Source organism: Acidovorax sp. GW458-11-26-14-TSB4, assembly GCF_059423865.1.
This window is the reverse complement of record NZ_JBWKYR010000002.1, coordinates 367,959-453,618: the sequence shown is the minus strand read 5'-3', so window position 1 is coordinate 453,618 and position 85,660 is coordinate 367,959. Positions and strand designations below refer to the sequence as shown.

The following is an 85,660-nucleotide window of genomic DNA, read 5'->3' as shown; positions in this document are numbered from 1 at the left end:
AAGCTTCGAAGATTGTTATGCCAAGTTAGACGCAGTCAAAAAGACACAAAAATCTGATTGAGATCTCTATGAATTCGTTAGGCTGACCAACGTCAGCCCGACACCAAGTTATGCCTGATGACCATAGCAAGTTGGTACCACTCCTTCCCATCCCGAACAGGACAGTGAAACGACTTTGCGCCGATGATAGTGCGGGTTCCCGTGTGAAAGTAGGTCATCGTCAGGCTCTTACAGCCCAACCGCCCCCGGTACCATTTGGTATCGGGGGCGTTTGCTTTGCGGCTACGACAGGGCCTGGCAGGGCAGCACGAGAAATATTTCGTTGCCGCTGTCGAATTCGCATTCCCTGCCTCGTCGTGTATACAGAGCCTTTGCTCTGTACAACGACACAAGGAGATCCCTCATGCGATTCATGATTCTGGTCAAGGCCGATGCCAACAGCGAAGCGGGCGTGATGCCCCAGGAAGACATGCTGGCCGCAATGGGCCGCTTCAATGAAGAACTGGTGAATGCCGGCGTGATGCAGGCCGGCGAAGGCCTGCACCCCAGTTCCAAAGGCGCCCGCGTGCGCTTTTCGGGCAGGGACCGCCAGGTGGTCGATGGCCCATTCGCGGAAACCAAGGAGCTGATTGCCGGCTTCTGGATCTGGAAATGTGCCTCGCTGCAGGAGGCGATCGACTGGGTCAAGCGTTGCCCCAACCCGATGCTGGGCGAGTCCGAGATCGAGATCCGCCAGATTTTCGAGGCCGAGGACTTCGGCGCCGAATTGACGCCCGAGCTGCAGGCGCAGGAAGAACAGCTGCGCACGCGGGTGGAAGAGCAGCTGCGCCAGCAGGACGCCTGAATTTAAGTGCGGCCCATTGTCGCCATGAAGCCGACCGTTGGCCGCAAAAGCCTTCAGTTGGGCGCGGGCTGCGGCCTGGGGCCGAAGCGGTAGACGCCCTGGTCGTCGAGTGTGCGCTCGAAGCCGCCATCGAACCATAGCAGGTGCAAATGGGCCAGCGCCTCGCCCAGGGCGAAGGTCATCTGGTGCGGATCCAGGGGGCGCTTGAACATCACGGGCAGCACATCCATGGCCGACAGGGGCTTTTCGAGGCTGGCGTCCACGATTTCCTGCAGCCGTTCCTGGTGGTGGGCCTGCAGCTGCGCAATGCGCACGTGCAGGCCGGTGAAGGGTTTGCCGTGCGAGGGCAGGATCAACGTGCCAGCCGGCAGGTCCAGGTAGCGCTTGATCGAGGCGAGGAACAGGCGCAGCGGGTCTGCCTCGGGCTCGGCCGCATGCACGCTCACATTGGTGGAGATGCGCGGCAGCACCATGTCACCGCTGATGAGCACCGACAGCTCGGGGCAATGCAGTGCGATGTGCTCCGGGGCGTGGCCATAGCCGCTGATGCAGTTCCAGGTGCGCCCGCCGATCTCGATGGCATCGCCGTCCATCATGCGCCGGTAGGTGGCGGGCAGCTCGGGCACCATGGATTGGTAGTACGAGCCCCGGCCCTGCACATGGGCAATGAACTCTTCATTGCGCGCACCGTGGGCCAGGTAGAAATCGGCGCTGGCCTCACCGCTGAACCCGTCGCTCTGGATGGCTGCGCGGGCCGCGTAGTAGTCGGTGGCACTGATCCACAACCGTGCATTCCAGCGCGCGCACAGCCAGTGGGCCAGGCCGATGTGGTCGGGATGCATGTGCGTGACGACCACGCGCAGGATGGGCAGGCCGTCCAGGCTGGAGGCGAACACGTCCTCCCACTGCGCGCGCGTGAGCGGGTTGTCGATGCAGCAGTCCACCACCGTCCAGCCTTCCACCAGGGTGTTGCCCACCCTCTGCCGGTCGCGCAGCAGCCACAGGTTGATGTGGTCCAGCGCGAACGGCAGGCCCATGCGGATCCAGCGCACCCCGGGGACCACGTCCATCGCCACCCCGGGCGTTGGAAGGGTGTCGCCCATGGGGTAGGTGATTTGGTGTTCGAGGGGGTTCATGCAGGGCCTGCTTGGGTTAGCATTGACGTTAACGTAAACGTCAGATTCATTGCATTGTAGGGACGGATCGCAAAGCGGCTGTCGCCAGTGCGAAACCCGTCTTCCTGCACGAAGCCCATGGCCACCTCCTACACCATCAGCGACCTCGCCAAAGAGTTCGACCTCACGACGCGCGCCATGCGCTTCTACGAAGACATGGGCCTGCTGCAGCCCGAGCGCACCGGCCCGGCGGGCCGCAACCGCATCTACAGCGCGCGCGACCGCACCCGGCTGCGGCTGACCCTGCGCGCCAAGCGCCTGGGCCTGTCGCTGACCGAGGCCAAGGAGATCATCGACCTCTACGACAGCCCGCGCGACACGGGCGCGCAGCTGCGCAAGTTCCTGGAAGTCCTGGGCGCCCACCGCAAGCAGCTGGAGGAGCAACTGGCCGACCTGCAGGCCAACCTCGAAGAGGTGGAAGAGCACGAGCAGGAGGCCCGCGCACTGCTCGACAAGGTGGAATCGCAAAAATGATCCATAATTGACGTTTACGTAAACGTCAATTCGTTCATCCTTTCAGGAATCTGCCGTGACCAGCCCAGCTTTCGAGGTGAGAACCCCGCGCTACGCGGAGCGCGTGCGTGACAGCTTTGCCCTGCAGGGCGCCATGCAGACGCTGGGTGCCCGCCTGGCGCGCGTCGAGCCCGGCGCGGTGGACATCGAACTCGACTGGGCAGCGGGCCTCACACAGCAGCACGGCTTCCTGCACGCCGGCATGGTGGCCACGGCGCTCGATTCGGCCTGCGGCTACGCCGGCTTCACCCTGATGGCCGAAGACGCCGCCGTGCTCACCATCGAATTCAAGATCAACCTGTTGGCCCCGGCCCAGGGCGAGCGCTTTCGCATGGAAGGCCGGGTGCTCAAGCCCGGCCGCACCATCACCGTGACCGAGGGGCGCGCCTACGCCGTGGGCTCCCAAGGTGAGAAGCTGGTGGCCACCATGGGCTGCACGCTGATGGCCGTGACCGGCCGCGAAAACATTCGCAATTGACACCTTCGTACCCCGAAACCACACCACGTCCTACCAGGAGACAACCATGAGCATTCCCGCGAACCTGCCCGGCCTGAATTTCCAACTGGGCGAAGACATCGACGCCCTGCGCGACGCCGTGCGCGATTTCGCCCAGGCCGAGATCGCGCCGCATGCGGCCGAGATCGACCGCAATGACCAGTTCCCCATGGACCTGTGGCGCAAGATGGGTGAGTTGGGCGTGCTGGGCATCACCGTGCCCGAGCAGTACGGCGGCGCCGCCATGGGCTACCTGGCACACATGGTGGCCATGGAGGAGATCTCGCGCGCCAGCGCCTCGGTGGGCCTGTCCTACGGCGCGCACAGCAACCTGTGCGTGAACCAGATCAACCGCAACGGCAACGAGGCGCAGAAGGCCAAGTACCTGCCCAAGCTGATCAGCGGCGAGCATGTGGGCGCGCTGGCCATGAGCGAGCCCGGTGCCGGCTCGGACGTGATCAGCATGAAGCTCAAGGCCGAGGACAAGGGCGGCTACTACCTGCTCAACGGCAACAAGATGTGGATCACCAACGGCCCCGACGCCGACACCCTGGTGGTGTACGCCAAGACCGAGCCCGAAATGGGCGCGCGCGGAGTGACTGCCTTCCTTATCGAGAAGGGCATGCCCGGCTTCAGCATCGCGCAAAAGCTCGACAAGCTGGGCATGCGCGGCAGCCACACGGGCGAGCTGGTGTTCAACAACGTCGAAGTGCCGGCTTCGCAGGTGCTGGGCGGCCTCAACCAGGGCGCCAAGGTGCTCATGAGCGGCCTGGACTACGAGCGCGCGGTATTGACCGGTGGACCTCTGGGGATCATGCAGTCGGTGATGGACAACGTGATCCCTTACATTCACGACCGCAAGCAGTTCGGCCAGAGCATTGGCGAATTCCAGCTCATCCAGGGCAAGGTGGCCGACATGTACACCGTGCTCCAGGCGGGGCGCTCGTTTGCCTACACGGTGGCCAAGAACCTCGACATGCTGGGAACCGACCATGTGCGCCAGGTCCGCAAGGACTGCGCCAGCGTCATCCTCTGGTGTGCCGAGAAGGCCACCTGGATGGCGGGCGAGGGCGTGCAGATCTTCGGCGGCAACGGCTACATCAATGAATACCCCCTGGGTCGTCTGTGGCGCGATGCCAAGCTGTACGAGATCGGCGCCGGCACGAGCGAGATCCGCCGCATGCTGATCGGCCGGGAGCTGTTTGCCGAGACCTGCTGAAATCCGGCAGGCCGATTGACCTTTCAAAAAGCCAGAGAGACCCCATGCCCGCATCCATCGAAGACCTGTTTGTCCACAACCGCGCCTGGGCGGCCCAGATGGAGCGCGAGCGCCCCGGCTTCTTCACCGGCCTGCTGGCGCAGCAAAAGCCCAAGTACATGTGGATCGGCTGCTCCGACAGCCGTGTGCCGGCCAACCAGATCACCGGGCTGGAGCCGGGCGAGGTGTTCGTGCATCGCAACGTGGCCAACGTGGTGGTGCCCACCGACCTGAACTGCCTGTCCACCGTGCAGTATGCAGTGGACCAGCTGCATGTCGAGCACCTGATGGTCGTGGGCCACTACGGCTGCGGCGGCGTGCTGGCCGCGCTGGAGGGCATGCGCGTGGGCCTGGCCGACAACTGGATCCGCCACGTGGCGGACGTGCGCGACCGCCACCGCGAGCTGATCGCCTCCATCGCCCCTGAATGGCGCCACGACGTGCTGTGCGAACTCAACGCCATCGAGCAGGTGGTCAACGTTGCCCAGACCACGGTGATGCTCGACGCCTGGGGCCGCGGCCAGAAGGTCACGCTGCACGGCTGGTGCTACGGCCTCAAGGACGGCCTGATCAACGACCTGAACATGTCGGTGGACAGCACCGAGGGCCTGGAGTCGCTGTACAAGGCCGCCATCGCCGGCGTGGCGGAAACCCGGCGGGGCTGAGCCCGCAGTCCTGCAGGATAGCCAGCGCATGTTCCCGCAACGGCTCGATGCTCCCCAGGCGTACGACATCGCCAAGGCGATGATGGACGGCTTCAACCGCCATTACCGCCTGTTCCGCACCGAGTCCGCGCGCGCCAAGCACCGTTTCGAGACGGCGGACTGGCACGGCCAGCAGCGTGCCCAGCGCGAGCGCATCGAGTTCTATGACCTGCGCGTCAAGGAATGCGTGCGCCGCCTGGAGAAAGAGTACGACGCGGGCACCCAGCCCATGGACGTGTGGCACCAGGTCAAGCTGCATTACATCGGCCTCCTGGTGAACCACCACCAGCCCGAGCTGGCCGAGACCTTCTTCAACTCGGTGACCTGCAAGATCCTGCACCGCACGCACTTCCACAACGATTTCATCTTCGTGCGTCCGGCCGTCAGCACCGAGTACATCGAGAACGAGGAGCCTGCCGCGCGGCCCACCTACCGCGCCTACTACCCAACGCCCGAGACCCTGCAGGCCACGCTCACCCGCATCATCGACAACTTCCAGCTGCAGGGCAGCTTTGCGGACCTGCCGCGCGACACGGGGTACGTGCTGCGCGCCATGCAGGGCCGGCTGGACAAGGTGCGCCTGCGCACCAACTTCCAGATCCAGGTGCTGGCCAGCCTGTTCTTTCGCAACAAGGGCGCCTACGTGGTGGGCAAGATCATCAACGGCTTCCACGAAGTGCCGTTCGCCCTGCCCATCCTGCACGATGAGGCGGGCAAGCTCACCATCGACGCGGCGCTGTTCGGCGAGGACGACCTGCAGATGCTGTTCAGCTTCGCGCGCGCCTATTTCATGGTGGACATGGAGATCCCGAGCGCCTACGTGCAATTCCTGCGCAGCCTCATGCCGCGCAAGCCGCGCGCCGAGATCTACAACGCCCTGGGCCTGGCCAAGCAGGGCAAGACGCTGTTCTACCGCGACTTCCTCTACCACCTCAGGCATTCAAGCGACCGCTTCCGCATCGCGCCCGGCATCAAGGGCATGGTGATGCTGGTGTTCGACCTGCCGTCCTTCCCCTTCGTGTTCAAGCTCATCAAGGACTACTTCCCGCACCAGAAGGAGACCACGCGCGAGCAGATCAAGGCCAAGTACCTGCTGGTCAAGCAGCACGACCGCGTGGGCCGCATGGCCGATACGCTGGAATACAGCGAAGTGGCCTTCCCGCGCGACCGCTTCAGTGACGAGCTGATCGCCGAGATCCAGAAGTTCGCGCCCAGTCAGCTGGAGATCAGCGACCGCGACGGCGATGGCCAGACCGAGGTGATCATCAAGCACCTGTACATCGAGCGGCGCATGATCCCGCTCAACATCTACCTGCAGGAGGCCTTCGACACCGGCCTGTCGGACCCCCGTGCGCGCCAGCAGATGGAGCACAGCGTGATCGAATACGGCAATGCCATCAAGGACCTGGTGGCCGCCAACATCTTCCCGGGCGACATGCTGTGGAAGAACTTCGGCGTGACGCGCAACGGCAAGGTCGTGTTCTATGACTACGACGAGATCGAGTACCTGACCGACTGCCACTTCCGCCGCGTGCCTGCGCCGCGCACCGAGGAAGAAGAGATGAGCGGCGAGGTCTGGTACCCCGTGGGCCCGCGCGATGTCTTCCCCGAGACCTTCGCCCCCTTCCTGCTGGGCAACGACGCCGTGCGCGCCGTGTTCATGCAGCACCACGCCGACCTGCTCGACGCCGCCTTCTGGCAGTCGCACAAGGAGCGCATCCAGGCCGGCCATGTGTACGACGTGTTCCCCTATGACACGGACCGGCGCTTCCTCGCACGGCCGCGCGATTGATTTCCCTTCTACCCCTATCCAACCCACTGCAGGAGACATTGCCATGAGCAACCAAGCCCAAGACCCCATCGTCATCGTCGGCGCCGCACGCACCCCCATGGGCTCGCTGCAGGGCGACTTCTCCAGCCTGGCTGCCCATGACCTGGGCGGCGCCGCGATCAAGGCCGCGCTGGAGCGTGCCGGCGTGCAGCCCGATGCCGTGGGCGAAGTGCTGTTCGGCAACTGCCTGATGGCCGGCCAGGGCCAGGCCCCGGCGCGCCAGGCGGCCTTCAAGGGCGGCCTGCCCAAGGGCGCGGGCGCGGTCACCCTGTCCAAGATGTGCGGCTCGGGCATGAAGGCCGCGATGATGGCGCACGACATGCTGCTGGCCGGCACGCACGAGGTCATGGTGGCCGGCGGCATGGAGAGCATGACCAATGCCCCCTACCTGCTGCAGAAGGGCCGCGGCGGCTACCGCCTGGGCCATGACCGCATCTTCGACCACATGATGCTCGACGGCCTGGAAGACGCCTACGAACCCGGCCGCTCCATGGGCACCTTCGGCGAGGACTGCGCGGCCAAGTACCAGTTCACGCGCGAGCAGCAGGACGCGTTTGCCACCGCCAGCGTGCAGCGCGCCAAGGCCGCCACCGAGTCGGGTGCCTTCGCGGCCGAGATCGTGCCCGTCACCGTCAAGACCCGCACGGGCGAGACCGTGGTGTCGGTGGACGAAGGCCCGGGCAAGGTCAAGCTCGAAAAGATCGCCACCCTGAAGCCTGCCTTCAAGAAGGACGGAACCATCACCGCCGCATCGAGCTCCAGCATCAACGATGGCGCCGCCGCTCTGGTGATGATGCGCGAATCCACCGCGAAGAAGCTGGGAGCCAAGCCGATTGCCCGCGTGGTGAGCCACGCCACGCACGCGCAGGAGCCCGAATGGTTCGCCACCGCGCCGCTGGGCGCCACGCAGAAGGCGCTGGCCAAGGCCGGCTGGGCCGTGGGCGACGTGCAGCTGTGGGAGATCAACGAGGCCTTCGCCGTGGTGCCCATGGCCCTGATGAAGGAGCTCGACCTGCCGCACGACAAGGTCAACGTGAACGGCGGCGCCTGTGCCCTGGGCCACCCCATCGGCGCCAGCGGTGCGCGCATCCTGGTCACGCTGATCCATGCCTTGCAAGCCCGCGGCCTGACCAAGGGCCTGGCCACGCTGTGCATCGGTGGCGGCGAAGCTACGGCCATGGCCATCGAATTGGCCTGATTCCGGCCAACAATAGCGGCCTTGCCACCACCATCCTCCGCACCGGAGCCTGCCGCCATGCACGCCACCCCTGCCGCCGTCACCGCCTTCTGGCGCGAGTTCGCCGACACCGAGTCTGCCTTGCACGCCCTGCCGCTGCGCGAACGGGTGGAGGAGGGCAATGCCCTGCTGGAGCGGCACCTGGAAGGCCTGGCGCTGGAGATGTCCGGCGGCGATGGGGATGTGGTGGTCGACCTGATCGTCACCGCCCACGGCAGCATCGAGTGCTTCCCCCTGCTCATGCAGGTGGTGGCGGCCGCGCCCAAGCAGCTGCGGCACCACCGGGTGAGCGCATTTCGCGAGCGCACAGAGCAGCCGGACTTTCCCATTGGCATGGACGGCTTCGAGCTGTCCACCTCCGAGGTGTTGATCGCGCTGGGCCAGGACGACGGGCAGGCGGCGCTGGAGATCCGGTTCGCCCGCGAGATCCCCCAGGATTTTCAGGACCACGCGCGCAATATGGCCTTCATCATGATCGACCATGTGCTGGGCGAATACGACTTTGCCGTGAAGGTCGGCGCCGTGGACTTCGTGGAGGAATCCATGGACCCCGGTGCCGAGTGGACGCCCCTGTCGCTGCTGCCGCCCGTGTTCGACCGCTACTGGACCGGGGTGTTGGGGCGCACCGGCGAGTTCCCGACCGGCGAGCACGACTGGGACGGCATGACGCTGGCCTTTGGCGGCGCCGATGGCGATGCGGGTGAGCCTGGGGACGAGGCCATCGTGATGATCAACCGCAGTGCCAACCCGGTCGCCATGCGGGCCGACCTGGCGTATGCGCTCACGCTGGACCTGGCCGTGAACGATGGCGACGAGCTGGACACCGTGCGCGACCTGCAGGACCAGGCCGCCACCCTGCTGGAGCTGCCGCAGCTGGGCATTCTGGCCTACACCATGACCCGGGCCGGGCGCCGCAAGGCGGTGTATTACGTGGGCGACGAGCCCATGGCCCGCCAGGTGCTGGCGCCGCTGTTGTTGCGGGAGGCCGCGGCTTCGCTCGAAATTTCCTCCACCTTCGATCCCGCCTGGTCGGGCTACTTTGAGTTCGCCGTCCACTGACGGCTTGTCGACACCACACACGGATCTCCTTTTCATGGCCACCATCCTCATCATCGGCGCATCGCGCGGCATCGGCCTGGAGCTGGTGCGCCAGTACACGGACGCGGGCGAGCGGGTGATCGCGACCGCGCGCGACGACGACGGGCGCGCGCGCCTGCAGGCGCTGGGCGCGCAGGTGCTCACCGTGGACGTGGCCAATCCCGCCAGCGTGAGCGGCCTGGCCTGGCTGCTCGACGGCGAGAAGATCGACCTGGCCCTGTACGTGGCCGGTGTGATCCGCCGGCCCAATGCCCTCACGCCGCCCACGCAGCAGGACTTCGACGCCGTGATGCATACCAATGTGCTGGGTGCCATGCAGGCCCTGCCGCAGGTGGCGCCCATGGTGACCGATGCCGGTGGCGTGTTCGCTTTCGTGTCCAGTTCCATGTCCCAGATCGGCAGCGTGGACGACAGCGAATCCTGGCTGTACCGCACCAGCAAGGCCGCCCTCAACATGGCCGTGGCTGCGGCACAGCACGACTATCCGGGCGCCATCCTGATCACCATCGACCCCGGCTGGGTGCAGACCGACATGGGCGGCGGCGAAGCGCCCCTTTCGGTGCAGGAGAGCGTGCAGGGCATGCGCGCCACCCTGGCGGGCGTGACCGCGGCCGACAAGGGACGCTTGCTGCACCACGACGGCAGGCGCGCGGCGCACTGGTAGCCCCTTCTTTCAACAACGAACCCCCAAGAGATTCCGGAGACAAGCCCATGCTGCTGACCCAAGACCAGGAAATGATCCGCGACGCGGTGCGCGACTTCGCGCAGGCCGAGCTGTGGCCCCACGCCGCGCGCTGGGACAAGGAGCACCATTTCCCCCAAGAGGCGCACCAGGGCCTGGCCGCGCTGGGCGCCTATGGCATCTGCGTGCCCGAGGAGTTTGGCGGCGCCAACCTCGACTACCTCACGCTCGCCCTGGTGCTCGAAGAGATCGCTGCCGGAGACGGCGGTACCAGCACCGCCATCAGCGTGACCAACTGCCCCGTCAACGCCATCCTCATGCGCTATGGCAACGCGCAGCAGAAGAAGGACTGGCTCACGCCCCTGGCCCAGGGCCGCATGCTGGGCGCCTTCTGCCTGACCGAGCCGCATGTGGGCTCGGACGCATCGGCACTGCGCACCACGGCCGTGCGCGAGGGCGACGGATACGTGATCAACGGCGTCAAGCAGTTCATCACCAGCGGCAAGAACGGCAACGTGGCCATCGTCATCGCCGTGACCGACAAGGGCGCGGGCAAGAAGGGCATGAGTGCCTTCCTCGTGCCCACCGACAACCCCGGCTACGTGGTGGCACGGCTCGAAGACAAGCTGGGCCAGCACAGCAGCGACACGGCGCAGATCAATTTTGACAACTGCCGCATTCCGGCCGAGAACCTGATCGGCGCCGAGGGCGAGGGCTACAAGATCGCCCTGGGCGCGCTCGAAGGCGGGCGCATCGGCATCGCCGCGCAGAGCGTGGGCATGGCGCGCAGCGCCTTCGAGGTGGCGCTGGCCTACTCCAAGGAGCGCGAAAGCTTCGGCACCGCCATCTTCAACCACCAGGCGGTGGGCTTTCGCCTGGCCGACTGCGCGACGCAGATCGAGGCCGCGCGCCAGCTCATCTGGCATGCGGCCGCGCTGCGCGACGCCGGGCGCCCCTGCCTCAAGGAAGCGGCCATGGCCAAGCTGTTCGCCAGCGAGATGGCCGAGCGCGTGTGCAGCGCCGCCATCCAGACCCTGGGCGGCTACGGCGTGGTCAACGACTTCCCGGTGGAGCGCATCTACCGCGACGTGCGCGTGTGCCAGATCTACGAAGGCACGAGCGACGTGCAGAAGATCATCATCCAAAGAGCTTTGGCCTGAGGGGCCAGGGCGCTCAGGCGCCCGGCTACCGCAGCCACTGCGCGAGCAGGGCGTGCAGCGTGTCGGCGTCGACCGGCTTGCGCAGCACCAGGTAGCCTTGGGCGTCGGCCTCCTGCAGTTCGGGGGCGTCGAATTCGCCGCTGACCATGGCGCCGTGGGCGTCGGGGCAGCGCTCCAGCAGCGCCAGCAGCACCTCGAAGCCGCTTTCGCCCGAGCGCAGCCGCTGGTCGCACAGGATGGCCTGCGGCGTGAACCCGGCTTCGATGTGGGCAAAGGCCTCGGCCGCATTGGAGGCCAGGCGGACTTCCACCTCCCAGGTGCCGAGCAGGGCCGCCCAGGCGCCCAGCACATGCGGGTCGTCGTCGAGCACCAGGCAGCGCCCCGGCAGCGGGCCGTGCTGCCCCTGTGCGTCCAGTGGTGCCCACTGCGCCAAGGGGGGCGCTTCGGCGGCGGGCAGCTCGACCCAGAAGCACGAGCCCCTGCCGAGCCGGGACTGGAGGCCCTGCCGGGCACCCATCAGCGCCACGCAGCGTGCCACCACGGCCAGCCCCAGGCCGTGGCCGCTGCGGTGCAGCTGCCATGCATGGTGGGGGCGGTAGAAGGCCTGGTAGATCTGGCCCTGCTCTTCCAGGGCGACCCCGACCCCCGTATCCCAGACCTCGATGCGCCAGTGCCCGCCGCGCCGCCGTGCACCCACCAGCACGCCGCCGTGCGGTGTGTAGCGCAGTGCGTTGTGCACCAGGTTGGCCAGCGACTGCCGGGCCAGCGCCGGGTCGGCCAGCACGGTGGCGTGGGCCGGCGGCCGGTGCAGCCGCAGGGCCAGGCGGCGCGCGCCCGCCTCGGCGGCGAACTGGGTGTGGATGTCGTCGAACAGCCCGTGCAGCGACAGCGCGGCGGGCCGCAGCTCCACGGCGCCCGACTCGATGCGCGACAGGTCCAGCAGGGCATCGAACATGTGGCTCACCGAGCGCATGCTCAGCCGCCACTGCGTGAGCAGCCCCTCCAGCCGCGGGATGTCCTTGCCGTGCAGGGCGATGGCCTCGGCCAGCAGGCCCATGGCGTGCACGGGCTGGCGCAGGTCGTGCGCGGCGGTGCTCAGGAAGCGGTTCTTCTCCGCCAGCGCCATCTCGGCCGCGCTGCTGGCCTGGCGGTAGCGCTCGGCCAGGTCCCGGCTGTGCTCTTCGAGCGCCACCTGGCGCACGAAGAAGCGGTGCGAGTGGATGGCGCTGCGGTAGATCACCACCATCATCACCAGGGCGATGGGCAGGGTGAAGTACCAGTGGCTCTTGAAAGCCCAGGGCATCAGCACGAGGCTGCCGCCCATGCCGAAGAAGAAGGCGCGGTAGACTGCCCATGAGGCCGACATCTGGGCGGCGAGGACGGCTACCGTGCCCATCAGGGCGGCATACACCAGCAGCATGAAGTCATAGCTGGCACTGCCCATGGACAATGCCACGGCCGATGCCAGCGCCACGCCATGGGCCAGTGCCAGCCGCTGCACCCGGGGCTGCCAGGTGGCAAGCAGATCGGCGGGCGGGTGTTCGAGCTGCTCGCGCCGGTAGCGGCGCAGCAGGTGCCATGCATACCACAGGGCTGGCAGGTACAGCGCGCCCCCGATGAAGAAGCCCCGGGGGTCGCCACCGAGCCAGGCCAGCAGCCCGCCGAACAGGAAGCCCATGGCGGGCATGGCCGCCATGCTCAGGCGCAGGCGCGCGAAGGCGGCGCTCAGCAGGCGCAGTTGGCCCGCGTCGCTGGGTATGGGGGTATCGGGGGCGGGCGCTGGCCTGTCCATGTGCAATGCGTGCGTCCGGTCAGTGGGCGTGTTGGGGCGCCAGCCACTGGGCCAGCACGGCATGCAGCTTGACCACGTCGAGCGGCTTGGGCAGCACCAGGTAGCCCTCGCCTTCGGCTTCCAGCAGCTCGGGCGAGCGCAGTTCGCCGCTGACCATGGCGCCGTAGGCGTCGGGGCAGTGTGCCATCAGCGCGCGCAGGATGTCGAAGCCGCTCTCGCCCGAGCGCAGGCGCTGGTCGCACAGGATGGCCTGCGGGGTGAAGCCCGCGCCCACCAGCGCCCAGGCCTCGCTGGCGCAACTGGCGCAGCGGGCGGTGATGCCCCAGGCCTGCAGCAGCGCGGCCCAGGCGCTCGCCACCTGCGGGTCGTCGTCGATGACCAGGCAGGTGCCCGACAGCGGGCCCAGGTCGGGGCGGCCGGTGCTTTCGCCCGCCTCCCATGCCACGCTGCTGGGGCGCGCGGTCAGGGAGGGGTGGCGCGTGACCGGGGTGGCCGCGGGCAGGTGCAGCCAGAAGCGCGAGCCCCGGCCCAGGCGCGATGCCAGTCCATAGTCGGCCCCCATGAGCTTGGCGCAGCGCGCCACCACGGCCAGGCCCAGGCCATGGCCGTTGTTGTCGATGTCCCAGGCGTGCTGCGGGCGGTAGAACGGGGCATAGATGCGCGGCTGGTCCTCCAGGGCCACGCCCACCCCGGTGTCCCAGACCTCGATTTGCCAGCCGCCACGGCGCCGGCGCGCGGTGAGCAGCACGCCGCCGTGCACGGTGTAGCGCAGTGCGTTGTGCACCAGGTTCACGACCGACTGGCGCAGCAGGTCGGCATCGGCCAGCACGGCGGCCGCGGGGCCCGGGGGGCGCACGCGCAACTGCAGCCCGCGCGTGCGCGCCTCCTCGCGGAACAGCGTGAGCACGTCGCCGAAGAGGGCATCCATGGCCACTGGCCCGGCCTGCACGGCCACATGGCCGCTTTCGATGCGCGAGAGGTCCAGCAGCGCGTTGAACATGCGGTTGACCGAGTGCACGCTGCGCTGCAGGTCGGCCAGGGGCGCATCCAGGCCGCTGTCGCGGTTGCGGCGCGCAATGGCCTCGGCCAGCAGGCCCATGGCGTGCACGGGTTGGCGCAGGTCGTGCGCGGCGGTGCTCAAGAAGCGGTTCTTTTCTTCCAGGGCCGCCTGGGCTTCATCACGGGCCGCCAGGTAGCGCGCCGCCATCTGTGCGCCGCGCTCTTCCAGCCGGATCTGCTGCACGAAGAAGCGGTGCGTCGTGTGTGCGTGGCGGTAGATGATCAGGCTGTGCAGCAGCGCCAGCGGCAGGACGAAATGCCAATGGTCCGGAAACAACCAGATCAGGAGGGGCAGCGATGCATTCCAGCCCGCCATGAACAAGCGCATGAACACGCTGAGCACGGGCGTCTGGAGCGTGGCATTGCCGACGATGATGGCGGCGTTGGTCACCAGCAGCAGCAAGGCGAAGTCGTAACTCGCATGGCCAGCCACGATGGCCATGGGCGCGGTGATGCCCGCGCCGTGCAGCAGCGCAAAGTGCTCGAGCCGGGGTTTCCACTTGCGTACCAGGGCATCCGCATCCAGGCGCCTGCGGTCGCGCAGGTGCATGCGGCGCTGCACGAACATCACCCCGGCGAAGAGGACGTAAAAGCAGCACCACGCCCACATCCACCGCGCGTCATGGGCCTGTGCGTAGAACAGTGTGAGCGTCAATGCCAGCAGCGGCAGCACGAAGATGCTGGTGAGCAGGAGGCGAAAAGTCATCTCCAGCAGGCGCGCCTGCCCCTCCATGCTGATAGGGGCGTCGTCGGACCCGTCGGCCGGTGGCGCTGCTGGAGGCGAGGCCATCAGCCTGCGGGCCCCGCCGCCAGCACCAGCCTGCGCCCGCGCAGCTGGGTGATGGCCTCGATGCGGTTGCGTGCACCCAGGCGCTGCAGGATGGCGGTGACATGCTCCTTCACGGTGCTCTCCGACAGGGCCAGGTCCAGCGCGATGCGCTTGTTGGGCTGGCCGAGCAGCACCAGGGCCAGGATCTCGCCCTGTCGCGCGGACAGGCCCAGCTCGGCCGGGGTCACGGGCAGCTCGCGGCTGCGCAGGCCGCCGGACTGCACGCGCCCGGTCGGCACGAACCAGGTCAGGCCGCCCAGCAGCGCATGCACGGCCTGGGCAAAGGTGTTGGGGCTTTCCTGTTTGTGCAGGAAGCCGTGTGCGCCACCTGCGCGGGCGCGCTCGCTGACCAGCGGATCGTCGTCGCCGCTCATGACCACGATGGGCGTGTCCGGGCAGCGTGCCCGCAATTGCGCGATGAGGCCGAGCGCCGCTCCCTCCGCCAGCCAGAAATCGATGAGGGCGAGCGCGGGGGCTCCATGCAGCACCACCTGCTGCAGGCAGTCGGCCGCATCGGTGGCCAGCCGCACTTCCAGGTCGGGACGCAGCGAGCGCAGGAATTCCGCCACGCCGCGCGCGACCAGGGGGTGGTCGTCGAGGATGAGTGCGTAGGGGGGCGTGGTGTGCATTCGGTGGAGAGAAGAGGGGCCGGCGCGCGGCGCGGGTCGATTCTGCCAAGTGTTGCGCAGGCGGGCCGCCGCGCAAACCCTACCGAAGTAGGGGGTGCGCCAGTCCAGGGCCGCGAGGACTTCGGCCGCCGAGACGCATCCGCTACATCCTGATACGTCCTTCGCGGGTCTCCAGCCGTTGGTGGTGACCCGGGTCACCGGCAGTGGGCGCATGCCCGCCGGACACTCGCGTTACACCAACCAGGTGGGCCCCACAGGATGCGATTGCATGTCCGGAGTGCCTGCCATTTCGAGAGGAGCTTCCCATGCTGAATATCCCTGGCGCGCTGCGCTGTGAAGGGCTTACCGCCCGCAGGCCGCACCATGCCGCAAAGCGCTTGCTGATCGCCGCGGTGGTGAGCGTGCTCAGCGCTTGTGGCGGTGGGGGCGACAGCCCGGCAACGGGCAATGAAACCACCACACCTACTACGCCTACCACGCCTACCACGCCTACAAACCCGCCCGCAGAGGTGCGCTGGACCGTCGGCGGCACGGTGACGGGGCTGGCTGCGGGCCTGACGCTGGTGCTGCAGAACCAGGGCCTGGACGACTTCACGGTGGGCGCCAACGGCAGTTTCGTGATGGCCGCCAGTTGGCCCGCAGGCAGCCGCTATGACGTGGCCATCAAGACCCAGCCCGCCGGACAGCTGTGCACGGTGGCGAAAGGTTCGGGCACCCTGACCGCCGCGGTGACCGATGTCGCCATCGCCTGCGAGACGCTGCCCGTTGCGATGTACACGCTGGGCGGCACGGTGAGCGGGTTGGCCACGGGGTCTTCGCTGGTATTGCACACCAGTGCGGGAGAGGACCTGGTGATTCCTGCGGACGGACGCTTCACCTTCACGACCCCCTTGCCCGGCGGGGCCGATTACACGGTGACCGTGAAGGGCGCGCCGGCCGCACAGCAATGTGCCGTGCGCAACGGGGTCGGCACCATGCCGTACACGCTCGTGGATACGCTCAGCGTGCGTTGCACGGTACCTGGCGCCTTGCCGCGGGGCTTGTGGGTGCAGGAAGCCTGCCAGCCACCTGGCCTGCTGGGCCCTTCCAGCCGCGTGGTCCTGCAGTTCGGTGAGGCCACCGCGGGATCTCTCAACTACAACAATGGGTGGGTGTATTACCCCAGCGAGGCATGTCCTGGCGAGGGCCGGTACAACTCGAGTTCCAAGATCACGGTCCGGACATTCAAGGTCGAGCGGACCGAAGGCTCGGCGCAGTTCGCGGCGCACTGGGGCACCTCGGATCTGCTGCTGCCCTACCAGGAGCGCAAGGACGTGTGGGTGCGCAAGGAGGCACGCTTGTGCATCCTGGAGGGCGCAACGCAAGCGGCCTATCCCACGCTCGCCAGCCTGGAGCCAGCGGTCACCGCCGCCATCGCAGGCGGCAAGTGCTACACGCCGTACTGACCGGGGCCCTTCAACCCGCGCTGTCGCGCTTGCGCAGCACCACGGTGATCTGGCCGTTGGTCTCGATGGTGGCGCGCTCCACCTCGTGCAGGTGCAGGCAGCCGCCGGCGCGCAGCGCGGCCTCCAGATCGTCGGTGGACAGCAGTTCCTTGCGCATCAGGTCGGCGCGCACCTGGCCGTGCTCCACCAGCACGCGCGGGGTGCCGTCGATCAGCCGCTCCAGCCAGGGGGTGCGGTAGGTCAGGTGGGCCAGCACCACGTGGCAGGCGATCAGCGTGGTCGCCGAGATGAGCCCGCCGATGAGCGAGTTGTCGCCCGCATTCATCGAGTTCTGCACGGCGTTCGACAGAATCAGCAGCAGGATCAGGTCGAAGGGCGCGTACTGCCCCGTCTGGCGTTTGCCCGTGAGGCGCAGGAACACCAGCAGGAAGACATAGACCACCACCCCCCGCAGCACGAATTCCCACCACGGCACGCTCATTTCCCACATGGTTCAACTCCTCGGACATGGATGTCCATGGGTGCCAGTCTACGGTGCGCGCGCGTCGGCGAAAATCAGGCCCTGCGGTTCCTTGCGTTTGACCAGAGAAAGAAGTACCTCGCCATGCTGCGTCGCGAATTCCACCACCATACCAGCGCGGGCGCGCTGGGCGCCTTGCTGCTGGCCGTTGCCAACCGTGCCCATGCCCTGACGCTGGCCGACCTGTCGGCCGCCGACACCTCGGGCGGGCTCAAGGCCGCCCTGTCCCAGGGGGTGCAGGCGGCCGTCGCCTCGCTCGGCCGGCCCGACGGCTTTCTGGGCAACCCCCGGGTGCGCATCGGCCTGCCCGGCCAGCTCGACGACGCCGCCAAGCTGCTGAAGTCGCTAGGCCAGGGCCGGCGCATCGACGAGCTTGTCACCTCCATCAACCGCGCCGCCGAGGCTGCCGTGCCGCTGGGCAAGGACCTGCTGGTGCAGGCCGTGCAGAACATGACCGTGACCGACGCCCGCAGCATCCTGACGGGTGGCGACACCTCGGTGACGGCCTTCTTCGCGGAGAAGACGCGGGCCCCCTGGGCGAACGCTTCCTGCCCGTGGTGAACCAGGCCACGGAGAAGGTCGGCGTGACGCAGAAGTACAACGCGTTCGCGGGCAAGGCGGCCAGCTTCGGCTTGCTCAAGGCCGAGGACGCGCACCTTGCGCAGTACGTCACCGGGCGCACGCTCGATGGGCTGTACCTCATGATCGGCGAGGAAGAGCGGGCGATCCGCCAGAACCCGGCCGCTGCGGGCAGTGCCCTGGCCAAGAAGGTCTTCGGCGCAATCCGCTGAAGAGGATTTGCCCGTGGCATCTTCCGACACCATTGCCTGCCCTTGCGGCCAGCTCAACGCGCGCCAGAAGCCCCTGGCCTACGCCGACTGCTGTGGTCGTTTTGTGGAGCACTTCGACACCACGCCCGCGCCCGATGCGCAACACCTCATGCGCTCGCGCTACAGCGCCTTCGTGCGCGAGCGGGCCGACTACCTGCAGGCCACCTGGCACCCGCGCACGCGGCCTGCCGATCTCGACTTCGACCCCGCCACGCGCTGGCTGGGCCTTTCGGTGCGCAGCCAGCGCAGCACGGGCGAGGACACGGCCGAGGTCGAGTTCGTCGCGCGCTACCGCGTGGGCGGAAAGTCCGTGCGTCTGCACGAGACCAGCCGCTTCGTGCGCGAAGACGGGCGCTGGTTCTATGTCGACGGCGACCAGCAATGAGCATTTTTTCCTTTCCATCTTGCGAACCTTGACCCATGACCTTTGAAGCCATCCTGTTCGACTGCGACGGCGTGCTCGTCGACAGCGAGCACATCACCAACGGCGTGCTGCGCACCATGCTCAACGAAGCGGGCTGGGCCATCACGCACGACGAATGCATGGCCTACTTCATCGGCCGCACGGTGCGCAGCGCCACGGCCCGCATCGAGGCCGAGACCGGCAAGCCCCTGACCGACGAATGGATGGCCAGCTTCTACGCCCGGCGCAATGCCGAGCTGGATCAGCACCTGGTCGCCATCGAGCACATCCACCCGACCATCGAGCGCGTGCACGCCCACCATGGCGGGCGCATCGCCTGTGCTTCGGGGGCCGACCGCTTCAAGGTGGAGATGCAACTGGTCAAGGTGGGGCTCATGCCGTACTTTGAGGGCCGCATCTTCAGCGGCCACGAGGTGCCCCACACCAAGCCCGCACCCGACGTGTACCTGGCCGCCGCCGCGGCGCTGCAGGCCGATCCCCTGCGCTGCGCGGTGGTGGAAGACACCACCATCGGCGTGACGGCCGGTGCCGCCGCGGGCGCCACGGTGTTCGCTTACGACCCCCTGGGCGTGGGCGAAGAGGCCCTGCGGGCGGCCGGTGCATCCCAGGTGTTCCGCAGCATGGCCGAGCTGCCGGCCCTGCTGGGCTGCTGAGCCTTACACTCCCGCGCAGAGCGCATGTTCGCGCCGGGAGGGAAAGCTGTGGCCACACTGCAAACGGCGGTGCGTTGGATGGGCTTGGCGCTGGCCGTGGCGCTGGCCGGGTGCTCGTCTGTGCGGCCCTGGATCAACGAACCCATGCCGCTGGCCGAGCAGGCGATCACACAGCGGCCCTCGCAGCGCGATCCGAGCATCCTCGTGGCGGTCACGCTTTCGGGCGGGGGCGCGCGGGCGGCGGCCTTCGGCTTTGGCGTGCTCACCGAGATGCAGAACACGGTGTTCGAGTGGAATGGCCGGCGCACCACCTTGCTCGATGCCACCGACGTGGTCAGCGGTGTCTCGGGCGGCAGCATCGTGGCGGCCTATTACGCGGCGCATGGAATCGAGGGCTTGCCGCGCTTCGAGCACGAATTCCTGCGCCAGAACTTCCAGAACAGCCTCATCACCCAGGCCCTGCGCCCTGGCAATCTGGTGGACCTGACCTCGCCCTGGTTCGGTCGCACCCACCTGCTGGCGCGCCGGCTCGATGAGCTCTATGCCGGCAAGACCTTTGGCGACGTGGAAAAGCGCCCGCGCCACCCGCAGCTGTTCATCACCGCGACCGACATGTCGCTGGGCACAGGCTTCGAGTTCACCTGGGAGCAGTTCGCGCTGATCTGCTCGGACCTGCGCTCGGTGCCGCTGTCCTTTGCGGTGGCTGCGTCCTCGGCCGTGCCGCTGCTGCTCAGCCCCATGACGCTCAAGAACCATGCGGACCAGTGCACCGGGCGCCCCGCAAGCACCCACCTGGCACGCGCCACCGCCAGCGACTACCGCTCGCGGCTGTACCGGGTCAACGAGCAGAGCTACCTGGATGCGAAGCGCAAGCCCTATATCCACCTGGTGGATGGTGGATTGTCTGACAATCTGGGGGTGCAGCGCCTGCTGGATCGGGCGCTGGCCGGCGGCGGCCTGCGCGAGAGCTTCAGCGAGGTGGGCATTCCCCCGGGCAGCATCCGCAAGCTGGTGCTGATCACGGTGAATGCCGAGCGCGACCCATCGTTCAACATCGACACCAGCGACAAGGTGCCCGACATGCTGCAGGTGGTGGATTCGCTGCTGTTCGGCACCGGCGCGCGCGCCACGCGCGAGACGCAGGAATACCTGCGCGACATCACCGAGCAATGGCGCAAGACCCTGGCCGAGCACCCGCACAGCGGCGGCGACGTGTTCGCGCCCAATGCAGAGATCCATGTGGTACCGGTCAATCTGCGCGATTCGCCCGACGACGTGGCGCGCCCGCGCCTGTTGCAGATCCCCACGGCGTTCTCCATCGAACAGCACGAGGTGACGGACCTGATCGAGGCCGGCGGCAGCGTGCTGCGACACTCGCCCGAGTTCCGGGCGCTGGTGAAGTCGCTGCCGGTGTACCGCGCACCCCCCGCGCCGCCGCAATAGCCGGTTCGCGGCTGCGGGATCAGGGCCGCGGCTCCGCCCCGGTGCCAGGGTGGTCCGGCTCCATCATCGCGCGCACCAGCCCGGTGAAGGCCAGTGCCGCCGGCGACAGGGTGCGGTGTGTGAGCCAGACGATGCTGTAGTGCGTCTGCATGGGCGCTTGCTTGCGGATCGGCAGGCGTTCGAGCAGCTCGGTTGCGTGGTGGAAGCCCGCATGGTCCGGCGCGAGGATGACTGCATTCGCGGTCAGGGCCAGGTGCTGCAGCGTGCCCAGGTCGTCGCAGATGACACTGAAGAACGAGCGGTCCCGGCGCTGCACCTGCGCGTCGAAGTGTGCCGCCACACCGCTGGGCAGGTTCGGGCCGGCGACGGGGTAGTCCATCGCCTGATCCAGCGCCACGGGCTGCAGGGCCAGCAGCGGATGCCCGGCACGCACGAAGAACGATACGGGAATGTTGGGCAGGCGCTTGCGTTGCAGCCCGGGCTGCTGCTGCAGGTCGCGGGTGTCGGCGATGAACAGGTCGAGTTGCCGGCGGTGCAGGCGCTCGGCCAGCGCATTCGGGTCGGCGACTTCGATGCGTATCGACAGTTGGGGATAGCGCTGGGCCATGCGCGCCAGCACGGGGCGGCCCAGCATGCCCGCCGCAAACGGACCCAGGCCCACGCTCAGCTGGCCCACCGCCAGGCCCTGCAGCAACTGCAGGTCGCGCGGGATCTGGTCGGCATCGGCCATCAGCGCCTTGGCGCGCGCCAGCACCAGTTCGCCGGCCGTGGTGAAGCGCACCTGGCCATAGGCCCGGTCCACCAGCCGGGCCTGCAAAACCTCTTCCAGGTTGTCGATGCTGCGCGAGAGCGCCGGCTGGGACAGGTGCACCGCCTCGGCCGCTCGCCCGAAGCTGCCTTGTTCGGCCAGGGCGATCAAGTGGCGCAGCTGGCGCAGTTGCATTTTGCGTTTTGTTTAAAAAGAGACCACCTATTTTGCATTGGATATTCATTTGCATCCTGCTCAGAATGGCCTGTATTCCCCACAAAAAAGGAGACAAGCCATGGCAATCCATCCCTTTCCGCTCCCCTGGACCTTGGCGGGGCCGTTGGCCGCCTGCATGGCCCTGCTTGTGCCTGCCGCCCTGGCGCAGGCACCGGATTTCCCCCACAAGGCAGTGACCCTGGTTGTGCCCTACCCGGCGGGTGGCGGCACCGACGTGGTCGCCCGCTCGGTGGCGGAGCAGATGGCGCGGCTGCTGGGCCAGCCGGTGGTCGTGGACAACAAGCCCGGCGCCAGCGGCATCATGGGCACCAGCGCCGTGGCCAAGGCCGCACCCGATGGCCACACCGTGCTGGTCGGCCTGACCCACTCGCTGCTGACCAACCCGTTTCTCTACGCCAGGCTGCCTTATGACCCGCGCAAGGACCTGGGCCTGGTCTCGCTGGTCGCCACCTCGCCGCTGTTGCTGCTGGTGCCCGCCAGCTCGCCGGCCCAGAACCTCGCCGACCTGCAGCGAACCCTGCGCGCCAGGAGCGACGGCGGCAACTGCGGCTCGTGGGGCGCCGGCTCGTACCCGCACCTGGCCTGCGCGCACATGGCATCGAGCTGGAAGGCGCCCATCGCCCACATTGCCTACAAGGGGGAAGCCCCGATGCTGCAGGACCTGGTGGGCGGCCAACTGAGCTTCACCATCGGCAGTGCCATCTCCGCCAAGCCCTACATGGATGCGGGCAAGCTGCGGGCGCTGGCCGTCACGGGCAGCCAGCGCCTTCCCATGCTGCCGGCCGTGCCCACCTTCGCCGAGGCCGGCTTCGCCGACCCCGAGTACCGCGTGGTCGGCTGGCTGGGCCTGGCCGTGCCGCAGGCCACACCGCCCGCGGTGGTGGCGCGCCTGCAGCAGGCCGTGCAGCAGGCTGTGACCACGCCCGAAGTGGGCAAGCGCTTCGCCCAGCTGGGCATGCTGCCCGTGGGCAGCACGGCCGAGCAGTTCCGCCAGAGCTATGCAGCCGACCTGCCGGTCTGGGAGCGCCTGGTGCGCACTTCAGGGGCGCAATTGGATTGAAGTGAAGCACCCCCTGAGTCGCTTCGCGCCTTCCCCCTCTCTCGGCTCGCTGCGCGAGTCGGGAGGGGGACGCCCCCGGTGCGGCGGGGCGGCCCTTGCACGGGGGCACTGGCTTTGGCCGCGCCAGTTTCATGCGTCGCGGGTAGAGCGCAGTGCAATGGATCACTGAAGACAAGTATTGCAACATGACTACCAACAACCCTGTCCCCCTTTCGCCCGACCCCGTGACGCGGGGCTTCATCGCCACCTGGCCCAACGCCGAGGTGCGCGATGCCACGGGCCGCGTCGTCTGGACCCTGGCGGGCTACGAGTTCCTGGACGATGCCGAGCCCGCACCCAGCGTTCACCCGGGCCTGTGGGCCCATGCGCGGCGCAACCTGGCGCATGGCCTGTTCCAGGTCACGGAGCGCATCTACCAGGTGCGTGGCTTCGACCTGGCCAACATGACGCTGATCGAGGGCGATAAGGGCGTGGTCATCATCGACCCGCTGACGTGCGCCGAGACGGCCGAAGCGGCGCTCAGGCTCTACCGCGCGCACCGCGGCGAGCGGCCCGTGACGGCGGTGGTCTACAGCCACAGCCATGTGGACCATTTCGGCGGCGTGCGCGGCGTGATCGACGAGCAGGATGCGATCCGCCGGCGCGTGCCCATCATCGCGCCGGCAGGCTTCGTCTGGCACACCGTGGCCGAGAACATGGTGGCCGGCAACGCCATGTCGCGGCGCTCGCAGTTCCAGTTTGGCCATACGCTGCCGCGCGGCGTCTGCGGCCAGGTCGATTGTGGGCTGGGCAAGAGCCTGCCGCACGGCACGGTGACGCTGATACCGCCCACGATGACCATCGAGAAGGACCGCGAGCGCCACGTGATCGACGGCGTCGAGATCGTTTTCGCCCTGGCGCCCGAGAGCGAGGCGCCCTCGGAGATGTTCTTCTTCTTTCCCGGGCTGCGGGCGCTCAACCTGGCCGAGATTGGCCAGCAGAGCATGCACAACCTCTGCCCCCTGCGCGGCGCCCAGGTGCGCGATGCGCGCCTGTGGTCGCGCTACCTGGACGAAGCGCTGCACGAGTTCGCGCCGCATGCCGACGTGGTGTTCGCCCAGCACAACTGGCCCACCTGGGGCCAGGCGGAACTGAGCCGCTTCATCGCAGAGCAGCGCGACCTGTACAAGTACACCCACGACCAGACCGTGCGCCTCATGAACCAGGGCCAGACCGCCGTGGAGATCGCCGAGGTGCTGCGCCTGCCGGCTGAGCTGGCTGGCGTCACGCACGCTCAGGGCTACTACGGCACGCTGGTGCACAACGTCAAGGCCGTGGTCCAGCACTACCTGGGCTGGTACGACGGCAACCCGGCGCGCCTGCATGCGCTGCCGCCGGTCGATGCCGGCACGCGCTATGTGGAATACATGGGCGGCGCCCAGGCGCTGATGGCACGTGCCCAGGAGGATTTCGAGCGCGGCGAGCACCGCTGGGTGGCCGAGGTCACGGCCCACCTGGTGTTTGCCGACCCGACCCACCAGGGCGCCCGCGCCCTGTGTGCCGCGGCGCTGGAACAACTGGGCTTTGCCAGCGAGTCCGCCACCTGGCGCAATGCCTATCTGCTGGCGGCACGCGAGCTGCGCAACGGCGTGCGCACCGGCCCCCGGCGCAGCCTGGGCTATGACCTGATCAAGGCCGTGCCCATGGAGATGTTCCTCGACTGCCTGGCCGTGCGCCTGGTGGCCGAACGCGCCAGCGGCCAGGTGCTGCGCCTGGGCTGGCGGGTCACCGACACCGGCGAGCACTGGTTGCTGAGCCTGGGCAATGCGGCGCTGACCTACCGGCGTGCTGATGATGCCGACATGGCCTTGGATGCCGCCATCGCGGTCAGCCATGAAGAGCTGGCGCGCCTGTTGGCCCATGGGGATGGCGTGGCAGCAGCTTTGACTGCCGGGATCGCAGAGGGCCGTGTTGGCGTGACCGGCGACGTGCCACGGGTCCATGCCTTCCTTGCGATGCTGGAGGAGTTCACACCCATGTTCAACGTCGTTGAGCCCTGAGCGCCTGGGTTGCAGGCCGCAGAATCAGGGCCGGGTGTCGGGCGCGGGCGTGGTCGGCACGTCCTGCTCCTCGGCGGCCTCGGTCTGCGCCGCCATGGCGCGCTGGTAGCCCGGGCGCTGCTGCAGCCGGTGCCAGTACATCAGCGTGCGCTCGCCGAATTCGGGCGACAGGCCCAGGTGCTCGGCCAGCAGCAGCGCATAGCCCACCGACACGTCGGCCGCGGTGAAGCGGCCCGCGCACAGATGCTCGCCATGGGCCAGGGCGGCTTCCACCGCGCGCAGGCGGGCCAGGAACCAGCGGCGGTAGTCCTCCACCACCTGGGGCTGCTGGCGTTCCCGGGGCTCGAAGCGGCTGTAGCGCAGCACCAGGGTCTGGGGGAAGGTCAGCGTGGCCTCGCCCAGGTGCAGCCAGTTGAGGTAGGCGCCGTAGGCCGGGTCCACGGCGCGCACGTCCAGCCCGGCATCGGGGTGGGCGGCGGCCAGGTACTGGCAGATGGCGGCCGATTCGGTCATGCGCACGGCGCCCTGCAGGAACAGGGGCACCGTGCCCAGCGGGTTCAGTTCGAGGAAGCTGCGCGCCTTCATCCGCGGCGGAAAGGGCAGCATGTGCAGCGAGTACGGCAGTTGCAGCTCTTCGAGCATCCACAGGGGGCGGAAGGAGCGCGCGCTGACGCAGTGGTACAGGTGGATCATCGGCATCGGGGCCAGTGTAGTGCTGTGGCATGGGGTGGGTGTTTCCCATGCCGCCATAGCGGTTGCAGATCATGCCGCCGTGCGCGCCAGGCGGCGGTATTCGGCGGGGGAATGCCCGGTCCATCCCTTGAAGGCGCGGATGAAGCTTTTCTCGTTGACGAAGCCGGCCGCCTCGGCCACCTGCTTGATGGGGCGGTCGCTGCGGTGCAGCAGCTCCATGGCACGGGCCTGGCGCACCTCGTCCTTGAGGCCCTGCAGGGTGGCCCCTTCCTCCTTGAGCTGGCGGTGCAGGGTGCGCGGCGACACGTGCAGCAGGTGGGCCAGCGATTCGGCGCTGTGAGCGGCCAGCGCCTGGCCCGGGTGGCCCGGCAGGGGCGCGCCGAGCAACTGGCGCACGCGCGCCACGAGCAGCCGGTCGCGCCGGTACTGCAGCACCGTGAGCGGCAGCGCGTGCTGCAGCATCTGGCGCAGCGCGGCCTCGTCGCGCCGCAGGGGCAGGCTGAGGTAGCGCGCGTCGAAGTGGATGGCCGTCTGCGGGGCGTTGAAGCGCACCGATCCCCCGGGGAACAGCACGCCGTAGGCTTCGGCATGCGGCGGCGCGGCAAAGGCGAACTCGGCCGCCAGCAGCGGCACGCGCGAATCCACCATCCAGCAACCCAGGCCCAGGGCATTGCGAAGCACCGAGACCAGGCAGAACTCGCGCAAGGAACCCAGGTCGCGGTTCTCCACAATGGCCAGCGTGGCCGTGCTGTCGGCCTGGGTGAGGTGCAGCGTGATGTCGTCGGCCAGCAGGCCATGGTGGCGGCACCAGCGCTTGAGCGCCACCCCCAGGTCGGGCGAGCTGATGGAGGCGCGCGCCAGCATGCCGTAGCTGCCCCAGGGCAGGCGCCGGCCGAACCAGCCCAGGGCCTCGTCGTCGAGCTCGCGCATGGCCGCGCCCGAGATCTCCTCCATCTGCCAGGCGGTGATGCGGGCACCCTCGTCGAACAGCAGGCCGGGCGCAATCTGTGCCTGGGCCAGGGCCCAGGCGGGGTTCATGCCGCGGCGCCTGTAAGCGAGTGCAATCGCCTGCACGAAGGCGATGGGGGTGGCGGCTGGCGCGGCTTTGGGGGCGGGCAGGCCCTCGGGGGCCGCAAAGGCGGGGGATTTCACGGGTGCCAGTGTGCCCGAGGTGTGGCACGATTTGCAACCTTTGTGTCAAGCAGGGGCCGTGGCAGGCTCCTATGCTTGCATACCGTCCCGCCATTCACTCACTTGAGCGGGAGCGCGACACGCAAGGAGACAAGACCATGGGTGCAGCCCTGCCTTCCACCGCCCCGCTGACCACCAGCCTGGCCGTCGGCGCGACCGACGTGCCCCTGATCGAGCAGACCCTGGGCGACTTCTTCGACGCCATGGTGGCGCGCCAGCCCGAGCGCGAGGCGCTGGTCAGCGTGCACCAGGGCCGCCGCTACACCTACCGCAGCCTGCAGGCCGAGGCGCGCCGCCTGGCCAGTGCCCTGCTGGGCCTGGGCCTGGTACCCGGCGACCGCGTGGGCATTTGGTCGCACAACAATGCCGAGTGGGTGCTGATGCAACTGGCCACGGCGCAGGTGGGCCTGGTGCTGGTCAACATCAACCCGGCCTACCGCACTTCCGAGGTGGAGTACGCGCTGAACAAGGTGGGCTGCCGGCTGCTGGTGAGCATGGCGCGCTTCAAGACCAGCGACTACCTGGGCATGCTGCGCGAGCTGGCGCCCGAGTGGCAGCGCCAGGAGCCGGGCCGCCTGGGCGCGCTGAAACTGCCGCACCTGCAGACCGTGGTGTGGATCGACGAGCCCGGCCAGGGCGCCGACGAGCCGGGCCTGCTGCGCTTTTCGGACCTGCTGGCGCGCGGCGATGCGGCCGATGCGCGCGTGGCCGAGGTGGCCGCGGGGCTCAAGGCCACCGACCCCATCAACATCCAGTTCACGAGCGGCACCACGGGCTTCCCCAAGGGCGCCACGCTCACGCACCGCAACATCCTGAACAACGGCTTCTTCATCGGCGAGTGCATGCGCCTCACCCCGGAAGACCGGCTGTGCATCCCCGTGCCGCTGTACCACTGCTTCGGCATGGTGCTGGGCAACCTGGCCTGCATCACACATGGTGCCACCATCGTCTACCCCAACGACGGGTTCGACCCGCTCACGGTGCTGCAGACCGTGCAGGAAGAGCGCTGCACCGGCCTGCACGGCGTGCCCACCATGTTCATCGCCGAGCTGGACCACCCGCGTTTTGCCGAGTTCGACCTGTCCACCCTGCGCACCGGCATCATGGCCGGCTCGCCCTGCCCGACCGAGGTGATGAAGCGCGTGGTCGAGCAGATGCACCTGTCCGAGATCACCATCGCCTACGGCATGACCGAGACCAGCCCCGTGAGCTGCCAGAGCAGCACCGGCACGCCCTTGGCCAAGCGTGTCTCCACCGTCGGCCAGGTGCAGCCGCACCTGGAAGTGAAGATTGTCAACCCCGAGACCGGCGAGACCGTGCCCGTGGGTGAGCGCGGCGAGTTCTGCACGCGCGGCTACTCGGTCATGCACGGCTACTGGGGCGACGAGGCCAAGACCCGCGAGGCCATCGACGCCGACGGCTGGATGCACACCGGCGACCTGGCCACCATGGACGCCGAGGGCTACGTGAACATCGTCGGTCGCATCAAGGACATGGTGATCCGCGGCGGCGAGAACATCTACCCGCGCGAGATCGAGGAATTCCTTTACCGCCACCCGCAGGTGCAGGACGTGCAGGTGGTGGGCGTGCCCGATGCCAAATACGGCGAGGAGCTGTGCGCCTGGATCGTGGCCAAGCCCGGCCAGCAGCTGACCGAGGAGGCCGTGCGCGCCTTCTGCAAGGGCCAGATCGCCCACTACAAGGTGCCGCGCTACATCCGCTTCGTCACGGGTTTCCCGATGACGGTGACCGGCAAGATCCAGAAGTTCAGGATCCGCGACGAGATGAAGGACCAGCTGGGCCTGGCCGAAGAAAAGACTGCTTGAAAGAGATCCGCTGCATGACCATCCTAGACACCCAATTGAACCCCCGTTCGGCCGACTTCCTGGCCAACGCGGCCGCCATGCGCACCCTGGTCGATGACCTGCGCAGCCACCTTGACAAAGTGGCCCAGGGCGGCGGCGAGGCTGCGCGCGCCAAGCACACGGCGCGCGGCAAGCTGCTGCCGCGCGAGCGCGTGCAGATGCTGCTGGACCCGGGCACGCCCTTCCTGGAGCTGGCGCCCCTGGCCGCGCTCAACATGTACAACAACGACGCACCCAGCGCCGGTCTGATCGCCGGCATCGGCCGCGTGAGCGGCGTGGACTGCATGGTCGTGTGCAACGACGCCACGGTGAAGGGCGGCACCTACTACCCGCTGACCGTGAAGAAGCACCTGCGCGCGCAGGAAGTCGCGCAGCAGAACCACCTGACCTGCATCTACCTGGTGGACTCGGGCGGCGCCAACCTGCCCAACCAGGACGAGGTCTTCCCAGATCGCGACCACTTCGGCCGCATCTTCTTCAACCAGGCCAACATGAGCGCCATGGGCATCTCGCAGATCGCCGTGGTCATGGGTAGCTGCACGGCCGGCGGCGCCTACGTGCCGGCCATGAGCGACGAGTCCATCATCGTCAAGAACCAGGGCACCATCTTCCTGGGCGGCCCGCCGCTGGTGAAGGCCGCCACGGGCGAGGTCGTCACGGCCGAGGATCTGGGCGGCGGCGACGTGCACACCCGCCTGTCGGGCGTGGCCGACCACCTGGCGCAGAACGACCTGCATGCCCTGCAGCTGGCGCGCAATGCGGTGCGCAACCTCAACAAGGCCAAGGCCGCATCGCCGGCCGACAGCGTGCCGCTGCCGCCGAAGTTCGCCAGCGAAGAGCTCTACGGTGTGATCCCGGTGGACACGCGCAAGCCCTTCGACGTGCGCGAGATCATCGCGCGCATCGTGGACGGCAGCGAGTTCGACGAATTCAAGGCGCGCTACGCCACCACGCTGGTCACGGGCTTTGCGCGCATCGAGGGCATGGCCGTGGGCATCATCGCCAACAACGGCATCCTGTTCAGCGAGTCGGCCCTGAAGGGCGCGCACTTCATCGAGCTGTGCTGCCAGCGCAAGATCCCGCTGGTGTTCCTGCAGAACATCACCGGCTTCATGGTCGGCCGCAAGTACGAGAACGAGGGCATTGCGCGCAACGGCGCCAAGATGGTCACGGCCGTGGCCACGGCCAGCGTGCCCAAGTTCACCATCATCATCGGCGGCAGCTTCGGCGCCGGCAACTACGGCATGTGCGGCCGGGCCTACAGCCCGCGCTTCCTGTGGATGTGGCCCAATGCGCGCATCAGCGTCATGGGCGGGGAGCAGGCGGCCGGCGTGCTCGCCACCGTCAAGCGCGATGGCATCGAGGGCAAGGGCGGCCAGTGGAGCGCCGACGAGGAAGAAGCCTTCAAGGCCCCGATCCGCCGCCAGTACGAAGACCAGGGCCACCCCTACTACGCCACCGCGCGCCTGTGGGACGATGGCGTGATCGACCCGGCCGATACGCGCCGCGTGCTGGCGCTGGGCCTGGCGGCCACGCGCAACGCGCCCATCGAAGACACCAAGTTCGGCCTCTTTCGGATGTAAGGACCGGTCGCCATGGCAACGAACAATCTCTCCATCAGCTACCAAGGCGCGGTGGCGCGCATCACGCTCACGCAGCCCGAGATCCGCAACGCCTTCAGCGACGAGGTCATCGCCGAGATCACCGCAGCCTTCAACGAGGTGGGCGCGCGCACCGACGTGCGCGCCGTGGTCCTGGCGGCCGAGGGCCCGGCTTTCTGTGCGGGCGCCAACCTCAACTGGATGCGCCGCATGGCCGACTACACGCGCGACGAGAACGTGGCCGATGCCGGCAAGCTCGCCGAGATGCTGCGCGTGATCTACGAGTGCCCCCAACCCACCATCGCGCGCGTGCAGGGCGATGTGTATGCGGGCGGCGTGGGCCTGGTGGCCGCCTGCGACATTGCGGTGGCGGTGGACACGGCGGGCTTCTGCCTGAGCGAGGTCAAGCTGGGCCTGATCCCCGCGACCATCAGCCCCTATGTGGTGCGCGCCATGGGTGCACGCGCTGCGCACCGCTATTTCCTCACCGCCGAGCGCTTCTCGGCCGCCGAGGCCTTGCGCATCGGCTTCGTGCACGAGGTGGTGGCGGCCGACCCGGCCTTCGTGGCATTGGATGCCAAGGTGGCCGAGCTGCTCAAGGCGCTCACCAGCGCCAGCCCCGCGGCCGTGCGTGCCTGCAAGAAGCTGGTGATCGACGTGGCCGAGCGCGAGATCAACGCCGGCCTGATCGACGCCACGGTGCAGGGCATTGCCGACATCCGCGCCAGCGAGGAAGGCCGCGAAGGCGTGCAGTCCTTCCTGCAAAAGCGCAAGCCGGCCTGGCTGGCGGGCTGACCCTACTACCCACAGGACTCCCCATGGACGCACTCTGGCTCAGCATCGTTCAGTGGCTTCACACCATCGGCCTGCACGTCGATGCCGGCACGGCCCGCGACGTGGCTGGCGGCGTGGCCCGTGCCACCCAGCAGCTCGACATGCCCGGCCTGCTGGCACTGGCCGCCGCCCTGGGCTGGGCCAGCGGCGTGCGCCTGTATGCCGTGGTGTTCATGGTCGGCGCCATGGGCTGGGCCGGCTGGATGCCGCTGCCCCCGGGCCTGGCCGTGCTGCAAAGCCCGATGGTGCTGGCGGTCAGCGGCTGCATGCTGGTGGTGGAGTTCTTCGCCGACAAGGTGCCCTGGTTCGACAGCCTGTGGGATGCCGTGCATGCGTTCATCCGCGTACCGGCCGGGGCGCTGCTGGCGGCTGGCGTGTTCGGGGCCGACAGCGCCACCATGGGACTGGTCGGCGGGCTGATGGGCGGCTCGCTCGCTGCCACCTCGCTGGCCACCAAGATGACGGCGCGCGCCGCGGCCAACACCTCGCCCGAGCCGTTCTCGAACTGGGGCCTGTCCTTCCTGGAGGACGGGCTGGTGGTGGGCGTGGTCTGGCTGGCCACGCAGTACCCCGTGACCTTCGGTGTGGTCCTGGTGGTGATGCTGGTGGTCTCGGTGCTGCTGCTGGTGGTGCTCTTCAAGTTTCTGCGCGCCGTGCTGCGGCGCTTGTCCTCTCTTTTCTCTGGCCCCGCGAAGGCGGTTTGAATCTCTATGTTCACAAAAATCCTGATTGCCAACCGGGGCGAAAACATCCGCGCAGCGGATGTTTCTGCAAATTGCATGGCACGCGCAGCGTGCGCAGGCGATCTCGCCGCAGGAGTGCGCCATGTTTAAAAAGATCCTGATCGCCAACCGCGGCGAGATCGCCTGCCGGGTCGCTGCCACTGCCCGCCGCATGGGCGTGCAGACCGTGGCGGTGTACTCGGACGCCGATGCGGGCGCCAAGCATGTGGCCGTGTGCGATGAGGCCGTGCACATCGGCGGTAGTGCGCCCAAAGAGAGCTACCTGCAATGGCAGCGCATCATCGACGCGGCCAAGGCCACGGGCGCGCAGGCCGTGCACCCGGGCTATGGCTTTCTGAGCGAGAACGAGGAATTCGCCCAGGCCTGCGCCGATGCGGGCCTGGTGTTCATCGGCCCGCCACCTTCGGCCATCCAGGCCATGGGGCTCAAGGCCGAGTCCAAGCAGCTCATGGAGAAGGCCGGCGTGCCCCTGGTGCCCGGCTACCACGGCGCCGACCAGGACCCAGCCCTGCTGCAGCGCGAGGCCGACCGCATCGGCTACCCGGTGCTCATCAAGGCCAGCGCGGGTGGCGGCGGCAAGGGCATGCGCGCCGTGGAGTCGGCGGCCGAGTTCGCCGACGCCCTGGCCTCGTGCCAGCGCGAGGCCATCAACAGCTTCGGCGACGATGCGGTGCTGATCGAAAAGTACGTGCAGCGCCCGCGCCACATCGAGATCCAGGTGTTCGGTGACACCCAGGGCAACTATGTCTACCTGTTCGAGCGCGACTGCTCGGTGCAGCGCCGCCACCAGAAGGTGCTGGAGGAAGCGCCGGCCCCGGGCATGACCGAGGCCATGCGCCAGCAGATGGGCAACGCCGCCGTGGCCGCCGCGCGCGCCGTGAACTACGTGGGCGCCGGCACGGTGGAGTTCATCGTCGAGCAGCGCGCCGACGGCAGCATGAACTTCTTCTTCATGGAAATGAACACCCGCCTGCAGGTGGAGCACCCCGTGACCGAGGCCATCACCGGCCAGGACCTGGTGGAGTGGCAGCTGCGCGTGGCATCGGGCGAGCCGCTGCCGCTGGCGCAGGACCAGTTGCGCATCACCGGCCATGCCATCGAGGCGCGCATCTGCGCCGAGAACCCCGACAACAACTTCCTGCCCGCCACGGGCGCGCTGCACGTGTACGGGCTGCCGGAGCACGTGGCCTTCGAGCGTGGCACGGTGCGCGTGGACTCGGGGGTGCGCCAGGGCGATGCCATCAGCCCGTTCTACGACTCCATGGTGGCCAAGCTCATCGTGCACGGCGACACGCGCGAGCAGGCCCTGGCACGGCTCGACGAAGCCCTGGCCCAGACCCATATCGTGGGGCTGGCCACCAACGTGCAGTTCCTGCGCCGCGTGGCGCGCACGGATTCGTTCGCCAAGGCGCAGCTCGACACGGCGCTGATACCGCGCGAGCAGGCCGTGCTGTTCAAGCGGGAAGACGTGGGCCTGCCCCTGGCGGCTGCGAGTGCCGTGGCACAGACCCTGCTGCACGAGCGCGCCGAGCAAGGTGCCGACCCGTTCAGCCGCCGCGACGGCTTCCACTCGCACGGCCTGGTGCAGCGCCGCTTCGAGTTCGAGTTCGGCGGTGAGCATGTCAAGGCCTGGCTGACCTATGGCCGCGGCGGCAGCCTGGATCTGGCCGTGGGCGAGGGCGATGCCCGCGTCGCCGGCCCGCTGGTGTTCACTGCAGTGGGCGATGCCATGGACCTGCAGTTCGCCGGCCAGCGCACGCGCGCCAGCGTCTACGCCCAGGGCGAGATGGACCATGTGTTCACGCCCGCAGGGGCCACGCAGATCGTGGCCATCGACCTGCTGGCCCACGCGGGCGAAGCGGCGGCCGAGGGAGGGCGCCTCACGGCCCCCATGCCGGGCAAGGTGGTGTCCTTCGCGGTCAAGGCCGGCGACAAGGTCGCCAAGGGCCAGGCCCTGGCCGTGATGGAGGCCATGAAGATGGAGCACACGATTGCCGCGCCCGCCGATGGCGTGGTGCAGGAACTGCTCTATGCGCCGGGCGACCAGGTGACCGAAGGGGCCGAGCTGCTCAAGCTGGCCGCTGCGGCGGCGTAACCGCACGCGGACGTGGGTTGCCAGGGCGCGGTACGCTTGCAGGCTATGAACATCACTTTTTGCTGCACCGATACCAAGGCCGAGCCCTGGCTCCAGGGCCTGCAGGCCGCTTTGCCCGAGGCCACCATTGCCGTCTGGCAGCCAGGCGCGCCCCAGGCCGACCATGCCGTCGTCTGGGCGCCGCCCCAGCAGTTTGTGGACGAGCAACCGGCGCTCCAGGCGCTGTTCAACATCGGTGCGGGCGTGGATGCGCTGCTCAAGCTGCGCCTGCCGCCCGGCATGCGCGTGGTGCGCCTCGATGATGCCGGCATGGCCGTGCAGATGGCCGAGTACGTGTGCCATGCCGTGATCCGCCACTTCCGCGAGTTCGATGCCTACGAAGCGGACATGCAGGCCGGCCGCTGGGGCTACCGCAAGCCGCGCCTGCGCAGCGAGTTCCCGGTCGGCGTGATGGGGCTCGGCGTACTGGGAGAGCGCGTGGCGCGCGCGCTCACGCAGTTCGACTTTCCGGTCAACGGCTGGAGCCGTTCGCCCAAGGCCATCGACGGTGTGCGCGGGTTCAGCGGGGCCGACGGATTCAACGATTTCCTGGGCGCGAGCCGCGTGCTGGTCAACCTGCTGCCGCTCACGCCCGATACCCAGGACATCATGGACCGCGAGACCCTCTCGCGCCTGCAGCCCGGCGCCTATGTGGTCAACGTGGCGCGCGGGGCCCACCTGGTGGAAGAAGACCTGCTGGCCCTGATAGCCAGCGGCCATGTGGCCGGCGCCACGCTGGACGTGTTCCGCAAGGAACCCCTGCCAGCGGGCCATCCCTTCTGGAACCACCCGCGCATCGTGGCCACGCCGCACACCTCGGCGCGCACGCTGCGCGAGGAGAGCATTGCACAGATCGCACGCAAGATGCTCGCGCTGCAGCGTGGCGAGGCGGTGGCGGGCATTGTGGACCCCATACGCGGATATTGAGATTCTTTCGGAGACATTCCCCATGAGCAGCAGCATCCCTTCCCGAGTCAAACTGGTCGACGTGGGCCCGCGCGACGGCCTGCAGAACGAGAAATCCCCCGTGCCCGCCGAGGTCAAGATCGGCCTGGTGCACCGCCTGCAGGACGCGGGGTTGAAGAACATCGAGGTCACGAGCTATGTCTCGCCCAAGTGGGTGCCGCAGATGGCGGACAACCACGAGGTCATGGAGGGCATCGCGCGCCAGGCGGGCATCGTCTATTCGGTGCTCACACCCAACCTCAAGGGCTATGAGGCCGCGGTGCTCGACCGGCCCGACGAGATCGTGGTCTTCGGCTCGGCCAGCGAAGCCTTCAGCCAGAAGAACATCAACTGCTCCATTGCCGAGAGCATCGAGCGTTTCGCCCCGGTGGTGGAGGCCGCACGCGCGGCCGGCATCCATGTGCGCGGGGCCATGAGCTGCACCGTGGGTTGCCCCTACGAGGGCGAGATCGCGCCCGAGCGCGTGGCCTACCTGGCCGGGCTGATGAAGGGCATCGGCGTGCAGCACGTGGGCGTGGCCGACACCATCGGCGTGGGCACGCCGCGCAAGGTGCAGCGTGCCATGGAGGCCACCTTGCAGCACTACGGCATCGACGATGTGTCCGGCCACTTCCACGACACCTACGGCCAGGCCCTGGCCAACACCCTGGCCACGCTGGAGATGGGCGTGTGGCAGTACGACACCTCGGTCGCGGGCCTGGGCGGCTGCCCGTACGCGAAGGGCGCCACGGGCAACGTGGCCACCGAGGACGTGGTCTACATGCTGCACGGCATGGGCATCGACACGGGCATCGACCTCGACAAGCTCATCGATGCAGGGGCCTACATCAGCGATTTTCTGGTCCGCAAGCCCAATTCTCGCGCGGCCAATGCCCTCCTGACCAAGCGCGCCGGCTGAATGCCAGGGCCCGGAAGGCCCGACAATGGTGGGAACAGCGGGCGGCACGGTGCCGCCCCACCATGACCAGTGCGGGAACCTTGGATATGTGCGGAGCGGAACTGAAGAACTTGCCGGAAGGCGTGCAACGGGTGGCAGCGGCGCTGCAGGCGCAGGGCCATCCCCACATGCCGCAGATGCTCGATGATGCGGCGCGCACCGCGCAGCAGGCGGCCGATGCGCTGGGCATCCTCGTAGGCCAGGTGGCCAAGAGCATCATCTTCAGGCGCAAGAGCGACGACGTGGCCGTGCTCGTGGTGACCTCGGGCGACCGGCGCGTGGACGAGAAGAAGGTCGAGGCCCATGTGGGCAAGGTCGGCCGCGCCGATGCCGAGTTCGTCAAGGCGCGCACCGGCTTTTCCATCGGCGGCGTGTCGCCGCTGGCGCATGCCACGCCGCCGGTCACGCTGATCGACCGCGACCTCTTGCGCTTCGACGTGGTCTGGGCCGCGGCCGGGCACCCGCACAGCGTGTTCCCCCTGCACCCGAACGACCTTGCGCGCCTGACCGGCGCGCCCGTGGTGGACGTGGTGCAGGAGCCTGCACCGCCTGCTGCCGCATGAACCCGGTCGAGCTGCTGGCCGAACGTGCGTGCCAGATCGGGGCGGCCGGGCACTTCGATGCCTGCAGCGCCGAGCCCGTGCCCTCGCCCTGCATCTCGGTCTGCCGCATGTCGGTCGACCGCAGCCACTGCGAGGGCTGCTTTCGCACGCTCGACGACATCCGCATCTGGAGCGGCGCCGACAGCGCCGCGCGCCGCGCCATCTGGGCGCAGTTGCTGCAGCGCGCAGGCATCATCGTCCACCCCGAGGCATCGCCATGAAACGCATCACCTTCTACCTGGACTTCATCTCACCCTATGCCTGGCTGGCCTTCGAGCGCCTGCCCGAGGTGCTCGAAGGGCTGAGCTACAGCGTGGCCTACAAGCCTGTGCTGCTGGGTGCCCTGCTGGCCCAGCATGCCAACCCGGGTCCGGCCGGCATCGCCCCCAAGCGCGACTGGACCTACCGCCATGTGAGCTGGCTCGGCCATGCCCACGGCATCGGCCTGCAGATGCCGGCGCGCCACCCCTTCAACCCGCTGCCGCTGCTGCGCCAGGCGCTGGCCTGCAGCGAGGACGGCCACATCAACCGCTACGTGGCCGGCACCGTGCTGCGCCATGTCTGGCAGGGCGGCGAGGATGCGCTCGATGCCGGGCGCATGGCCGCCCTGGCAGTGGCACTGGCCGAGCAGCAGCGCCCCGGCCAGGACATCGCCAGCGAAGGCCCCAAGGCGCTGCTGCGCGCCAACACCGAGGCCGCGCAGGCGGCGGGCGTGTTCGGCGTGCCCGCCTTCGAGGTGGATGGCAAGCTGTTCTGGGGGCTCGACGGCCTGCCCATGCTGCGCGCCTACCTCGATGGCGATGCCTGGTTCGATGGGCCTGGCTGGGATGGGGTGCGCGCTGTGCCATCTGGCCTCGCAGCCAAGGGCTGATGGCGGTGCGGTGGCTGGTGGCTTCCTGACAACGCGCCCGCCCGCCTGCTGGGGTAAATACTGCCCTCCGCAGCGACCTTCCCGCATCCTGAAAGCGATCGCAAGGGTTTCACCCTAAGTTGTCAGAGCGCGGTCAGTTTGGTGAAAGGCCGTGTTGGTTTCGCGTCAGAGCGTGGTCAGTGCCATCTCCAAGAATGTGGGCAGCCGCACCAGAGCGCGGTCTGACACATCACACAGGAGACAAACCATGGCAACCCATCCCGCACCGCGGCCGATGACCGCCGAAGAAAAGAAGGTCATCTTCGCTTCGTCGCTCGGTACCGTTTTCGAGTGGTACGACTTTTATCTGTACGGCTCGCTGGCAGCCATCATTGCCAAGCAGTTCTTCAGCGGTCTGGATGCGGGCGCGGCCTTCATCTTCGCGCTGCTGGCGTTTGCCGCGGGCTTCCTGGTGCGGCCTTTCGGTGCCATCGTGTTCGGCCGCCTGGGCGACATGATCGGACGCAAGTACACCTTTCTGGTCACCATCCTGATCATGGGCCTGGCGACCTTCATCGTCGGCCTGCTGCCCAGCTACGCCACCATCGGCGTGGCGGCGCCCATCATCCTGATCGCCCTGCGCATGCTGCAGGGCCTGGCGCTCGGCGGTGAGTACGGCGGTGCCGCCACCTACGTGGCCGAGCATGCCCCGCACGGCAAGCGCGGTGCCTACACCTCCTGGATCCAGACCACGGCCACGCTGGGCCTGTTCCTGAGCCTGCTGGTGATCCTGGGCGTGCGCCTGAGCCTGGGCGAGGCCGTGTTCCAGGACTGGGGCTGGCGCATTCCGTTCCTGGTGTCCATCCTGCTGCTGGGCATCTCGGTGTGGATCCGCCTGTCGCTGTCCGAATCGCCGGCCTTCCAGAAGATGAAGGCCGAGGGCAAGACCTCCAAGTCGCCCCTGTCCGAGTCCTTCGGCCAGTGGAAGAACCTGAAGATCGTGATCCTGGCGCTGGTCGGCCTGACCGCCGGCCAGGCCGTGGTCTGGTACTCGGGCCAGTTCTATGCGCTGTTCTTCCTGACGCAGCAGCTCAAGGTGGACAACACCACCGCCAACCTGCTGATCGCCGCCGCCCTGCTGCTGGGTACGCCCTTCTTCGTGGTGTTCGGTGTCCTGTCGGACAAGGTCGGCCGCAAGCCCATCATCATGGCCGGCTGCCTGCTGGCCGTGGTGACCTACTTCCCCGTGTTCAAGGCGCTGACCGAAGCCGCCAACCCCGACCTGGCAAAGGCCCAGGCCACGGCCGGCGTGGTGGTGACGGCCGACCCGGCGTCTTGCTCCTTCCAGGGCAATCCGGTGGCGCGTGAGATCGACTTCCGTACCTCCTGCGACATCGCCAAGCGCTACCTGGTGCAGAACTCGGTGAGCTACGACAACGTGGCCGGCCCCGCAGGCTCGCCCGCCGTGGTCAAGATCGGCAACAAGACGGTCGAGGCCCCCACCGGCAATGTGGTGAACCTCAAGTTCGACGAAGCATCCGCCAAGGCCATCGCGGCCTTCAAGAAGGAAGTGGCCGAGGACCTGAAGGTCGCCGGCTACCCCGCCAAGGCCGACCCCGCCAAGACCAACAAGGTCCTGACCGTGGTGCTGCTGTTCTGGCTGGTGCTGCTGGTGACCATGGTGTACGGCCCCATTGCCGCCATGCTGGTGGAAATGTTCCCGACCCGCATCCGCTACACCTCGATGAGCCTGCCTTACCACATCGGCAACGGCTGGTTCGGCGGCCTGCTGCCGACCACGGCCTTCGCCATCGTGGCCCAGACCGGCAACATGTACAACGGCCTGTGGTACCCCATCATCATCGCGGGCATGACCCTGGTGATTGGCACGCTCTTCATCCGCGAGACCAAGGACGTGGACATCTACGCCAACGACTGACGATCACGGCAACTGCGACCAGTGCCCGCCTCCCCCGGGGTGGGCACTGTGTTCCAGAAAGAGGCCTCGCAGCGCCATGCGGAGCTGCGAGGCCTCTTTGTTGAACAAGCAAGCAATCAATCAACCCCCAAAATTCAGGAGATATGAGCCATGTGGAAGATCGTTGTCGGATTCGTACTGTTCGCGGCCCTGTCGCTGTTCGTCATCATGAAGGCAGGTGACAAGGTGGACATGGGCGGCGAGCAGCACGGCGGCGATTCCCTGCATGTGCCCGCCGCACCCGCTTCGGGCGCCAGCGCAGCGCATTGACCCCGACTGTCGAAGAGGTGTGCCCCTAGCGCCGCCGTGCAAGGGCCGCCCCGGCGCGGGGGCGGCGTCCGCCCGGACTCGCGTAGCGCCTCAGGGGGCTATCGCTTGAATCGCCCGTCGGGGCCGATGATGGAGAGGTCCGAGAAATCCAGGCCTGAATGGTCGGCGGCGCTGAAGGACAGCGTCAGGCCGCCCATGTCCCAGTTGCGGATGCCTTCCAGGCCCGCATGCAGCTTGGCGCGGTCGGGCTTGGGGCCGGCGCGTTTGAGGCCTTCGACCAGCACCTTGGCACTCACGAAGCCTTCAACCATGGCGGGCGTGAGGTCGGCGACACCCCCGGCCTTGGCCAGGTCCATGGCTTCCTTGATGAGCGCATAGTTCAGCGAGCGCTCGGAGGGGAAGACCTGTGTCACCACCACGCCGCGTGCGCTGTCGCCCAGGGCCTTGACGAATCCGCCCGAGGCGTTGTTGGACAGGGTCACGATCTGCCCGGTGACGCCCGCGGCGCGCAGCGCCTTGATGCCATCGACCACGGCCGCGCCGGTGCCGATGAAGATCACCGCCTGCGGCTGCTTTTGCGCCACGCGCGGGGCGATGGCGGAGTAGTCGGGCTTGGCGCGGTCGAACTTCTCGACGAACAGGGCGTCGATGCTGTTCGCCTTGAAGCCGGATTGCGCGCCCGCCAGGCCGTCGGCGCCGAAGGTGTCGTCCACGTGCACCACGCCGATCTGCTTGATGCCCAGGGTGTTGAGGTGGGTGATGGCCTTTTCCACCTCGCGCTGGTAGGTGGCGCGCACGTTGAACACGTATTTCAGCACCGGCTTGTGCAGCACCATGGCGCCGGTCGATGGCCCCACCAGGGCCACGCCATGCTGCTCCAGCACCGGCACGATGCCCTGGGTGTGGGGCGTGCCGCGCGTCATGAACAGGCCGATCACGCCCTTTTGCTCGATCAGGGTGCGCGTGTTCTCCAGCGTGAGCTTGGGGTCGAACTTGTCGTCGAGCGTGATGACTTCGACCTTCTGCCCGCCAACGCCTCCGCGCGCATTGATGTGGTCGATGTAGAGCGAGGCGCCCTTCATGGACTCCTGCACCGTGGCGGCGGCCGATCCGGTCACGCCCACCGTCTGGCCGATCAGGATCTGCGCCTGCACGGCGCCACCCATGGCCAGCAGGACGAGGGCGGCACTGGCGGTGAGGGAGTGGATGGCGGCGACGTGCTTCATGCGGACCCTGTCGAAGGTGGTTGGCAGTGTGGGGCGAAGGTGTGACAAATGGTAGCCAGAAATGGGCGATGGGCGCCACCCCTGTAGACGTGTTTACCGGCGGAATTTGCCGTCGGTGCCGATGATGGACAGGTCGGCGAAGTCCAGGCCCGTGTGGTCGTCGGGGCCGTAGCTCAGCTCCAGCCCGCCCAGGTCGAACTTCTTGATGCCCTCCAGCGCCACCTGGATCTTCTCGCGCGTGGGCTTGGGGCCGGCGCGCCGCAGGCCTTCGACCAGCACCTTGGCGGCGGCAAAGCCTTCGAGCATGGCGGGGCTGATCTCGGCCACGCCCTTGGCCTTGGCCAGTTCCTGCGCCTCCTTGACCATGCCGTAGGTCACGGCACGCTCATTGGGGTAGACCTGGGTCACGATCACGCCGCGGGCATTGGCGCCCAGGCTCTTGATGAAGCCGCCCGAGGCGTTGTTGGACAGGGTCACGATCTGCGCACCCGAGCCCGCTGCACGCAGTGCGTTGCCGGCATCCACCACGGCCGAGCCCGAGGCGACCATCAGCACGGCCTGCGCCTGGGCCTTGGCGACCTTGGCGGCAATGGGTGCAAAGTCCGGCTTGGCGCGGTCGAACTTCTCGAGCACCACCGCGGTCAGCTTGCTGGCGGCCAGGCCCTTCTGGGCGCCCGCCACGCCATCGGCGCCGAAGCTGTCGTCCGCATACATCACCGCGATGCGGGTGATGCCCATGGAGGCCAGGTGGGTCATGGCCTTTTCGGCTTCGCGCTGGTAGGTGGCACGCACGTTGAAGATGTTCTTGCGCACCGGCTGGTGCAGCACCATGGCCCCCGTCGAGGGGCCCACCAGGGCCACGCCGTGCTTGTCCAGCAGCGGAATCATGGCTTCGGTATGGGGTGTGCCACGCGTGAGAAACATGGCCAGCACGTTCTTGTCCTCGATCAGCACGCGTGCGTTCTCGCCCGCCAGCTTGGGGTCGAATTTGTCGTCCATGGAGATGAGTTCGATCTTCTGGCCGTTGACGCCTCCCTTGGCATTGACGGCATCGATGAACAGCTTGGCGCCGTCCGAAGTTTCCTTCACGCCGGCCGCCACCTGGCCCGAGTAGCCTGCCGTCTGCCCGATCAGGATCTGGGCATGGCCCGTGCCGCACAGTGCAGCCGCCAGGGCGGCCGCAGTCCCCCATTGTTTCCATGTGCTGTTCATGGTTGTCTCCTTGAATTATCTGGTTACTCTAAACAGATGTTCCTTCTTTGCGAACCGGCATAACCCGACGCGGTGACAGGACTTGTCAGCAGGGCGCTTTCAGGGGCTATTGAGGCGTGGCCAGACGAGGTGGGTGGCGGTGCCTAGAATGTCCCGCCTCACCTCGAAAGACTGCTTCCATGACCCAGGGACTGATCCGTATCCGCGGCGCACGCCAGCACAACCTCAAGAACCTGGATCTGGACATCCGCACCGGGGAACTCACGGTGGTCACGGGCCCCAGCGGCTCGGGCAAGTCCAGCCTGGTGTTCGACACGCTGTATGCCGAAGGCCAGCGCCGCTACGTGGAGACCTTCAGCGCCTATGCGCGCCAGTTCCTGGACCGAATGGACAAGCCGGCCGTGGACAAGGTCGAGGGCGTGCCGCCGGCCATCGCCATCGACCAGACCAACCCGGTGCGCAGCTCGCGCTCCACCGTGGGCACGATGACCGAGCTCAACGACCACCTGAAGCTGCTGTTCGCGCGCGCCGGCCAACTGTTCGACCGCGAGACCGCCCAGCCGGTGCGCCACGACAGCCCTGAGACCATCTACGCCGAGCTGCAGCGCCGCTGCGCCGCGGGCGGTGATCCGCGCATCGTGCTCACCTTCCCCGTGGAGCTGCCCGCCAACACCTCGGCCGAGCAGATCGAGCAGTGGCTGTCGGCCAGCGGCTTCACCAAGGTGCAGGCCGAGCGCGAGGTGGCCACGCCCACCGGCCCGCGCAAGCTGCTGGACGTGGTGGCCGACCGCTTCCGCCTGGGCAATGCCGAGAAGGCGCGCGTGATCGAGGCCATCGAGGTGGCCCTGAAGCGCGGCACCGGCCGGCTCAACGTCTACCGCCTGGGCGATGCGCCTGAGGCCGAACCCGAGCTGTGGCGCTTTTCCACCGGCCTGCACTGCCCGGACAGCGACCTGCGCTACAGCGAGCCCATCCCCTCGATGTTCTCGTTCAACTCCGCCGTGGGCGCCTGCGAGACCTGCCGGGGCTTTGGCCGCGTGATCGGGGTGGACTACGGCCTGGTGATCCCCAACGACAAGCTGACCCTGCGCGCCGGCGCGATCAAGACCATCCAGACCCCGGCCTGGAAGGAGGCGCAGGACGACCTCATGCGCCATGCCGAAACCGCCGGCATCCCGCGCGACACGCCCTGGAACAAGCTCACCGAGGACCAGAAGAAATGGGTCATCGGCGGCGCTCCCGGCTACAAGGAGGGGCAGTGGAGCAAGCAGTGGTACGGCATCAAGCGCTTTTTCGAGTACCTGGAGAGCAAGGCCTACAAGATGCACATCCGCGTGCTGCTGTCCAAGTACCGCAGCTACACGCCGTGCCCCACCTGTGCCGGCGCACGCCTCAAGACCGAGAGCCTGCAGTGGCGCATCGGCAGCAAGGACGCGGCCGACGCGGTGCTCGAACCCGGCCAGCGCTTCATGCCCGAAGGCGTGCAGTGGAGCCGCGCCCAGCTCGAAGCCTTGCCCGGCCTGTGCCTGCACGACCTGATGCTGCTGCCCATCGACCGGCTGCGGCGCTTTTTCGACCGCATGGACTTCGTGGCCGAGGGCGCCCAGGGCAATGGGGGTGAAACCCAGGCCCTGAAGCTGCTGTTCGAGGAGATCACCACGCGCCTGAAATACCTGTGCGACGTGGGCATCGGCTACCTCACGCTGGACAGGCAGAGCCGCACCCTGAGCGGCGGCGAGGTGCAGCGCATCAACCTGACCACGGCGCTGGGCACCTCGCTGGTGAATACCCTGTTCGTGCTCGACGAGCCCAGCATCGGCCTGCACCCGCGCGACATGCACCGCATCACCGAGGCCATGCTGCGCCTGCGCGATGCGGGCAACACCCTGGTGGTGGTGGAGCACGACCCGGCCGTGATGCTGGCGGCCGACCGCATGATCGACATGGGCCCTGGCCCCGGCCGCCTGGGCGGGCAGATCGTGTTCGATGGCACCACGGCCGACCTGCGCCATGCCGACACTCTCACCGGCGCCTACCTCAGCGGGCGCAAGCACGTGGGCTTCGGCTTCAAGCGCATGGTGACCGAGGCCACGCCGCGCCTGGTCCTCGAAGGCGCGCGCGAGCACAACCTCAAGGACGTGTCGGTGGAGTTCCCGCTGCAGCGCCTGGTCACCGTGACCGGGGTCAGCGGCTCGGGCAAGTCGAGCCTGATCCAGGACGTGCTGGCCCCCGCGCTGCTGCGCCACTTCGGCAAGGCCACCGATTCGCCGGGCCTGCATGACCGCATGCTGGGCGCCGACCACCTGTCGGACGTGGTGTTCGTGGACCAGTCGCCCATCGGCAAGACGGCGCGCTCCAACCCGGTGAGCTATGTGGGCGCGTGGGACAGCATCCGCGAACTCTTCGCCGTGGCACCGCTGGCCAAGCAGCGCAGCTACACCGCGGCCAAGTTCAGCTTCAACAGCGGCGACGGGCGCTGCCCGACCTGCGGCGGCTCGGGCTTCGAGCATGTGGAGATGCAGTTCCTGTCCGACGTGTACCTGCGCTGCCCCGACTGCGACGGCAAGCGCTACCGCCCCGAGATCCTGGAGATCACCATCGAGCGCGGCGGCCGCATGCTCAACGTGGCCGACGTGCTGGCCCTCACGGTGGCCGAGGCGGCCGACCTGTTCGCCAGCGACCGCGACGTGATCCGTGCGCTGCAGCCCATCGTGGACGTGGGGCTCGAGTACGTGGCCCTGGGCCAGCCCGTGCCCACGCTCTCGGGTGGCGAGGCGCAGCGCCTCAAGCTCGCGGGCTTCCTGGCCGAAGCCGCGCGCTCGGCGGCCAAGTCGCGCCAGGCCGTGGCGCGCAAGGGCACGCTGTTCCTGTTCGATGAACCGACCACGGGTCTGCACTTCGACGACATCGCCAAGCTCATGCGCGCGTTGCGCAAGCTCATCGATGCGGGGCATTCGCTGATCGTGATCGAACACAACCTGGACGTGATCCGCGCCAGCGACTGGCTGATCGACCTGGGCCCCGAAGGCGGCGATGGCGGCGGCCTGGTGGTGGCCGAAGGCACGCCCGAGGACGTGCGCCAGCACGCCACCTCGCACACCGGCCAGGCGCTGCGCGACTATGAGCTGGCGCTGGGCGAGGGCGGCCATTCGGTGCACGAAAAGGCGGCCACCCTGCGCCGCCAGCAGCGCCTGGCGCACGCCGGCCAGGCCGATGTGGCCAAGAATGCCATCGAGATCGTCAACGCCAAGGAGCACAACCTCAAGAACCTGAGCGTGGACATTCCGCGCGGCCGCTTCAACGTGGTGACCGGCGTCAGCGGTTCGGGCAAGTCCACGCTGGCCTTCGACATTCTGTTCAACGAAGGGCAGCGCCGCTACCTCGAATCGCTCAATGCCTATGCGCGCAGCATCGTGCAGCCTGCGGGCCGGCCCGAGGTGGATGCCGTCTACGGCATACCGCCCACCGTGGCCATCGAGCAGCGCCTGTCGCGCGGCGGGCGCAAGTCCACCGTGGGCACGACCACCGAGGTCTGGCACTTCCTGCGCCTGCTCTACGTCAAGCTCGGCACGCAGCACTGCGTGAAAGACGGCGCTGCCGTGCAGCCGCAGACGCCCGAGAGCATTGCCGCGCAGCTCCTGCGCAACTTCCGTGGCCAGCACATCGGCCTGCTCGCGCCGCTGGTGATGAACCGCAAGGGCGTGTACACCGAACTGGCCGACTGGGCGCGCCCCCGCGGCTATACGCACCTGCGGGTGGATGGCAACTTTTTGCCGACCACGGGCTTCCCGCGCATCGACCGCTTCAAGGAGCACACCATCGAGCTGCCCGTGGCCAGCATCGACGTGTCGCCCGAGGGCGAGGCGCTGCTGCGCGAATCCCTGGCCCAGGCGCTGACCCACGGCAAGGGCGTGGTGCATGTGCTCAGCAGCCTTGGGGGTCTGCGCGAGGCCATGCTGGCCGGCAAGCCCACCTCGGCCATCGGCACGCTGCAGGCCTTTTCGACCAAGCGCGCCTGCCCGGTATGTGCGACTTCGTATGCCGAACTCGACCCGCGCCTGTTCAGCTACAACAGCAAGCATGGCTGGTGCCCCGACTGCGTGGGCACGGGCGTCAAGCTCACCAAGGACCAGCGCAAGGTCTTCGACGACTCCGTGCAGGACGACAACGAGAAGGGCCGCGAGCAGACCTTTGCCGAGCCCGAGGTCGAGGACCTGGCCGACACCGCCTGCCCCAGCTGCCAGGGCACGCGCCTGAACCCCGTGGCGCGCGCCGTGCGCTTTGCGGGCGTGGCCATCACCGACATCGCGGCCCTCTCGGTCACGGACGTGCGCCGCTGGGTCGAGACCCTGCAGCTTGAAGGCGGCATGACGGCGCGCGAGGCCGACATCGCGCGCGATCTGGTGCCCGAGATCAAGAGCCGGCTCGAATTCCTCGAAGAGGTGGGCCTGGGCTACCTCACGCTGGACCGTGGCGCGCCCACGCTCTCGGGCGGCGAAGCCCAGCGCATCCGCCTGGCGGCGCAGCTGGGCAGCAACCTGCAGGGTGTGTGCTACGTGCTCGACGAGCCCACCATCGGCCTGCATGCGCGCGACAACCAGATTCTGCTCAACGCCCTGCACAAGCTGGGCGACAAGGGCAACACCCTGGTGGTGGTGGAGCACGACGAGGACACCATCCGCCGTGCCGACCACATCATCGACATCGGTCCGAGCGCCGGCAAGCGCGGCGGCCGCCTGGTGGCGCAGGGCAGCGTGGCCGACCTCACTGCCACGGAAGATTCGCAGACCGGCCGCTACCTGCTGCACGCCATGAAGCACCCGCTGCAGCTGCGCCGCAGCATGCAGCCGGGCGAAATCAGTGCCGAGGACCTGGCCCTGGCCGAGCCCGCAGCGGCCCCTGCGGGCCGCCAGAGTGCCGCAGTGAAGAAGCGCGCAGCCGCCGCTGCCGCACTCACCGCCGAGGCCCTGGCCGAAGCCAAGGCCCGCGCCGCCATGCGCTGGCTCACCGTGTATGGCGCCCACCTGCACAACCTGCAGGACGTGACGGCCACCGTGCCGCTGCACCGCCTGGTGGCGGTCACGGGCGTGAGCGGATCGGGCAAGTCCACGCTGGCGCGCGACGTGCTGCTGCACAACGTGCAGGCCTGGGTGCAGCAGCGCTCCACCAAGGCCGGGCGCGATGCCATGGACGCGGGCAAGGCGCCGCCGCTGGTGGGCTGCACGGGCCTGGCGGGCTTCGAGTCCATCGACCGCGTGCTCGAAGTGGACCAGACGCCCATCGGCAAGACGCCGCGCTCCTGCCCCGCCACCTACATCGGCTTCTGGGACACCATCCGCAAGCTGTTTGCCGAGACGCTGGAAGCCAAGGCGCGCGGCTATGCGGCCGGGCGCTTCAGCTTCAACACCGGTGAAGGCCGCTGCCCGACCTGTGAAGGCCAGGGCATCCGCACCATCGCCATGAGCTTCCTGCCCGACGTGAAGGTGCCTTGCGAGGCCTGCCACGGCGCGCGTTTCAACCCCGAGACGCTGGCCGTGACCTGGCGCGGCAAGAGCATCGGCGACGTGCTGCAGATGGAGGTGGACGAGGCCGTGGACTTCTTCGCCTCCATGCCCTCCATCGCGCACCCGCTGCAGTTGCTCAAGGACGTGGGCCTGGGCTACCTCACGCTGGGACAGCCCTCACCAACCCTTTCGGGCGGCGAGGCGCAGCGCATCAAGCTCGTGACCGAACTCACCAAGGTGCGCGACGAGGTGGGCCGCCGCGGCCAGAAGGTGCCGCACACGCTCTACGTGCTCGATGAGCCCACCGTGGGCCTGCACATGGCCGATGTGGACAAGCTCATCCGCGTGCTGCACCGCCTGGTCGACGGCGGCCACAGCGTGGTGGTGATCGAGCACGACCTGGACGTGATCGCCGAGGCCGACTGGATCATCGACCTGGGGCCTGAGGGGGGCAACGGAGGCGGTCGCATCGTGGCCGCTGCACCGCCCGAAGAGGTGGTGAAGCTGGGTACGCACACCGGGGTGGCGCTGGCGCCGGTGCTGGCGCGCTGAAGGGCAGGGGACAGGAAAACCCGCTCTGTACGGCAGGCAGGTCGGGGACAGGGGGCAGGCGAGGCAGCCCACGAGGGGGTTGGGAAACGTCCTACGGAAGGCGCGGAACTCGGCGCACGCGGCGGAGAAGGGCAAAAACCTACTCTTCGTTTCATGGGTTACGGCGAAAAGGCGCCAAGCCCGAAAGCCCTGATCCACCCTTCAACCAACCCGCACACTGCCATGACCTCACATCCCAAAACCCTGATTGCCCTGGCCCTCGTATCGGTACTGCTCACTGCCTGCGGCGGTGGTGGCGGTGGCGGCGGTAGCGGCAGTTTCAGCAGCACCAGCGCCAATGAAGTCGCCCTGGCGGCCGATCCCGATCCCAGCACCGAGCCCGGCGTTCTGACGGTCACGGATGCAACCATCCCCAGCCTGAACGGCGTGTATGGCAACGGCCAACTCACACTGACCGAGGTGTACTACCAGGAAGCCATGGGCAACAAGCCTGCTACCTGCGCCTACAAGTTCATGGGTGCCGACAAGGTGGACGCTACCGCCACGGCTGCCGCGACCACCGATACGGTGGTGGACGTGAACACCACGCCCGTTTCCATCGTCGGCGCCTCCACCACGCAGGCCGCGGTGGTGGGCAACATCACGGCCCCGGTCTCGCTTACCGGCGTGGCCCCTGCGGCAGGAGCCCAGGGCGTTCCCACCGCCTTTGGCAAGATCACCTACCGCCCCTCGGCCATGGGCCTGGATGTCGTCTTCCTGACCTTCAACGGCAAGGAGTACGCCAGCCTGGACTCGGTGGACACCCTGGTGGACCGCAGCGGCAACCTGGTGCGCTTCACCAGCAAGACCATGGGCGCTACCGACGGCTCCACCAATACCCTGAAGCTGACAGCCATCATTCCCCTGCACACCACCCGCAATGCCAACTGCTGACCTGCCGCCGGGTGCAGGCAGGCCCTGCGCAGCCGGTTCCTGGCCCGCCTTCCATTGGAGCGCGGGCCTTCTCTTTTTGCGGGCGACGCGGGTGGGGGCCCCTGTAGGCGCGGATCCTACGTGCAGCAGGGGTGTTGGCGCACGCCGCTGGCGGGAACCCCCTCCTACGATGCGCTGACCTCCACACAACAAAGAATCTGCACGCCATGAACTCCCTTCTCAAGACCTGTTCTGCCATTGCTGCCGCCAGCGCGCTGCTCGTGGCCTGCGGTGGGGGCAACAACGACGACCCCACGCCCAGCAGCGAACCCGGCGTGCTCACGGTGACGAATGCCACCCTGCCCGGGCTCAACGGTGTGTACGGCAACGGTGCGCTCAACCTCACCGAGGTAGACAAGAAGAACCCCATCGGCTCCGTGCCCGAGCTGTGCACCTTCCGCTTCGATGGCGCGAACAAGGTGGGTTCCAGCGAAACGGCCTTTGGCGATGTGCGCTACCGCCCGGATGCCACGGGCCTGCACCAGATCTTCGTGACCTTTGCCGGCAAGGAATACAGCAACGGCGACACGGTGGACACGGTGGTCGCCCGTGACAGCAACCAGGTACGCCTGACCAGCAAGACCCTTTCGGCCACCGATGGCTCTGCCAACACCCTCCGGGTCAGCGGCGTGATCCCCATGCGCCCCGGCCGCCCTTTGGGCTGCTGACGCCGCCTTCGCTCCCTTTTTGTTTCCCCCCTCGGCCGGCGAGTCCCCTCCAACCGGTCCTTGACCCCGTCCATCCAGGCGATGGACGGGGTCTCTTTTTTCGGGCGGCGCCCTTCACAATGGAGTGCCTGGTTTCCTGCCATTCCCATGCCGCTTTCCTCCCCTTCGTCGCACCAGGTGGTGTGGCTGCACCCCGAGGCCCCGCCCAAGCCTGCGCTGGGCGCGCCTTGCAATGGCTGCGGACTGTGCTGCCTGGCCGAGCCCTGCCCGGTGGGCGTGCTTGTGTCGCGCCGGCGCACGGGGGCCTGCAACGCCTTGCGTTGGAGCGATGGCGAGGGTCGCTACCTGTGCGGCATGGTGGTGGACCCGGGCGGGGTGACCGGCATCCGCAACCCCTGGCTGGTGCGCGCCGTCGGCGCCTGGGCGCGGCGTTCGATTGCCGCCGGGGTCGGGTGCGATGCGCAGCTGGATGCACAAGCTCCGCCGCGGTGAGGGCGCATCAGCCTCTGCGCGCCAGGTGGATGCCCGCGAGCATGCAGCGGACCGCTCCCCCTGCCAGCTCGATGGTGGGAACGGCCAGGGGGAGCAGGCTGGCGCGCCTGGGCTGTTTGCGACTGGAGGGCATTGTCGCTTGCCGTCTCGGGGTGGGGGTGAAAGCGGTGCGGGCGCACCATGACGACGGCGGCAGGGGCTGGGGCGGAGGGCTGGGGCATGGAGATGGGCCAGGAGTGAAGAGGAGGCCTGGAAACTCCCGAAAAGTCCGCGCTACAGAAAAGCCATCAGCCTGATCAAAATGCGCTGAAAATTGGCAATTTGCCAACTACCCGATTCACCATGGGCAGCCTTGACGACACCGACCGCCAGATCATCGGCATCCTGCGCACCGATGCGCGCACCCCCGTGGCCCTGCTCGCGCAGAAGCTGCGCGTGTCGCGCGGCACGGTGCAGAACCGCCTGCGCAAGATGGAGGAAAGCGGTGTCATCACCGGCTACACCCTGCGCCTGCGCCCCGATTCGGAGCCCCAGCGCATCCGTGCCTGGATGAGCATTGCCGTGGAGGGCAATGCCGCGCCTGAGGTCATCCGCGCCCTGCGCGGCGAGCCGGCCGTGGACACGCTGCACAGCACCAATGGCCGTTGGGACATCGTGGCCGAGGTGCGGGCCGAAAGCCTGGAGGCTTTCGACATGGCGCTGGGTCGTATCCGCCTGACGCCCGGCATCGCCAACACCGAGACCAGCATCCTGCTCTCTACCTACAAGGCTTGAGCACGCCTTGTAGGACGAAGGTGCCTCATGCGCGACAGTGGCTAGGGAGTTTCCTGCATGTGGCGCGGGGCGGTACTGAAGTCCAATGGGCGGATATTTGTCTTTGAAGGATCCCCAATGCAACGTCGCCGCCAGATCATCCAGTGGGGTGCTGCCGCCGTGGCCGCACCGGCCAGCCTGCTGGCCCAAGCCCAGAGCTTTCCGAACAAGCCGATCAAGCTCGTGATCGCCTTCCCAGCCGGTGGGCCCACCGACATCACCATGCGCTCGCTGGCCGACAACGCGGGCAAGATCCTGGGCCAGCCCGTCATCGTGGAGAACAAGCCCGGCGCCGGCGGCACGCTGCCTGCGCAGCAGCTGCAGTCGTCCCCGCCCGATGGTTACACCGTCGCGCAGATTCCGCTGGGCGTGTTCCGCCTGCCCTACACCACCAAGATCAGCTGGGATCCGGTCAAGGACATCGCCTACGTGCTCAACGTGACCGGCTATGCCTTTGGCCTGGTGGTGCCCGCCGATTCGCCGCTCAAGACCTGGACGCACTTCGTGGCCTGGGCCAAGGCCAACCCCGGCAAGCTCAGCTACGGCTCCACCGGCACCATGACCAGCCCGCACCTGACCATGGAACTCATCGCCCAACAGCTGGGGCTGGAGCTGCTGCACGTGCCCTACAAGGGCAGTGCCGACCTGATGCAGTCCATCCTGGGTGGGCAGATCATGGCCGCGGCCGACTCCACGGGCTTTGCCCCGCAGGTCGAGGCCGGCAAGCTGCGCGTGCTCAACACCTGGGGCGCGGAGCGCCTGGCCAAGTTCCCCGATGCACCTACCCTGAAGGAACTGGGGCTCAACCTGGTGCAGAACTCGCCGTTCGGCATCGGCGCGCCCAAGGGCACGCCCGATGCGGTGGTCAAGCGCCTGCACGATGCTTTCAAGAAGGCCATGGAGCAGGAGAGCTACAAGACCGCCCTGGCGCGCTACGACATGGTGCCCATGTACATGAGCACCTCCGCCTACCAGAAGTTCGCGCAGGACACCTATGCGCGCGAGAAGGCACTGGTCGAGAAGCTGGGGCTGGCCAAGCCCTCCTGACCCGAAGGCGGTGGCTCCGGCCTCTTTTCTGCGCCCTTAGCGCAGAAAGGGTCAGAGCCAGCCGGCCTTGCGGAACCGGTAGTACAGGAAGCCGCACGCAGCGCCGATGGCGGCCAGGGCCGCCACGTAACCATAGCGCCACTTGAGCTCGGGCATGTGCTCGAAGTTCATGCCCCAGATGCCCGCGAAGGTGCACGCCATGAAATTTCCCCGCACCCCTTTCGCCATCGCCCTGCTGACCGCTTTCCCCTTGCTGGCGAGTGCCCAGCTGACCGGCAACGTGACCCTGACCACCAACTACCAGTTCCGTGGCCAGGACCAGGACGCCTCCAAGGCCCGGGCTGTCAAGCCCGCGATCCAGGGCGGCTTCGACTACGCCTTCGGCGGGTCCGGTTTCTAGAACCTGCCCCAGGCCTTTTTGCAGCCGCGTTGGAGTGCAATCGGGATGAGTGGATGCTTCGGGTGCGCCGCATGGGCTCATGCCCATGCAAGCAGCCGGGGCGTCCAATCGCCCGATTTCACTCCAACCCGAAGGGCAAGTGCCTTTTCGGGCGGTCTGCGGCGTTGCGGCGCTTGTTGATAGCCGAGCTATCAACTGCGCGCCGCGCCTAGCATCCCATCCCGAAAAGGAACTTGCGCGGCTTCAAAAAAGCCTGGAGCAGGTTTTTCGGCAACTGGAATTCCAGCGTCGACTGGCTCTCGGGTAACTCCATCGAGTCCGACATCTACGGCGGCTACAAGTTCAAGGCCGGCGGCGCCGACCTGGATGTGGGCCTCTTGACCTACATCTACCCCGGCAACAGCAACGGCAACACCACCGAAGCCTATGGCGCGGCCACCTTCGGGCCCGTGACCGCCAAGTACTCGCACACGCTGTCCAAGGACTACTTCGCCTATGCCGGTCCCGGCAGAGGGCCTTGTCAGGCAGTGGCCGCCAGAATGCGCTGCGCCACCTCGGCAAAGCCGGCGCCGCGCTCGCCCTCGGTCACATAGCGCGGCAGGTGCGCCAGCTGCGGCACGAAGCGCGCGATGTTGGCCACGCCCACGCTGTGCACGAAGTGCTGGAACATGAGCTGGTCGTTGGTCGAGTCGCCCACGTAGACCCAGCGGCCGATCTCGGCATCGAGGTCGCGGCCGAACAGCTCGCGCACGATCCAGCGCGCGCCTTCGAGCTTGTTGTGCGCGCCGAACCAGCCATTGATGTGGATGCTGCTCACGGTGGCGTTCATCCCGGCCGCGCGCATGCGCTGCACGGCGGCGTCGATGGCGTCCTGCGGCAGGTGCGTGAACTCGCTGTGGTCGATGGCGATGTCGGTCTCGCGCCCTGGCGAATCGGTGGCACGTGATGCGCCTGCCACCTCGCGCTCGACCTGTGCCAGCACCTGCTGCATGCGCGCGTAGTTGGCGCTGCGGGTGGGCTCGTCCTGCTGGTAGGTCTTGGCCAGCGTCGGGCCCTGCGGCCCGTCCACGCGGCGCAGCGCCACGGCGCCGTTCTCGGCCACGATGGCGTCCACGGGCCAGCTCAGTGCAAAGGGCTCGCTCCAGCCCACGGGCCGGCCTGTGATGGGGATGACGTGCAGGCCGGCAGCGCGCAGCGCGCCCAGCGCCTGGAGCGCTTCGGGCGTGATGGCGCCGTCGGTGGTCAGGGTGTCGTCGATGTCGGTGAAGACCCCGAGCAGCGGGGGCAGGGTGGCGATGGGCCAGTGGGACAGGGGATGCATGAACGCGAAAGGGAAAAGCGGGCTGCCGTCCTCAGAACAGCAGCTCCAGGATTCTGTCGATCAGGGCCACGGAGAGGACCATGATCACGATGTAGCCGAGTGACTGCAATGCACGGCGGCGGTCCTGTCGGTTGGCAGCGGTGCGGTAGAGCCAGGCCGCAATGGGGGGCAGGGCGATGGGCCCCAGAATGGCCATGCCCATCATCGGGACCACGGCAAAACCGCCCCAGTTGTCGGCCGTGTTCATGGTCCGTGCGGACTGGAAAAGCTGGTAGGCCGGGATGGCCAGCACAACGAACAGGGCCGCCGAGGCAGCGGCTACGCTGATGTAGCGGGCCAGGGCGACATACACGGCGGCACTGGCAAGGAGGGCGCCCCACCACTTCAGCGCGGCCCAGCCATCGCGCGTTCGGGCCTGGGGAGCGGGCGCCGCCCTGGCCGCGCGTGCCTTGGCCTCGCGGGCCTGGGCTTCGCAGGTGCCGCGTTGCTCGCACGAGGCATTGGCGGCCAGGAAGCTGCGCAGTGCATCTTGCCGGGGCAGTGCGAGTGCCGTGGCGATCGCGCTGCGTTCGGATTCCCGGTCGAGCGCGTCGGACCGGATGCGCAGCCGCCCCTGCTGCTGGGCGGCCAGGAGCACCGCGCCCGCATCCTCTGCGACCCCCTGCAGTGCCGGACCGCGGCACAGGTAGGGCAGGGGCTTGTCGGGCGCCAGAGGGGCGCGGGCTTGGTAGCGGGGCGTCTCGCAGGCCATCGACCAAGCGGGTGGGGCGTGGGAAGCCGCGGCGCGCTCCGGCAGCAGTTCCAGATCGAATGGCCCCAGGGCCAGCGCCCCGCTGCCGGTGTTGCGCAGTTCCACCAGGGCAAAGACGCCAGGCGCCGGCGGCACGCCCGGCACGGGCGTGGCGACCGAGGCTTTGGCGTTGCCGCGCACCACCCACACGCCCGGGCGCAGGTTCACCAGGCGTTCTTGCAGGCTGCCGATCTCCTCGGGCAGCGGCACGCCGGCTTCGGGCAGTGCGATGCGCATCTGGCGGGCCAGCAGGGCGTTCCACCAGCCCTTGGCGTCGCGGGTGCGGGCGGTGTTGTCTGGTGAGCCGACGGACGCGATGGCCTGGCCCAGGGTTTCGGTTGCCGGGGCGAAGTTGCCTGACGGCTGCAGGCTGGCCAGCCAGCGCAGCAGCAGGGCCTGGCGCAGAGCGGCGGCCTCGCGGGGGCGGCCCAATGCCTCCAGCGCTTGGGGCCAGTGCATGGACTCGACGGGCGCATCGCCGACCGGCAGGTTCAGGATGTCCTGAACGAGCGGGATTTCCGCGCGTGCCGCGGCGGGCTGCCTGGTGCTGTTGTGGGGCGTGTCTGCCATGGCCATGGCGCAGCACAGTGCCAGTGCGACCACGAGCAAGCACCGCCGCAGCAGGCCTGCCGCCCTCCCACGGAGCGCAGGCCGTGCTATCGAGAGCTGGGCATGCCGCATGGGAAGGGCGATGTCTGAGAGATGGCCGGGAGGAACGAACAGGCTCAGCTTGCGCTGCCCAGGCTCAGCCCGGCGTGCTCGCGCAGCGGGTGGAAGTGGATCTTGGGAAAGCGCTCCTGCGCCAGGCGCACATCGTAGGGCGAGGTGCACAGGTAGGCCAGGGTGTCGGCCGCATCGTGCGCCAGGCGCAGCGGGTAGGCGTCGGTGAAGGCGCGCAGGTCGGCGGCATTGTCCGCGGTGATCCAGCGCGCGCCGGTGTACTGGCAGCCTTCGAGACGCACGTCGGCGTCGTACTCGGCCTTCAGGCGGTGCTGCACCACTTCGAACTGCAGCTGGCCCACGGCGCCCAGCAGCATGTTGCCGCCCGCATCGGGCTTGAAGACCTGGATCGCGCCTTCCTCACCCAGCTGGGCCAGGCCCTGCTGCAGCTGCTTGGTGCGCAGCGGGTTCTTGAGCACCACGGTCATGAACATCTCGGGCGCGAAGAACGGCAGGCCGGTGAACTGCAGGTTGGCGCCATCGGTGATGGTGTCGCCGAGCTGCACGCCGCCGTGCGTGGTGAAGCCGATGATGTCGCCCGCATAGGCTTCTTCGACCGCCTCGCGGCGCTGCGACATGAAGGTCACCACCGAGGTCGGGCGCAGTTCCTTGGCGCTGCGCTGCACCTTGAGCTTCATGCCCGGCGTGTACTTGCCCGATGCCACGCGCACGAAGGCGATGCGGTCGCGGTGGTTGGCGTCCATGTTGGCCTGCACCTTGAACACCACGCCGGCAAAGCCTTCGTCCTCGGGCTGGATGGTCTTGACCACGGGCTGCTTGTTGACCTGCAGCGTGCTCACGCGCGGGCCGGGGGGCGGGGCCATGTCGACCAGGGCGTCGAGCACTTCCATCACCCCGAAGTTGTTCACCCCGGAGCCGAAGAACACGGGCGTCAGCTTGCCGGCCAGGAAGGCCTCGTGGTCCCATTCGGGCGAAGCGCCCACGGCCAGCTCCATGCTTTCCAGCGCCGCGTCGAATTCGGCACCGAAGCGCGCGCGCAGCGTGGCCTCGTCCGACAGGGGAATGGCCTCGAAATCCTGCGGGCGGCGCTCGCTGCCGGATTCGAACACCGTCATGGTCTTCGTGCGCAGGTTGATGATGCCGCCGAAGGCCTTGCCCTGGCCCACCGGCCAGGTCATGGGGCAGCAGGGCATGCCCAGCTCGCGCTCCACCTCGTCCATGATATCCAGCGGGTCGCGCACTTCGCGGTCCATCTTGTTCACGAAGGTGATGATGGGCGTATCGCGCTGGCGGCAGACCTCGATCAGGCGGCGCGTCTGCGCTTCCACACCGTTGGCCGCGTCGATCACCATGAGTGCCGAGTCCACGGCGGTGAGCACGCGGTAGGTGTCTTCCGAGAAGTCCTTGTGGCCGGGGGTGTCGAGCAGGTTGATCACATGCTCGCGGTACAGCATCTGCATGACCGAGGAGGCCACCGAGATGCCGCGCTGCTTTTCGATCTCCATCCAGTCCGAGGTGGCATGGCGGCTGGCCTTGCGACCCTTGACGGCGCCGGCGATCTGGATCGCGCCCGAGAACAGCAGCAGCTTTTCGGTCAGCGTGGTCTTGCCCGCGTCGGGGTGGGAAATGATGGCAAAGGTGCGGCGGCGCCGGGTTTCGGGGGCGTAGGACACAGGGAATTCCAGGGAAGGGGGTGGGCAGCTCGCTGCGGCAGAGGCCTGCGGCAGTCGGCGCGGCAGGCGCTCAAGCGCCCGGATATGCCGATTTTACCGGGCTCGCGACCCGGCCCCCTCTGCGGCCGTATCTCAATTGCTCCACCGCGCTTGGTACGACGCGCGACCGGTGAAACTGGCGCAGCCCAAGCCAGCGCCCCCGTGCAAGGGCCGCCCCGCCGCACCGGGGGCGGCCCCCTCAGGGGTATGGCGCGAAGCGACTCAGGGGGAGTCATTGTTCTTTGGTGTGGCGCGCATAAATCTTCTGCATGCCGCCCAGCCAGCGTTCGTAGTCCTGGCCCTTGTTGCGGAAGTACTGGGCCACCTCGGGGTGGGGCAGCACCAGGAAGCGCCCGTCCTGCATGGCGGCCAGCACGTCGCCTGCGACCTGCTCGGGTGGCAGGATGCCGTCGTGCGAGGCCGAGCCGCCATCGCCCGTGACCATGGCGGTCTGCACCGACTGCGGGCACAGGCAGGCCACGCCCACGCCGTTGCGGCCATAGGCGATGCGCAGCCACTCGGCAAACGCCACGGCCGCATGCTTGGTCACGGCATAGGGCGCGGATTCGACGATGGTCAGCAGCCCGGCGGCCGAGGCGGTGACGAGGAAGAAGCCCTCGCCGCGCTCCACCATCTCGGGCACCACGGCGCGCGCGGCCCAGACATGGGCCATGCCGTGGATGTTCCACATCGCGTCCCACAGCGGGTCTTCGAGTTCGATGCCGCCCGGCCGGCCCAGGATGCCGGCGTTGGAGAGGTAAGCGTCCACACGGCCGTACTGCTCGCGCGTGGTGGCCACCAGGGCCTTTATGTCGGCCTCGCGCGAGACATCGCAGCGCACGGCCAGGCCGCCGATCTCGTCGGCCACGGCCTGGGCCGGCTTCAGGTGCAGGTCGGCCACGACCACGGCGCGCGCGCCCTCGGCGGCAAAGCGCCGCGCCATGCTGCGGCCGATGCCGCTGGCGCCGCCGGTGACGATGATGACCTTGTCCTTCGGGTCCATGGGAAATGCTCCTTCTGCTGTGAGGGCGCCAGTGTGGAGCGGGCGGCCGGGGCCGGCAGCCGCGCAGGTGACAAGCTCAGCGTGGTGGGCGCAGGGCCGCGCAGCACAGCGTTTCCACGCCCCGGGCCCATTGCCGCATCCCGTCCGGGCCCAGTTGCAGCAGCAGGGCATAGCGCCGCCCGCCCCATGCAGACAGGTGCAGCGCCTGTGCCAGCTCCGGCCCTGGTGGGTGGGGCAGGTCGGTGCAGGCGGCCAGCACCCGGCCCCAGGCGGCGGCCAGTTCCTCGTGCACGCGCAGGTGGTGGTGCGGCTCGGCCATGGCGCCTTCCAGCGCCAGCATGTCGGGGTGGAAGGGGGGCAGCTCGGGCGCATCCACCCCGCACAACAGGCGCACCAGGTGGTGGATGCGCTGCTCCCAGGGCAGGCCGGCGGGCTGCACGGCCTCGCGCTCGATGGCAGCGAGCAGCGCTTCGATGCAGTGGCGCACATAACCCGAGAGCAGGGCCGTCTTGTTGGGGAAGTAGTCGTAGAGCGTGCCCACCGCGATGCCGGTCTCCAGCGCGACGTTGCGCGTGGTGAGTTTCTCCCAGCCGTCGCGCTGCCAAATCCGAACAAAGGCGTCGTAGATGGCCTGCACGGTGAAGCGTGCGCGGGCCTGGTGCGGCCGTTTCAGGGGCCTGGCGGCTGCGGCGGCGCTGGCGGGCGGGGCCTTCATCGGTTTCCGAACCCGCTCTCGGGCCGGGCGCCATAAAGTGACCGCAGCACTTTTTCACCACCGTACCGGAGATACACCATGACCATGCTGACCCGCCTGTTGACCGACAAGAATGCATTGAATCACACCCGCACCGAGCAGTCGCCCCTGGTGCCGCTGCAGCCCGGCGAGGCCATTCTGCGCGTGGACCGCGTGGCCGTGACCACCAACAACATCACCTATGCGGCCTTCGGCGATGCCATGCGCTACTGGGATTTCTTCCCCACCGGCGCAGCGGGCTGGGGCCACATGCCGGTGTGGGGCTTTGCCGAGGTGGTGGCATCCGACGTGGAGGGCGTGGTCGTGGGCGAGCGCTTCTATGGCTACTGGCCGATTGCCAGCCATTTGCGCATGCAGCCCGTGCGCGTGACGGCGCGCGGCTTCTACGATGGCGCGGAGCACCGCCAGGGCCTGACCTCGGCCTACAACCAGTACACGCGCTGCAGCGCAGACCCGGCCTACCGCGCCGAAGACGAGAACTGGCAGATGCTGGTGCGGCCCTTGTTCATCACCTCGTTCATGCTGGCGGACTTTCTGTCGGACAACGCGTTCTTTGGCGCGCGGCGCCTGGTGTTCTCCAGCGCGTCGAGCAAGACGGCCTTCGGTACGGCGTTCTGCCTGCAGGGGCAGGAGGGCATCGAGCGGGTGGCCCTCACCTCGCCACGCAACAGCGCCTTCGTGCAGGGCCTGGGGTGCTACGAGCGCACGGTGGCCTATGGCGAACTGGAGGCGCTGGGCACGGATGTGCCCACGCTGTACGTGGACTTCTCGGGCGACGAGGACCTGCGCGCACGCGTGCACCACCACTTGGCCGATGCGCTGGTCTATGACTGCTATGCGGGCTCGGCGCAGAACACGCATTTCCTGCGCGATACCGCCTTGCCCGGGCCGGCCCCCGCGTTCTACTTCGCGCCGGTGCAGATCAAGAAACGCAATGCCGACTGGGGGCCGGAGCTGGTGAACCAGAAGTTCAACGCCGCGCAGCGCGCCTTCATCGAACGCATCAGCGACGCCCGCCAGCCCTGGATGCGGGTGCAGGAACATGCGGGCTTTGCCGCCGCGCAGGCGCTGGTGGAGGACCTGCATGCCGGGCGCATCGACCCGCAGCTGGGCCATGTCGTCACGCTGTAGCGGTGGCATGCCGGATGCTTTTACTTATAATGCGCGCATCCGAGGAGCGTTGCAGCGTCCCCAGCACTGGCGGGGCGTGAGGCTCGGAGTCATCTAGCAACGACGCTCATCCACTTCTCGTGTGGTGAGCCTTCCGTCTCATCCCCGCGCGGCAAGTGGCTTTTCAAACATGCTTTGGAGCACACCATCATGAACGCACGCGTCGACGCCCCGGTCAATACCGACTGCATCATTGCCGACATCGGCCTGGCCGCCTGGGGCCGCAAGGAAATCCGCATCGCCGAAACCGAGATGCCCGGCCTGATGGCCATCCGCGAGGAATTCGCACCCCAGCAGGCGCTCAAGGGCGCCCGCATCACCGGCAGCCTGCACATGACGATCCAGACCGCCGTGCTGATCGAGACGCTGCAGGCCCTGGGCGCCCAGGTGCGCTGGGCATCTTGCAACATCTTCTCCACGCAGGACCATGCTGCCGCGGCCATCGCGTCCAACGGCACGCCCGTGTTCGCCGTCAAGGGTGAAACCCTGGCCGAGTACTGGGACTACACCCACCGCATCTTCGACTTCGGCCCCGCCGGCAGCGAAGGCGAAGGCCCCAACCTGATCCTGGACGACGGTGGCGACGCCACGCTGCTGATGCACCTGGGCCAGCGCGCCGAGAAGGACGCATCGCTGCTCGACAACCCCACCAGCGAAGAAGAGACCTGCCTGTACGCCTCCATCAAGGCCAAGCTGGCCGTGGACCCGACCTGGTACACCCGCAAGAGCGCCCAGATCATCGGCGTGACCGAAGAAACCACCACCGGAGTGCACCGCCTGAAGGAAATGTCGGCCAAGGGCACGCTGCTGTTCCGCGCGATCAACGTGAACGACTCGGTGACCAAGAGCAAGTTCGACAACCTGTACGGCTGCCGCGAGTCGCTGGTGGACGGCATCAAGCGTGCCACCGACGTGATGATCGCCGGCAAGGTGGCCTGCGTGGCCGGCTACGGCGACGTGGGCAAGGGCAGCGCCCAGGCCTTGCGTGCGCTGTCGGCCCAGGTCTGGGTGACCGAGATCGACCCCATCAACGCCCTGCAGGCCGCGATGGAAGGCTACAAGGTCGTGACTATGGAATATGCCGCCGACAAGGCCGACATCTTCGTGACCACCACCGGCAACAAGGACGTGATCACCCACGAGCACATGAAGGCCATGAAGGACCAGGCCATCGTCTGCAACATCGGCCACTTCGACAACGAAATCCAGGTCGCCACGCTCGAGCAGTACCAGTGGGAAGAGATCAAGCCCCAGGTGGACCACGTGATCTTCCCGGACGGCAAGCGCATCATCCTGCTGGCCAAGGGCCGCCTGGTGAACCTGGGCTGCGGCACGGGCCACCCCAGCTTCGTGATGTCCAGCTCGTTCGCCAACCAGACCATTGCCCAGATCGAGCTGTTCATGCACAAGGACCGCTACGAGAACGGCCAGGTCTACGTGCTGCCCAAGCACCTGGACGAAAAGGTCGCACGCCTGCACCTGAAGAAGGTCGGCGCCATGCTGACCGAACTGTCCGACGAACAGGCCGCCTACATCGGCGTGTCCAAGCAAGGCCCTTACAAGCCTGACACCTACCGCTACTGATCGGCTGTCGCCGCAGGCGCTCCTTCCCTCAAGGGAGGGGTGCCGGTCGCGGCGAACGCATTCCTGCCTTCGAGGCCTTGAAATCCATTGCCCTCGGGTGAGAGAGTGAAGTATGCGCGCAGATGTTTTTTTGGTGGAATCCGGCCATGCGGCCACGCGCTCGCAGGCGCAGCGCCTGATCGCGGCCGGGGTGGAGTGGCGCCTTTCGCCGCTGGCGCCCTGGCAGAAGGTGGCCAAGAACGGGGACGACATCCCGTCGGTGGCCGAGGTGCGGCTGCTCGACGGGGCCGAGGCGAAGTACATCTCGCGCGGCGGCCTCAAGCTCGAGGGCGCGCTCGCGGCCACGAAGCTGTCGGTAGATGGATTGCGCTGCCTGGACGTGGGCCAGAGCACCGGGGGATTCACCGACTGCCTTCTGCAGCAGGGCGCGGCCCAGGTGATCGGCGTGGATGTGGGCCAGGGACAGCTGCACGAGCGGCTGCGCAATGACCTGCGCGTGGTGGGCGTCGAAGGGCTCAATGCCCGCGCCATGACGGCCCAATCGCTGCAGGAAGCCTGCGAGGAAGCCTTGTCCGAATACGTGGAAACGGACATCGACGACAACGACACCCAGCCCGTCGCGCCCTATGCGTGGATGCGCAATGGCGGTGAGGTGGGTGATGAATACGACGACAGCGACGATGCCAGGGAGCAGGATGTGGAGTCCTTCAAGGCCGAGCGTGCCGCCAAGGCGCGTGCGCGGGCCGAAGGCACCGTGCCCAAGGAGCGCCGCCGCAGGGCCGGGCGCGAAGGCGTGGACATCACGCCCGCGTTCGACCTGGTCACGGGCGATCTGTCCTTCATCTCGCTCACGCTCGTGCTGCCCGCGCTGGTGCCGCTGATGAAGCCCGGCAGCAACCTGCTGATGCTGGTCAAGCCGCAGTTCGAATTGCAGCCCGGCCAGGTGGGCAAGGGCGGCATCGTGCGCGATGAGTCCCTGTACGCGGTGGTCGAGCAGCGCATCCGCGACTGCTGTGCCGGCTTGGGCCTTGGCGTGCTGGCCTGGCTGGACAGCCCCATCAGCGGGGGCGACGGCAACCGCGAATTCTTTGTATTTGCAAGGAGGGCCGCATGAATGCAGCCAAGGCGCAGGCCACCGGCTTCCCGGTGAGCCTCGAATTCTTTCCCCCCAAGACGCCGGCCGGTGCCGACAAGCTGCGCGCCGAACGCCAGCAGCTGTATGCGCTGAACCCCGAGTTCTGCTCGGTGACCTATGGCGCGGGTGGGTCCACCCAGGACGGCACCTTCGGTACCGTGCGCGAGATCCTGGCCGAGGGTGTGCCCGCCGCCTCGCACTTCTCGTGCATCGGTGCCACGCGCGCGTCGGTGCGCGAGCAGCTGGGCCAGCTCAAGGCCATGGGCGTCAAGCGCTTGGTGGCCCTGCGCGGTGACCTGCCCAGCGGCTATGGCGCGGGCGGCGAATTCCAGTACGCCAGCGACCTGGTGGCCTTCATCCGGGCCGAGACCGGGCGCGACTTCCACATCGAAGTGGCCGCCTACCCCGAGGTGCATCCGCAGGCGCGCTCGCCCGAGTCCGACCTCCGGGCCTACCTGGCCAAGGTGCAGGCGGGCGCGGACGCGGCCATCACCCAGTATTTCTACAACGCGGACTCCTATTTCCGCTTCGTGGACGACGTGCAGGCCCTGGGCGCCGGCATCCCGGTGGTGCCCGGCATCATGCCGATCACCAGTTCCACCCAACTGATGCGCTTCTCGGACGCCTGCGGTGCCGAGATCCCGCGCTGGATCCGCCTGCGCCTGCAGGCCTTCGGCGACGACACGGCGAGCATCAAGGCCTTTGGCCTCGATGTGGTGACGGACCTGTGCGACCGGCTGCGCAGCGAGGGCGTGCCCGCACTGCACTTCTACACCATGAACCAGAGCGCCGCCACCCTCGAAATTTGCCGCCGGCTGGTCCTGTAGGCAGGCCCTAACGGTAATATTCACACCCTTTGTTTCATTTTTCTGGTGCGCCATGAAGGTTGTATTTGCCGTGATGCTGGCCCTGCTGGGTGGACTGGGTGCGTCGGGTGTGGGGGCGCAGACGCGCTACCACTGCCGCGATGCCTATGGGAATGACTATGCCCTGTCGCGGCCATGTCCCAGTGGTACCACCACCCGGACGGTGGAGGTGGCTCCTGTCACACCTTCGTACTCGTACAGCCAGCCTTCCCGTTCCACCACGGTGGTGCGCACCGCCCCCGAGGTGCCGGACCACTACAGCTACATGAGTGGGCGCTGCCGCTCGCTGGATGAAAACATCCGCAATGCCTATTCACGCAAGATCGCGGCCGACGTGGTGCAGGGCATGCGCAACGAGTATCGCCGCGACTGCGCCCAGGAGGAACGCGATGCGTCGAACCGCATGTACGACGAGCGCCGGGCCGGTGACCGCCAGCGCCGCGAAGAGGAGCGCTCTGCCCAGGCTGCGGCCGACTTGGCGCGCCAGCAGGACGCCCGCCAGGCCCAGCAGTGTGCCGAATCGCAGCGCATCCTGAACACCAAGAAGGCCCGCACCGATCTCACCGAGGGAGAGCGGGCCGACCTCAAGCGTTTTGAAGAGGCGTTTCTTGCACGCTGCAAGCGCTGACTTTTTGCGAGGAGCCGCCTGTGCGCTGCTGGCCTGCCTGCTGGGGTGGCCGGCCGCGTGGGGCGAAGAAGCCGGTTTGCGCCTGGATGGCGCCACGGGCAGCGAGCTGCGGGTGCCGCCGGACCCGGCCGAGGTCCTGCCCTTGCGCCCCGTGGCTGCGGGGTCGCCGGGACTGTCCCGCCCCAGCCTGTCGGCGGAGGCTGCGGACATGGATGATGACGATGACGACGCCCCCGGTGCGGACGAGGGCCCGCTGGAAACGGGCCTGGCCTCGTGGTACGGCCAGCGCTTTCACCGGCGCCGCACGGCCAGCGGCGAGCTGTTCGACATGAATGCCATGACGGCGGCGCACCGTACGCTGGCTTTTGGCACCCGCATCTGCGTGCGCGACCGGGAAACCGGCAAGGGCGTGGTGGTGCGGGTCAACGACCGCGGCCCGCACGTGGCCAACCGCATCGTGGACCTGAGCCGCGGCGCGGCCCTGGCCCTGGGGGTGCAAGGGGGGCTCAAGCCGGTGGATGTGTTCCCCGTGGGAGGCGATGCCGTCACCTGCCCACCGGCGCCCCTCGACAATCTCCCGCAGCGCTTTTCCCTGCCTGCGGCCCAGGAAGCACAGGCGCCAGCGGCCATCAGCCGCCGCAGCCGTGCGGGTATGGGCCCGCCGCGCCTGCTGCGTGCCCCCTGAGCGCTGGCCGTCTATCCGCCGGACTCCAACGTGTGCGTGGCGTTGCGGTCTTGCGCCAGCAGTTCCACCATCTGGGGCAAGGCGTCCTTGAGCGCCGCCTTGAGCGTGAAGGGCGGGTTGATCAGGAACATGCCGCTGGCCGGCAGGCCGGGGCGCTTGGTCTCGCCGCTGGCGGTTTCGGTCATCTTGCTGGACTTGACGGTCAGCGTGGCATGCAGCCAGCCCTTGCCGGCCTTGGTGGCCAGGGTCTTGAGGCGGCGCGGCAGGTCATGGGCTTCGGGGCGCGGGATGATCGGGTACCAGAAGGCATAGGTGCCCGTGGCAAAGCGCTTGAGCGAATCCGCCGCCATGTCGAGCACCTTGCCGTAGTCGTTCTTCATCTCGTAGCTGGGGTCGCACAGCACCAGGGCGCGCCGCGACGGCGGGGGCAGGAATTTCCGGATGCCCTCGAACCCGTCCTCGTGCAGCACTGCCACCTGGCGGCCGGCCTCCAGCTGGGCCACGTTGCCTGCCAGGGCGCGCAGGTCGGTGGGGTGCAGCTCGAACAGCTTGAGCTTGTCGTGGTCGCGCAGCAGGCGCTGGATGATGAAGGGTGAACCGGGGTAGACGCGCGTGGCCGCGCCCTGGTTGAAGGCGCGCACCATGTCCACGTAGGCCTGCAAGGCAGGCTTGAGCGCAGGCACATCGGGCGCGACCAGCCGGGCAATGCCGTCGGCCGATTCGGCGCTGGTGTTGGCGTAGTCGCCATCGAGCCGGTACAGGCCTGCGCCTGCATGGGTGTCCAGCACGGCCAGGGCCGCGTCTTTCTCGGTAAGGTGCTGCAGGGTGGCAATCAGCACCGTGTGCTTGAGCACGTCGGCGTGGTTGCCTGCATGGAAGGCGTGGCGGTAACTGAACATGCCCCAATGGTAACGATTGTCAGCGCCCGGGCCGATATTTCCAGGGTCATCGCCCCAACAGACCGCGCATTCGCCGTCAATCGGGTCTTTCAGCCGCCACAGGTGGCATGGACAATGCAGTACAGGGCAGAATTGCGTGCTGGGAGGATCCTGCGTGACGTTTTTGGCAGATATGTGGCTTTTTGTTTCAACGCCACCGGCTGTCATGCATCATGATCGCTGGTGGGCCGCTGGGCGGCCCCTCGCAGCAGTTTCCTGACCGCTCTCACGGCGGCCTCTCCCGCCAGTCTTTTTGCACCATGACCGAAACCTCTCGCCCTGCTCCTGCCAGTGCCGTCAGCCATGTCGATGCGCTGCCGCCCGGGACGCGGCTGGCCGAATTCGAGATCCTGGCGCTGCTTGGGGTGGGCGGCTTCGGCATGGTCTACAAGGCCTTCGACCATTCGCTGCACCGGGCGGTGGCCATCAAGGAGTACATGCCTTCGGCGCTGGCCGGGCGCGCCCAGGGCCAGTCGCTGTGGGTGCGTTCCTCGTCCGACCAGCAGACCTTCCACGCCGGCCTTGAATCCTTTGTGGGCGAGGCCCGCCTGCTGGCCCAGTTCGACCACCCCTCGCTGGTCAAGGTGTTCCGCTTCTGGGAGGCCAACAACACCGCCTACATGGTCATGCCGCTGTACACGGGCATGACCTTCAAGCAGGCGCGCGCCCAGATGCGTACGCCACCGCCCGAGGAGTGGCTGCGCAAGCTGCTGTGGTCGGTGCTGGGTGCGCTGCGCGTGCTGCACGACGGCAAGACGCTGCACCGGGACATCTCGCCCGACAACATCTTCCTGCAGGACAACGGGCCGCCGGTGCTGCTGGACCTGGGCGCGGCGCGCCATGCGATCAACGACAAGGACCACAAGCACACGGCGGTGCTCAAGGTGAACTACGCGCCCATCGAGCAGTATTCCGAAGGCGACGATGATCTGCGCCAGGGTCCCTGGAGCGACCTGTACTCGCTGGCGGCCGTGATGCATGGCTGCCTGTGCAACGACACGCCCCTGCCAGCCACCCTGCGCTCCATCAAGGACCGCATGGTGCCGTTCTCGCGCGTGGCCAAGACCGTCAAGAAGCAGCTGGGCGTCGAGTACTCGCCGGCCTTCGTGGCTGCGGTCTCGCAGGCGCTGTCGCTGCAGCCGGAAGACCGGCCCCAGAGCATCGATGCCTTCCTGCAGCTGATGGAGATGACCACCCCACCGGAGGGCGTGGACCATTTCGACTTTCGGGCCGACCTGGGTGATATCTGGGTGGAGCCGGCCGACCAGCCCGGCCCTGGCCTGCTGACCCCGACGGTGGATGTCACGGCAGCACCGGCCATCGTGGCTGAAATTGCGGTTCAGACCAACAAGGCGCTCGAGGCAGCAGGCGCAGACGCTGCTGTCGAGGGATACCCCGACACGGTCCAGAGGGGCGTGGCAGACACCGTCTTCATGGACCCTGCCGACACCCAGGCCATGGTGACTGCCGACCATGATCGCAAGTCGGCGCGCCATGGTCGCGGTGAGGCCAGCGGCGCTGCCGGCCGGGTGCGCGCCGCGTTGACGGAGTCCGAGCGCGCCGCGGCCGCCCTGGCGGCGCGTGCCGGGCGTTCGCCGAACCGGATGCCGGTATGGCTGGCGCTGGGCGCCGCCGGGCTGGCCGTGGCCGCCGCCGGAGTCTGGTGGACGCAGGGTCCCGGCCAGAAGGCCGCCCCGGCAGACGACATCATCACCGAGATGGCGGAGCCCACACCCGCGGCCTCCGAGGCGGTGGCCGTTCTGGCGCCGCCAGCGGAGCCGGCATCCGACGTGGCCAGCGCCCCCCTGGCCCCCACTTCGGGTGCGGCCGATGCCGCGTCGGCGGCCGTGGTGGCCAAGCCCGCACCCAAGCCGAAGCGCGTGGTGGCCTCCGAGCCGGCACCCGCGCCCGTCGTGGTCCACGAGGAGCCGGCCCCACCGCCCCCCCCGCCGCCGCCGGTGGAGCGCCCGCGCCCCGCGCCGGTGCGCGTGCCATCGCCGCAGGAGGTGTGCGCCGACTCCAGCTTCCTGGGGCGCCCCATGTGCATCCATAACGAATGCCAGAAGCCTTCCCAGGCGGCAACACCCATTTGCGTGGAGAACAAGCGCCGCTACGAGGCGGAAGAGGCGCGCCGCCGCCAGTCGCCCTGAGGGTCAGGCCGGCTCTGGGGCCCCTGGCGGGGGCCGCGGTAGTGCGGTGCTTGCGCTGAATGCCCGGTAATTCGTATAATCGAGGGCTTCGCAGCGCCTTGTGGTCCCGCGGCGAGGAATTTCATGCCACCTAAGAGGCTTCCTTCAGAGAAGCACCGACCGTGGAAAAGGACCCGCCAAACCCTCTTCATAAGAGAAAACTCATGACTACTACTTTCAGCGCCAAGCCCGCTGAGGTCGTGCACGAGTGGTTTGTGATTGACGCGACCGACAAGGTCCTCGGACGAGTAGCCAGCGAAGTTGCTCTCCGTTTGCGCGGCAAACACAAGGCCATTTACACGCCTCACGTCGATACCGGTGACTTCATCGTCATCATCAACGCCGCCCAGCTCAAGGTCACCGGCACCAAGTCCCTGGACAAGGTGTACTACCGCCACTCGGGTTACCCCGGCGGCATCACGGCCACGAACTTCCGCGACATGCAAGCCAAGCACCCCGGCCGCGCGCTGGAGAAGGCCGTCAAGGGCATGCTGCCCAAGGGTCCCCTGGGCTACGCAATGATCAAGAAACTCAAGGTGTATGGCGGTGCTGAGCATCCCCACACCGCCCAGCAGCCCAAGGCGCTGGAAATCTAAGGAGCCTTGAGATGATTGGTGAATGGAACAATGGCACCGGCCGTCGCAAGTCCAGCGTCGCCCGCGTGTTTCTGAAAAAAGGCACTGGCAAGATCACGGTGAACGGCAAGGACATCCAGTCCTACTTCGGCCGCGAAACCTCGATCATGATCGCCAAGCAGCCGCTCGCGCTGACCAACCATGTCGAAACCTTCGACATCCAGATCAACGTGCACGGTGGTGGTGAATCCGGCCAGGCCGGCGCTGCCCGCCACGGCATCACCCGCGCCCTGATCGACTACGACGCGACGCTCAAGCCCGCACTGAGCCAAGCCGGCTTCGTGACGCGCGATGCCCGCGAAGTGGAACGCAAGAAGGTCGGTCTGCACTCCGCACGCCGCGCCAAGCAGTTCTCCAAGCGTTAAGCTCGGGTCGCCCTGCAAAAAAACCGCCTTCGGGCGGTTTTTTCGTTTATGGTGCGCTCTCTTCGTTTTTGAGCCATCGGTTTCTTTTCTTCCATGCGTTTGCGACTTCTTCGCCGCCGGCTGACCATCAGCGCCCCCCGCGTGGCCATCCGCAGCGCCATGCCCTGGCCGGTGCGCTGGCTGATGCTGGCCGTGGTCTTCGGGCTGTGTGCCGCCGTGGCCCTGTGGGCCTTCGAATTCGGCAAGTCCATTGCAGGGCTCGACTCCGGCGCACGCGAAGAACTGGTGCGCCTGCGTGGCGAGGTGGCGCGGCTGGTCGAGGAGACGCAGCGCCAGCATGCCGTCTCGCAGACCGCCGAGAGCATCCTCACGGCCGACCGGGCCACCTTGCAGACCCTGATGGCCCAGGTGCGGCAGCTCGAGGCCGAGAACCGCACGCTGCGCGAGGACCTCGGGTTCTTCGAGCGGCTCATTCCTGCGGGCTCCACCGAGGGCGTGGCCATCCGTGGCCTGCATGCCGAAATCGTGGGCGGCATGCAGGTGCGCTGGCAGGTGCTGCTGATCCAGGCGGCCCGCAATGCACCGGAATTCAATGGCAAGCTGGAACTGGTGCTGGCGGGCACGCAGGACGGCAAGCCATGGACCCAGACCTTTCCCCAGAGCGCCCCCCTGCAATTGCGCCAGTACCGGCGCCTGGAGGGAATGTTGACCCTGCCGCCCGATGCCGTGGTAAAAACCGTGACCGCGCGGGTGCTGGATGGCAGCACGCTGCGCACCTCCCAGACCATGGCGCTGGCTGCTGAGTAGCGGTGGCTGGCCGGCCAAGGTGCCTTGCCAATTTTTCACAGATGCGGGTGGCGGCCTGCCGCGGCCCGGTGGCTGGGGCCGGCCGCGATCCCCTGACCCAGGAGCCCTGACCCATGTTTTCCCGCAAGAAGCAGCCCCCGATCAAGAGCCTGGTGGCCCATGGCACCCGCATCGACGGCAATGTGCTGTTCGGCGAGGGGATGCGCATCGATGGCGAGGTGGTGGGCGACATCCGTTCGGGCACCGAGCAGCCCAGCATCCTGGTGATCTCGGAAACCGCCCGGGTCGAGGGCGCCGTGCATGCCGACCATGTGATCGTCAACGGCACGGTGACCGGGCCGGTGCATGCGGCCGAGTTGCTGGAGCTGCAGCCCAAGGCGCGCATCACGGGCAATGTGCACTACAAGGCGCTGGAGATGCACCAGGGCGCCATGATCACCGGCCAGATGTGCCCCCTGGCGGTGGTGGCCGACGAAAAGCCCCCACTGCAGTTGTCGTCAAAGCCAGCGGCCGCTGAATCTCCGACTGCTTTGCAGTAGTATTGGCGCAAACCCTGATAACGGAGTCCCACCCATGAGCGCAGTTGCCGAGAACATCCAGACCGAAATGCCCGCCCCCATCCTGTTCACCGACAGCGCGGCGGCCAAGGTGGCGGACCTGATCGCGGAAGAAGGCAATCCGGACCTCAAGCTGCGCGTCTTCGTGCAGGGTGGCGGCTGCTCGGGCTTCCAGTACGGCTTCACGTTCGACGAGATCACGAACGACGACGACACCACCATGACCAAGAATGGCGTCTCGCTGCTGATCGACGCCATGAGCTACCAGTACCTGGTGGGCGCCGAGATCGACTACAAGGAAGACCTGCAAGGCGCCCAGTTCGTGATCAAGAACCCCAACGCCACCACCACCTGCGGCTGCGGCTCCAGCTTCTCGGCCTGAGGACGCCGGGTCGTGCGCACGGCCCCTGTCCCCGCAACAAGCCGCCTCCGGGCGGCTTTTCATTTGGCGCCCCCGATTTCTCCGTAGCCTGGGCAGCCATGCAGCAAGAACAATCCCGCAAGGTCCTTCTCTGGCTGGTGGCCGTCGGCTTCTTCATGCAGACGCTGGACGCCACCATCGTCAACACCGCGCTGCCGGCCATGGCGCGCAGCCTGGGCGAAAGCCCGCTGCAGATGCAGTCGGTGGTGGTGGCCTATTCGCTGGCCATGGCCATGCTGATCCCGGCCTCGGGCTGGCTGGCCGATCGTTTTGGCTCGCGCCGCGTGTTCTTTTCGGCCATCGTGCTGTTCGTGATCGGCTCGGTGTGTTGCGCCCTGGCGCAGAACCTGGCGCAACTGGTGGCGGCGCGCGTGGTGCAGGGCCTGGGCGGGGCGCTGCTGTTGCCCGTGGGGCGGCTGGTGGTGCTGCGCACCTTTCCGCGCGAGCAGTTCCTGCAGGCCATGAGCTTCGTGGCCATTCCGGGCCTGATCGGTCCGCTGATCGGCCCCACGCTGGGTGGCTGGCTGGTGGAGGCCGTGTCCTGGCACTGGATTTTTTTGATCAACGTGCCCGTTGGCTTGGTGGGCTGTATCGCCACGCTGCGCTACATGCCTGGCGAGCCGGTCACCTTCGTGCCGCGTTTCGACCTGGCGGGCTACCTGATGCTGGCCTTCGGCATGGTGTCGCTGTCGCTGGCGCTCGACGGCCTGGCGAGCATGGGCCTGCGCCAGGCCAGTGTGCTGGTGCTGATGGTCTTTGGCCTGGCCAGCCTGGTGGCCTACTGGCTGCATGCGGCACGGCGGGCGGATCCGCTGTTCTCGCCCAGCCTGTTCTCCGTGGATACGCTGCGCATCGGCTTGCTGGGCAACCTGTTCTCGCGCCTGGGCAGCTCGTGCATGCCCTTTTTGATCCCGCTGCTGCTGCAGGTCACCATGGGCTACTCGCCGATGCAGGCGGGCATGATGATGCTGCCGGTGGCCATTGCCGGCATGTCGATGAAGCGCTTCACCACGCCGCTGATCACGCGCTTCGGCTACCGCCAGGTGCTGGTGGGCAATACGCTGATGGTGGGCCTGGTCATGGCCAGCTTCGGCCTGGCCGACCCGGGGCAGCCGCTGTGGCTGCGCGTACTGCAACTGGCGGTGTTCGGTGCCGTCAATTCGCTGCAGTTCACGGCCATGAACACCGTCACGCTCAAGGACCTGGACCATGCCACGGCCAGCAGCGGCAACAGCCTGCTGTCCATGGTGCAGATGCTGGCCATGGGCATGGGGGTGGCGGCGGCCGGCGCGGTGCTGGCGGCATTCACCGCCTTCTTCCATCCGCCGGGCGCGGCGCACACGCTCTCGGCCTTCCAGTCCACCTTTGCCTGCATGGGGCTGATCACGGTGGCATCGGCCGGCATCTTCTGGCAGCTGTCGCCCGAGGACCGGGCCAGCAGCAAGGCGGCCACCACGGCCGACGCCGCAGACCACGGATGAAGGGTCAGGCGGGGTAAAGGGCGCCCAGGATGCGCCCGCCAGCCGCGCCCGTCACGCTGGCCAGGTTGCCGGGCAGGCCCTTGATGGCCTGGCGCGCCAGCCAGGCGAAGGCGGCGGCCTCCACCTGCAGGGCAGGCAGGCCCAGCGCATCGGTTGCGGTGACCTGGAAGGTGGGGCAGGCCGCTTGCAGGCGTGCCATCAGTTGCGTGTTGAGTGCACCGCCACCGCACACGGCCAAAGTCTTGGCGCCCGCGCCGTGGCGCTTGGCATCCGCGGCGCAGGCGAGGGCGGTGAACTCCGTGAGCGTGGCCTGGATATCCTGCGGGGCACAGGCCTGAAAGCCTTCGAGTCGACTGGCAAGCCAGGCGGGGTTGAACAGGTCGCGCCCCGTGCTCTTGGGCGGCGTCTTGTGCAGGAAGGTCTCCTGCCGCAGCAGGGCCAGCAGATCGTGCAGCACCTGGCCACTGGCGGCCCAGGCACCGCCTGCGTCGAAGGCCTGGCCGGTGTGCCATTGGCACCAATAGTCCATCAGTGCATTGCCGGGGCCGCAGTCGAAACCCAGGATCTGGCCGTCTGCGCCGAGCACGCTCAGATTGGAAATGCCGCCGATATTGAGCACCAGCATGGTTTCGCCGTTGCGACCGAAGACGCCCCGGTGGAAGGCCGGCACCAGCGGTGCGCCCTGGCCGCCAGCTGCCACGTCGCGGCTGCGAAAGTCCGCCACCACGGCAATGCCCGTGCGTTCGGCCAACAGGGCGGGGTTGTTCAACTGCAGCGTGTAGCCGGTGCCATCGAACTCCTGCGGGCGGTGGCGCACGGTCTGGCCGTGGGCGCCGATGGCGCAGATGGCCTGGGGCGCCAGGCCGCTGCGCGCGAGCAGGGTCTGCACCACGCCGGCATAGGCTCGGGCCAAGCCATTGCCGGCCAGGGCAGCACGGTGCAGCTCGTCGCTGCCGGGGGTGTTGAGCGCCAGGAGTTCTGCGCGCAGTTCGGGGGCGAAAGGGGCGCTGGCATGGTGGGTCACCACCATGCGGCCACCGGCAAAATCTGCCAGCACCCCGTCGATCCCGTCGAGCGAAGTGCCGGACATCAGGCCGATGTACAGCTCCGAAGTCGACGCGGCAGATGTTGCCGTGGAGTGCTGGATCACCATGGTGCTGTGGTGCGCATGCAATTCATGAGACTGGCACGTACCAGGCCAGAGCCGCCGCGCAAGGGCCGCCCCGCCGCGCTGGCGGCGTCCTTCCTTGGGGGGAAGGCGCGAAGCGACTCAGGTGGGGGCACCTTATTCAGCGCTGGCCTGTTCGATGGAGGCTGCAGCTGAGAGCTGGATGCGCATGTTGGAGGCCAGGCGGTCGAACGCAGGGCGGGCAGCCTTGGACACCGGTGCGGCGGCATCGCTCGCGGCCACGATGGTCTGCGGATCCTGGTGCACGCCGTTCACGCGGAACTCGAAGTGCAGGTGCGGGCCGGTGGCCCAGCCCGTGGAGCCCACGGCGCCGATGGTCTGTCCCTGTTCCACCGACTGGCCCTGGCGCACGTCGATGCGGCTCAGGTGGGCGTACACGGTGACGTGCTGGTTGCGGTGCTTGACGAAGACCACGTTGCCAAAGCCGTTCTGCACACCGGCGAACTCCACCACGCCGTCGCCCACGGTGCGTGCGGGTGTGCCCGTGGGGGCTGCGAAGTCGGTGCCCAGGTGCGCGCGCCAGGTCTTCAGGATGGGATGCATGCGCATCTTGAAGCCGCTGGTCACGCGCGAGAACTCCACGGGCGAGGTCAGGTAGGCGCGGCGCATGCTTTCGCCGTCCAGCGTGTAGTAGGCGCCCTTGGTGGCGCCGGTGTCCTGGAACCAGATGGCCTGGTGGGTCTTGCTGTTGTTGACGAACTCGGCGCTCAGCACGCGGCCGCTGCTCAGCGGTTCGCCGTCGGCTTCCAGCGTTTCATAGACCACCGAGAAGCGGTCGCCCTTGCGCAGCGAACGGCGGAAATCGATGTTGCCCGAGAACAGTTCGGCCATCTGCACGGCCACGGCGTCGGGGATGTTGGAGGCATCGGTCGCGGCGAACAGCGAGCTGTGGATCACGCCGCCGGCCAGGCGGCTGCTGGTCGTGAGCTTGGCGGTCTCGACGCGCGAGCTGAATTTCTCGCCCATGCGCTCCACGATCAGGCGGCGGAAGTTGCCGCTGTCGTCGGGCACCCAGCGGGCGGTGAGGCGCACCAGGCGGTGGTCGTCGGTGGTCTCGGCCGACACGAAGCGGCCGGTGCGGCCCAGCATGTTCTGGCGCACCGTGCTGTCACCGCGCAGGAAGGCGGCGGCGGCCGGATCGGCCACGCCCATGCGCTGCAGCAGCGATTCAGGGGTGTCGCTGCTGCGCACCTGTTCGGAGCGGAAGAGCGAGAAACCGGGTGCATCGAGCTGGCCCAGCACCAGGTTCTCGGCCAGCGACTCCACCGGGTAGTTGACCATGCGCACAGGCATGTCGGCGGGATCGGGGGCGAACGAGGCGACGGCAAATGCGCCGCCGCCGCCGGTGAGCAGCAGGGCTGCAACGGCGGCGGTGATGTGCTTGGGGTGTTGTTGGATGCTACGGGACAGTCGGTCTAGCAAAGCCGCGCTGGCGGTGGTCAAGCCGTGAATCAAAGGTCTATCCCCAGTGTGAGAGTGATCTCCTGGCACTTCCCCGGTGCGAATACGGGGCAAGGCCAGGCGCACAGACTGTCTGTTTGCAGCGATTCGACAGGCAGGAAGCGGGTCGAAACAGCGGGTCCATTAGAATCCGCCTTCGCAATGTGGGCTGGAGTATAGCGGCGCACGCTGTCTAGACATCCCAAAAAACCCTTATGAATCAATCTGCTGTTACAACGAGCCCGGTCTCCGATGGTGTAGGACGGGCGCTTGAAATCTCGCTGCGCGGCGTGCAGGAACTGCTGCCCCAGGACGAATGGGTCAAGAAGCTGGCGCGCTCGGAAGCCACGGGCAAGCCCCTGCGCATCAAGCTGGGCCTGGACCCCACGGCACCCGACATCCACATCGGCCACACGGTGGTGCTCAACAAGATGCGGCAGTTGCAAGATCTGGGCCACCAGGTGATCTTCTTGATTGGAGACTTCACCAGCCTGATCGGCGACCCTTCGGGCCGCAACAGCACGCGCCCGCCGCTCACGTCCGAGCAGATCAAGGCCAACGCCGAGACCTACTACCGACAGGCCAGCATGGTGCTGGACCCGGCCAGGACCGAGATCCGCTACAACAGCGAGTGGAGCGAGCCCCTGGGCGCCGCCGGCATGATCCAGCTGGCCGCCAAGTACACGGTGGCGCGCATGATGGAGCGCGACGACTTCCACAAGCGCTTTTCCACCGGCCAGTCCATCGCGGTGCATGAGTTTTTGTACCCGCTGATGCAGGGCTACGACTCGGTGGCGCTGCAGAGCGACCTGGAATTGGGCGGCACGGACCAGAAGTTCAACCTGCTCATGGGCCGCCACCTGCAGCAGGAATACGGCCAGGAGCCGCAGTGTGTGCTCACCATGCCGCTGCTGGTAGGCCTGGACGGAGTGGACAAGATGTCCAAGTCCAAGAACAACTACATCGGCATCACCGAAGAGCCCAACACCATGTTTGCCAAGGTGCTGTCGATCTCGGACACGCTGATGTGGGACTGGTACACCCTGCTGTCCTTCTTGTCCCTGGAGCAGATCGCGGCCCTCAAGGCCGAGGTGGCCGGCGGGCGCAACCCCAAGGACGCCAAGGTCATGCTGGCCAAGGAGATCACCACGCGCTTCCACAGCGCGGCGGCGGCCGAGGCGGCCGAGCAGGATTTCCAGAACCGCAGCAAGGGCGGTGTGCCCGACGAGATTCCCGAGGTCAGCCTGTCGGGGGCGCCGCTGGGCATCGGTGCCCTGCTCAAGGGCGCCAACCTGGCCCCGTCCAGCAGCGAAGCCGGCCGTCTGATCGATGGCGGTGGCGTGCGCGTGGATGGCAGCGTGGTCAGCGACAAGGGCCTCAAGCTCGACGCCGGCACCTATGTGGTGCAGGTGGGCAAGCGCAAGTTCGCCCGCATCACGCTGGGCTGATCTGATCCGCAGCGCTGGCGCCACTCCACGCCCTGCCGGTGCAAGCCGGCAGGGCGTTTTTCATGGTGTGGGTGGGGTTCAGTCGAAGTCGTCCACGGTGTCCGGGTCGGGCACATCGCCGACGGCCTCGCGCGTGGCCTTGGCCTGGATTTCCAGCCAGGCGCAGAAGGCCTTGATCTCGGGGCGGTGCGCGCTGCGCGGGCCCACCAGCAGCCAGTAGGCCAGGGGCGAGTCCAGGCGGTGGTTGGGCAGCAGTTCCACCAGGTCTCCTGCGGCCAGCGCATCGGCGATCAGCGGCATGCGGGCCAGCGCCAGGCCCTGGCCGCTCAAGGCGGCCTGCACGATCTGGTGGGCGTAGTTGAAGTACAGCCAGCGCTGGGGCTGCAGCTTGGGCTGGCCCTGGTTTTCGAACCAGCGCTGCCAGCTCAGGTATTCCAGGTGCGTGCTGCGGTGTGCGTCGCCGGCCTCGATCAGCGTGAACTGGGCCACGTCGGCCGGCGTGCGCACCGGCGGGCTGCTCTTGATGAGCCAGGGGCTGGCCACGATGGCCAGTTGCTCGCCGCACAGGCGCACTGCGCCGCGCGGCATGTTGGCCGGCAGGCTGTAGCGCAGCGCCAGGTCCACATCCGAAGTTTCCAGGTCCACGGGCACATCGGTGGCGTCGATGCGGATGTCGATGCCCGGGTTGTCGCGTTGGAACTCTTCCATGCGTGGAATCAGCCACATCGATGCAAAGCTGGCCCAGGTGGTGATGGCCACGCTGCGCCGCCCTGCCGTCTGGCGCACCAGGCGCACCGAAGCGTCCATGCGGTCCAGTGCCGGCGCCACCGAGCGCTGCAGCTGGGCGCCCGCGCTGGTCAGCTCCACCGCACGGGTGTGGCGCAGGAACAGGGCCACGCCCACTTCGTCCTCCAGGGCCTGGATCTGCCGGCTCACGGCCGATTGGGTCAGGGCCAGCTCGTCGGCCGCGGCGCGGAAGTTCAGGTGCCGTGCCACGGCCAGAAACGCGCGCCAGTGGCCGACGGCCACGGGGCGGGTGCGAGACAAGGGGGCGGGGGTGGGTTCGGCGTTCTGCATGCTCTGTGCTCCATTTCTATTCATGCGTTGGCGGCATCAATAGCGTACTGCGTTTTCATTGGACCGAAGGCCTCTGCAGGCGGATCATCCAGGCTCTACAACGTTTTTTCAAGCACCGAGGAGTCCACCATGCTGTCCCGTACCGTTCTGGAATCGCAACAATCTGCCATCGCCGCCACGGCCGGCCGCGTGTTGGCCGGAAGCTGGAAGCTGGACGCGGGCCGTGCCATCACGCTGAACCCGCGTGAGCGCAGTGTGCTGGAAATCTCGCAGGGCCGGGTGTGGCTGTCGGTGGGGGCCAGGCCCGGCCATGCCGGCGATGCCACCGAGGACGTCGTGCTGGCCCAGGGGCAGGCCCTGGTCATCGAAGCGGGCCAGCAGGTGGTGATGGAGTCCTGGTACCTGCGTGGCGGGGCGCCCAGTGCGGTGGCCTTCTGCTGGGATGTGGTGCCTGCCGTGGCCCTGGCGGCCGATCCGGCAGGGGATTGGGAGCTTGGCGTGGCGCAGCCGCTGCGTGACCTGGGCTGTGCCCTCGGCCAGGGCGGGCGTGCCGTGGCTGCTGCGGTGGCCGCCACCCTGGGCGCCAGCGGCAGGCTGGCCGCCGGCCTGCTGCGCTTTGCTCTGCATCGGATAGCACCCCAGCGAGTGCGCATGCACGCTTGAACAAGATATGGCCGTCAACGGTATCCGGCCATTTTTGGGATTGATGCCGAACTTGAATCAATCAGGCACTCGCAATTCATTGGACGCTTTTCAAGCACAAGCGCACCATAGAGGCCTATAGGGTTTACCAGGAGAAAGCCATGACCGCATCGAATGTTCTGCAATTGCAACCATCCAGCGTCTTCGGCCGCGTTGCGGCCAAGGACACCATCAACACGCTCAAGCCCGGCCAGGCCGTCAGCCTGACACCGCGCAAGCCCATGGCACTGCGCGTTGCCGAAGGCCAGGCCTGGGTGACTCTGGACGATGGGCCGCATGGCGCCAGCAGCGGGTCCGCAGGCGACGTCTTCCTGCAGGCCGGCCAGACGCTGTGGGTGGCCGCTGGCCAGCATGCGGTGGTCGAGACCCTGGGCAACCAGCGCCTGCAGTACCGCTGGGCGGTGCAGCCTTCGCGCTCCGCACCCAGCTGGTGGCAACGTGCTTCGCTCGGCATGACGGCCGTGCCCACCGTGGATGGCACGCCCTGCTGCGCCTGAACCGCTGGCTCAGAGGCACGCAACGGCCGCCTGGGCAACCGGGCGGCCGTTGTTGTTGGTGGATACGCTACCGGTGCAATTCCGCCCGCAGGGCTTCGAAGGCGGCCATGGCCGCCTCGCCGTCGAGCAGTTCGAGCCGTGCCAGAACCTCGGTGTCCTCGACCGGCGTGAAGGCCAGGCTGAACTGCCGGAAGCGCCGCTCGGCCAGGGGGCCGTGGTGCAGCACCTCCACCCGGGTGTGGCGCGTGTCGTCGCGGATGCGCTCGGTGAGCTTGAGCACCTCTTTCTGCGTGCCTTCCAGTTGCTGGCAAAAGCGCATGCCATCGAAGATCAGCAGACCGGTAATGCCCCGCCGCGCATTGTGCACGCGGGCGTGGCCGGCGATCTCGGCCACCACGGCCACGGGTTGCCGCTCGGCGAGGGTGCTGACGTACAGGGCTTCATAAAGGGCGCTGGAAGGGATGAGTGGTGACATAGGTGCGGCGCAATGTAGGGCTGCGCTGACATGCCCGCAATGTCAAAAGACATAGCGCCGAACGATGCGCTGAAAAGGCCTGACGCCCCATGGCGTGCCCCCAACACCGCCGGAAAATGCCGCCTGGGGGTGTTTCGGCATGTGGGCGTCCCTAGAATGGCGCACCATGAACGCCACCCTGCCGCCCAACGCGTGTCCGCCCCACTGCCGGGAATGCCGGCTGCGCAGGACGCGGGCGTTCACCCCCGTGGAGCCCGAGGTGCTGGATTTCATCGAGGGGTTCCGCACCTCCACCTTCTCGGTGCAGGCCGGCGGTGCCCTCTTGCACGAGAGCCAGGTCAACTCGCGCATGTTCACGCTCTACGCGGGCTGGGCATTCCGCTACAAGACCCTGAGCGATGGCCGCCGCCAGATCCTGAACTTCCTGCTCCCCGGCGACCTGGTGGGCCTGCAGCAGGAGTTCGGCGACCTCTCGGCATACGGTGTCGAGGCCGTGACCGACTGCGCGCTGTGCGTGTTCGAGAACGACAGCCTGTGGTCCGTATTCCGCGAACAGCCGAGGCTGGGCTATGACATCACCTGGCTGGCGGCCCACGAAGAAGGCCATGTGGACGACAACCTGCTGACCGCTGGCCGGCGCAACGCCACCGAACGCGTGGCCATGCTGCTGATGCACCTGTACCGCCGGCTGGAGCGGATCGACCTGGTGGACGTGGACGGCTCCGTGGCCTTCCCGATCAACCAGCAGCACATCGCCGACGCGCTGGGCCTGTCTCTGGTGCACACCAACAAGACGCTCAGGCGCCTGTCGCAACTGGGCCTGCACGAGCTGGCCCATGGCCGGCTGCGCCTGCTCAATCCCCACGCGCTCGAACGCATCGCCGAGTACTACGACCGGCCGCCGCGCCTGCTGCCGTTGCTGTAGCGGGGCTGCGTGGGTGGGCGGGGGCCGATAATCGGCACATCCGGCCCCGCGCGTTTCAGGGCGCAGGGCGCACCACACACCATTTCCATGACGCAACTCGACATCCTCATCATGGCGGCCGGCAAGGGCACGCGCATGAAAAGCCGCCTTCCCAAGGTCCTGCAGCGCCTGGGCGGACGCCCGCTGCTGCACCATGTGCTGGACCAGGCGGCGCATCTGCAGGCGCGCAGCGCCACCGTGATCACCGGCCATGGCGCCGCCGAGGTGGAGGCCGCTACGCGTAGCGCGCCTGCGGGCGGTGTGGAACTCGCCTTCGTACGGCAGGAGCCGCAGCTGGGCACCGGCCACGCTGTGCAGCAGGCCGTGCCCCATCTGCGCGAGGACGGCACGGTGGTGGTGCTGTCGGGCGATGTGCCGCTGACCCAGGCTGACACCCTGCGTGCTCTGGTGGCGGCCGGTGGCGGCGAGCGGCTGGCCCTGCTCACCGTCACCCTGCCGGACCCGACGGGCTATGGCCGCATCGTGCGCAATGGCGCCGGTGACGTACAGGGCATCGTCGAGCACAAGGATGCGAGCGAGGCGCAGCGCGCCATCACCGAGGTCTACAGCGGCATCATGGCCGTGCCCGCGCGGCTGCTGGCCCCGTGGCTGGCCCGTTTGACCAACGACAACGCCCAGGGCGAGTACTACCTGACCGACATCGTCGCCATGGCCGTGGCCGACGGCGTGCCCGTGGTGGCCCACCGCATCAGCGATGCGCTGCAGGTGGCCGGCGTGAACAGCCCGCTGCAACTGGCCGAGCTGGAGCGCGCCCACCAGCAGCGCCAGGCCCGGGCCTTGCTGGAGCAGGGCGTGCGCCTGGCCGACCCGGCGCGCTTCGATCTGCGCGATGACGTGCGTACCGGCTTGCGCGGCGAGCTGGTGTGCGGGCCGGATGTGGAGATCGACGTCAATTGTGTCTTCGCCGGCCGTGTGGAGCTGGGCGAAGGCGTGCAGATCGGTGCCAACTGCTGCATCGCGAATGCGCGCATTGCGGCAGGGGCCGTGGTGCACCCTTACACCCACATCGACGGCGAGAAGCTCGGCGCCAGCGTGGGCGAGGGCGCACTGATCGGCCCCTTCGCGCGCCTGCGCCCCGGCGCCCAGCTGGGCCGCGAGGTGCACATCGGCAACTTCGTCGAAGTGAAGAACTCCACCCTGGCCGACGGTGCCAAGGCCAACCACCTGGCCTACCTGGGCGATGCCACGGTGGGTGAGCGCGTGAACTACGGCGCGGGCGCCATCACCGCCAACTACGATGGCGCCAACAAGCACCGCACGGTGATCGAGGCCGGCGTGCACATCGGCAGCAACTGCGTGCTGGTGGCGCCCGTCACCATCGGTGCCGGTGCCACGGTGGGTGGTGGCTCCACCATCACCAAGGACGTTCCCGCAGGCTCCCTGGGCGTGGCCCGCGGCAAGCAGGTGGCCATCGCCAACTGGGCGCGTCCGGTGAAGCCGCCCAAGGCATGAGCTGATGAGGAGGCCCGCGGCATGAGCGACGACGACACCCCGGGGACCGTGGAGGCCCTGCGCGCCGAGCTGGCGCGCAGCCGCCAGCAGGTGGCCGACATGGCGGCCGCGCAGGAAGAATTCCTCAGGGCCGTCTCGCACGACCTGCGCGCCCCGCTGCGCCATGTGACCTCGTACGGCACCCTGGTGCGCGAGGTACTGGGCGACCTGCCTGCGGAGGTGGTGCAGGCGCCCGAGCTGCAGGAGGCACTGGGCTTTCTGGCCACCATGGACCAGTCGGCCCGGCGCATGGGGCTCATGATCGATGGCCTGCTGGCCATTGCGCGGGCCACGCGCGCACCGCTGCACTGTGGCACCGTGGCGCTGGCCGATGCGGTGACCCAGGCGCGCACGGAGCTGGCCACCGCCGAGGCCGGGCGCCAGGTGCATTGGCATCTGGCGCCGGGTCTGCCCACGCTCGACGCCGACGCCGGCCTGTTGCGCGAGCTGCTGGTGCAGGTGCTGGGCAATGCGCTCAAGTTCACACGTGGCCAGGCGCAGGCGCACATCCACATCGGTGCCGAGCCATTGGACGGCGGCCGTGTGGCCGTGACCGTGCGCGACAACGGCACGGGCTTCGATGCGGCGCGGGCGGGATCGCTGTTCGGCGTGTTCCAGCGCCTGCACCGCGAGACCGAGTTCGAGGGCGTGGGCACCGGCCTGGCCCTGTGCCGACTGATCGCGCAGCGCCATGGCGCGCAGATCACCGCCGATGGCGCGCCGGGCGCCGGTTGCCAGGTGCGGCTGGAGTGGCCTGCCGCTGCGTCTTCAGGGGCTTGAGATGGCCATGGCAGAGTCGGTGGCCGTGTGCTGGCCATTGGCCACCCGGTTGCGGCCTGCATTCTTGGCCACATAGAGCGCGGTGTCGGCCGCATCCATCCATGCGCGCAGGCTGCCATGGCGCGGGTGGGCTGCAGCCACGCCGATGCTGGCGGTGATGCGCAGGGCCGGCATGTCGCGCAGGCGGATGGCCTCGGTCTGCGCGCGGATGCGCTCGGCCACGGCGGCGGCTTCTTCCACGCCCATGCCGGCCAGCAGGATCGCGAACTCGTCGCCCCCGTAGCGGCCTGCGCAGTCGGTGGCACGCACATTGCCACGCACCACATGGGCCACGGCGCGGATCACCTCGTCACCCAGGGTGTGCCCATGCTGGTCGTTGATCTGCTTGAAGCTGTCGATGTCCAGCATCAGCATGCAGGCTGGCTCATTGCCCGCATGGTGCTGGCGCAGCGCAGCTTCGGCCTTCTCCTGCCAGTGGCCGCGGCCGTACAGGCCGGTCAGCGTGTCCACGCGGCGCAGTTCGTCGAGCAGCATGTTCTGGTGCGATACCTTGCGGATGAGGCGGTAGCTGACCATGCTGACCGAAATGGTGTGCAGCGCCATCACCGGCAGGCAGGCCAGGATGGTGGGCATGGGGCTCTCGGGGGACCAGTGCATGCCGGTGAGCAGCGTTCCGACCGCACCGCCCGCAAGCATGGCCGGAATGGATCGGGCCCACAGCCCGCGGATGCCGGTGGTGATCTTGTCCACCATGGTCAGCGTGCACAGCAGCACGCTGGGCAGCAGGCTGAAGTGCATCAGTGGCACGAGAGCCGCGGCAAATGCCGAGTCGGCGAGCAGGTTGCGGATCTCGGCACGGTAGGGGTCGGCGCTGCGCCGCGACAGCTGGTAGGCCACATGGGGCCAGACGAAACACAGCATCACCATGCCCAGCCACTCCAGCGACGACGCCTGGCGCTGCCACAGCACGACGGACACCACCACGCCACCGAGGCCCATGCCGAGCACGCGCAGCGGGTACACGCGCCGGGGCATCTGTTGTTCGTAGGTGGCCATGGAAAAAAGGGTGCGCGCGGGCGAGGGGGCAGCGAGGAGGGCAGGCGCACAGAGCTTACCTTTACCCGGCGGTAGAGGCCAGCGGGAAATCGCCTGCCCTGCCGCCTTGCCGGCAAGAGGACTGCAGCGCTGAGGCCCGGCTCATGGCCCCTGCAGCGGGATGGCCGTGCTGAACTTGGCGCGCTTGGTGCTGAAGAATGCCTTCACGTTGCGCACATTGGCATCGCCCGTGAACAACTGCTGCGACAAGGCCAGGTAGCCCGGCATGTCGCGCGTGTGCGCCACCAGGATGAAGTCCGGGCCGGGCGACACACGCCAGCACTGCTGCACCGCAGGGTGCTCCACGGCCCGGGCCTCGAAGGCATCCAGCGATTGGGCATCCTGCCGGTCCAGCGACACCTCGACGATGCAGGCCAGGCCATGGCCCTGCACCGCTGCCAGGCGGTCGGGCTGCAGCAGGGCCACCTGCCTCTCGATCAGGCCCACCTCGTGCAGGCGCTTGACGCGGCGCAGGCAGGTGGGCGGCGAGACATGCACCTGCTCGGCCAGGGCCTGGTTGCTCTGGCTGGCATCGGCCTGGAGCAGCGCTAGCAATTGCAGGTCCACCTGGTCCAGGGTAATTGATTCCGATTTTTCCATGATTTTGGAATTTTATTTCACCACTTAGATTTTATGAAATTTAAGTTCATTTTGTTGTGAATATCAATCGCCAATTCCATGAATGCCTGCCTACCATTGCGCCACTTACCCAACAACCGGAGCAGCAATCCATGTGCGGCATCGTCGGCGCGGTCTCCACGCGCAACATCGTTCCCATCCTCGTGCAGGGCCTGCAGCGGCTCGAATACCGCGGCTATGACTCGTGCGGCGTGGCCGTGCATGCATCGAGCCTGGACGCCAGCCGCCCGGCCGGCCTGCAGCGTGCCCGCAGCACGGCCCGCGTGGCCGAACTGCTCGAACAGGTGCAGACCGACCATGTGGATGGCGCCACCGGCATCGCCCACACCCGCTGGGCCACGCATGGCGCCCCCGAAGTGCACAACGCCCACCCCCACTTCAGCCACGGCACCGGCGACGCGGCCGGCACGCCGGGCCGTGTGGCGCTGGTGCACAACGGCATCATCGAGAACCACGAGGAACTGCGCGCCGCCCTGCAGGCCCGCGGCTACGTGTTCACCAGCCAGACCGACACCGAGGTCATCGCTCACCTGGTGGAAAGCCACTACACCGGCGACCTGTTCGAGGCCGTGCAGGCCGCCGTGGCCCAACTGCATGGCGCTTACGCCATCGCCGTGATGCACAAGGACGAACCGCACCGCGTGGTGGGCGCGCGCGCCGGCTCGCCGCTGATCCTGGGCGTGGGCTCGGGCGCCGGCGGCTCGGTGGCGGGCGAGCATTTCCTGGCCAGCGATGCCATGGCCCTGGCCGGCGTGACCGACCAGATCGTCTACCTGGAGGAGGGCGACCTGGTCGATCTGCAGCTGGGCCGCTACTGGATCGTGGGCAAGGGCCGCGAGGCGCTGACCCCTGCCCAGCGCCCGGTGCGCACCGTGCAGGCCCACAGCGGCGCGGCCGAGCTCGGCCCCTACCGCCACTACATGCAAAAGGAGATCTTCGAGCAGCCACGCGCCATTGCCGACACGCTCGAAGGCCTGGAGGGCATCGTGCCCGAACTCTTCGACGGCGCCGACGGCACGGCCGCCTGGCGCGTGTTCAAGGAGATCGACAGCGTCCTCATCCTGGCCTGCGGCACCAGCTACTACAGCGGCTGCGCCGCCAAGTACTGGCTCGAAGAGATCGCCGGCATCCCCACCCAGGTCGAAGTGGCCAGCGAGTACCGCTACCGCACCAGCGTGCCCAACCCGCGCAGCCTGGTGGTCACCATCACCCAGTCGGGCGAGACGGCCGACACCCTGGCCGCCCTGCGCCACGCGCAGAGCCTGGGCATGCAGCACACGCTGACCATCTGCAACGTGGCCACCAGCGCCATGGTGCGCGAGTGCAAGCTGGCCTACATCACGCGCGCCGGCGTGGAGATCGGCGTGGCCAGCACCAAGGCCTTCACCACGCAACTGGCCGGGCTGTTTTTGCTCACGCTGGCGCTCGCGCAGTCCAAGGGCCGCCTCACGCCCGAGCAGGAAGCCGCCCACCTCAGGGCCATGCGCCACCTGCCCGTGGCACTGCAGGCCGTGCTCGCGCTCGAACCCCAGGTCATCAGCTGGGCCGAGGACTTCGCGCGCATGGAGAACGCCCTGTTCCTGGGCCGGGGCCTGCACTACCCCATTGCGCTCGAAGGCGCGCTCAAGCTCAAGGAGATCAGCTACATCCACGCCGAGGCCTACCCGGCCGGCGAGCTCAAGCACGGCCCCCTGGCCCTGGTCACCAGTGCCATGCCCGTGGTCACCGTGGCGCCCAACGACACACTGCTGGAAAAGCTCAAGAGCAACATGCAGGAAGTGCGCGCCCGTGCCGGCGTGCTCTACGTGCTGGCCGATGCCGACACCCGCATCGAGAGCAGCGAAGGCATCCACGTGATCCGCAT

Annotated in this window: 77 protein-coding genes, 1 rRNA gene, 4 pseudogenes and 1 riboswitch (1 of these 83 running past the window's edge); of the genes and pseudogenes, 58 read left to right on the top strand and 24 right to left on the bottom strand. The window is 67.8% G+C overall.

All coding sequences use genetic code 11. The annotated features are described in order from the left end of the window. Nucleotides 1-113 precede the first annotated feature (113 nt). Together rrf and AC07X5_RS08580 are read left to right on the top strand one after the other, a co-directional pair. A 5S ribosomal RNA gene (gene rrf, locus AC07X5_RS08585) occupies nt 114-226 on the top strand. A gap of 177 nt (nt 227-403) precedes the next feature. Further along, complete coding sequence (locus AC07X5_RS08580) at nt 404-844, top strand: YciI family protein (RefSeq protein WP_409954814.1); 441 nt, start codon at nt 404-406, stop codon at nt 842-844. A 53-nt stretch (nt 845-897) separates the two neighbouring features. Here the strand turns inward: AC07X5_RS08580 and AC07X5_RS08575 are convergent, their stop codons facing one another. Beyond that, nucleotides 898-1,980: an MBL fold metallo-hydrolase gene (locus tag AC07X5_RS08575; RefSeq protein WP_494769776.1), complete on the bottom strand. Its 1,083-nt coding sequence runs from the start codon at nt 1,978-1,980 to the stop codon at nt 898-900. Nucleotides 1,981-2,097: 117 nt separating this feature from the next. On the opposite strand from AC07X5_RS08575, the gene AC07X5_RS08570 reads away from it, so the two are divergent. The 9 genes from AC07X5_RS08570 to AC07X5_RS08530 are packed head-to-tail and all read left to right on the top strand — an operon-like array spanning nt 2,098 to nt 10,998. Continuing rightward, nucleotides 2,098-2,493 carry a MerR family transcriptional regulator gene (locus AC07X5_RS08570; protein ID WP_184857113.1) on the top strand — a complete coding sequence of 132 codons (396 nt, stop codon included), beginning with the start codon at nt 2,098-2,100 and terminating at the stop codon, nt 2,491-2,493. 55 nt (nt 2,494-2,548) lie between these two features. Continuing rightward, nucleotides 2,549-3,010, top strand: coding sequence for a PaaI family thioesterase (locus AC07X5_RS08565; protein ID WP_409954812.1), 462 nt, complete (start codon nt 2,549-2,551; stop codon nt 3,008-3,010). Between the two features lie 46 nt (nt 3,011-3,056). Beyond that, nucleotides 3,057-4,247 carry an isovaleryl-CoA dehydrogenase gene (locus AC07X5_RS08560; protein ID WP_494769775.1) on the top strand — a complete coding sequence of 397 codons (1,191 nt, stop codon included), beginning with the start codon at nt 3,057-3,059 and terminating at the stop codon, nt 4,245-4,247. Nucleotides 4,248-4,291: 44 nt separating this feature from the next. Further along, nucleotides 4,292-4,951: a carbonate dehydratase gene (gene can / locus AC07X5_RS08555; protein WP_494769774.1), complete on the top strand. Its 660-nt coding sequence runs from the start codon at nt 4,292-4,294 to the stop codon at nt 4,949-4,951. 28 nt (nt 4,952-4,979) lie between these two features. Then, a complete protein-coding gene (gene aceK / locus AC07X5_RS08550) occupies nt 4,980-6,782 on the top strand; it encodes a bifunctional isocitrate dehydrogenase kinase/phosphatase (protein WP_494769773.1) in 1,803 nt (600 codons plus the stop codon). A gap of 43 nt (nt 6,783-6,825) precedes the next feature. After that, the gene (locus AC07X5_RS08545) at nt 6,826-8,019 is read left to right on the top strand and encodes an acetyl-CoA C-acyltransferase (RefSeq protein WP_409962175.1); all 1,194 of its coding nucleotides are present in this window, start codon (nt 6,826-6,828) and stop codon (nt 8,017-8,019) included. Between the two features lie 57 nt (nt 8,020-8,076). Continuing rightward, on the top strand, nt 8,077-9,117 hold the full coding sequence (locus tag AC07X5_RS08540; protein ID WP_494769772.1) for a DUF695 domain-containing protein: 1,041 nt from the start codon (nt 8,077-8,079) through the stop codon (nt 9,115-9,117). Nucleotides 9,118-9,151: 34 nt separating this feature from the next. Further along, nucleotides 9,152-9,820, top strand: coding sequence for an SDR family oxidoreductase (locus AC07X5_RS08535; RefSeq protein ID WP_494769771.1), 669 nt, complete (start codon nt 9,152-9,154; stop codon nt 9,818-9,820). A gap of 47 nt (nt 9,821-9,867) precedes the next feature. Next, nucleotides 9,868-10,998, top strand: coding sequence for an acyl-CoA dehydrogenase family protein (locus AC07X5_RS08530; RefSeq protein ID WP_494769770.1), 1,131 nt, complete (start codon nt 9,868-9,870; stop codon nt 10,996-10,998). Nucleotides 10,999-11,023: 25 nt separating this feature from the next. On the opposite strand, the gene AC07X5_RS08525 is transcribed toward AC07X5_RS08530, so the two are convergent. The 3 genes from AC07X5_RS08525 to AC07X5_RS08515 are packed head-to-tail and all read right to left on the bottom strand — an operon-like array spanning nt 11,024 to nt 15,307. After that, entirely contained in the window at nt 11,024-12,790 is a 1,767-nt protein-coding gene (locus tag AC07X5_RS08525; protein WP_494769769.1) for an ATP-binding protein, read from the bottom strand. Nucleotides 12,791-12,809: 19 nt separating this feature from the next. Next, nucleotides 12,810-14,639 (bottom strand): hybrid sensor histidine kinase/response regulator, encoded by a 1,830-nt coding sequence (locus tag AC07X5_RS08520; protein WP_494769768.1) that lies wholly within the window; start codon nt 14,637-14,639, stop codon nt 12,810-12,812. Then, nucleotides 14,639-15,307 (bottom strand): LuxR C-terminal-related transcriptional regulator, encoded by a 669-nt coding sequence (locus AC07X5_RS08515; protein WP_409962188.1) that lies wholly within the window; start codon nt 15,305-15,307, stop codon nt 14,639-14,641. The genes AC07X5_RS08520 and AC07X5_RS08515 overlap by 1 nt, the downstream gene beginning before the upstream one ends. 305 nt (nt 15,308-15,612) lie before the next feature. Between AC07X5_RS08515 and AC07X5_RS08510 the strand changes: the two genes are divergently transcribed. Next, nucleotides 15,613-16,752, top strand: a complete 1,140-nt coding sequence (locus tag AC07X5_RS08510) for a hypothetical protein (protein ID WP_494769767.1) — start codon at nt 15,613-15,615, stop codon at nt 16,750-16,752. Between the two features lie 10 nt (nt 16,753-16,762). Here AC07X5_RS08510 and AC07X5_RS08505 read toward each other — a convergent pair whose 3' ends face one another. Then, nucleotides 16,763-17,242 (bottom strand): DUF421 domain-containing protein, encoded by a 480-nt coding sequence (locus AC07X5_RS08505; protein WP_409962191.1) that lies wholly within the window; start codon nt 17,240-17,242, stop codon nt 16,763-16,765. Between the two features lie 21 nt (nt 17,243-17,263). Here AC07X5_RS08505 and AC07X5_RS08500 point away from each other — a divergent pair. The 4 genes and pseudogenes from AC07X5_RS08500 (at nt 17,264) to AC07X5_RS08485 (ending at nt 20,622) form a co-directional block, all read left to right on the top strand. Further along, nucleotides 17,264-18,063 (top strand): annotated as a pseudogene (locus AC07X5_RS08500) (DUF4197 domain-containing protein). Between the two features lie 13 nt (nt 18,064-18,076). Beyond that, nucleotides 18,077-18,487 (top strand): YchJ family protein, encoded by a 411-nt coding sequence (locus AC07X5_RS08495; RefSeq protein ID WP_494769766.1) that lies wholly within the window; start codon nt 18,077-18,079, stop codon nt 18,485-18,487. A 35-nt stretch (nt 18,488-18,522) separates the two neighbouring features. Beyond that, the gene (locus tag AC07X5_RS08490; RefSeq protein ID WP_409963588.1) at nt 18,523-19,179 is read left to right on the top strand and encodes an HAD family hydrolase; all 657 of its coding nucleotides are present in this window, start codon (nt 18,523-18,525) and stop codon (nt 19,177-19,179) included. Between the two features lie 48 nt (nt 19,180-19,227). Beyond that, entirely contained in the window at nt 19,228-20,622 is a 1,395-nt protein-coding gene (locus AC07X5_RS08485; RefSeq protein ID WP_494769765.1) for a patatin-like phospholipase family protein, read from the top strand. Nucleotides 20,623-20,641: 19 nt separating this feature from the next. On the opposite strand, the gene AC07X5_RS08480 is transcribed toward AC07X5_RS08485, so the two are convergent. Next, nucleotides 20,642-21,565 (bottom strand): LysR family transcriptional regulator, encoded by a 924-nt coding sequence (locus AC07X5_RS08480; RefSeq protein ID WP_494769764.1) that lies wholly within the window; start codon nt 21,563-21,565, stop codon nt 20,642-20,644. A gap of 100 nt (nt 21,566-21,665) precedes the next feature. Here AC07X5_RS08480 and AC07X5_RS08475 point away from each other — a divergent pair, with 100 nt between their 5' ends. Both AC07X5_RS08475 and AC07X5_RS08470 read left to right on the top strand, forming a co-directional pair. Beyond that, nucleotides 21,666-22,667, top strand: coding sequence for a Bug family tripartite tricarboxylate transporter substrate binding protein (locus AC07X5_RS08475; protein ID WP_494769763.1), 1,002 nt, complete (start codon nt 21,666-21,668; stop codon nt 22,665-22,667). A 185-nt stretch (nt 22,668-22,852) separates the two neighbouring features. Then, a complete protein-coding gene (locus AC07X5_RS08470; protein WP_494769762.1) occupies nt 22,853-24,706 on the top strand; it encodes an alkyl/aryl-sulfatase in 1,854 nt (617 codons plus the stop codon). Between the two features lie 24 nt (nt 24,707-24,730). Here the strand turns inward: AC07X5_RS08470 and AC07X5_RS08465 are convergent, their stop codons facing one another. Together AC07X5_RS08465 and AC07X5_RS08460 are read right to left on the bottom strand one after the other, a co-directional pair. Further along, on the bottom strand, nt 24,731-25,399 hold the full coding sequence (locus AC07X5_RS08465; protein WP_409963590.1) for a glutathione S-transferase family protein: 669 nt from the start codon (nt 25,397-25,399) through the stop codon (nt 24,731-24,733). A gap of 69 nt (nt 25,400-25,468) precedes the next feature. Continuing rightward, on the bottom strand, nt 25,469-26,551 hold the full coding sequence (locus tag AC07X5_RS08460; RefSeq protein WP_494769761.1) for an AraC family transcriptional regulator: 1,083 nt from the start codon (nt 26,549-26,551) through the stop codon (nt 25,469-25,471). A gap of 137 nt (nt 26,552-26,688) precedes the next feature. On the opposite strand from AC07X5_RS08460, the gene AC07X5_RS08455 reads away from it, so the two are divergent. From AC07X5_RS08455 to AC07X5_RS08400, 12 genes are all read left to right on the top strand, one after another. Next, a complete protein-coding gene (locus AC07X5_RS08455; RefSeq protein ID WP_494769760.1) occupies nt 26,689-28,416 on the top strand; it encodes an AMP-binding protein in 1,728 nt (575 codons plus the stop codon). Between the two features lie 14 nt (nt 28,417-28,430). Then, on the top strand, nt 28,431-30,038 hold the full coding sequence (locus AC07X5_RS08450) for a carboxyl transferase domain-containing protein (RefSeq protein WP_494769759.1): 1,608 nt from the start codon (nt 28,431-28,433) through the stop codon (nt 30,036-30,038). Nucleotides 30,039-30,050: 12 nt separating this feature from the next. Continuing rightward, nucleotides 30,051-30,851: an enoyl-CoA hydratase/isomerase family protein gene (locus AC07X5_RS08445; protein ID WP_494769758.1), complete on the top strand. Its 801-nt coding sequence runs from the start codon at nt 30,051-30,053 to the stop codon at nt 30,849-30,851. Nucleotides 30,852-30,874: 23 nt separating this feature from the next. Next, nucleotides 30,875-31,594, top strand: coding sequence for a DUF4126 domain-containing protein (locus AC07X5_RS08440; RefSeq protein WP_494769757.1), 720 nt, complete (start codon nt 30,875-30,877; stop codon nt 31,592-31,594). 121 nt (nt 31,595-31,715) lie between these two features. Then, nucleotides 31,716-33,728 carry an acetyl/propionyl/methylcrotonyl-CoA carboxylase subunit alpha gene (locus tag AC07X5_RS08435; protein ID WP_494769756.1) on the top strand — a complete coding sequence of 671 codons (2,013 nt, stop codon included), beginning with the start codon at nt 31,716-31,718 and terminating at the stop codon, nt 33,726-33,728. Nucleotides 33,729-33,773: 45 nt separating this feature from the next. Continuing rightward, on the top strand, nt 33,774-34,694 hold the full coding sequence (locus AC07X5_RS08430; protein ID WP_494769755.1) for a 2-hydroxyacid dehydrogenase: 921 nt from the start codon (nt 33,774-33,776) through the stop codon (nt 34,692-34,694). 22 nt (nt 34,695-34,716) lie between these two features. Further along, entirely contained in the window at nt 34,717-35,631 is a 915-nt protein-coding gene (locus tag AC07X5_RS08425; protein WP_494769754.1) for a hydroxymethylglutaryl-CoA lyase, read from the top strand. Nucleotides 35,632-35,717: 86 nt separating this feature from the next. Then, the gene (locus tag AC07X5_RS08420; RefSeq protein ID WP_494769753.1) at nt 35,718-36,233 is read left to right on the top strand and encodes a YbaK/EbsC family protein; all 516 of its coding nucleotides are present in this window, start codon (nt 35,718-35,720) and stop codon (nt 36,231-36,233) included. Further along, a complete protein-coding gene (locus AC07X5_RS08415) occupies nt 36,230-36,493 on the top strand; it encodes a DUF1289 domain-containing protein (RefSeq protein ID WP_494769752.1) in 264 nt (87 codons plus the stop codon). The genes AC07X5_RS08420 and AC07X5_RS08415 overlap by 4 nt, the downstream gene beginning before the upstream one ends. Further along, the gene (locus AC07X5_RS08410) at nt 36,490-37,143 is read left to right on the top strand and encodes a 2-hydroxychromene-2-carboxylate isomerase (RefSeq protein ID WP_494769751.1); all 654 of its coding nucleotides are present in this window, start codon (nt 36,490-36,492) and stop codon (nt 37,141-37,143) included. Before AC07X5_RS08415 ends, AC07X5_RS08410 begins: the two co-directional genes overlap by 4 nt. 247 nt (nt 37,144-37,390) lie before the next feature. After that, the gene (locus AC07X5_RS08405) at nt 37,391-39,061 is read left to right on the top strand and encodes an MFS transporter (RefSeq protein ID WP_494769750.1); all 1,671 of its coding nucleotides are present in this window, start codon (nt 37,391-37,393) and stop codon (nt 39,059-39,061) included. Between the two features lie 150 nt (nt 39,062-39,211). Further along, nucleotides 39,212-39,370, top strand: a complete 159-nt coding sequence (locus tag AC07X5_RS08400) for a hypothetical protein (RefSeq protein WP_007858372.1) — start codon at nt 39,212-39,214, stop codon at nt 39,368-39,370. A 98-nt stretch (nt 39,371-39,468) separates the two neighbouring features. Here the strand turns inward: AC07X5_RS08400 and AC07X5_RS08395 are convergent, their stop codons facing one another. After that, nucleotides 39,469-40,596, bottom strand: coding sequence for an ABC transporter substrate-binding protein (locus tag AC07X5_RS08395; RefSeq protein ID WP_494769749.1), 1,128 nt, complete (start codon nt 40,594-40,596; stop codon nt 39,469-39,471). Between the two features lie 93 nt (nt 40,597-40,689). Then, entirely contained in the window at nt 40,690-41,808 is a 1,119-nt protein-coding gene (locus tag AC07X5_RS08390; RefSeq protein ID WP_494769748.1) for an ABC transporter substrate-binding protein, read from the bottom strand. 179 nt (nt 41,809-41,987) lie between these two features. Here AC07X5_RS08390 and uvrA point away from each other — a divergent pair, with 179 nt between their 5' ends. From uvrA to AC07X5_RS08370, 4 genes are all read left to right on the top strand, one after another. Next, nucleotides 41,988-47,864 (top strand): excinuclease ABC subunit UvrA, encoded by a 5,877-nt coding sequence (uvrA, locus tag AC07X5_RS08385; protein WP_494769747.1) that lies wholly within the window; start codon nt 41,988-41,990, stop codon nt 47,862-47,864. 222 nt (nt 47,865-48,086) lie between these two features. Beyond that, nucleotides 48,087-48,797 carry a hypothetical protein gene (locus tag AC07X5_RS08380; protein ID WP_494769746.1) on the top strand — a complete coding sequence of 237 codons (711 nt, stop codon included), beginning with the start codon at nt 48,087-48,089 and terminating at the stop codon, nt 48,795-48,797. A 206-nt stretch (nt 48,798-49,003) separates the two neighbouring features. After that, on the top strand, nt 49,004-49,504 hold the full coding sequence (locus tag AC07X5_RS08375; RefSeq protein ID WP_494769745.1) for a hypothetical protein: 501 nt from the start codon (nt 49,004-49,006) through the stop codon (nt 49,502-49,504). A gap of 147 nt (nt 49,505-49,651) precedes the next feature. Continuing rightward, nucleotides 49,652-49,996 carry a hypothetical protein gene (locus AC07X5_RS08370; protein WP_494769744.1) on the top strand — a complete coding sequence of 115 codons (345 nt, stop codon included), beginning with the start codon at nt 49,652-49,654 and terminating at the stop codon, nt 49,994-49,996. A 7-nt stretch (nt 49,997-50,003) separates the two neighbouring features. Here AC07X5_RS08370 and AC07X5_RS08365 read toward each other — a convergent pair. Further along, a pseudogene (locus tag AC07X5_RS08365) lies at nt 50,004-50,105 on the bottom strand (citrulline utilization hydrolase CtlX); the annotation flags it as partial. 233 nt (nt 50,106-50,338) lie between these two features. Between AC07X5_RS08365 and AC07X5_RS08360 the strand changes: the two are divergent. Both AC07X5_RS08360 and AC07X5_RS08355 read left to right on the top strand, forming a co-directional pair. Next, nucleotides 50,339-50,770: an Lrp/AsnC family transcriptional regulator gene (locus AC07X5_RS08360; RefSeq protein ID WP_409956276.1), complete on the top strand. Its 432-nt coding sequence runs from the start codon at nt 50,339-50,341 to the stop codon at nt 50,768-50,770. 117 nt (nt 50,771-50,887) lie between these two features. Continuing rightward, the gene (locus AC07X5_RS08355) at nt 50,888-51,856 is read left to right on the top strand and encodes a tripartite tricarboxylate transporter substrate binding protein (protein ID WP_494769743.1); all 969 of its coding nucleotides are present in this window, start codon (nt 50,888-50,890) and stop codon (nt 51,854-51,856) included. Between the two features lie 51 nt (nt 51,857-51,907). Here AC07X5_RS08355 and AC07X5_RS08350 read toward each other — a convergent pair. After that, nucleotides 51,908-52,060: pseudogene (locus AC07X5_RS08350) on the bottom strand (CorA family divalent cation transporter); the annotation flags it as partial. Here AC07X5_RS08350 and AC07X5_RS08345 point away from each other — a divergent pair. Together AC07X5_RS08345 and AC07X5_RS08340 are read left to right on the top strand one after the other, a co-directional pair. Next, complete coding sequence (locus tag AC07X5_RS08345; protein ID WP_494769742.1) at nt 52,011-52,256, top strand: TorF family putative porin; 246 nt, start codon at nt 52,011-52,013, stop codon at nt 52,254-52,256. The pseudogene AC07X5_RS08350 and the gene AC07X5_RS08345 overlap by 50 nt on opposite strands. A gap of 263 nt (nt 52,257-52,519) precedes the next feature. After that, nucleotides 52,520-52,771 (top strand): annotated as a pseudogene (locus AC07X5_RS08340) (TorF family putative porin); the annotation flags it as partial. A 5-nt stretch (nt 52,772-52,776) separates the two neighbouring features. Here AC07X5_RS08340 and AC07X5_RS08335 read toward each other — a convergent pair. The 5 genes from AC07X5_RS08335 to AC07X5_RS08315 all read right to left on the bottom strand — a co-directional run bounded on the left by AC07X5_RS08335 (nt 52,777) and on the right by AC07X5_RS08315 (nt 58,478). After that, nucleotides 52,777-53,577 (bottom strand): HAD-IIB family hydrolase, encoded by an 801-nt coding sequence (locus tag AC07X5_RS08335; RefSeq protein ID WP_494769741.1) that lies wholly within the window; start codon nt 53,575-53,577, stop codon nt 52,777-52,779. Between the two features lie 31 nt (nt 53,578-53,608). Continuing rightward, a complete protein-coding gene (locus AC07X5_RS08330; RefSeq protein ID WP_494769740.1) occupies nt 53,609-54,937 on the bottom strand; it encodes a hypothetical protein in 1,329 nt (442 codons plus the stop codon). 155 nt (nt 54,938-55,092) lie between these two features. Beyond that, on the bottom strand, nt 55,093-56,721 hold the full coding sequence (locus tag AC07X5_RS08325; RefSeq protein WP_494769739.1) for a peptide chain release factor 3: 1,629 nt from the start codon (nt 56,719-56,721) through the stop codon (nt 55,093-55,095). 271 nt (nt 56,722-56,992) lie between these two features. Then, a complete protein-coding gene (locus AC07X5_RS08320) occupies nt 56,993-57,763 on the bottom strand; it encodes an SDR family oxidoreductase (protein ID WP_494769738.1) in 771 nt (256 codons plus the stop codon). A gap of 76 nt (nt 57,764-57,839) precedes the next feature. Beyond that, nucleotides 57,840-58,478, bottom strand: a complete 639-nt coding sequence (locus tag AC07X5_RS08315) for a TetR/AcrR family transcriptional regulator (protein ID WP_494769737.1) — start codon at nt 58,476-58,478, stop codon at nt 57,840-57,842. 78 nt (nt 58,479-58,556) lie between these two features. On the opposite strand from AC07X5_RS08315, the gene AC07X5_RS08310 reads away from it, so the two are divergent. The 6 genes from AC07X5_RS08310 to AC07X5_RS08285 all read left to right on the top strand — a co-directional run bounded on the left by AC07X5_RS08310 (nt 58,557) and on the right by AC07X5_RS08285 (nt 64,585). Next, the gene (locus AC07X5_RS08310; RefSeq protein ID WP_409961356.1) at nt 58,557-59,648 is read left to right on the top strand and encodes a DUF2855 family protein; all 1,092 of its coding nucleotides are present in this window, start codon (nt 58,557-58,559) and stop codon (nt 59,646-59,648) included. Nucleotides 59,649-59,685: 37 nt separating this feature from the next. Further along, nucleotides 59,686-59,763, top strand: a riboswitch (S-adenosyl-L-homocysteine riboswitch). 74 nt (nt 59,764-59,837) lie between these two features. Then, the gene (ahcY, locus tag AC07X5_RS08305; protein WP_494769736.1) at nt 59,838-61,271 is read left to right on the top strand and encodes an adenosylhomocysteinase; all 1,434 of its coding nucleotides are present in this window, start codon (nt 59,838-59,840) and stop codon (nt 61,269-61,271) included. A 112-nt stretch (nt 61,272-61,383) separates the two neighbouring features. Continuing rightward, entirely contained in the window at nt 61,384-62,385 is a 1,002-nt protein-coding gene (locus AC07X5_RS08300) for a TlyA family RNA methyltransferase (RefSeq protein WP_409961352.1), read from the top strand. Next, nucleotides 62,382-63,233: a methylenetetrahydrofolate reductase [NAD(P)H] gene (gene metF / locus AC07X5_RS08295; protein WP_409961350.1), complete on the top strand. Its 852-nt coding sequence runs from the start codon at nt 62,382-62,384 to the stop codon at nt 63,231-63,233. Before AC07X5_RS08300 ends, metF begins: the two co-directional genes overlap by 4 nt. 52 nt (nt 63,234-63,285) lie before the next feature. After that, nucleotides 63,286-63,900 carry a hypothetical protein gene (locus AC07X5_RS08290; RefSeq protein WP_409961348.1) on the top strand — a complete coding sequence of 205 codons (615 nt, stop codon included), beginning with the start codon at nt 63,286-63,288 and terminating at the stop codon, nt 63,898-63,900. Then, nucleotides 63,881-64,585: a septal ring lytic transglycosylase RlpA family protein gene (locus AC07X5_RS08285; RefSeq protein WP_494769735.1), complete on the top strand. Its 705-nt coding sequence runs from the start codon at nt 63,881-63,883 to the stop codon at nt 64,583-64,585. The genes AC07X5_RS08290 and AC07X5_RS08285 overlap by 20 nt, the downstream gene beginning before the upstream one ends. An 11-nt stretch (nt 64,586-64,596) precedes the next feature. Here the strand turns inward: AC07X5_RS08285 and AC07X5_RS08280 are convergent, their stop codons facing one another. After that, nucleotides 64,597-65,484 carry a 23S rRNA (adenine(2030)-N(6))-methyltransferase RlmJ gene (locus AC07X5_RS08280; RefSeq protein WP_494769734.1) on the bottom strand — a complete coding sequence of 296 codons (888 nt, stop codon included), beginning with the start codon at nt 65,482-65,484 and terminating at the stop codon, nt 64,597-64,599. Between the two features lie 299 nt (nt 65,485-65,783). On the opposite strand from AC07X5_RS08280, the gene AC07X5_RS08275 reads away from it, so the two are divergent. The 7 genes from AC07X5_RS08275 (at nt 65,784) to mdtD (ending at nt 71,978) form a co-directional block, all read left to right on the top strand. Further along, nucleotides 65,784-67,673 carry a serine/threonine protein kinase gene (locus AC07X5_RS08275; protein ID WP_494769733.1) on the top strand — a complete coding sequence of 630 codons (1,890 nt, stop codon included), beginning with the start codon at nt 65,784-65,786 and terminating at the stop codon, nt 67,671-67,673. Nucleotides 67,674-67,876: 203 nt separating this feature from the next. Next, a complete protein-coding gene (rplM, locus tag AC07X5_RS08270; protein WP_056414298.1) occupies nt 67,877-68,308 on the top strand; it encodes a 50S ribosomal protein L13 in 432 nt (143 codons plus the stop codon). Between the two features lie 11 nt (nt 68,309-68,319). Beyond that, on the top strand, nt 68,320-68,712 hold the full coding sequence (rpsI, locus tag AC07X5_RS08265) for a 30S ribosomal protein S9 (protein WP_007856955.1): 393 nt from the start codon (nt 68,320-68,322) through the stop codon (nt 68,710-68,712). Between the two features lie 93 nt (nt 68,713-68,805). Then, nucleotides 68,806-69,519: a DUF6776 family protein gene (locus AC07X5_RS08260; RefSeq protein ID WP_494769732.1), complete on the top strand. Its 714-nt coding sequence runs from the start codon at nt 68,806-68,808 to the stop codon at nt 69,517-69,519. Nucleotides 69,520-69,632: 113 nt separating this feature from the next. Further along, nucleotides 69,633-70,058, top strand: a complete 426-nt coding sequence (locus tag AC07X5_RS08255; protein WP_409961339.1) for a bactofilin family protein — start codon at nt 69,633-69,635, stop codon at nt 70,056-70,058. Nucleotides 70,059-70,092: 34 nt separating this feature from the next. Next, nucleotides 70,093-70,458 carry an iron-sulfur cluster insertion protein ErpA gene (gene erpA / locus AC07X5_RS08250; protein WP_007856958.1) on the top strand — a complete coding sequence of 122 codons (366 nt, stop codon included), beginning with the start codon at nt 70,093-70,095 and terminating at the stop codon, nt 70,456-70,458. 98 nt (nt 70,459-70,556) lie between these two features. Further along, the gene (mdtD, locus tag AC07X5_RS08245) at nt 70,557-71,978 is read left to right on the top strand and encodes a multidrug transporter subunit MdtD (RefSeq protein ID WP_494769731.1); all 1,422 of its coding nucleotides are present in this window, start codon (nt 70,557-70,559) and stop codon (nt 71,976-71,978) included. A gap of 4 nt (nt 71,979-71,982) precedes the next feature. Here mdtD and AC07X5_RS08240 read toward each other — a convergent pair whose 3' ends face one another. Both AC07X5_RS08240 and AC07X5_RS08235 read right to left on the bottom strand, forming a co-directional pair. Further along, nucleotides 71,983-73,131: an anhydro-N-acetylmuramic acid kinase gene (locus tag AC07X5_RS08240; protein ID WP_494769730.1), complete on the bottom strand. Its 1,149-nt coding sequence runs from the start codon at nt 73,129-73,131 to the stop codon at nt 71,983-71,985. A 132-nt stretch (nt 73,132-73,263) separates the two neighbouring features. Beyond that, the gene (locus AC07X5_RS08235) at nt 73,264-74,622 is read right to left on the bottom strand and encodes a peptidoglycan DD-metalloendopeptidase family protein (protein ID WP_494769729.1); all 1,359 of its coding nucleotides are present in this window, start codon (nt 74,620-74,622) and stop codon (nt 73,264-73,266) included. 200 nt (nt 74,623-74,822) lie between these two features. Here AC07X5_RS08235 and tyrS point away from each other — a divergent pair, with 200 nt between their 5' ends. Continuing rightward, nucleotides 74,823-76,055, top strand: a complete 1,233-nt coding sequence (gene tyrS / locus AC07X5_RS08230; RefSeq protein ID WP_494769728.1) for a tyrosine--tRNA ligase — start codon at nt 74,823-74,825, stop codon at nt 76,053-76,055. A gap of 78 nt (nt 76,056-76,133) precedes the next feature. Here the strand turns inward: tyrS and AC07X5_RS08225 are convergent, their stop codons facing one another. After that, nucleotides 76,134-77,132 (bottom strand): LysR substrate-binding domain-containing protein, encoded by a 999-nt coding sequence (locus AC07X5_RS08225; RefSeq protein ID WP_409961330.1) that lies wholly within the window; start codon nt 77,130-77,132, stop codon nt 76,134-76,136. 129 nt (nt 77,133-77,261) lie between these two features. Here AC07X5_RS08225 and AC07X5_RS08220 point away from each other — a divergent pair, with 129 nt between their 5' ends. Beyond that, nucleotides 77,262-77,795 (top strand): DUF2917 domain-containing protein, encoded by a 534-nt coding sequence (locus AC07X5_RS08220; RefSeq protein ID WP_494769727.1) that lies wholly within the window; start codon nt 77,262-77,264, stop codon nt 77,793-77,795. 140 nt (nt 77,796-77,935) lie between these two features. Next, nucleotides 77,936-78,331, top strand: a complete 396-nt coding sequence (locus AC07X5_RS08215) for a DUF2917 domain-containing protein (protein ID WP_409961326.1) — start codon at nt 77,936-77,938, stop codon at nt 78,329-78,331. A gap of 67 nt (nt 78,332-78,398) precedes the next feature. Here AC07X5_RS08215 and AC07X5_RS08210 read toward each other — a convergent pair whose 3' ends face one another. Continuing rightward, entirely contained in the window at nt 78,399-78,806 is a 408-nt protein-coding gene (locus tag AC07X5_RS08210) for a BLUF domain-containing protein (RefSeq protein ID WP_409961325.1), read from the bottom strand. Nucleotides 78,807-78,972: 166 nt separating this feature from the next. Between AC07X5_RS08210 and AC07X5_RS08205 the strand changes: the two genes are divergently transcribed. The 3 genes from AC07X5_RS08205 to AC07X5_RS08195 all read left to right on the top strand — a co-directional run bounded on the left by AC07X5_RS08205 (nt 78,973) and on the right by AC07X5_RS08195 (nt 82,062). Beyond that, the gene (locus tag AC07X5_RS08205) at nt 78,973-79,731 is read left to right on the top strand and encodes a Crp/Fnr family transcriptional regulator (RefSeq protein ID WP_409961323.1); all 759 of its coding nucleotides are present in this window, start codon (nt 78,973-78,975) and stop codon (nt 79,729-79,731) included. A gap of 87 nt (nt 79,732-79,818) precedes the next feature. Next, nucleotides 79,819-81,243: a bifunctional UDP-N-acetylglucosamine diphosphorylase/glucosamine-1-phosphate N-acetyltransferase GlmU gene (glmU, locus tag AC07X5_RS08200; protein ID WP_494769726.1), complete on the top strand. Its 1,425-nt coding sequence runs from the start codon at nt 79,819-79,821 to the stop codon at nt 81,241-81,243. 21 nt (nt 81,244-81,264) lie between these two features. Continuing rightward, nucleotides 81,265-82,062, top strand: a complete 798-nt coding sequence (locus tag AC07X5_RS08195) for a sensor histidine kinase (protein WP_494769725.1) — start codon at nt 81,265-81,267, stop codon at nt 82,060-82,062. Here the strand turns inward: AC07X5_RS08195 and AC07X5_RS08190 are convergent. After that, nucleotides 82,051-83,118 (bottom strand): sensor domain-containing diguanylate cyclase, encoded by a 1,068-nt coding sequence (locus AC07X5_RS08190; protein ID WP_494769724.1) that lies wholly within the window; start codon nt 83,116-83,118, stop codon nt 82,051-82,053. The genes AC07X5_RS08195 and AC07X5_RS08190 overlap by 12 nt on opposite strands. A gap of 141 nt (nt 83,119-83,259) precedes the next feature. Continuing rightward, on the bottom strand, nt 83,260-83,757 hold the full coding sequence (locus AC07X5_RS08185; RefSeq protein ID WP_494769723.1) for an Lrp/AsnC family transcriptional regulator: 498 nt from the start codon (nt 83,755-83,757) through the stop codon (nt 83,260-83,262). Between the two features lie 131 nt (nt 83,758-83,888). Between AC07X5_RS08185 and glmS the strand changes: the two genes are divergently transcribed. After that, a protein-coding gene (gene glmS, locus AC07X5_RS08180) for a glutamine--fructose-6-phosphate transaminase (isomerizing) (RefSeq protein WP_494769722.1) crosses the window boundary here: on the top strand, nt 83,889-85,660 show its 5' portion. It continues 136 nt past the right edge of the window; the window shows 1,772 of its 1,908 coding nt (coding positions 1-1,772); it begins with the start codon at nt 83,889-83,891; the stop codon falls past the right edge of the window.

Coding starts and splice junctions, on each gene's coding strand:
- AC07X5_RS08580 (WP_409954814.1), top strand. CDS start 404: ATGCGATTCATGATTCTGGTCAAGGCCGATGCCAACAGCGAAGCGGGC.
- AC07X5_RS08575 (WP_494769776.1), bottom strand. CDS start 1,980: ATGAACCCCCTCGAACACCAAATCACCTACCCCATGGGCGACACCCTT.
- AC07X5_RS08570 (WP_184857113.1), top strand. CDS start 2,098: ATGGCCACCTCCTACACCATCAGCGACCTCGCCAAAGAGTTCGACCTC.
- AC07X5_RS08560 (WP_494769775.1), top strand. CDS start 3,057: ATGAGCATTCCCGCGAACCTGCCCGGCCTGAATTTCCAACTGGGCGAA.
- can (WP_494769774.1), top strand. CDS start 4,292: ATGCCCGCATCCATCGAAGACCTGTTTGTCCACAACCGCGCCTGGGCG.
- aceK (WP_494769773.1), top strand. CDS start 4,980: ATGTTCCCGCAACGGCTCGATGCTCCCCAGGCGTACGACATCGCCAAG.
- AC07X5_RS08545 (WP_409962175.1), top strand. CDS start 6,826: ATGAGCAACCAAGCCCAAGACCCCATCGTCATCGTCGGCGCCGCACGC.
- AC07X5_RS08540 (WP_494769772.1), top strand. CDS start 8,077: ATGCACGCCACCCCTGCCGCCGTCACCGCCTTCTGGCGCGAGTTCGCC.
- AC07X5_RS08535 (WP_494769771.1), top strand. CDS start 9,152: ATGGCCACCATCCTCATCATCGGCGCATCGCGCGGCATCGGCCTGGAG.
- AC07X5_RS08530 (WP_494769770.1), top strand. CDS start 9,868: ATGCTGCTGACCCAAGACCAGGAAATGATCCGCGACGCGGTGCGCGAC.
- AC07X5_RS08525 (WP_494769769.1), bottom strand. CDS start 12,790: ATGGACAGGCCAGCGCCCGCCCCCGATACCCCCATACCCAGCGACGCG.
- AC07X5_RS08520 (WP_494769768.1), bottom strand. CDS start 14,639: ATGGCCTCGCCTCCAGCAGCGCCACCGGCCGACGGGTCCGACGACGCC.
- AC07X5_RS08515 (WP_409962188.1), bottom strand. CDS start 15,307: ATGCACACCACGCCCCCCTACGCACTCATCCTCGACGACCACCCCCTG.
- AC07X5_RS08510 (WP_494769767.1), top strand. CDS start 15,613: ATGCTGAATATCCCTGGCGCGCTGCGCTGTGAAGGGCTTACCGCCCGC.
- AC07X5_RS08505 (WP_409962191.1), bottom strand. CDS start 17,242: ATGTGGGAAATGAGCGTGCCGTGGTGGGAATTCGTGCTGCGGGGGGTG.
- AC07X5_RS08490 (WP_409963588.1), top strand. CDS start 18,523: ATGACCTTTGAAGCCATCCTGTTCGACTGCGACGGCGTGCTCGTCGAC.
- AC07X5_RS08480 (WP_494769764.1), bottom strand. CDS start 21,565: ATGCAACTGCGCCAGCTGCGCCACTTGATCGCCCTGGCCGAACAAGGC.
- AC07X5_RS08475 (WP_494769763.1), top strand. CDS start 21,666: ATGGCAATCCATCCCTTTCCGCTCCCCTGGACCTTGGCGGGGCCGTTG.
- AC07X5_RS08470 (WP_494769762.1), top strand. CDS start 22,853: ATGACTACCAACAACCCTGTCCCCCTTTCGCCCGACCCCGTGACGCGG.
- AC07X5_RS08465 (WP_409963590.1), bottom strand. CDS start 25,399: ATGATCCACCTGTACCACTGCGTCAGCGCGCGCTCCTTCCGCCCCCTG.
- AC07X5_RS08455 (WP_494769760.1), top strand. CDS start 26,689: ATGGGTGCAGCCCTGCCTTCCACCGCCCCGCTGACCACCAGCCTGGCC.
- AC07X5_RS08450 (WP_494769759.1), top strand. CDS start 28,431: ATGACCATCCTAGACACCCAATTGAACCCCCGTTCGGCCGACTTCCTG.
- AC07X5_RS08445 (WP_494769758.1), top strand. CDS start 30,051: ATGGCAACGAACAATCTCTCCATCAGCTACCAAGGCGCGGTGGCGCGC.
- AC07X5_RS08440 (WP_494769757.1), top strand. CDS start 30,875: ATGGACGCACTCTGGCTCAGCATCGTTCAGTGGCTTCACACCATCGGC.
- AC07X5_RS08435 (WP_494769756.1), top strand. CDS start 31,716: ATGTTTAAAAAGATCCTGATCGCCAACCGCGGCGAGATCGCCTGCCGG.
- AC07X5_RS08430 (WP_494769755.1), top strand. CDS start 33,774: ATGAACATCACTTTTTGCTGCACCGATACCAAGGCCGAGCCCTGGCTC.
- AC07X5_RS08425 (WP_494769754.1), top strand. CDS start 34,717: ATGAGCAGCAGCATCCCTTCCCGAGTCAAACTGGTCGACGTGGGCCCG.
- AC07X5_RS08420 (WP_494769753.1), top strand. CDS start 35,718: ATGTGCGGAGCGGAACTGAAGAACTTGCCGGAAGGCGTGCAACGGGTG.
- AC07X5_RS08415 (WP_494769752.1), top strand. CDS start 36,230: ATGAACCCGGTCGAGCTGCTGGCCGAACGTGCGTGCCAGATCGGGGCG.
- AC07X5_RS08410 (WP_494769751.1), top strand. CDS start 36,490: ATGAAACGCATCACCTTCTACCTGGACTTCATCTCACCCTATGCCTGG.
- AC07X5_RS08405 (WP_494769750.1), top strand. CDS start 37,391: ATGGCAACCCATCCCGCACCGCGGCCGATGACCGCCGAAGAAAAGAAG.
- AC07X5_RS08400 (WP_007858372.1), top strand. CDS start 39,212: ATGTGGAAGATCGTTGTCGGATTCGTACTGTTCGCGGCCCTGTCGCTG.
- AC07X5_RS08395 (WP_494769749.1), bottom strand. CDS start 40,596: ATGAAGCACGTCGCCGCCATCCACTCCCTCACCGCCAGTGCCGCCCTC.
- AC07X5_RS08390 (WP_494769748.1), bottom strand. CDS start 41,808: ATGAACAGCACATGGAAACAATGGGGGACTGCGGCCGCCCTGGCGGCT.
- uvrA (WP_494769747.1), top strand. CDS start 41,988: ATGACCCAGGGACTGATCCGTATCCGCGGCGCACGCCAGCACAACCTC.
- AC07X5_RS08380 (WP_494769746.1), top strand. CDS start 48,087: ATGACCTCACATCCCAAAACCCTGATTGCCCTGGCCCTCGTATCGGTA.
- AC07X5_RS08375 (WP_494769745.1), top strand. CDS start 49,004: ATGAACTCCCTTCTCAAGACCTGTTCTGCCATTGCTGCCGCCAGCGCG.
- AC07X5_RS08370 (WP_494769744.1), top strand. CDS start 49,652: ATGCCGCTTTCCTCCCCTTCGTCGCACCAGGTGGTGTGGCTGCACCCC.
- AC07X5_RS08360 (WP_409956276.1), top strand. CDS start 50,339: ATGGGCAGCCTTGACGACACCGACCGCCAGATCATCGGCATCCTGCGC.
- AC07X5_RS08355 (WP_494769743.1), top strand. CDS start 50,888: ATGCAACGTCGCCGCCAGATCATCCAGTGGGGTGCTGCCGCCGTGGCC.
- AC07X5_RS08345 (WP_494769742.1), top strand. CDS start 52,011: ATGTGCTCGAAGTTCATGCCCCAGATGCCCGCGAAGGTGCACGCCATG.
- AC07X5_RS08335 (WP_494769741.1), bottom strand. CDS start 53,577: ATGCATCCCCTGTCCCACTGGCCCATCGCCACCCTGCCCCCGCTGCTC.
- AC07X5_RS08330 (WP_494769740.1), bottom strand. CDS start 54,937: ATGGCAGACACGCCCCACAACAGCACCAGGCAGCCCGCCGCGGCACGC.
- AC07X5_RS08320 (WP_494769738.1), bottom strand. CDS start 57,763: ATGGACCCGAAGGACAAGGTCATCATCGTCACCGGCGGCGCCAGCGGC.
- AC07X5_RS08315 (WP_494769737.1), bottom strand. CDS start 58,478: ATGAAGGCCCCGCCCGCCAGCGCCGCCGCAGCCGCCAGGCCCCTGAAA.
- AC07X5_RS08310 (WP_409961356.1), top strand. CDS start 58,557: ATGACCATGCTGACCCGCCTGTTGACCGACAAGAATGCATTGAATCAC.
- ahcY (WP_494769736.1), top strand. CDS start 59,838: ATGAACGCACGCGTCGACGCCCCGGTCAATACCGACTGCATCATTGCC.
- AC07X5_RS08300 (WP_409961352.1), top strand. CDS start 61,384: ATGCGCGCAGATGTTTTTTTGGTGGAATCCGGCCATGCGGCCACGCGC.
- metF (WP_409961350.1), top strand. CDS start 62,382: ATGAATGCAGCCAAGGCGCAGGCCACCGGCTTCCCGGTGAGCCTCGAA.
- AC07X5_RS08290 (WP_409961348.1), top strand. CDS start 63,286: ATGAAGGTTGTATTTGCCGTGATGCTGGCCCTGCTGGGTGGACTGGGT.
- AC07X5_RS08280 (WP_494769734.1), bottom strand. CDS start 65,484: ATGTTCAGTTACCGCCACGCCTTCCATGCAGGCAACCACGCCGACGTG.
- AC07X5_RS08275 (WP_494769733.1), top strand. CDS start 65,784: ATGACCGAAACCTCTCGCCCTGCTCCTGCCAGTGCCGTCAGCCATGTC.
- rplM (WP_056414298.1), top strand. CDS start 67,877: ATGACTACTACTTTCAGCGCCAAGCCCGCTGAGGTCGTGCACGAGTGG.
- rpsI (WP_007856955.1), top strand. CDS start 68,320: ATGATTGGTGAATGGAACAATGGCACCGGCCGTCGCAAGTCCAGCGTC.
- AC07X5_RS08260 (WP_494769732.1), top strand. CDS start 68,806: ATGCGTTTGCGACTTCTTCGCCGCCGGCTGACCATCAGCGCCCCCCGC.
- AC07X5_RS08255 (WP_409961339.1), top strand. CDS start 69,633: ATGTTTTCCCGCAAGAAGCAGCCCCCGATCAAGAGCCTGGTGGCCCAT.
- erpA (WP_007856958.1), top strand. CDS start 70,093: ATGAGCGCAGTTGCCGAGAACATCCAGACCGAAATGCCCGCCCCCATC.
- mdtD (WP_494769731.1), top strand. CDS start 70,557: ATGCAGCAAGAACAATCCCGCAAGGTCCTTCTCTGGCTGGTGGCCGTC.
- AC07X5_RS08240 (WP_494769730.1), bottom strand. CDS start 73,131: ATGGTGATCCAGCACTCCACGGCAACATCTGCCGCGTCGACTTCGGAG.
- tyrS (WP_494769728.1), top strand. CDS start 74,823: ATGAATCAATCTGCTGTTACAACGAGCCCGGTCTCCGATGGTGTAGGA.
- AC07X5_RS08225 (WP_409961330.1), bottom strand. CDS start 77,132: ATGCAGAACGCCGAACCCACCCCCGCCCCCTTGTCTCGCACCCGCCCC.
- AC07X5_RS08220 (WP_494769727.1), top strand. CDS start 77,262: ATGCTGTCCCGTACCGTTCTGGAATCGCAACAATCTGCCATCGCCGCC.
- AC07X5_RS08215 (WP_409961326.1), top strand. CDS start 77,936: ATGACCGCATCGAATGTTCTGCAATTGCAACCATCCAGCGTCTTCGGC.
- AC07X5_RS08210 (WP_409961325.1), bottom strand. CDS start 78,806: ATGTCACCACTCATCCCTTCCAGCGCCCTTTATGAAGCCCTGTACGTC.
- AC07X5_RS08205 (WP_409961323.1), top strand. CDS start 78,973: ATGAACGCCACCCTGCCGCCCAACGCGTGTCCGCCCCACTGCCGGGAA.
- glmU (WP_494769726.1), top strand. CDS start 79,819: ATGACGCAACTCGACATCCTCATCATGGCGGCCGGCAAGGGCACGCGC.
- AC07X5_RS08195 (WP_494769725.1), top strand. CDS start 81,265: ATGAGCGACGACGACACCCCGGGGACCGTGGAGGCCCTGCGCGCCGAG.
- AC07X5_RS08190 (WP_494769724.1), bottom strand. CDS start 83,118: ATGGCCACCTACGAACAACAGATGCCCCGGCGCGTGTACCCGCTGCGC.
- AC07X5_RS08185 (WP_494769723.1), bottom strand. CDS start 83,757: ATGGAAAAATCGGAATCAATTACCCTGGACCAGGTGGACCTGCAATTG.